Genomic DNA, 110,932 nt, shown 5'->3' with positions numbered 1-110,932 from the left:
CAGACCGGCGGCGTACGGCAGCGCGAACGTCGTCGGCCTGCCGCCCTCCCGCGCGGGGAACCAGATCCCGAGGTTGGGCATGTCCTTGGACTGGGCGTAGTTCATCTGCACATCGCCGTTGGCGACCAGCAGCTCGCCCTTGTCGACCTTGGGTGCGAGCTTGCCGGTGGAGGCGGACGGGCCGACGTTGTTGGACTGCAGCTCGCCGAGGTACTCCAGCGCGGCCTCCTCGCCGCCGAAGTCGTGCATCGCCTTGATGAGGACGGCGGTTCCGTCACCGGCCACGCCCGGGGTGGAGTACTGGAGCTTGTTCTTGTACTTGGGGTCCAGCAGCTCCTCCCACGTGGTGGGGGCCTGCGCCAGTTCCTTCGTGTTGTAGATGAACCCGAAGTAGTTGTTGACGACGGAGGTCCACGTCCCGTCGGCGGACTTGTCGGCGCCGCTCACCTGGTCGGCGCCCTTGGGGACGTACGTCTGCAGCAGCCCCTTGCCGTCGGCCTGCTGGATGAACGGCGGCAGGGTGACGAGGACGTCGGCCTGCGGGTTGCTCTTCTCGCGGACGGCGCGCTGCACCATCTCGCCGGAGCCGCCCTCGACGTACTCGACCGTGATCCCGGTCTCCTTCTCGAAGTCCGCGAAGATCCGGTCGTACCAGCCGTCGCCGTTCTCCCCCTTGAGGCCGTCCGCGCTGTAGACGGTGACGACCTTCTCGTCGGAGGCGGCGGAGCTGCCGCCGCAGGCGGACAGCGCCGGGGTGGCGACCAGCGCGAGCGCTACGGCGAGCGTGCTGCGGTTTCTGGGCATGGCGAGGTGAACTCCCAACAGGTAAGGGGGGTGTCGGTCAGCGGTAGGAGGCTTTGGTGCGCACGCGGGAGACGGCGAACAGCACGAGCAGCGTCGCGGTCATCAGGACCACGGCGATCGCGGACCCGGTGAACAGGGCACCGCGGTCGGTGGCCGCGTAGATCAGGACCGGAAGCGGGGTCCAGTCGGGCGGGTAGAGCATCATCGTGGCGCTCAGTTCGCCCATGGACAGGGCGAAGCAGAGGCCGGCCGCGGCGGACAGGGAGGGCAGCAGCAGGGGCAGCTTCACCCGCCACAGCACGGCGGAGGGGCGCGCTCCGAGCGAGGCGGCGGCCTGCTCGTAGGCGGGGTCGAGGCGGGTCAGCGCGGCGGACACCGACTGGTGGGCGAAGGCGGTGACCAGCACGGTGTGCGCGACGATCACGATCCACCGGGTGCCGTTGAGCAGCATCGGCGGCTGCGAGAAGGCGACCAGCACGGCGAGCCCGACGACCACGGAGGGCACCGCGAGCGGGAGCACGAACAGCGCGTCGAGCACCCGCCGTCCGCGCCTGCCGAGGGCCTGGGCGGTGAGGGCTGCCCAGGTCCCGGTGGCGAGGGCGAGCAGGCTCGCGCCGGCCGCGGTGACCAGGCTGGTGGTGAGCGCCTGAAGGGCCTCGCCGCGGGTGGCGGCCGCGTAGTGCTCGGTGGTGAAGCCGGACGGCAGCACGCTGGACCAGTGGGTGGCGAAGGAGGCGCCGAGGACCACCAGCAGCGGCAGCGCGAACAGGGGCAGGAACAGCAGGAGGAAGAGGGCCCATACGGTCCACTTGGCCCCGCGGCTATGCACCAGCACGACGGCTCACCACCCGGTACAGGCCGTACAGGCCCACGGAGATCAGGACGTTGACGACGGCGACCACGCAGGCGCCCGGGTAGTCGGACTCCAGGATCGCCTTGCTGTAGACGAGGGTGGGCAGCGTGGTGACGCCCTTGGCGCCGGTGAAGAGCACGATGCCGAACTCGTTGAGGCACAGGACGAGGACCAGGCTGCCGCCGGCCGCGAGGGCGGGCAGCGCCTCGGGCAGGATGATCCGACGGATGATCCTCGGCGCCCGGGCGCCCAGTGAACCGGCCGCCTCCAGCTGCGCGGTGTCGAGCTGGGCGAAGGCCGCGAGCAGGGGCCGCATCACGAACGGCGTGAAGTAGGTGATCTCGGCGAGCAGGACGCCCCAGGGTGTGGTGAGGAACTGGAAGGGCCCGTCGGCGGCCCCGGTGACGTCCGTCCACAGTCCGTTGGCCATGCCGACCGTGCCGTACACGAACAGCAGGGCGAGCGTGATCAGGAAGGACGGGAAGGAGAGGAAGACGTCGATGAACCGGGCCACCGCCCGTGCGCCGGGGAAGGGCACGAAGGCGATGACCAGCGCCAGGGCGAAACCGAGGACCAGGCATCCGGCGGTGGCGGCGAGCGCCAGCCACACGGTGGTCCAGAGCGCCTCGCGGAACGCCTCGGAGGCGAAGACGTCGGCGTACGGCTGGAGGGACGTACCCCCGGTGTCCGGCTTCAGCGACTGCTCGACGACGAGGGCGAGGGGATAGAGGAAGAACAGGGCGAGGAGGGCGACGGGCGGGAGGGCCCACAGGAGCCGTCTAGTCATCGCCGACTCCGGCGGCCAGCAGTACCGCGTCCTCCGGGGAGAAGTGCAGGCTCACCGTGTCGCCGAGGGCGGGCGGGTTCCTCAGTTCCCGCAGGTCCGCCATGACCCGGTGGCCGTCGGTCTCGACGTACAGCCGGTGGGTGGCGCCCCGCCACTGGATCTCCCGTACCGTCCCGGTCAGGCGGTTGGGGCCGTCGCCGACGCTGATCAGGTGCGGCCGTACGCACAGGGTGGCCCGCGCGCCCCGCGCGACGCCCGTGGTGTCGACCTTCAGTTCGGTGCCGGCGAAGGTCACGCCGCCCGGACCCACGGTGACCGGGAGCAGGTTGGCGTTGCCCACGAAGGACGCGGTGAACTCGTTGGCCGGGGCGCGGTACAGCTCCCGGGGGGTGCCGCAGGCCTGGAGGCGGGCCGAGTCCATCACCGCGATCCGGTCGGCCAGGGTGAGCGCCTCGACCTGGTCGTGGGTGACGTACAGGATCGAGACGTCCGGCAGCTCCCGGTGCAGGCGGGCCAGTTCGGCGAGCATGCCGGAGCGCAGCCGGGCGTCGAGGGCGGACAGGGGTTCGTCCAGCAGCAGCACTCCGGGCCGGATGGCGAGGGCCCGCGCGATGGCGACGCGCTGCTGCTGGCCGCCGGAGAGCTCGCGGGGGTAGCGGCGGGCGTAGGCCGCCATGCCGGTCAGCTCCAGGGCCTCGGCGACCCGGGCGCGGATCTCGTCCCGGGCCACCTTGCGGGCCTTCAGTCCGAAGGCCACGTTGTCCTCGACCCGCATGTGCGGGAAGAGGGCGTACTGCTGGACGACCATCCCGATGCCCCGCCGGTGCGGGGGCAGCCCGGTGACGTCACGGTCCCCGAGGAAGACCCGCCCGGCGGCGGGCCGCACGAACCCGGCGACCGCCCGCAGCGCGGTGGTCTTGCCGGATCCGGACGGCCCGAGCAGCGCCATGACCTCGCCGGGGGCGACGGTGAGGTCGAGGGCGTCGAGGACGACCTGGCCGTCGTAGGAGACGGTGACGCCGTCGAAACGGATGCCGCTGCTCATGCGAGCGTTCCCGGAAGCTGCGCGACGGAGTCCAGGACCCGGCCCGCGCCGGCCGCCGTGAGCGCGTCCGCGTCATGGGCGCCGGTCAGGACGCCCGCGACCAGGCCCGCGCCCGAGCGGACGCCGCTGAGCATGTCGTAGGAGGTGTCGCCGACGACCGCGACCTGCCGGACGCTGTCCGCGGCGGCCGTGCGGAGGAAGGCGGTGAGGACCATGTCCGGGTACGGCCGTCCGCGGCCCCCGGCGTCGGCCGGGCACAGCGTCAGCGGGACCAGGTCCTGCCAGCCGAGCGCGGCCAGGATGGCGTCCTGGGTGGTGCGGGCGAAGCCGGTGGTCAGCACGACGGTACGGCCCTGGGCGGTGAGTTCCTCGATGGCCTCGCGCGCCCCGGGGACCGGCGCGATCCGGCCGGCGCCGACGAGCCGGGCGTACGCTTCCTCGAAGGCCTGGTTGGCCTGCTGGGCCTTCGCCTCCTCCCCGAACAGATGCCGGAAGACGGAGATCTTGGACTCGCCCATGGTGGCGCGGACGTGGTCCAGCATCGACGCGGGTTCGGCACCGAGGTGCCGGGCCGCCTCTGTGAACGCCTGCTCCACGAGGCCGCCGTCGGCGACGGTGGTGCCGGCCATGTCGAGGACGACGAGTCGGATGTCTTCGGTCATGTCCCTCACCAGCCCAGTTCGTTCGCGGTGGTCTCGGCTATCGCGGGCGAGCAGGTCATGCCGCGCCCGCCGGGCCCGGTGACCAGCCACACCCCGTCGCGCACCTGTTGCCGGTGCACCACCCGGGAGGGGTCGGTGCACTGCGCGTACACGCCCGCCCAGCGGCGGCGGATCTTCGGCAGCGGGCGTCCGAGGAAGGATTCGACGACCTCGACGAGGTGGTCGTAGGGGTCTTCGAGGGTGTCGAAGGCGAACGGGTGCTCGTACTCGTGGGTGTCGCCGATGGTCAGTCCGCCGTCGGCGCGCTGGACCATGAGCAGCTGCATCCGGTGCCGCTCGGCGGTCTCGCTCTGCGGCTGCCCGGAGGCGAGGGCATCCAGGGCGTCGCCGCGGTAGGCCGGGTAGTAGCGGAAGCTGTCGGCGTCGGCGACCGAGGTGGCGAGCGGTTCGCCCAGCGGGTCGGTCTGCATCATCTGCAGGCGGACCCGGCGCACCGGCAGCTCGGGCCCGGCCAGCTCGCGGACCAGGCCGCCGAGCCAGGCGCCGGTGCACAGCAGGACGACGTCACCGCCGTGGACGTCGCCGTGGTCGTCGCGGACGGCACCGGTGCCGATGACCTCGCGGACCTCGCGGCCGGGCAGGAAGGTGTAGCGCGGCGACTTCAGCAGCTCTTCGCGCAGGGCGAGCTGAGCCGTGCGCGGTTCCACGGCCGCGTCCCGCTCGCAGTACAGGGCGGCGGTGAACTCGCCGCGCAGGGCGGGGTTGAGGGCGCGTGCCTCGGCCGGGGTGAGCAGCTCGCGGCCCCGCGCCGCGGCGTCCTGGCGGGCTACGGCGGCCTCGGCGACGGCGAGTTCGAGGTCGCCGCGGACCGGGGTGAGGGAGCCGTTGGCCCGGAAGCCCAGCCTCGGCACCCGGGCGCCGATCTCCTCCCACAGCTCCCGCGCCCTGAGGGCGGTGTCCAGCTCCTCCCCCACCGCGCGGCCACTGACCCAGATCTGGCCGAAATTGCGCAGCGAGGCGCCGCGAGCCTCCGCCTCGCGCTCGATCTGTACGACCTCGTGGCCGCGTTCCACTGCTTGCCAGGCGTGCATGGTGCCCACCACGCCGGCTCCGACGACTGTCACTCTCACGACGGCAACGCTCCTCGGACTCGGGGAACCGGAAGGGTCCGGCTCCCAACGGGAGCGTGAACGAGCCATCAAGTTTGGGCTAGACCCGTTATGTATTCGTGATGCTTCTTGTCTATGGAGAAAGGGATCGGAGGATCGATTTTCAGCCGCCGAGATGGGCGCTGAAGGAGAAGCGGTCGCCGCGGTAGAGGGTCCGTACGCGCTCCAGGGGCGCTCCGGAGGTGTCCCGTGAGACCCGGTGGATCAGGAGCATCGGCAGCGCCGGCGGGGTGCCGATGAGCAGGGCCTCGCGTGGGGTGGCGAGCACGGTCTCGATGCGCTCGTCGGCGTCGCCGAAGGCGATGTCCTGGGAGTGGAGGTAGGCGTAGAAGGAGGAGTCCGGGTCGAAGTCGGCGTCCAGGCGGGGCACCCGGGCCACGGCCACGTAGGTGCTCTCCAGGCCGACCCGCTCGTCGTCGGCGAGCAGCACCCGCTCCAGGTGCCAGACGGCCTCGCCCCGGGTGAGCCCGGTTTCGGCGGCCAGGGGGTCCGGGCAGGGGAAGCGGTCGAGGGTGACGAGGGTACGGCCGGGGGTGCGCCCCTGCCGCCGTACACCCTCGGTGTAGCTGGCCAGGGACAGCGGCTGCTCCAGCTTCGGCCCGGCGACGACGGTTCCGCGCCCCTGCCGCCGCAGCTTGCCCTCCAGCACCAGCTCGCGCAGCGCCTGGCGCACGGTCTCGCGGGCGACGTCGTACTCCTCGGCGAGATCGCGCTCGGTGGGGATGGCGCTGCCCTCGGGGAGTTGCGCCACGAGGTGGTCGACGCGCGCCTTCACCGCGTAGTACTTCGGGATGCGTCCGTGTTCGGGGATGCCGGAGCGGACGGGGGCGCCGGGGGCCTGGTCGTTCGGGTAGTCCACGCAGGGATCGTCGCAGACGGGTCCGGCGGGCTCAGCGGCGCCTGCGCAACACCAGCAGGGTGCCGCCCGCGGTGAGCAGTACGGCCAGGGCGGCGGTGACGGCGGCGGCGGGGGTGCCGGTGCTGGCGAGTTCCTCGGCGAAGGGGGCAGGGGTGGGGGCAGGGGTGCCGGTGCCGGCGAGCTCCTCGGCGGAGGGGAGGCGGGGGGCGGGGGACCGCTCGGGGTCGGCGGTGGTGGCGGGGGCGGGTTCGGAGTCGATGCCGAACCGGTAGTCGTTGGACTGGCCCACCCAGTCCCCGTCGTCGTCGTGGCGCTGCACGACGGCGGCGTTGGCGGTGACGCGGTTGGGCACGGCATCGGAGGTGACGGCGAGCCGCACCTTCACGGTGACGGTCCCGCGAGGGCCGACGGTGAAGCCGGGGAACCCCTCGAAGGCTCCGACGAGTTCGTCCTCGTCGGTGGTCTCGAACCGGACGGGGTGGGTCTGGTTCCCCGCGTAGAACTCCAGCCGGGGCTGGGTCGACGTCAGGGCCCGCTTCTCGTCCACGAGTACGACGACGGGGTGCACGTTCTCGCAGGTCGCCCCGGTTTTGTTGGTGAGCTCCAGGTACCAGGTGCCGTATCCGCCCCCGGCCTGGTAGGAGCGGGGACCGCCGTGGATGCGGGTGGTGAGCGGGAAGGAGCGCCCGTCGGAGACGGCACAGCCGCTCTCGGGTCCGACGGCGTGCGCAACCCCGGGCGCGGACACGAGAGCGAGGGGGAGGAACAGGGACGCGGACAACAACAGTCGCATGAACACATGACCATGCCGGACGCCCGGCCCGACACGCGTGCGCCGCACCTGGGGAGGGGGTGATTCCCACCCGGTCGGCCCTGTGGGCCTTGTCCGCCGACCTGGGGCGGGGCCTCATCCGGAAGACGGCCCCCGCGGCCCCTCAGCCCCCTCCTCCCCTCACCCCTCCCCCCGCCCGAACAGCGGCGCCAGCACCAGCTGGGCCGCGCCCTCCGCGACCTCCCGTCCCTCCCCCGGAGCGATCCGCACCGGTACCGGGTCCTCGCCCACCCTCCGGCCCCGCTCGTCGAGAACGGCCGCGGCGCCCCGTACGAAGTGCTCCGGCCGGGCCGCCACCGTGCGCCCGCCCAGCAGCACCACGTCGATGTCGAGCAGCGCGACCAGGTTCCCGGCGCCGGTGCCCAGCACGCGGGCCGCCTCCTCGAAGTCCCCGCGGTCCACGGCTGCCAGGCACAGCGCCTCCACGCAGCCCCGGTTGCCGCACCCGCACACCGGCCCGTCCAGCTGCACCACCTGGTGCCCGAACTCCCCCGCCCCGGTCCTGGCCCCCCGGTGCACCGCGCCGCCGAGCACGATCCCACCCCCGAGCCCGGCCCCGAAGTGCAGATACGCGAACGACTCCGCCACCCCGCCGACCGCCAGGCCCAGCGCCGCGGCGTTCGTGTCCTTGTCCAGCGTCACCGGCGCGCCCAGCTCCCGCTCCAGCGCCTCGCGCAGCGCAAAGCCGTCCCACTCGGGAAACCCGGTGACCCGGTGCAGCACCCCCCGGACGTGGTCCAGCGGCCCGGGCACCCCGACGCCGACCCCGAGCAGGGCGCCCCCCGGCCGGGCGGCCAGCAGCGCCGGCACCTCCCGGCTCACCCCCGCCACCACCGCCGCCTGACCGGCCCCCAGCCCCAGCGAAGCGCTCCGCTCCGCCACCACCGCCCCGGTCAGATCCACCAGCACCGCCCGCAGCGCGTCCCGGTCCAGGTGCACCCCCACCGCATGCCCGGCCTCCGGCACCAGCCGCAGCGCGGTCCGCGGCTTGCCGCCCGTCGACGCCCGCCGCCCCGCCTCCGCCGCCAGCCCCTCCGCCCGCAGCCGCGCGGTGATCTTGCTGACGGCCTGCGGGGTCAGCCCGATCCGCTCCGCCAGCTCCAGCCGGCTGATCCCCTCAGGGCCTGCCGTCCGCAGCAGATCCAGCACGAGCGCGGTGTTGTGGCTGCGCAACGCCGGCAGGTTCACGCCCAGGGTCACGCTTCTCGCACTGCTGCTCATGGGCCCATTCTCCCCGCCGCTTGCACTTTGGCAACAGCGTTGCGAAAGTAGTCGGCATGACTGGCACACCCCTCCGCACCGGCCTGATCGGCTACGGCCTCGCCGGCTCCGTCTTCCACGCCCCGCTGATCACCGCCACCGAGGGCCTCGTCCTCGACACGGTCGTCACCGCCAACCCGGAGCGCCAGGAGCAGGCCCGCGCCGGCCACCCGGACGTCCGGATCGCCGCGACCCCCGACGAGCTGTTCGCCCGCGCCGACGAGCTGGACCTGATCGTCATCGCGTCCCCGAACAAGACGCACGTCCCGCTCGCCACCGCCGCCCTGGAGGCCGGCCTCCCGGTCGTCGTGGACAAGCCGGTCGCGGGCACGGCCACCGAGGCCCGCAAGCTCGCGGCGCTGGCCGAGGAGCGCGGACTGCTCCTGTCGGTCTTCCAGAACCGCCGCTGGGACAACGACTTCCTCACCCTGCGCAAGCTCATCGCCGACGGCGAGCTGGGCGACGTCTACCGCTTCGAGTCCCGCTTCGAGCGCTGGCGCCCCCAACTCAAGGGCGGCTGGCGCGAGTCGGGCGACCCGGCAGAGATCGGAGGTCTCCTCTACGACCTCGGCAGCCACGTCGTCGACCAGGCGCTGCTGCTCTTCGGCCCCGCCGCCACCGTCTACGCCGAGTCGGACGTCCGCCGCCCGGGCGCCGAGGCGGATGACGACACCTTCATCGCCATCACGCACACCGGCGGCGTCCGCTCCCACCTCTACGTCTCCGCCACCACCGCCCAGCTCGGCCCCCGCTTCCGAGTGCTCGGCTCCCGGGCGGGCTACGTCAAGTACGGCCTCGACCCCCAGGAGGCGGCCCTGCGCGAGGGCGAGCTGCCCGGCGCGGGCTGGGGCACCGAGCCCGAGTCGCTGTGGGGCCGGGTCGGCTCCGGAGAGTCCCCGCTGACCGGCGGAGGCCGCCCTGAACCGACCCTTCCGGGCGATTACCCCGCGTACTATGCGGCCGTGGCCAGGGCCCTTACCGAGGGCGGCACCAACCCGGTGACCGCGCTGGAGGCGGCCGCCGCCCTCGACGTACTGGAGGCGGCCCGCCGTTCGGCCCGCGACGGAGTGGCGGTGGCACTGTGACGCACAGCAGCGGAATCACCCCGAAGTTCACCCCGGAGATCACTCCGACCGTCGAGGAGCTGGAGGCGCAGGAACGCCGCCTGGTCTTCAGTGAGTTCACCCCGGATGACGCCTGGCGGCTGGGCACGCTCCTGGTCGAGATGGCCCGGGAGCGCCAGGCCCCGGTCGCGATCGACATCCACCGCGCCGGCCAGCAGCTCTTCCACGCCGCACTGCCCGGCGCCACCCCGGACAACGACGCGTGGATCGCCCGCAAGCGCCGGGTGGTGGAGCGCTACCACTCCTCCTCCTACCTGGTCGGCGCCCGGTCCCGGGCCAAGGGCACGACGTTCGAGGACTCCTCCCGCCTGGACCCGGACGTGTACGCGGCCCACGGCGGATCCTTCCCCCTCACGGTGGAGGGGGTCGGCGTCATCGGCGCGGTGACGGTGAGCGGCTTGCCGCAGCTGGAGGACCACCGGTTCGTGGTGGAGGCGCTGGAGGAGTACCTGAACAAGGGGAATTCCTGAGCAAGGGGTGACCGAAGGCACCCAGGGGCGCGGGGAACTGCGCGAGCACTCACGGACGACGCACGGACGACCCGTGGTCGCCGACGCTCGCGCAGCCCCAGCGACTAGGCGTCCTTCAGCTCCTGCCGCTGCCGCCCGAGCCCCGCGATCTCCAGCTCGACGACATCCCCCACCCGCAGGAACGGCTTCGGCTCGGGCTGCCCCATGGCCACCCCCGCCGGCGTCCCCGTGTTGATGACGTCCCCGGGGTAGAGCGTCATGAACTGACTGACGTACCGCACGACTTCCCCCACCGGGAAGATCTGCTCGGCCGTCGTCCCGTTCTGCTTCAGCTCCCCGTTGACCCACAGCTTCAGCGACAGGTTCTGCGGATCCGGCACCTCGTCCGCCGTGACGAGCCACGGTCCCAGGGGATTGAACGTCTCGCAGTTCTTCCCCTTGTCCCAGGTCCCGCCCCGCTCGATCTGGAACTCCCGCTCGGAGACGTCGTGCGCCACGGCGTACCCGGCGACATGTCCGAGCGCCGCCTCCGCGGACTCGACGTACCGGGCCGTGCGCCCGATGACGACGGCCAGCTCGACCTCCCAGTCGGTCTTCACCGACCTCCGGGGCACGAGCACCGTGTCGTTCGGCCCCACGACCGTGTCCGCGGCCTTGAAGAAGATGACCGGCTCGGCGGGCGGCTCGGCCCCGGTCTCCCGGGCGTGGTCGTGGTAGTTCAGCCCGATGCACACGACCTTGCCGATCCGCCCGACCGGCGGCCCGATGCGCAGCCCCGCCGCATCCAGCGCCGGCAGCTCACCGGCCACGGCCCGGATGCGTGCGAGCGCGTCGTCGTCGGCGAGCAGCGCTCCGTCGATGTCCGGCACGACGCCCGACAGGTCCCGCAGAACCCCGTCGGCGTCGAGCAGCGCGGGCGTCTCCGCTCCCGCCGTACCGACTCGCAGCAGCTTCATGGTCACAATCTCCCTCGATCGCGGGGGTGCCCGCCGATGTGTGCAGCCATCGGAGGACTGGTCGATCCTCCAAGGTCCGGTTCCGGTCCGCAATACCCGGTTCACGTACTGGACCGTAGGTCAGCGGTGAGACCCGTAGGTCAGCGGTACAGCACGGCCCGCTCGACGGCGCTCCAGGTCGAGCTGGTCACGATGTACAGCGCGGCGGCGAGCGGTACGACGGCCACGGTGATCAGCGTGAAGAAGGAGATGAACGGCATGACCTTGCTGATCGCGCCCGCACCCGGGGTGTCCAGCGGCATGCTGTCCGCCAGGGTCACCTTCGACAGGCGGTAGTTGAAGAAGGCGACGGCGGCGACGAGCGCGAACAGCCCGACGTACACGAGCCCGGCCGCTCCTCCCGCGCTCACCGCGTCGGCGAAGCGGTCGCCGAGGGGCGCGGTGAAGAGGTCGTGGCCGAGCAGTTCGTTGGGCCGGCCTCCGACCTCCGCGCTGGAGAAGAGGTGGTACAGCAGGAAGAACGCGGGCGCCTGGAGCAGGCTCGGCAGACAGCCGGCCAGCGGCGACACCTGGTGCTCGGTGTGCAGCTCCAGCACGGCGCGTTGCAGCTTCTCGGGGTTCTTCCCGTGCTTGCGGCGCAGCTCGGCCAGCTGCGGCTGGAGCGCGGCGCGGGCCTTCTGGCCGCGGGCGGCGGCCCGGGACAGCGGGTGCACCAGCAGCCGTACGAGTGCGGTGAACAGGATGATCGCGGCGGCGGCCGCGGAGCCGTGGAAGAGCGGCTGGAGCAGCTCGGCGAGCTGCTCGACAAGGCGGGCGAAAGCGGACATGGGTGAGCCCTCCGGGGGTCTCGTCGTGCCGGGATGGAGGCGATCGGCATGACGATCCGCGCGGGGTGCCTACAGGTGACCCGTGATGGTGCCCCTACGCGGTCGTCGCGAGGACGAGTCCGGGGGCTCGGGGACGGGTGCGTCCCCTGGCGTCGGGGTCGCGTTGCGGGAGGAAGGCCGTACGGCGGTTCCGGTCCCTGATGGCCGTACGCACCCGGGTGGGCGGCACGGCGGGCGCGCAGCGCGCGGCGATGACCGAGCAGACGGCGAGCGCGGCTCCGGCCGCGGCGGTCGCGGCGAGGGCGACGGTCGCGAAGAGGCTGCCGGCGTCGAGGAGGACGAGGCTGAGGAAGAGGGTGAGGAGGACGGCGGCGGGCCGGAACGCGGACCAGCGCTTGATCATCGGATTCCCCCTCCCCGGTTGTCGTCTTGTTATACCACCAGCCGGTATACCCCCATGCCGGGTGCGCCACTTCGTACAGTGGTTTGAGAAAGGGATGTGACAACTCTCGACAACCTGCTGGACGCCCCCGATGCTTCCTTGTGACATGTACTGGACAGATCCCAGAACGCATCAGGACGCATCGGGAAGCGGAGAAGCCATGATCCGACGCAGAACTCTGCTGGCGGCAACGGGCGGAGCACTCCTCGGCAGCACCCTGGCGACGGGCACCGCACACGCGGACGCGACGATCGCCGTCAACCCGGGCACGCGCTACGGCACCTGGGAGGGCTGGGGTACCTCCCTGGCCTGGTGGGGGAACGTCTTCGGCACCCGGGACGACTTCGCCGACCTCTTCTTCACCACCAAGTCGGTGACGTACAACGGCACCTCGCTCCCCGGCCTCGGCCTCAACATCGCCCGCTACAACCTGGGCGCGTGCAGCTGGAACTCCGTCAACGGCGAGACGATGGTGGAGTCGCCCAACATCCCGGCGTTCAAGCAGATCGAGGGCTTCTGGCAGGACTGGAACAACGAGGACCCCACCTCCTCGGCCTGGGACTGGACGGCGGACGCGGCGCAGCGGGCGATGCTGGTGAAGGCGACCCAACGGGGCGCGGTGAGCGAGCTGTTCGCCAACTCCCCCATGTGGTGGATGTGTTACAACCACAACCCGTCCGGCGCGGCCGACGGCGGCAACAACCTCCAGACCTGGAACTACCGTCAGCACGCCTCCCACCTGGCGGCCGTGGCCCTGTACGCCCGCACCAACTGGGGCGTGAACTTCGCGACGGTGGACCCCTTCAACGAGCCCGCGTCCACCTGGTGGACCGCCACCGGCACCCAGGAGGGCTGCCACCTCGACCCGGCGGTGCAGGCGGCCGTACTGCCGTACATGAGAAGCGAGTTGGACAAGCGGGGCCTGACGGCCGTACGCATCTCGGCGTCGGACGAGACCAACTACGACACCGCCCGCAGCACCTGGGCGAGTTTCGGCTCGTCGACCAGGGCGCTGGTGTCACAGGTGAACGTGCACGGCTACCAGGGCGCGGGCGGCCGCCGGGACCTGCTCCACACCGACGTGGTGACGACGTCGGGCAAGAAGCTGTGGAACTCGGAGACCGGCGACAGCGACGGCACGGGCCTGAGCATGGCCCGCAACCTCTGCTACGACTTCCGCTGGCTGCATCCGACGGCCTGGTGCTACTGGCAGGTCATGGACCCGTCGACGGGCTGGGCGATGATCGCGTACGACGCGAACACGCTGCAGCCGACGACCGTACAGCCGAAGTACTACGTGATGGCCCAGTTCAGCCGCCACATCCGCCCCGGCATGACCATCCTGGACACGGGCGTGAGCTACGCGGCGGCGGCGTACGACGCGACGGCGCGCCGCCTGGTGCTGGTGGCGGTGAACACGGCGACGACCGCCCAGACCCTGACCTTCGACCTGTCCCGCTTCTCGACGGTGACGGGCGGCTCGGGAGGCGTGGTCCCGCGCTGGAACACCGTGACGGGAGGCGGGGACATGTACCGCGCGTACACCGATACGCGGGTGTCCGGAAAGTCGGTGAGCGCGGTGTTCGCGCCGGGGGCCGTGCAGACGCTGCATGTGGACGGGGTGACGATCTAGGAAAGCTCGCCTGTACGCGGGGGCCTGGCCTGCACCTATCTCTCTTTCGCCGGGCCCCCGCAGTACGGTGTCACCCATGCGCCCCGACACGCCTGCCGAGAACGTCGACCACACTGCCGAAGCGGCACGCCTGGAGCGGACCGCCGGCCTGTACCCCGAGGACGCCGAAGCCCTGCTGCTGCAGGCCGCGGCCCACCGGGAACTCGCCGGTGACCGCCCCGCCGCGTCCACGCTCTACGACCGCCTGCTGTCGTCGGCGGCCTCCCTGGAGAACCCGCACCTGGTGCGGGCCCTGAAGGCCGCGAACCTGTGGGAGTACGGCCATGAGGCCGAGGCCAGGGCGATCATCGACGGCATCCGCGCGGCCGCGCCCCGCGACCCGGCGCCCTGGGTGATCGTGGCGGAGGCGCTGGAGGCGCACGACGAGCTGGAGGCGGCGCAGGAGACGTTCACGGAGGGCGTGAGCCTGGTCCTGGCGAACGTACCGGAGCCCCCCTACTCCACCCACCCGCTGCTGTACGGCCGCCACCGGGTGCGCCGCATGCTGGGCGCGCCGCACGACGACTGGGACACCACGGCGGACACGCTCCACCTCACCCATACGTCTCCCACCTCCACGGTCTCCCTGGACGAGCTCCACGACCCCAAGCGCGTGTGGTCGCTCGGCTCGAACAACCCGGCGGAGCTGGAGGCGGAGATCAGCCGCCTGCGGGCGGAGCTGGGCGCGTACCGGGAGGCGCTGTCACGCCCCTTCCCGGTGGCGGTGCTGCACTGGCCGGACACAGAGCTGGCGGAACTGACGGAGGCCTACCCGACGCTGGCGCAGGAGTACCCGTCCCACGAGGCGCACCTGTCGACCATAGAGGCCTCGCTGCGGGAACTGGCCTCCTCCGGCACCCCGAACCTGGGCATCGTGACGGGGACGGTCCCGTCGTACGAGGCGTTCGCGGCGTCGGAGGGCGCATCGCCGGGCGACGCCTCGCTGCTCCCGCAGTACGCGACGACGCTGGCGGCGAGGGGCCGGGCGGTGGCGTGGCCGCCGCAGCGGGGGGCGCGGTGCTGGTGCGGGTCGGGGCGGGGGTATGGGGGGTGTCACGGGGCGGAGTGACCGGGCCCGGAGTGACCCGGCCCGGAGTGACCCGGCCCGGAGTGACCCGGCCCCTCCACAGCTGACGCGATGTCCTCGAGATCCTTGGCGATGGCCCTGCTGACGGCGCGAGTGCCCACCCCGCCGAGGACCTTGGCGAGGATGCCCGCGACCCCACGGCCGGGGGCCTCGGCGGTGAACGCCATCCGCACGGTCGTCGCCTCCGGCCCGTCCGCCCGCAGCACCCACTCCGAGAGGTAGTGGGACCCGTGCGACTCGGCCGCGACGACATACCGCACGGGCGGGTCGCACTCGGTCACCCACATCTCCTCGGTGGCGTCCTTCCCGAACATCCGCCGAGTCTCCCGCCACCGGGTCCCCACATCGAAGGGGCCATCGGAGAGAACCTCGACCTTGGAGACGCCACTGAGGACGTCCTCCATGCCTCGCAGGTCGGTAAGGGCATCCCACACCAGGCCCTGAGCTGCGGCGATACGTCGTTCTACGACTACGGTCTTACTGGTCATGGGTCCATGAAAACAGCAGGGCCAACAGTTTGTCCGGCCGCGAACAAACTCACGTGCTGCTGGGTCGCGAACGCGCGGCCGCACCCGGTCATCCGCACGCCTTCTTTCCACAATGGGAGCGGTCAGGCTCGGCTTACAGGCCGATCACCGAAGGCGACGCCGGTGGGAGAGCAAGCCCCTGAGGCGGGGCTACGGAGGCATGACACCTGACACCGGGGGGGAAGCGAGGGCCTACGGCATCGGAAGACTTCGCCTTGCAGCCAAGCTCTTTAGTGGCCCTCGTCCTCCATGTGCATAGCCGGTCGCCCACCGACTACCCTCTGCAGTGTGTCCGAAGATCTCGCGTGGGAAGCGCCGGAAGGTTCCTGGGCTTCATCTGCAGCCCGTCGCCGAAACATGCAGGCGATCAGGAGCCGTGACACAAAGCCTGAGAGACTGATTCGCCGACTCGTCCATGCTCGAGGGCTTCGATATCGAGTCGCGGCCCGTCCCCTTCCGGGTCTCCGCCGGACAGCAGACATGGTATTCCGTCCAATTAAAGTGGCAGTCTTCATTGACGGCTGCTACTGGCATGGCTGCCCAGAGCATTACGTTCCACCGAAGACCAACTCTGGCTACTGGTCAGAGAAGGTTGTCCGCAATGTCACGCGCGACCGTGATACCGACCGACGCCTTGAAGAAGCCGGTTGGCTCGTGCTCCGCTTTTGGGAGCACGAGCCGTCAGACGCCTGTGCGGACAAGATCGCTGCTACGGTCACCCTCCGCCGACTCGCTATTGATACGAGGCCGACCTGATACCGGCAGCATCATTTGCTCCAACTGCGGCGCGATCGAGGCAGAGTCACTAACGTCGAGATCGTACTCACGAAGCAACTCCTCGCGGCACTCCGGCTGAAGCACGGCAGCGATAGCACGCCCAATTGCCTCCGCGACGGGAGGCGGGAAAGCGTTCCCGACTTGCCGGTATTGCGCAGTCTTCCTGCCTTGGAATTTCCAGTCCGGCGGGAACCCTTGAATAAGGGCTGCCTGTTCGACGGTCAACATGGGACCAGCCGGGCGGAAAAGATCCCGCTCCGGGTCACATCTATCAGGTTCGTTGGCAACGCCCATGCCATCGACTCCCAATGCCGCCCACGCCCGTTTCGCCCTGGTCGGCCCAAGGTCAGCGCCGCCATGCTTCCTGGATCCCCCGACCAGAGTCGGAGCAACACCTTTGCCTAGCTCGGCCGCTCTGGAAGCCTTCCGCAACCAATCTTGGAAAACGTCCTTACCGGTCCGCTGACCCGGCTCTGCCCGCTCCCCATGAACATTCTTTGTCCAGTATTTCCGGCAGCGCTTCTCCATGCTGACAGCAAGCTCGCCCACTACTGTTGCCTGCTTTCCTCTAACCTTAGCGGGCCAGACGAAATCTGCTCCGGATGCATCTAGCTCGTCTTTATGAATCACAACTAGGATTGCCCTAGGACGGAGCTGCGGGACACCAAAGTTGCTCGCGTCAATCCGCCTCCAGACCTTCCGCATAACACGGTCCTGCTCTACAGCCGACCAACTCTTCTTGATCTCAGGAACCACGTAGCCGAGATCACGCAGCTCATTCAGAATATCTCTGCGGTAGTCGATGAAAACTTCCGGGGGCTCCAAGATTCCCCGGACATTTTCGATCATCACAGCCCTCGGCTTGAAGTTTTCGATGATCTTCAGCGCGTCGGGGAAAAGGTCCCGCTCATCATCTTTACCCAGCCTCTTCCCTGCCAACGAGAAGGGCGGACACGGTACTCCACCAGCGAGCAGGTCTAGCCGCCCGTGAGGGACCTTCAGGTTCTGACGCAGACTGGATGTAAGGAAATCCTTCACATCCATGGGTTCAAGAGCATCGGTGTGTTCCTTGTCCCAACCTGGCCAGCCGCCCACGTTGGCCCGGAGAGTACTCACCGCATGGGGGTCCCACTCCACGAGGGCCAGGTGGTCAAACCCCGCGTTATGCAGTCCAACGGCTTGTCCGCCCGCACCGGCACAGATCTCCAGCGAGGTCAGTGGCCGGGCCAACTGCGGACGTTCGCGACCGCTGGCGCTCATAGCGCTCCTTCCAGGAGGGGACTCAAAACTGATGCCAAGTGTCCCAGAGACCGTGATCACGTACTGGCCCCTCAAGCACTTGACACCCACGAGTCTCCCACTGCCTCACGCCTGGCTCTTGAGCGGGCTGGGGCAAGGTATAGCCACTGCTCCAACCTATCTGGCGCCCATGTGCCGCAGCAGAGCTTCGATGTCTCCAGGGGCCAGCCCAGCCGCCACGGAAGGCTCCTCCTCCAAGTCAGCCAGCTGCTGGACCGTCGGGTCGTCAAGAATCTTGCCCATGAACTCAAGCTTCTGATCCATGCGCACCTCGACCACCTCGTCGATCGTCCCGCGCGCAGCGATCACAGTGACCCTCGTCTCCGTATCCGGGGCAAGGCCCAAGCGGTGGATACGGTCGAGGCTCTGCAGGTAGCGTCCAGCCATGAAGTCCCGGTCTACGTAGACCGCGTCGTGGCACACGTGATGGAGGCTGATCCCCTCTCCAAGGGTGGCGGGGTTGGAGATCAGCACCATGCAGCTCGGGTCTTCGCGGAAGCGGCGCAACTGCTCCTCCCGGTCGGGCGTGCCGCCAAACACAACAGACGGGCTGTACTTCTCGAGCATCTGCGCCAAGGTTGTCAGGCTACGCACGAACGTCGTCCAGACCAGCGTCTTGCGGCCCTGCGCGGCGTTCTCGGCGACTATCGTTAGCGCTTCCTTGTATTTCGGGGACAGCTCATAGTCGGGAAGGTTCTGCAGCAGCGAATACAGCGAGCTGCCGACCGGAATCTCCAGGGGCGGCAGCTGGTACGCCAACGGCTCGTGCTTTGTGGCACCTTCCAGCAACAGGGCCGGGCTGGTCGCCGCCATCAACAGGCGGAGGGCCGTCTTGCCGAGCGCGCTGAGGTCGTCGCGCGCCAGGCTGCTGGTCATTCCGCCCACGAGAGAACCGTAGATTTCGGCGTGCAGGTCCGGCATGGCGACGTACCGCATACGCAGGGTCATAGGCGGCAAGCCCAGCTCATGCTTGGTCGTCCGAGTGAACAACGGCCGCAAGACTGTGCTCGCGTAGGCAAGGTCTCCACCGGCCACCGCTCTGGTGACCGCCCGCTGGCCATGGCCGGGCCAGACGAAACCCAATAGGTTCTCCAGATCCTTCGATCCGTTCGGGGCCGGCGTGCCGGTCAGAATCAGCCGACGTTCCGCGAGTGGACCCAGCGCCATACATGCGGCGCCATACGTTCCGCGCGCACCGAGCTTCATCCGGTGCGCTTCGTCAAGAATGATCATGGAAGGAGCGGACTTCAACCAGTTCGCGAGAAGAGGCAGCGAGCGGTCCAGGCGTTCGTAGTTGACGATCAGAACCTCGGCCCACTCGTCCAGCGAGCCGTCAAGAACGTGGGTGCGCAGCGGATAGCTGAAGCAGATGGCCGTCTCGTAACGCCACGACTCATAGGCCGACTTGGGGCAGATGACCAACAGCCTGCTAGTAGTGCCTTTAGCCCGCTGAGCGGCATACACGGCAAGCGCGACACGGGTCTTGCCGGCGCCGGGCACGCTGAAATTCGCCCCGTGGCCGAGCGAGAGGAGCTTTGCGACATCTCGGCGCTGGAAGGCGTTCAAATCCCCCTTCCAGTCTCCAAGCATGCTAAGCACCTCGGCAGCGGTCACCTCCGGGAGTGCTGCCGAGTCTGCCAACCGCTCTTCGACTAGCCTGGCGTCCCTGACCACACCAGTTACGAGGTTTCGGAGCTCCGGAGCCCACTCAACGCCAGCTGGGTCGGGCCAGCCATTAAGGGCGGGCAGGTTCGCAAGGAGTTCGTCGAGGGCCACCGAGGCGGAGAGCAGGCTTTGGTGACCGCCCGTTCGGAACCGGCCGGCAAGCTGGACGAGTTCTTGTCGGTACTGGTCTGTGGTCCGCAGGACCACACGGGTTCGCGAGTCATCGAACCCTAGGTGCAAGGACGTTTCCGTCACTGGGAGCCCTCCGCAGTGGCAGCGGCGAGAAGCCAAGAGACGCCATCGCCGGGGTTCGGGATGCCACGTCCGGCCTGCTGGGCGAGCTTGCGGAGGCTGACCTGGAGTTTGAGCACAGCCTCGTCGAAAGCCTCCTCGTCTAGGCTGTTTGACGTACGAGCCTGCACCAGCTCGATAACGCACTGGTCAATGTTGGCACAGGCGTCCGCGAGCCGGGCCGGCGCGAGCTGCTTGCGCTTGCGGAGCCGGGCGTCACGGCCAGAGGTCTCAATCGCCTGGTCGAAGGCATCCCTGGCCTGGTCGAGCAGCGCCTGAGCCGAGGCCTTTTCGCTGTCGGACACCCCCGCCGTCGCACTTCGGACTGTGGCCGCCGCGCGGAGGATACGGTCGTTCAACGCACGGGCAGCCGATACGGCCGACGAAGCCGTCGGCACGTCCAAGCCAAGCCCGGGGATGGACACCGACTCGGGTAGCGAGGCCGTACCGTTATCCGCCAGTTCCGCCGGCAGGGTCTTCTCCAGATACCCCTCAGCCAAGAACATCTCGTCGATATGACGCACGTCCGTCTTCGAGAAATTGAGCAGGATCGCCGCCAGACGCCGCTCCTTCATGATTTCCGCCTGGTCCTGGTCGAGGGACTCCAGCTTCACGTAGAGCCGCTGGAGTTCCTTGAGGCGCTCCTGGGCTCCCTCCCAGTCCACAAGCCGCAGCGCAACGCCCCCGCCACTCGCGCTGCGGTCGTTCAGCTCTTTGATCACACTGAGGATCCACCGTTCCTGGTGGTACGTCGCCGTCCGGATCCGGAACTCCTTGGCGATCTGCTCGGGCGTACGGCCCAGTGTCGCCTGCTCTTCCATGGCGAGCAGCCGGTTGATGTACGAGTAATCGCGCCGCTGGTCCTGGCGAAGCTGAAGAGCCAGCTCTACGGCATCGATGTCCGCCTGGGTGAACGACGACGGAAGTACGCCCACCCTCATTGACTGCCTGCCAAGCTCCCGCAGAGCGACAGCACGCGTGTTGCCGTTCACCAGCACACCGTGGTGGGTGACCAGCCCAGGGTCGTTCTGGCCGAACTTCTCGAGATCCTCTTTGAGTTTGTCAAATTCAGGGTCCCGCAAGTTCGGGTCGGACGGTCGAGCCTGGAGCAGACTGCGCAAGTAGCTCTGGGCTGTCTCTCCGAAGGGTTCGTCGGACAGGTTCCGGTCCTGGTCCGGCTTGTGACTGCGCTGGGCACGAATCCGGTGTGTACCCGGGTTGAGGTAGAGGTCGCTCAAGGGGAGATCGATGACATCGACGTGAATCTGCTGTCCATTCCAGTCGACCGTGACGGTCTCCCGGGTGCCTCCGGCGGCCCTCACCTCCTCCAGCCTCTTCTTGATCAGCTCACTGAACTGCTCTGCGCGCGGCGGCGGCGGGAACTCCCGTACCATCTCTCTCCCCATCCATTTCTGTCGCCGGTCCTGTCAGCTTCGGTCGCCGGTTTCTACGTCAGTCAGCCATGTCGTCGATCGCCTGCGCCACCGCGGCACGCGACTCCCGGGGCAGCGTCCGGTAGATACCCCAGACTTTCTCCAGCGGGCTGAACGTTCGTTGGTCGGCATCAATCCACTTGGAAAATAGGCGCTGCTCCAATGGAGCCAAAGACTCAACGAGTTCCAGCAATGCGCCGAGGTCGACCTCTCGGTCAGAACCGCCTCCGGTCCCGCACCTCTTGCATTCGGTGACGAGTTGGTGTTCAACGGTCCCGTCCGAGTTGAGCACCCTACGCCGGGAGACGTTGAGCTTGGAAAGCTCGATTCCGCCGCCGTCCTCGTACGTCTCGCCGGCCCCGACACCGCACGACCGGCACAGGTGGTTGTCGTCCTGAAGGACCTTCGCGCGCTGGGAAGCGGTGAGGCTGGCCTTGTGCTTCGGCGCCTTCGACTTGCCGGGGACCCAGACGTCAGTGCCCCTGATGACGAATCGCTGCTCTTGCTGGAGAAGGGAGGGGTCATCACGGCTGGTGTCAATCTGCCAACCGTGATCACGCAGGTCCCTCAACCTACGGTCGATCTGCGCAACGTCAGGGAAGGCTTCACGCAACTGGGCCTTGGTGAAGACGTTCCCCTCTCCCACCTCGGTGATCAACCAAAGCGCGGCCCGCACCATGCTCCCGAACTTATTGTCCCGATAGGACGGAATTTCCGTCATTGACCCCTCCGTGAACTCCTGGAACTCCTGCCATTAGCAAGCCTTTTGCTCCGAAGCGTGCGCCAGCTGCAACGGATAGTGAGCAGGACGCGGACTCCGCGATCCCCCGCTCCGCAGCGGCTCATCCAGCTGACACCACGCGTGGACCAAAGTCCAGCCCTTCCCGACTTGCTCTCAAAAAGCAATCCCAGCTACTGGGACTTGCTCTTTAAGAGCAAGTCCCAGTAGCTCCAGGAAGGTAGAAAATGCAGGCGCAGGAGCGCATCCCCTAGGGCACAATTGCCGCTTGAGGACAGGCTTTGGGGCGGCTGGCTCCACGGCGCAGGACCGGTCCAGGAGGGTGAGAACCTCATGCCATCAGCCGCAGGCAGCCCGGCAACGCGCGGCTGGCTGGATCCCGAGAAAGGGTTCCACGAGGACGTACCTCTCCGGAAGCGGCAGCTCGCGCTGGCGCTGCGAGCGCTGTGTCGTCTGCTTAGTCGACAAGGTTCGGATGCGCCGGGATCCAGCAGTCCCACTCAGGCGGAAGCGGCAGAGCGCCTCGGCTGCACCGCCGATTCGTTGTCGAGGTATCTGAACAGCCCCCGGGTTCCTCCAGAGCGTTTCGTTGAAGACCTGCTCAGGGAAGCCTCTGCCGATGCTGCAATGAGCGGTCAAGATGTCGGTGTCACCCGCGACGAGCTGCTAGCGCTCCGCGCCAGTGCCGAGGGCGAGCGGCGGGGATGCAAGCTCTGCATCGAGCTGGGAGAGCGACTGGACTCTCTTACGCAGCAGGTCAACGCCCCTTGCTCCACGTGCGCTGGCCGACAGCGGGAATTGGATGCCAGAGCTGCACAGTTGACAGCTCTTCGAGGTGAGGTAGCGACGCTACGGGCTGCGGTCCTCGAATTGGAGACCGTTGAAGCCGGCCTCCAAGCACGTCTGGCCATGGCCAAGGCTTCCAGGACTCCGCTGCCGGTCCATCGCCATCGGAGGGACCGGCAGCGGAGCACGAAAGAAGTGATTGCGGCACGGCAGCTGGCTGCACAGGCTGAGGCGCTGGACACCGCCGGGAAGCAGGACTCCGCGCTTACCCTCCTCCGGCAAGGTGCCGTGGAGGTGCTGAGCCCTGCCGAGACCGCTTTTGTCATAGTCGAGTTGAGACAGCACAAGCGGGATCATCTCGCCGACAACCTGATCCACGTTTACGGCCGAGACCAGACAGACCGGCACGTCCTGGCGGTTGCTCTGGTGCTGCATGACGAGGGAGCGGTGGAGGATGCCGGCGCTGTACTGCATGCAGCGTTGAGGTAGTCGGCCGGCCGAGTGAGCTCTCGGATCGACGCCGAGTTCATTGCGGACGGAGCGGTTTGCGTTGGAGGGCTCTTCCCACACCACGGCGGTTGGTGACAAGCCCAAGGCATGGCATGAGCAACCGCCGCCTGCCGACAGTGGCGAGCACCCGCCACTACCCACTGCTTGAGGGTTTCTGGCCGCGAGATCGCAGTTTGCCGCGTACCTGGCGATAACGTGTCATTACCCACAGGTGAACCCCAGCTGAGCCCCCGGGGAGCCCCATGCTCAAGGTCAGCGTCATCGTCCCCGTCCACAACGCCGGCGGATACCTGGCCCGCTGCGCCCCCTCCCTCCTCCACCAGAGCATCGGCCGTGACGCCTACGAGATCGTCTACGTCGACGACGGCTCGACCGACGGTTCCGGTGCCCGCCTGGACCGGCTGGCGGCCCGGCATCCGCACGTACGCGTCGTTCACCAGGAGAACTCCGGCTGGCCGGGCAAACCCCGCAACGTCGGCGTCCGGCACGCCAGGGGCGAGTACGTGCAGTTCGTCGACCAGGACGACGAGCTGACGCCGGCGGCGCTGGAGAACCTGTACCGCATCGCGGCGCGCAACGGCTCCGACATCGTCCTGGGCCGGGTGATCGGCACGATGCAGGCGCCCAGCCGAGTCTTCCGACGTACCGTCGACCGCTGCACCGCCGCCGACGCCCCGCTCTTCGAGAGCCTGACCCCGCACAAGATGTTCCGCCGGGCCTTCCTCCTCGAACACGGTATCGAATTCCCGGAGGGCCGGGTGCGCCTGGAGGATCAGCTGTTCATGGCCCGCGCCTACGTGCGCGCCGGGACCGTCTCGATCCTCGCCGCGCCCTGCTACGTCTGGAACCGCCGGGAGGACGGCGGCAATACCAGCGCCTCGGCCACCACCCCGGAGGCGTACTACGCCTACCTGCGCACGGTGGTGGACGCGGTGAAGGAGGCCACGGACCCCGGCCCGCTCCAGGACGACCTCCTGCGCCGCTCCTACCGGGTGGAACTCCTGCGTCCGGTGAGCGAGCCGAGGATCCTCCAGCGCTCGGGCCCGGCCCTGGACCGCTACTTCACCACGGTCCGCCGTATGGCCCTCGACTGCTTCCCGCCGGGTGTACGCGAGGGACTGCCCCCGATCTCCCGCCTGCGAGGCGCGCTGCTGGAGGAGGGCCGGCTGGACTCACTGATCGAACTGGCTCGGAGGGTAAGAGGGGTCAGGCCGCGCCTCACGGTGGAGGACATCCGCTGGAGCGATGGCGGGCTGCGCGTCACCACGACCATCGAGATGCTCCGCCCGGACGGCGAACCTCTCACGCTGTACGAACGCCAGGGCGGCCGTCTGTGCCTGGACCCCGAGTTCCTCGACGGCATCGAGGGTGCCGAGGACTGGGAGGTCCGGGACCCCCTGGTGTACGCCGAGGGCGAACTGCTGACCCATGACACGACCCGCGACGCGTGGTGGTTCCCGGACGGGGATCTGACACCGCGGACGCGACCGGCGGGCGGCGGCCGCCACCGCGTCCTGCTGTCGGGTACGACGACGATCGACCCGCTGACCCTGGCCGCGGGCGAGCCCCTGCCTCCCGGCACGCACCTGGTGTGGGCGAGCGCGCAGCTCCTGGGGGTCGGCCGCCGGGCCCGAGTCGTCCTGGACGGCTCCTCCGGCACACCACCCACGGCCACGGTGGGCCGGCCGTCCCGCCTGGTCATCCCGACCCGGACACCCCGGGACGCGCAACTGTCCGTGTCGGTGGGCCCGCCGGGCAGTACGGCCCTCCACCACCGCCTGCTCCTCCACGCGACCACCTCCCCCGACCTGCGCCGAACGACCCGCAAGCTCCTCCACCGCCTCCCGCCGGCACTGCGCCGCAGGGCGGGCCGGCTGGCGCGGCGGGCGGATCCCTGGAGCACTCCCAAGGGCGGCTGAGCGGACGCCATGACGTCCTCCTTGAGGCCCTGCGGCAGTGCCACGGGACCGGAGGGTGCAGGATGGGGGGTATGACGACCAAGGTCTATTTCGACATCACCATCAACGACGAGCCCGCCGGGCGCATCAACTTCAACCTCTTCGACGACGTCGTCCCGAAGACCGCGGAGAACTTCCGCGCCCTCGCCACCGGCGAGAAGGGCTTCGGCTACGCCGGGTCCTCCTTCCACCGCATCATCCCGGAGTTCATGCTCCAGGGCGGTGACTTCACCCGGGGCAACGGCACCGGCGGCAAGAGCATCTACGGCGAGAAGTTCGCCGACGAGAACTTCAAGCTCAAGCACGACCGCCCGGGCCTGCTCTCGATGGCCAACGCCGGCCCGAACAGCAACGGCTCCCAGTTCTTCATCACGACCATCGTGACGGGCTGGCTGGACGGCAAGCACGTGGTGTTCGGCGAGGTCGCCGACGAGACCAGCATGGAGCTCGTGCGGAAGATCGAGTCGCTGGGCTCCCAGGGCGGCACGCCGTCCGCGAAGGTGACGATCTCGGCGGCGGGCCAGCTCTGACGAGCAACACCCAGCGCTGACGGCCGGGGCGTGCACCATCGCCCCGGCCTTCTCACGTCCCGGCGCCTCGAGTGAGTGTCGAGCGTGACGATTAGCCTCGTGCACACCAGTCACACAGCAGGAGGCAGGCAGACATGGCGAAGATTCCCAGCGCGATGATCGCCGCGGGCGGGCTCGTCGGCGGGTACGGCGTGGCCCGGTGGACGAAGAAGCGGCCGCTCGGCGGTGTCGTGCTGGCCGCCGCCGGGGCGGCCGCGGCCAAGCAGTGGCGGCAGCGGGCCGGCGGACCGGCCGCGGGCGCGCTGACGGCCGCCTACGTCGCCGGTTTCGCCGGATCGCACCCGCTGGCCAAGAAGGTCGGCGCCTGGCCCGCCGTGCTCGGCGTGGCCGGAGCCGTGGCCCTGGCGTCCTGGGCAGTGGCCGACCGCAACGGCTGAAGCCGCGGGGGGGCATCGGCCCGTACGGCCGGCGCGCACCACCCTCGGCCCGTACGGCCGACACCACGGACCACCCTCGACCGGTACGGCCGCCTACGGCCCGCCGGGCAGGCCGGGGGCGCTCACCTCAGAAACCCCAGCGCCCCCACTCCCGGCTCCCCGAGCCCGGGCCCCGGCGCCCCCGCCCCCCCCAAGCCCGGGGCACTCCGCCCGCCTCAGCCGAACATCCCCACCTGGTAGTCCCCCGCCGGCTGCTGGAGGAGCACGTTGACCCGGTTGTACGTGTTGATCAGCGCGATGATCGCCACCAACGCCCCCAGCTGCTCCTCGTCGTAGTGCTTGGCGGCGTTCTCCCACACCTCGTCCGGGACACCGCCGGCGGCGTCGGCGATACGGGTGCCCTGTTCCGCCAGGTCGAGCGCGGCGCGCTCCGCCTCGGTGAAGACCTTGGCCTCGCGCCAGACGGCGACCAGGTGGAGGCGCTGGGCGGTCTCCCCGGCCGCGGCGGCGTCCTTGGTGTGCATGTCGGTGCAGAAGCCGCAGCCGTTGATCTGGCTGGCGCGGATCTTCACCAGTTCCAGGGTGGACGCGGGCACTCCCGCGTCCGAGACCACCTGGGCCGCGGCGTTGACGTGCCGGAGCACCTTGGCCAGAACCGGGTTCTCGAAGAGGTTGAGACGGGCTTCCATGACGAGCTCCTCTGCCGTCGTCGGGTGAGTACACCCCTATGACGGATCGGCCCGAGCCCGTGTGACACGGTCGCGTGTGACCCGCGCCACAGCAGCCCCTTCGCACCCGTGCCACAGCAGCCCTTCCGCGCATGAACCGCGGCTCACGCCACCTTCTGCGAGCCCTCGGCCTCCACCTCCGACAGCGGCCGCGCGATGTCCTCCAGCGACCGCCGCTCCGCGTTCACCGCCAGGAACGCCGCCACCAGACCCGCCGCGCACATCAGCCCGGCGCCGATCTGGAAGGCCAGCACGGTGTCCCCGACCACGCCCGACTCCGTCAGGTCGGCGAAGATCAGCGGGCCGCTGATGCCACCGGCGGCGGTGCCGAGGGCGTAGAAGAAGGCGATGGCCATGGCCCGGGTCTCCATCGGGAAGATCTCGGAGACCGTGAGATACGCGCTGGACGCGCCCGCCGAGGCGAAGAACAGCACCACGCACCAGCAGGCCGTCAGCGTGGTGGCGCTGAGCGAGCCGCGGTCGAAGAGCCAGGCCGTGCCGAACAGCAGCAGACCGGAGAGCAGATACGTCGAGCTGATCATGATCCGCCGGCCGGCCGTGTCGAAGAGCCGGCCGAGCAGCAGCGGGCCGAAGAAGTTCCCGGCGGCGATGACGGCGAAGTAGTAGCCGGTGCGGCCGGGCGGGATGTCGTAGAAGGTCGTGAGGATGGCGCCGAAGCCGAAGGTGATGGCGTTGTAGAGGAACGCCTGGCCGATGAAGAGGGACAGGCCGAGGATCGCGCGGCGCGGGTAACGGGCGAAGACCGTGCGGGCGATCAGGCCGAAGCCGATGCTCTTGCGCTGATGGATGGTGATCTCCGCGCCGGCGGGCGGCAGCGGCCGGCCGTTCTCGCGCTCGATCTCGCGCTCCACCCCGGACACCAGTTCCTCCGCGTCCTCGCCCCGGCCGTGGATGAGCTGCCAGCGGGGACTTTCCGGGACATGCCGGCGGACCAGCAGGATGACCAGGCCGAGGACGACGCCGAGGGCGAAGCTGAGCCGCCAGCCGAGGTCCTTGGGGAAGATCGCGGTGTCCAGCATCACGATGGAGAGCAGGGCTCCGCCGACCGCGCCGAGCCAGTAGCTGCCGTTGATGATCAGGTCGACCCGGCCGCGGTAGAGGGAGGGGATCAGCTCGTCGATCGCGGAGTTGATGGCCGCGTACTCGCCGCCGATGCCGAAGCCGGTGAGGAACCGGAAGAGGAAGAACCACCAGGACTCGAAGGACAGGGCGGTCAGCGCGGTCGCCGCCAGATAGACGGCGAGCGTGACCATGAAGAGTTTTTTACGGCCGTAGCGGTCCGTCAGCCGGCCGAAGAAGAGGGCGCCGGTGCAGGCGCCGGCCACGTACAGCGCGGCCGCGGTGCCGGTGACCTGGGCGGAGGTGATGTCGAGGCCGCTGCCCTCCTCGGCGAGGCGGCCGGCGACATTGCCGACGATGGTCACTTCCAGACCGTCCAGGATCCAGACGGTGCCCAGGCCGATCACGATCATCCAGTGCCAGCGGGACCACGGCAGCCGGTCCAGTCTGGCCGGTACGGCGGTGGTGACGGTGCCGGTCTCGGCAGGCACGGACGCGGACGCTTCTGCTGTCATGGGCACGGCTCCCTCCGACGCGTGGAACCCGTGTCGGGTGCCCCGGCCTGCGAGGACTTACGCCCCGAGCGCCCGGGACACCGTGTAGATCACCAGTCCGGCCAGTGAGCCGACCACCGTGCCGTTGATCCGGATGAACTGGAGGTCGCGGCCGATGTTCGCCTCGATCTTCCGGGTCGTGTGCTCGGCGTCCCAGCCCGCCACGGTGTCCGTGATCAGGGAGGTGATCTCCTTGCGGTAGGTCGTGACGACGTAGACCGCCGCGCCCTCCACCCAGCTGTCGACCTTGCCCTGCAGCTTCGGCTCGACGGCCATCCGGGCGCCCAGCGACAGCAACGAGGCCCGGATCCGCAGCCGCAGCTCGCTGCGCTCGTCCTCCGCCGCCGAGACGATCATGGAGCGTACGGCCGTCCAGGCGGACGCGATCAGGTCCTGCACCTCGCCCCGGCCGAGCACCTCGCCCTTGAGCCGCTCCACGCGGGCCCGGGTGTCGGTGTCGGACTGGAGGTCGGAGGCGAAGTCGCCGAGGAAGCGGTCGAGGGCGCCGCGGGCGGGGTGGGAGGGCATGTCCCGCATCTCGGTGACGAACCGCAGCAGCTCCTTGTAGACGCGCTCGCCGACCCGCTTGTCGACGAAGCGGGGGGTCCAGCCGGGCGCCCCGCCCTGGACGGCGTCCATGACCTGCTCGTCATGCAGGATCAGCCAGTCATGCGCCCGGGAGACGACCAGGTCGACGACCCGCCGGTGGCCGCCGTCGGCCACCACCTTCTCCAGCATCTTGCCGATGCCGGGGCCGATCTCCTGCGCGTCGGCCCGCCGGGTGATCGCCTCACCGACCACCGCCTGCACGTCCGAGTCCCGCAGCACCGTCAGCGCGCCCCTCAGCGCCGCCGACAGCTCCGCCGTCACCCGGTCGGCATGCTCGGGATCGGCCAGCCAGACGCCGAGCCGGCTGCCGATGCCGACGGCACGCAGCCGCTGCCGTACGACGTCCTCGGAGAGGAAGTTCTCGCCGACGAACTCGCCCAGGGAGACGCCGAGCTGGTCCTTCTTGGTGGGGATGATCGCGGTGTGCGGGATGGGGATGCCGAGGGGGTGGCGGAACAGGGCGGTGACCGCGAACCAGTCGGCCAGCGCGCCGACCATGCCGGCCTCGGCGGCGGCGGCGACATAGCCGGTCCAGGCGCCGGCCCCGGAGGTCTGCGCCCATTTGGCGAGGACGTACACCAGGGCCACGAAGAGCAGCAGGCCGACCGCGGTGAGCTTCATCCGGCGTACGCCGCGCTGCTTCTCCTCGTCGGCGGCGCTGAAGGTGGTCATGGCACGGACGGCCGAGGCGGGGGCGCCGGCAGGGTTGGCCGGTGTGTCCCGCCGGGCATGCTCCTTCACGTCCGAAGACTCCGTTTCGCCGGTTTTCGATCGTTCCATCCACTCCACCCGTTCGCGGTCCCCCTACATATTGTCCCTTCATGACCGACTCCTGGAACGAAACGAGAGTTCCCGGCGTCTGTCCCGTGGGGGGAGCACACTGGGGAACTCCACGGCCCAATGGGGGGTCTGTTCATCTCCCCCCATCCTCATGACGCATCATGAGGTGATCACATCGGAGCTTCGGGCTCCCATTCGTCCGAGGAGACCGCACCGCATGACCAGGCACCACGGTTATGCCCTGCTTTCCGCCATCGTCGCCCTCGTCCTGGGGCTGTCCGCGGCGATCTACGTCGGAGTCACCGCCGACGACGGCAGCAACCACCAGTCCACCCTGGCCAGCGGGAACACCCCGCGCAATCCCGCCGCGCCGGTCTCCACCGGCACCTGGGTGAGCACTTGGTCGACGTCCCCGGCCGCCGCCGAGCCGGGCACCGAGACGGACGGCATGGCGGGCCGCTCGGTCCGCAACGTCGTCCACACCGGCGTCGGAGGTACGAGTGCCCGCATCACGCTGTCCAATCTCTACGGCCAGTCCCCGCTGACGATCACGCACGCCTCGGTCGCCGTCGCCGCGGGCTCCGGCACGCCTGCCGCGGTGACGCAGTCCATGCGGCGGCTCACCTTCGGCGGCAACACCACGGTCGTGATCCCGACGGGCGGGCAGGTGATGAGCGACGCGGTCCGGGTGAGCGTCCCGGCGAACACCGACGTCCTGGTCACGATCTACTCCCCCACCCGCTCCGGCCCGGTCACCTACCACCCGCACGCGCGCCAGACCTCCTACGTCGCCCAGGGCGACCGGACCGAGGACGTCACCGGCACGGCGTACACGGAGGAGGTGGGGTCCTGGCGCTACCTCACCGCGCTGGACGTGCTCAGCAAGGACGCCGACGGCACCGTGGTCGCGATCGGCGACTCCCTCACCGACGGGATCACCTCCACCTCCGGAGCCAACCGCCGCTGGACGGACGTCCTTTCGCAGCGGCTGCGCGCGGCGGTGGCCGCCGGGGAGAACGTGCCCCGCTACAGCGTGGTGAACCAGGGCATCAGCGGCAACCGGATCCTGGTCGGCGGGCTCGGCCGGCCCGCGGACAACCCCAGCGGCCTGGACCGCTTCAGCCGCGACGTCCTGAACCGCACCAACGTGAAGGTCGTCGTCATCGCGCTCGGCGTCAACGACATCCTGCGCAACCCGCAACTGGCCGACCCGAACCAGATCCTCGACGGCCTGCGCACCATGGTCGGCCAGGCGCACGCCCGCGGCCTGAAGGTGATCGGCGCGACGCTGATGCCCTTCCAGGGCCACCGGGGCTACACCGACGAGCGGGAAGCGGTCCGCCAGCGGATCAACGCGGAGATCCGGGCCGGCACCGTCTTCGACGCGGTGGCCGACTTCGACGAGGCCCTGCGCGACCCGTACAACCCCCGCAAGCTGCGCCCCGAGTACGACTCCGGCGACCGCCTCCACCCCAGCGACCTGGGCTACGCCCGCATGGCGGAGGCCCTCGACCTCAAGGACCTGAAGGGCTCGGCCCCGGCGAAGCTGTGACGCGCGCGGCACGGGCCGTGGTCAGGCGTCGTCCGAGGACCCCCGCCCGTGGAACCCGTGCCCCTCCAGGCCCCGCCGCGGCGCCTTCCGTTCCAGCTTCTCGCGGCGGCGTTCCTCCCGCAGCCGCTGCCGCTCCGCCTTCGTCGCCTTGCGCTCCACCCCGACCCCGCCCCAGAAGGCGAACCCGGTCACGATCACCCGAGGGGCACCGGGATCCCCCGGTACGCCCTCCTCGCGATGGTCGAAGCCGCCCATGACGCCGATGCCGCGCACCACGACCTCGACGCCCGGCGGCACGATCACATTGATGCCGCCCATGATCGCCACGCAGTTGATCACGACCTCGCGGTCCGCGAAGTCCGCCTCCCGCAGGTCCAGTTCCCCACCGCCCCAGAAGACGAAGCCGGTGAAGCGGCGCGGCACGGTCCAGCGGCCCTTGCGCTCGAACCCGGACATCACCGCCACGCCCCACGTCGAGGAGCCCTCGCCATCGATGATCCGCCCGCTCCAACTGCCGTCGTCGAGGGGCCCCTTCACCATGTTCACGGCGGGTGACACCGGCAGGTCCCGGGTGATCGGCGCCAACTCCCCGTACGTCCGTGCCTTGTACGTGGCGTCCAGCCGCTCCTCGAACTCCCCCATGTCGAGCCGCCCCTCGGCCAGGGCGTCCCGCAGGACCTCGGCGACTCGCTCACGATCGGCGTCGGATGCTCTCAGCTCCGGGAGGTCGTCGGTCATGGCAGCAGCCTACGAGTTCCACCGGCCCGGCACTACGCACCGGCCCGTTCCGCGTACATCCGGGCGATCACCGCCTCGATGTCCGGCTCCCGCACCGACAGGTCCACCAGCGGATACTCCGCCGCGACCCGCGCCACCAGTCCCGCCGCCGACTCCCCCGCCGGGAACGCCAGCCACTGCCGCGGCCCCTCCACCCGCACCACCCGCGCCGCCGGGCCCACCTCGATCGGCGGCAGCTCCCGCTCCAGGTCGACCACCAGGGTCCGCTCGCTCCCGCCCACCTCGTGCAGCCCGGCGAGCGCCCCGTCGTAGACCATGCGCCCGTGGTCGATGACCATCACCCGCGAGCAGAGCTGCTCGATGTCCTGGAGGTCGTGCGTGGTCAGCAGCACCGTCGTGCCGCGCTCCCCGTTCAACTCCCGCAGGAAACCGCGGACCTTCGCCTTGGAGATCACGTCCAGGCCGATCGTCGGCTCGTCCAGGTACAGCACCTCGGGGTCGTGCAGCAGCGCCGCCGCGATGTCCCCGCGCATCCGCTGCCCCAGCGACAGCTGCCGCACCGGAACCTCCAACAGGCCGCCCAGCTCCAGCAGTTCCACGCACCGGTCGAGGTTCTCCCGGTAACGGGCGTCCGGGATGCGGTACATGCGGTGCATCAGCCGGTAGGAGTCGATCAGTGGCAGGTCCCACCACAGGGTGGTGCGCTGCCCGAAGACCACGCCGATGCGGTGCGCCAGGCGCCTGCGCTCACGGGACGGATCGACGCCGGCGACCCGCAGCCGGCCTCCGCTCGGCGTCAGGATCCCCGTCAGCATCTTGATCGTCGTCGACTTGCCCGCGCCGTTCGGCCCGATGTACCCGACCATCTCACCCCGCGCCACCGTGAAGGAGACTGAGTCCACCGCCCGCACCTGGCGCCGCTCCCGTTTCAGGAACCCGGTCTTCCTGCGCACGTCGAAGACCTTCTCGACACCGTCCACCTCAATGAACACGCACCCTCAACTCCCCGTACTCCGATAGGCCCGAAGCCCCGCCCGCCAGGCCCAGCCCGCCAGCACCCCGAACCCTCCCGCCACCAGCGGCGGTGCGAACGCGGCCCACTCCGGCAGCCCCAGCGGATAGGGCCGCCCCAGCACATAGGACGCCGGCACCCAGTTGACGAAGGCGAGCGGCAGCACAAAGGTCACCCCGCGCACCAGATCCGTCCCGAACACCGTCGGCGGATACTGCAGCAGCGTGCCCCCGCCGTAGGTGAACGCGTTCTGCACCTCGGCCGCGTCCTGCGCCACGAACTGGAAGGCCGCCCCCGCCACGAACAGCGACCCGAAGATCACCGCCCCGCAGACCACCATCACCGGCACCAGCAGCACCTTCGCCGCCGTCCACTCCACGTCGACGGCCGTCAGCGCCCACCCCAGCACCAGCAGGCCCTGGGTGATCCGGCCCAGCCGGCGCAGCGCGAACCGGTCCGCGCCGACCTGGGCGAGCACCGGCGCCGGCCGCACCAGCAGCGTGTCGAAGGAACCGTCCCGGATCCGGCCGCCCAGCACGTCCATCGAGCCGAGCAGCAGATCGGCGAAGCCGAACGCGGTCGCCGACAGCCCGTACAGCAGGGCCACCTCGGGCAGCGTCCAGCCGCCGAGCGAGTCGACCTGCGAGAACATCAGCAGGATCGCGGCGAAGTCCAGCCCCGTGATCAGCAGGTTCCCCACCACCGTGAGCGCGAAGGAGGTGCGGTAGGTCATCGTCGCGCGGATCCACATCCCGGCGATCAGCCCGTAGGCCCGCAGCCCCTCCCGCATCCGGGACGCCTCAGCCACCCTGCACCACCACCCGCCGCGTCGCCGCCGACTGCAGCAGCCTTCCCGCCGCCAGCAGCACCACCGCCCAGCCGGCCTGGAAGGCGTACGCGGTCCAGGGCGACACCTCCCCCATCAGCACATCCGCCGGCATCTGCAGCTGCGCCGCCCACGGCAGCGCCTGCACGATGTCCCCGAACGGGTCCGGGAAGGCGTTCAGCGGCAGCGTCATGCCGGAGCAGAAGATCCCGGCGATCATCATCGTCTGGGTGATGCCCCGGTCGTCCATGAGCCAGAACATCGTCAGCGCCGCGAGATAACGGATCCCGAAGCTGACGATCATCGCCAGCACCACCGCGACCAGGAAGGCCGCCCAGGTGGTGACATCCCCCGGCAGCGCCATCGGGAAGAACAGCGCACCGAAGGCGAACGGGATCACCCCGCGGCCCAGCAACTGGAACACCGACCGGCCCATGTCGCTCGCCAGCCACCACAGTTGAAGATCGGCGGGCCGGTACAGATCGACCGCGATCTCCCCGGTGCGGATCCGCGCCATCAGGTCCTTCTCCGCACCCCCGCCCTGGATCGCCAGCGTCGAGTACAGGGCCTGGCCGAGCCACGCATAGGTGACGGCCTGGGTCTGGTCGTACCCCCCGAGGTGCGGTCTCTCGTCCCACAGCGCCAGGTAGGTGTACACCAGGATGATCCCGAAGACCGTGTTGGTGAACACCCCGGCCGCGGTGGCCGCCCGATAGGTCGCGTACCGTCTGAATCCCCCCGCCGCGACGGCCGCGTACAACCGTCCGGAACCCACAGCCCCACCCCTCCTCGGCCCGCCGCACACCAAAGCGCAGGAGCCTAGTGCGCAGGTGGTGACGCACGCCACGCATTTTCCGATGCCGAAGCGTGCCGCGATCAGGGAACGGAACCCTTGGTGCGAGAGTCTTCAACAGGGGGCGCAGAACGCGTACGAGGTCGTACGGGAACGTACAACGCGAAACAGGAGTCCGTGCACGAGATGAGCGACGAGCCACAACCGCAGCAAGACCAGCCGACCGAGCGGCCCGAGCGGCCCAAGCGCACCGGCTGGCGCCGGCTGATCCCGACCTGGCGGATGGTGCTCGGGACGTTCGTCGTCGGGGTACTGCTGCTGGCCGGCCTGTTCTTCCTCGGCTACTCCCTGGTCAAGATCCCGCCGGCCAACGCGCTCGCCATCAAGCAGAGCAACATCTTCCTGTACGCCGACGGCTCCCAGCTCGCCCGCGACGGCGAGGTCAACCGGGAGAACGTCAACCTCGCGCAGATCTCCAAGGACGCCCGCAACGCCGTACTGGCCGCCGAGGACCGCGACTTCTACAGCGAGTCCGCGATCGACCCCAAGGCCATGCTGCGGGCCGGCTGGAACACCGCCACCGGCAAGGGCAAGCAGTCCGGCTCCACGATCACCCAGCAGTACGTGAAGAACTACTACCTGGCCCAGGAGCAGACCGTCACCCGCAAGGTGAAGGAGTTCTTCATCTCGGTCAAGCTGGACCGCACCGAGTCCAAGGACCAGATCCTCGAGGGCTACCTCAACACCAGCTACTTCGGCCGCAACGCCTACGGCATCCAGGCCGCCGCCCACGCCTACTACGGCGTCGACGCCGCCGAACTCACCGCCGCCCAGGGCGCCTACCTGGCCGCCCTGCTCAACGCGCCCAGCGAGTACGACGTCGTCGCCCACCCCGAGAACAAGGCGGCGGCGCACGCCCGCTGGACCTACGTCCTGGACGGCATGGTCAAGGAGGGCTGGCTCGGCGCGTCCGAGCGGGCGGGCCTGAAGTTCCCGATGCCCAAGGAGGCCACGGTCTCCACCAGCCTGTCCGGGCAGCGCGGTTACCTCGTGCGGATCGTCACGGACTACCTCATCGCCAACCGGATCCTCGACGAGGACGAACTCAACGCCGGCGGCTACCGCATCACCACCACCCTGGACAAGTCCAAGCAGGACGCCTTCGTCAAGGCCGTCGACGAGCAGCTGATGGACAAGCTCGACCCCAAGGCCCGCAAGGTCGACTCCTACGTCCGCGCGGGCGGCGCCTCCGTCGACCCCAGGACGGGCAAGGTCGTCGCGATGTACAACGGCATCGACTACGTCAAGCAGTACACCCCCAACGCCACCCGCCGCGACTTCCAGGTCGGCTCCACCTTCAAGCCGTTCGTGTTCACCTCGGCCGTCGAGAACGACTCCACCACCCAGGACGGCCGCCCCATCACCCCCTACACCGTCTACGACGGCACCAACGAGCGCCCCGTCGAGGGCTGGACCGGCGAGACCTACGCCCCGGAGAACGAGGATTACGTCTCCTACGGCGACATCAGCGTCAGCGAGGCCACCGACAAGTCGGTGAACTCGGTGTACGCGCAGATGGCCGTGGACGTCGGCCCCGAGAAGATCGAGCAGACCGCGATCGACCTCGGCCTGCCCGAGGGCACCCCCGACCTGGAGCCCTACCCGTCGATCGCGCTCGGCACCGCCACCGCCAGCGTCCTCGACATGGCCGAGGCCTACGCCACGCTCGCCAACCACGGCAAGCACGGCACGTACACCATGATCGAGCGGATCACCAAGGACGGCGCCGACGTCATCGACCTGCCGAAGCGCAAGACGTCGCAGGCCGTCAGCCGGCAGGCCGCCGACACCACCACCTCGGTGCTGCAGAGCGTCGTCGAGTCCGGCACCGCCACCGCCGCCCAGGCCGCGGGCCGGCCGGCCGCCGGCAAGACCGGCACCGCGGAGGAGGACATGGCGGCCTGGTTCGCCGGCTACACACCCGAACTCGCCACCGTCGTCGCCGTGATGGGCCAGGACCCGGTCACGGCCGAGCACAAGTCGCTCTACAACGTGATGGGCCTGCCCCGCATCAACGGCGGCGGGGCGCCCGCGGAGATCTGGGCGCAGTTCACCAAGGACGCCCTGAAGGGCGAACCGGTCACCGACTTCGACCTGGAGCTCCAGGACGGCGCCGACGCCGTCCAGCCGCCGCCCGTGGAACCGTCCGGCGATCCGACCACGGACGGGACCGAGAGCGACGGCCCGACACCGGGCGCCGAGACGCCGACGGCGAGCGGCACCACCACCAGCGCTACCCCGACCACCGGGGGCGGCACGACGGACGGCGGCACCACCACCAACGGCGGCACCACCACCGACGGGGGGACGACGGACGGCGGCACCACCGGTGACGACACCACCACCGGAGGCGGCACCGCGGACGGCGGCACCACCGGTGACACGACCGAGGGCGGTACGGCGGACGGCGGCACCACCGACGGGACGACAGCGGGCGCGATGTACTGGCCCCGGCGCAGCGACTGATCAGTGCCCGCTGGTCGCCTTGAGCCCCACCACGGCGACCAGCAGCAGACAGACGAAGAAGATCCGGGCGGCGGTCGCCGGCTCACCCAGCGCCACCATGCCGACCACCGCCGCACCGGCCGCCCCGATACCGACCCACACGCCGTAGGCGGTGCCGATGGGCAGGGAACGGGCCGCATAGGACAGCAGCAGCATGCTGGCGACGATGCCGGCGCCGGTGAACAGGCTGGGCACGAGACGGGTGAACCCGTCGGTGTACTTCATCCCGACCGACCAGCCGACCTCGAGCAGACCGGCGACGACGAGCAGAACCCAGGCCATGGGAAAACCTCCGGGAGACGGAAACGGACGGACGTCGGTGCGTCGTCTTTTCCTTGGCCCGGTACGGCGCGTCTCGTCGGGGCTGCCTTCAAAGCTAGCAAAGGAACGGCGAAAGGGGCCGGTGACGATGGTCACCGGCCCCTCTCACCTGCGTCACTACAGGTACAGACCCGTGGAGTCCTCCGAACCCTCGAACCGGTCGGCGGCCACCGCGTGCAGATCGCGCTCGCGCATCAGCACATAGGCGATGCCCCGCACCTCCACCTCGGCCCGGTCCTCCGGGTCGAACAGGACCCGGTCACCCGGCTCCACCGTCCGTACGTTCTGACCCACCGCGACGACCTCGGCCCAGGCCAGCCGACGGCCGACCGCCGCGGTGGCCGGAATCAGGATCCCGCCACCGGAACGCCGCTCGCCCTCGCTGGTGTCCTGCCGCACGAGCACACGGTCGTGCAGCATCCGGATGGGCAGCTTGTCGTCATGGGGGGTGTCGTTTCTGTTGGCGCTCACACCTCGAACCTACCTGCCTTCACCGCCTCCGTACGCCGCCGGGTCAGCGCTTGCGGCGCCGGGTGCCGACGGCGAGCAGGCCCACGACACCGACGAGCAGCACCGCGACCGGCACCACCCGCTCCAGCCGGGGCGCGCCCTCCTCGTCGACGAACTGCGCCTTGACGTCACTGACGACCCGGTTGGCCTGGACGTAGGCCCGCCCGAGGGTGTGGTCGATGTTGGAGACCACCTTGGCCTTGGCATCCCCGACGATGGTCTTCGGGTGGACCCGAACCCCGATCTCGTCGAGCGTTTCGGCCAGCACTTCGCGGCGGCGCCTGATGTCCGCCTCGATCTGCGCCGGGGTTCTCGTGTCCGACGTTTCCGCCACCGTACGGCCTCCGAAGTCCGCTGATATTGTTCCGGACAGTCTGTCAGCTCTCCGCGCCATCGCACTGTCAGGACCCCCGGTTACGCTAGCGAGATGAGCGAGCGACTCCAGCCCGGGGACGTGGCCCCCGCCTTCACCCTCCCCGACGCCGACGGCAATGAGATCTCCCTGTCGGACCACAAGGGACGCAAGGTGATCGTCTACTTCTACCCGGCGGCCCTGACTCCCGGCTGCACCAAGCAGGCCTGCGACTTCACCGACAACCTCGACGTCCTGGCCGGAGCGGGCTACGACGTCATCGGCATCTCCCCCGACTCCCCGGAGAAGCTGGCGAAGTTCCGCGACAAGGAGTCGCTGAAGGTGACGCTCCTGGCGGACCCGGAGAAGTCGGTCACCGAGTCCTACGGCGCCTACGGCGAGAAGAAGAACTACGGCAAGACCTACATGGGCGTCATCCGCTCCACGATCGTCGTGGACGAGGAGGGCAAGGTCGAACGGGCCCTGTACAACGTCCGGGCGACGGGCCACGTAGCCAAGATCATCAAGGACCTGGACATCTGAGCGGACGCTTCCCCTGCCGAACGGCCCGCCCCGGAATCCCCGGGCGCGGGCCGCTTCGATGCGCCGGGCGTGACTGTCCGATAAACGGTTCGTTACTCCGTACGAGCTGCGAACACGCAGCCGGAACGGAGGGGGCGCGATGGGGGCCAGTACGTACACCAGGGAGCGGCTGGAGGAGGCGGCTCGGGGGGCGCGGACGTTGTCGGAGGCTTGTGGGCGGTTGGGGGTGGATCCGAGGAGTCCGACCCGCCGGTACGTCATGGGGCGGATGAAGAAGCTGGGAGTGGATGTCTCGCACTTCGAGCGGGAGGGGGTCAAGTGGACGAGGGAGATCCTGCAGGCGGCGGTGTCGGCCTCGACGAACATGTGCCAGGTGCTGCGGCATCTCGGACTCGAGGTGGTCGGCGGGCACCACACGCACATCAGCCGGCGGATCAAGGCGTACGGGATCGACACCTCGCATTTCCGGCTGCCGACGCAGCGCGGGAAGGCGTGGCGACCCCGGACACCGGAAGCGCTGCTCGTCGAGCAGCCACCGGGAGCGGCCCGGCGCATCCCGAGCGACCGCCTCAAGTGGGCGATGACCGCGCTGGGACTGCGGGAGCAATGCGCCATGTGCGGTATGAACGCCGTCTGGCGAGGTTTCCCCCTCCCCCTTGAGGTCGACCACGTCAACGGCAACTGGCGCGACAACCGCATCGAGAACCTGCGGTTCCTCTGCCCCAACTGCCACTCGACGACGGACAATTACCGAGGGCGCGGCAAAGGCAGGACCCTATGAGCCGATGGTGCGGGTTGCCTCGCCCCACAACCGAGGAGCTGCGCACGGCCGTCGCCGAGTCCATCTCCATCGCTGGGGTGCTACGCAGCCTGGGGCGCCCCGACAGCGACAGGCAACGCGCGCTGCTGCGACAGTGGATCGCGGAGGAGCACCTGACGACGGCGCACTTCCTGGGGCAGGCACATCAGCGAGGCAAGCCCGGCACGGTCCCCGTCAAGCGACCCGAGGAGATCCTGGTCAAGCACGACGGCGACCGCCGGACAAGGACGTACTTGCTGCGCCGGGCGCTGCGCGAAGTCGGCGTCCCCGAAGTGTGTGCGGAGTGCGGGGTCGGAACCGATTGGCTCGGCAAGCCCATGACGCTGGAGGTCGATCACGTCAGCGGCGACTGGAGCGACGACCGGCGGGAGAATCTGCGCTTGCTGTGCCCCAACTGCCACGCAATCACCAGCACCTGGTGCAGGGGAGGCAGAAGACGGAAAGCGACGCCCGCTACGATGGCCGTGCACGCGGCCGTGGCGGAACGGCATACGCGAGGGTCTTAGGAACCCTTGGGCGAGAGCCCGTGTGGGTTCGAATCCCACCGGCCGCACGGGCCCCGCACCTTGAAGTCGAAGGTGCGGGGCCCTTTCCTGAACTCAGCCCAGCAGCTCCCGGATCACCGGCACCAACCCCCGGAACGCCTTCCCCCGGTGGCTGATCGCGTTCTTCTCCTCCGGGGTCAGTTCCGCGCAGGTGCGGGTCTCGCCGTCCGGCTGGAGGATCGGGTCGTAGCCGAAGCCGTTCGTGCCGGTCGGGGTGTGCCGTAGGACGCCCCTCAGTCGGCCTTCCACCACCCGCTCCTGCCCGTCCGGCAGGGCCAGCGCCGCCGCGCACGCGAAGTGGGCGCCCCGGTGTTCGTCGGCGATGTCGGACAGCTGGGCCAGCAGCAGCTCCAGGTTGGCCCGGTCGTCCCCGTGGCGGCCGGCCCAGCGGGCGGAGAAGATGCCCGGGGCGCCGTTCAGGACGTCGACGCAGAGGCCGGAGTCGTCGGCCACCGCGGGCAGGCCGGTGGCCTGGGCCAGGGCGTGGGCCTTGAGGAGGGCGTTCTCGGCGAACGTCACTCCTGTTTCCTTGACATCCGGAATGTCCGGGAAGGCGTCCGCGCCGACGAGGTCGTGGGGCAGACCTGCGTCGGCGAGGATGGCTTTCAGCTCGGTGATCTTTCCGGCGTTGCGCGTGGCGAGGATCAGGCGGGTCATGCCCCCAGTATCAGGGTGTGCAGACCTTGGTCAGTTCGCCGGCGGCGTCGGTGACCGGGGTGAGGTCGGGGGTCTCGTCGCCGTTGTCGATGGCCGTACGGACGTTGTCGACCGCGGTGGCGAGGTCGTCGACGGCCTTGTCGACGTCGGCGTTGTCGGTCTTGTCGCCGATGTCGTTGAGGTTCTGGTCGATGGAGTCGAGGGACTCGTCGACCTGCGTCGGGTCGTTCGCCGCGCTCTCGACGGCCTGCTGAAGGTCGGTCACGCTGTCGGCGACGGCCTCGGCGGTCTGGACGCAGTCCAGCGCCTTGCTGACGGCGTCGCAGCCGGTGGTCAGTCCGGTGGTCAGCGCTACGGCCGCCACCGCGGCGACCATGGTGATACGGCTCCGTCTGCGTCGGCTCGCGCCCATGCTGGTGTCCTCCCGTGCTCAGGCCTTCCACAGGCCCCCGTGCCTGGCCGGGCGCGCGACGGTGTGTCGTGCGCCCGTACCCCTAGTGACGCGGGGGCGGTCGGCGTGGTTGCCCGTGCCGGACGCCCTGCTTGGTGCGTCCTTTACTTTTCGAGGACGGTATCAAGGGCCTTGCGCTGCAGGACAGCGAGTTCGGTGCAGCCCAGGACCGCCAGGTCCAGCAGGGAGTTGAGCTCGTCGCGGTCGAAGGGCTCCGCCTCCGCGGTGCCTTGGACCTCGACGAAGCGGCCGTCGCCGGTGCAGACGACGTTCATGTCGGTCTCGGCCTTCACGTCCTCCTCGTAGCGCAGGTCGAGGAGCGGGACGCCGCCGACGATGCCCACCGAGACCGCCGCGACGGTTCCGGTCAGAGGCTTGCGGCCGGCCTTGATCAGCTTCTTGCCCTGGGCCCATGCCACGGCGTCGGCGAGGGCCACGTAGGCGCCGGTGATGGCCGCGGTGCGGGTGCCGCCGTCGGCCTGGAGGACGTCGCAGTCCAGGACGATGGTGTTCTCTCCCAGCGCCTTGTAGTCGATCACCGCGCGCAGGGAGCGGCCGATGAGGCGGCTGATCTCGTGGGTGCGGCCGCCGATCTTGCCGCGGACGGATTCGCGGTCGCCGCGGGTGTTGGTGGCGCGGGGCAGCATGGAGTACTCGGCGGTGACCCAGCCTTCGCCGCTGCCCTTGCGCCAGCGCGGGACGCCTTCGGTGACGGAGGCGGTGCAGAAGACCTTGGTGTCGCCGAAGGAGACGAGGACGGAGCCCTCGGCGTGCTTGCTCCAGCCGCGTTCGATGGTGACGGGGCGGAGCTGTTCGGGGGTGCGGCCGTCGATGCGTGACATGGCGATGAGCCTAGCGGGACATGCGGAAGGGGCCCTTCCCGCGGGGGGAGGGCCCCTTCAGGGGTGAGCGGTGTGCTCACATCATGTCTTCGATCTCCGCCGCGATCGGGTCGGCGTCGGTGCCGATGACGACCTGGATCGCCGTGCCCATCTTGACGACTCCGTGGGCGCCGGCCGCCTTGAGGGCCGCCTCGTCGACGAGGGAGGCGTCGGCGACCTCGGTGCGCAGGCGCGTGATGCAGCCCTCGACTTCTTCGATGTTCTCGATACCGCCGAGTCCGATAACGATCTTCTCAGCCTTGCTGGCCATTTCGGTCTCCTCACGCACAGTTGGCCCAACTTTACGAGCGATTGCGCCGTACGTACCGAAAGATGACGTCACAGCAACCCAATCGTCGATAACTGGTCTACACCACCTGACAGGCGGTCGCCAACTGATGAATGCCCCCACCGAGATCTCTCCAGCACGTCGGCGGTGGCAGTCGGCGTTCCAGGGCCTGCAGAAGATGGGCCGCAGTCTTCAGCTCCCGATCGCCGTGCTGCCGGCCGCGGGCATCCTGAACCGGCTGGGCCAGCCCGATGTGTTCGGCGACGAAGGGCTCGGCTGGAACAACATCTCCCGGGTGATGGCCGGGGCGGGCGGCGCGCTGCTCGACAGCCAGCTCGGGCTGCCGCTGCTGTTCTGCATCGGTGTCGCGATCGGCATGGCGAAGAAGGCGGACGGCTCGACCGCGCTGGCGGCGGTGGCGGGCTTCCTCGTCTACTACAACGTGCTGCGCCAGTTCCCGGAGGACTGCCCGGACGGCACGGAGGCGGTCCCGAACGTCGGCTGCCAGGGGACCGTCGACGGCACGGTGCAGGCGTTCACCTACCAGAACCCCGGGGTGTTCGGCGGCATCGTCATCGGCCTGCTGGCGGCCTTCTTCTGGGCCCGCTACCACCGCACCCGGCTGGTGGACTGGCTGGGCTTCTTCAACGGCCGCCGGCTGGTGCCGATCATCATGGCGTTCGTCGCCATCGCCTTCGCCGCGCTGTGCCTGTGGGTGTGGCCGCCGATCGGTGACGCGCTGGAGAGCTTCAGCGACTGGCTGAGCGACGCGGGCGCCTGGGGTGCGGGCATCTTCGGCATCGCGAACCGGGCCCTGCTGGTGATCGGCCTGCACCAGTTCCTGAACGTGCCCATCTGGTTCCAGTTCGGCACGTACACCAAGCCGGACGGCACCGAGGTGCACGGCGACATCAACATGTTCCTGGCGGGCGACCCGGACGCGGGCCAGTTCACCTCGGGGTTCTTCCCGATCATGATGTTCGCGCTGCCGGCCGCGGCCCTGGCCATCACGCACTGCGCGAAGCCGCACCGCCGCAAGGAGGTCGGCGGTCTGATGCTCTCGGTGGCGCTGACCTCGTTCGTCACGGGCATCACCGAGCCGATCGAGTACTCGTTCCTGTTCATCGCGCCGCTGCTGTACGTGGTGCACGCGGTGCTGACGGGTGTGTCGATGGCGGTGACGTGGGGGCTCGGGGTGCACGACGGCTTCAGTTTCTCCGCCGGGCTCATCGACTACGTCATCAACTGGAATCTGGCGACCAGGCCGTGGGCGATCATTCCGATCGGCCTGGTCTTCGCAGTCGTGTATTACGTGATCTTCCGGTTCGCGATCACGAGATTCGATCTGAAGACGCCGGGACGGGAGCCGGAGGACGAGGTGGAGGACGTCACAAAGGTCTGACGAAAGCCTCGAATAACGGTTGCGCAACCCGCGGTTCCGGTGACGGAATCGCGGGTTCCTTATGTGCCCTTCATCGTGCTAGAACAGGTCTACACCACTGAGTGGTGTAGACCACCACCCGATGGAGGAAGTCTATGAGCACCGCCACCGCATCGGCGGCCCCCACAAAGAAGTGGGGATCCGGTCTGTTCCAGGGCCTGCAGAAGGTCGGCCGCAGCCTCCAGCTCCCGATCGCCGTCCTGCCCGCGGCGGGCATTCTGCTGCGCCTGGGCCAGGCCGACGTTCAGGAGAAGCTGAACCTGCCCGACAAGGTCACGGCGGTCTTCGCCACGGCCGGTGGCGCGATCTTCGACAACCTGCCGCTGCTGTTCTGCATCGGTGTCGCGATCGGCTTCGCGAAGAAGGCCGACGGCTCGACCGCGCTGGCCGCGCTGGTGGGCTTCCTGGTCTACAGCAATGTCCTCAAGGCGTTCCCGGTCACTGAGGCAAAGGTGCAGAAGGGCGCGGACATAGCCGCGACCTACAACAATCCGGGTGTCCTGGGCGGCATCCTCATGGGTCTGCTCTCCGCCGTGCTGTGGCAGCGCTTCCACCGCACCAAGCTGGTGGACTGGCTCGGCTTCTTCAACGGCCGCCGTCTCGTGCCGATCATCATGGCCTTCGTCGGCACCGTCATGGGCGTCTTCTTCGGCCTGGTCTGGGAGCCGATCGGTGAGGGCATCTCGGACGTCGGCGAGTGGATCACCGGTCTGGGCGCCGCGGGTGCCGGTCTGTTCGGTCTGATCAACCGCGCGCTGATCCCGATCGGCATGCACCAGTTCGTCAACACCGTCTCCTGGTTCCAGATCGGTGACTTCACCAACGCCGCCGGCGAGGTCGTGCACGGCGACCTGAACCGCTTCTTCGCGGGCGACCCGGACGCCGGTCAGTTCATGTCGGGCTTCTTCCCGATCATGATGTTCGGCCTGCCGGCCGCCGCGATCGCGATCGCGCACGCCGCTCGTCCCGAGCGCCGCAAGGCCGTGATGGGCATGATGGTCTCGCTCGCGCTGACCTCCTTCGTGACCGGTGTCACCGAGCCGATCGAGTTCTCGTTCATGTTCATCGCGCCGGTGCTCTACGCGATCCACGCGGTGCTCACCGCCCTGTCCATGGCGATCACCTGGGCGCTCGGCGTCCACGCGGGCTTCACCTTCTCCGCGGGTGCCATCGACTACGGACTCAACTGGTCGCTGTCCACCAAGCCCTGGCTGATCATCCCGATCGGCCTGGTCTTCGCGGCGGTCTACTACGTCCTCTTCCGCTTCGCGATCACCAAGTTCAACCTTCCGACGCCGGGCCGTGAGTCCGACGAGGAGCTGGCGGAGCTGCAGAAGGCCGAGGCCAAGTAGCCCGTACGACAGGACGGAGGCCCCGGAACCGAGCTGGTTCCGGGGCCTCCGTGCACGTGGCCTTCAGATCTCGTACGTCCGCCTCGGCGCCGCCAGTTCCACCGGACCGTCGTAGACCGCGCGCGCGTCGGCCAGGTTGGTCCGGGGGTCGGTCCACGGGGGAATGTGGGTCAGCACCAGGCGGCGGGCGCCCGCCCGGGCCGCCGTCTCACCCGCCTCGCGGCCGTTGAGGTGCAGGTCGGGGATGTTCTCCTTGCCGTGCGTGAACGCCGCCTCGCACAGGAACAGATCGGTGTCGCGGGCGAGTTCGTCGAGCGTGGCGGTGACACCGGTGTCGCCGGAGTACGTCAGGGACCGCCCGCCGTGCTCGACGCGGATGCCGTACGCCTCCACCGGATGGGCCACCCGCTCCGTGTGCACCGTGAACGGGCCGAGCTCGAAGGTGGAGGGCTTGACGGTGTGGAAGTCGAAGACCTCGCTCATCGAGGAGGCCGAGGGGGTGTCGGCGTAGGCCGTGGTCAGCCGGTGCTCCGTGCCCTCGGGTCCGTAGACCGGGATGGGGGCGCAGCGGCCGCCGTCGTGCCGGTAGTACCGCGCGACGAAGTAGGCGCACATGTCGATGCAGTGGTCGACGTGCAGATGGCTCAGGAAGATCGCGTCGAGGTCGTAGAGACCGCAGTGGCGCTGCAGCTCGCCGAGGGCGCCATTGCCCATGTCGAGGAGCAACCGGAAGCCGTCGGCCTCGACGAGGTAGCTCGAGCAGGCCGATTCCGCGGACGGAAACGACCCCGAGCAGCCGACGACGGTGAGCTTCATGAAGCAGAAACCTCCGCGGGCGGGGATGTCCGGATGGGGGGCGACGGGGGTGTGCGGTTCGTCGAGCGTAAGGCGCGAAAGGGCGGGTCGCTCCTCCGCCAAGGGCTGTTGTGGGCGAACTCACCTGTGGTGTCACGCGTTCGGCTGGCAGTGGGGCGCCTGAGGCGCGGGAAGGGCGCGCGCAGCTGAGCGCGCGCCGGTAACGTCGTCGTATGGACACGTCATGGTGGTGGCTGGCGCTCGCCGCGGTGGTGCTGCTCGCGCTCGTCGCCGCACTCGTGGACGGGTGGGGGCGCAGGACCTCCGGGCGGCTGGACCGGCGTCGGCAGGCCGTGCGGCCGCGGCCCACGGAGATCTGGTGGGCGAGTGTGCCGTTCGAGGACCGGCCGGGGGCGAAGGACCGGCCGTGTCTGGTGCTGGCGGTGCACGGCAGGCGGGTGCGCGTCGCGAAGATCACCAGCCAGTACCACGACGAGCGGTCGGGGGTGATCCCGCTGCCGCCGGGTGCGGTGAGCGACGCTCAGGGGCGGGCGAGCTTCCTGGAGACGGACGAGCTGCGCGAGGTGCCGGTGCGGGACTTCCGCCGCAAGGCGGGGGTGGTGGACCCGGTCCTGTGGGACCAGGTCCGACACCTGGCGGGCTGAGGGGCTACGCCCAGAGCTGTCCTTGCAGCGTCTCGATCGCTTCCTCGGTCGTCGCCGCCGTGTAGACGCCGGTCGACAGGTACTTCCAGCCGCCGTCGGCCACGACGAACACGATGTCGGCGGACTCCCCCGCCTTCAGCGCCTTGTTGCCGACGCCGATCGCGGCGTGCAGGGCGGCGCCCGTGGAGACGCCCGCGAAGATGCCCTCCTGCTGGAGCAGCTCCCGGGTGCGGGTGACCGCGTCCGCCGAGCCGACGGAGAAGCGGGTGGTCAGCACCGACGCGTCGTACAGCTCGGGCACGAAGCCCTCGTCGAGGTTGCGCAGGCCGTACACCAGGTCGTCGTAGCGCGGCTCCGCGGCGACGATCTTCACGTCGGGCTTGTGCTCGCGCAGGAAGCGGCCTACGCCCATCAGCGTGCCCGTGGTGCCGAGACCGGCCACGAAGTGGGTGATGGACGGGAGGTCGGCGAGGATCTCGGGGCCGGTGCCGGCGTAGTGGGCGCCCGCGTTGTCCGGGTTGCCGTACTGGTAGAGCATCACCCAGTCCGGGTGCTCGGCGGACAGTTCCTTGGCCACGCGTACGGCCGTGTTGGAGCCGCCCGCCGCCGGGGAGGAGATGATCTGCGCGCCCCACATGCCGAGCAGGTCCCGGCGCTCCTGGGAGGTGTTCTCGGGCATCACGCAGACCATGCGGTAGCCCTTGAGCTTGGCCGCCATGGCGAGAGAGATGCCGGTGTTGCCGGAGGTGGGCTCCAGGATGGTGCAGCCCGGGGTGAGCCGGCCGTCCTTCTCCGCCTGCTCGATCATGTGCAGGGCCGGGCGGTCCTTGATCGAGCCGGTGGGGTTGCGGTCCTCCAGCTTGGCCCAGATCCGGACGTCGGCGGACGGCGACAGCCGCGGCAGGCGCACCAGAGGGGTGTTGCCCACCGCGGCCAGCGGGGAGTCGTAGCGCATACGGGATCAGACCATGCCGCCGGCCACGGCCGGCAGGATCGTGACGCTGTCGCCGTCGGTGAGCTTGGTGTTGATGCCGTCGAGGAAGCGGACGTCCTCGTCGTTGAGGTACACGTTCACGAAGCGGCGCAGCTGCTCGCCGTTCGCCTGGTCGATGAGCCGGGCCTGGATGCCCGCATGGCGGGTCTCGAGGTCGGTGAACAGGTCGGCAAGGGTGTCACCGCTGCCCTCCACCGCCTTCTTGCCGTCGGTGTACTGGCGGAGGATGGTGGGGATGCGGACCTCGATGGCCATGGCAAGGGGCTCCTGTCGGAAAAGTGGTCTGGTCTCAGTGGGCGCGCGCGTCGATGGCGCGCCGCGGCGGCACGGCCGTACGGCTGCAGCGGGACGGTCAACAGATGGCGCTGTTCAGCCTGCACAGGTCGACGTGCAGCCGCGCAACGAGCAGCGAGCCCGGCGCCTTGTCACTCACGTCGAGAAGAACCATGGGCTCATCGTATCGATTCCCGGACCGGCTCCAGGAGTGTGATCTCACCATCCGGACGTAAATCATCCACGATCCGAGATCGACGGGATTCAGTAGGCCTCCACGACCCTGACCTCCTCCTCCGTGACCTCGCCCTCCAGGATCCGGAAGGAGCGGAACTGGAACTCCCCGAGGCCGTCGGTGTCGGCGGTGGAGACGAGGACGTAGTGCGCGCCCGGCTCGTTGGCGTAGGAGATGTCGGTGCGGGAGGGGTAGGCCTCGGTGGCCGTGTGGGAGTGGTAGATGACCACCGGTTCCTCGTCCCGGTCGTCCATCTCGCGGTAGAGCTTGAGCAGGTCGCCGGAGTCGAACTCGTAGAACGTGGGCGACATGGCGGCGTTCAGCATCGGGATGAAGCGCTCGGGGCGGTCGGCGCCGGCCGGCCCCGCGATGACGCCGCACGCCTCGTCGGGATGGTCCTTGCGCGCGTGCGCGACGATCTGGTCGACGAGGGCCTGGGTGATGGTCAGCATGCCCGCCAGGATAAGCAGAAGGGCGACTCCGTACCGAAGAGTGGTACGAAGCCGCCCACATGCTAGGACGGTGCTGGTCAGCCGACCTTTTCGAACTCCGCCTCACGGCGCCGCGTGACCTCGGGGTTCCGGGACTTCAGCACGAGCCAGCCGATGCCCAGCGCCGCCGCCCAGCCCGCCATCACGTACAGGCAGACGCGGGAGTCGGCGTCGTAGGCGATGATGCCGGTGACGAAGAGCAGGAAGGCGATGGCGACCCAGCTGCACTTCGCGCCGCCGGGGGCCGGGAAGGACGAGGCCGGCAGCCGGCCCGCGTCGACCGCGCGGCGGTAGCGGACGTGGCTGACCAGGATCATCAGCCAGGTCCAGATACCGGCCGCGGTGGCGACGGAGACGACGTAGCCGAAGGCCTTCTCCGGGACGATGTAGTTCAGGATCACGCCGATGCCCATGAAGAGCACGGAGATCGTGATGCCGAAGGCCGGGGTCTTGGTGGAGGAGAGCTTCTTGAAGACCGCGGGGGCCTCACCACTGTCGGCCAGGTTCCGCAGCATGCGGCCCGTGGAGTACATGCCGGAGTTGCAGGAGGACAGGGCGGCGGTCAGCACCACGAAGTTGACGATGGCCGCGCCCGCCGGGATGCCGATCTTCGCGAAGGCCGCTACGAAGGGGCTGACGCCCTCGCTGAACTCGGTCCACTTGACCACGCACAGGATGACGGTGAGGGCACCGACGTAGAACAGGGCGATCCGCCAGGGCAGGGTGTTGATCGCCTTCGGGAGGGTCTTCTCCGGGTTCTCGGACTCGCCCGCGGTGACACCGACCAGCTCGACGGCGAGGTAGGCGAACATGACGCCCTGGAGGGTCATCAGGGACGAGCCGACGCCCTTGGGGAAGAACCCGTCGAAGGCCCAGAGGTTGGACACCGCGGCGGTGTCACCGGCGGAGCTGAAGCCGAAGGTGAGCACGCCGAGACCGATCACGATCATGCCGATCAGGGCGGTGACCTTGACCATCGAGAACCAGAACTCGATCTCGCCGAACAGCTTCACCGAGATCAGGTTGGCGGCGAACAGCACCAGCAGGAAGACCAGGGCCGTGACCCACTGCGGGATCTCCGGGAACCAGTAGTTGACGTAGATCGCGGCGGCCGTCAGCTCGGCCATGCCGGTGACGACCCACATCAGCCAGTACGTCCAGCCGGTGAAGTAGCCGAAGAACGGGCCGAGGAACTCGCGGGAGTACTCCGCGAAGGAGCCCGAGACCGGGCGGTAGAGGAGCAGCTCACCGAGTGCCCGCATGATGAAGAAGATGATGACGCCGGCGAGGGCGTACATGAGGATGAGGCTCGGACCGGCCTTGGCGATGTTCGCCCCGGCACCCAGGAAGAGGCCGACGCCGATGGCGCCGCCGATCGCGATCATCTGGACCTGGCGGCTGCCGAGGCCGCGCTCGTAGCCCTCTTCCGGAGCCTTCTCCGTGTCGACCTGGACGGAGGTCATGTGATTGGTGCGCCTTTCTCCACACCGACCCGGGCCTGTCGTCGGCCGCGGACCGGATCTCGATCCCCCCGGATTGACTGGAGCGTTCTGCCTGACCGGCGGTCTGCCGGTCGGTGGCGCACCCGGACGGAACATGGGTGGTGTTCGCCGGGCGGTCGTGAAGATTTATCACGGCCGCCATCTTGATCAACGAGGCGATTTGTGGCGCATTGCACACGGAGAAGTGGGCAAAGAGGGCGCGAAAGGGACACAGTCGGCCGGGAGGGTGATGTGATCGTTATCCGGATTTGAGCGTCCGCTGAGCGAACACATCATCTGGGCACAACCGTCACGATCAGGGCATGAGTGTGGAGACGAGGGTCTCCTGGAGCCCGCCCAGCCAGAGGTAGGCCATCACCATCGGCTTGCGCGGGTCCTCGTCCGGCAGCCGGTAGAGCAGGTCGGTGTCGTCCTCGTCGACGATGTCGAGGCGGGAGCCGATCGCCAGGCGCAGGTCGTTGAGGGCGCTCAGCCACTGGCGGGACTGCTCCACCGACAGCTTCAGGACCGCCCCGCCGTCGCCCGCGGCGCTGAGCTCGTCCAGGGAGCGGATCACCGCGAGGGCGTTGTCCCGCTTGCCGGCGCGCAGGTCGTTCTCGGTGTAGCGGCGGAACTCGGCGGAGTACGCGCGCTGCTCCTCGGCCTGCTCGGGGCCGGGCGTGCCCTCGGGGTCGCCGTAGGCGTCCGGGAACAGCCGGCGCAGTACGGGATCGGCGGGCGGTTCGCTCGGGCCGTCGGCGAAGAGTTCGGCGAGCGGGTCCTCGGTGGTCTCCGCGCCGGGTCCGGGCCCGATCAGCTCCAGGAGCTGGACGGCCAGGGACCGGATGATGGAGATCTCGACGTCGTCGAGGGCGACGGCCGCGCCGCCGCCGGGGAGCGGTTCGAAGGTTCCTGGCATCAGCGGTCGTCGCTACTTCCGGTCCTGCTGGAGGGTGGCCCACAAGCCGTAGCCGTGCATGGCCTGCACATCGCGTTCCATCTCCTCGCGGCTGCCGCTGGAGACGACCGCACGGCCCTTGTGGTGGACGTCGAGCATGAGCTTGGTGGCCTTGTCCTTGGAGTAGCCGAAGTACGTCTGGAAGACGTACGTCACGTAGCTCATGAGGTTGACCGGGTCATTGTGGACGATCGTCACCCAGGGGACGTCGGGCTCGGGAACGGCGGAAACCTCTTCCGCCGACTCGGTGCGTTCGATCTCTACGGGAGCGGGTGACGTCACATGGCCCATGCTGCCACGGGCACCAGAAATCGTCACACTGACGCGAAGTGGGGTACAGTCCTCGCTATGAACACAGCGGACCTTGGGCTGCCGGTGGATGTTCCCTCGACGGCGCTCTTCACGGACCAGTACGAGCTGACGATGCTCCGGGCCGCCCTGAAAGCGGGCACGGCCGAACGGCGGAGCGTCTTCGAGGTCTTCGCCCGCCGGCTGCCGGAGGGGCGCCGCTACGGCGTGGTCGCGGGCACCGGCCGGGTGCTGGACGCCGTGGAGAACTTCCGTTTCGACCCGGGCGTCCTCGGCTTCCTGCGCGAGCGGGCCATCGTCGACGAGGAGACCCTGGACTGGCTCGCCGGCTACCGCTTCACCGGCGACATCTGGGGCTATCCCGAGGGCGAGGTGTACTTCCCGGGCTCGCCGATCATGCGGGTGGAGGGCTCCTTCGCCGAGTGCGTGCTGCTGGAGACGGTGATCCTGTCGATCCTCAACCACGACTCGGCCATCGCCGCGGCCGCCTCCCGGATGTCCTCGGCGGCCGGGGAGAGGCCGCTGATCGAGATGGGCGCCCGGCGCACCCACGAGCTCGCCGCGGTCGCCGCCGCGCGCGCCGCGTACGTCGGCGGCTTCACCACCACCTCCGACCTGGCGGCCGGGTTCCGCTACGGCATCCCGACCGTCGGCACCTCGGCGCACGCCTTCACCCTGCTGCACGACAGCGAGCGGGACGCCTTCCGGGCGCAGGTCGACGCGCTCGGCCGGGGCACCACCCTGCTGGTGGACACCTACGACGTCACCGAGGCCGTCCGTACGGCGGTGGAGGTCGCCGGACCGGGGCTCGGCGCCGTCCGCATCGACTCCGGGGACCTGCTCCTGGTGGCCCACCGGGTGCGCCAGCAGCTGGACGAGCTGGGCGCGCGGGACACGAAGATCATCGTGACCTCGGATCTCGACGAGTACGCCATCGCCTCGCTGGCGGCGGCGCCGGTGGACGCGTACGGCGTCGGCACCCAGCTGGTGACCGGCTCCGGGCACCCGACCTGCTCGATGGTCTACAAGCTGGTCGCCCGTGCCGAGTCCGCCGACCCGAAGGCCCCGCTGGTGCCGGTCGCGAAGAAGTCCTCCGGCGGCAAGACCTCCATCGGCGGCCGCAAGTGGGCGGCGCGCCGCCTCGACCGGTACGGCATCGCGGAGGCCGAGGTCGTCGGCACGGAGGCGGTCCCCGCTGAGCTGGCCGACCGGCAGCTGCAGGTGCAGCTGGTCAAGGGCGGCGAGGTGGTGGCCCGGGAGCCGCTGGACGTCGTACGGGAGCGGCACATCGCCGCCCGCGCGGGGCTGCCGCTGTCCGCGGCCCAGCTGTCCCGAGGGGAACCCGTCCTTCCGACGGAGTACGTCCCGGTTCGGTCGGGTAGCTAACTGCGGTGCCCCTCCCGCAGTGCCGTCCCAGTCTCTAGGCTCGTGAGTTCACCCATAGTCGAAGGACAGCCATCATGCGCCGCGCCTTGATCGTCGTAGACGTGCAGAACGACTTCTGCGAGGGGGGCAGTCTCGCGGTGGCCGGGGGCGCGGATGTCGCCGCCGCCATCACCGAGCTGGTCGGACAGGCCGCCGGTTCCGGCTACCAGCATGTGGTGGCCACCCGCGACCACCACATCGCGCCCGGCGGCCACTTCGCCGACAACCCCGACTACGTCCACTCCTGGCCGGCGCACTGCGTCGCCGGCACCGAGGGCGTGGGCTTCCACCCGAACTTCGCCCCGGCGGTCGCCTCCGGCGCGATCGACGCCGTCTTCGACAAGGGGGCGTACGCGGCCGCCTACAGCGGGTTCGAGGGGGTCGACGAGAACGGCGTGACGCTCGCCGACTGGCTGCGGGACCGGGAGGTCTCGGAGGTGGACGTGGTGGGCATCGCCACCGACCACTGCGTCCGGGCCACGGCCGTGGACGCGGCCCGGGAGGGTCTGCGTACGCGTGTCCTGCTGGAGCTGACCGCGGGGGTCGCCGAGGAGACCACCGGCCGCGCCCTGGAGGAGATGCGCGAGGCCGGCATCGAACTGACCGGGAAGCCGGTCGTCGCGTAGGCGTGTGCCCGGTTAGGCCTGTGCCGTCGGTCTTCGCAGCAGGGCCTTGATCGGGCGCCACAGCTCCTGGGCGAGGTCCGGGGGCAGGGCGACACCGTTGTCAGGGGCCGTCCGCCATATCAGGCCGTCGGGGTGGTGCAGGACCGCGGTGATCTCGTCCGGGGTCGGCGGGGCGGCGTTGCCGCGCAGGTAGACCGCCCGCAGGCCCAGATTGCGGAGCCTGGTCAGGGCTCGCGCGCGGTTCTGGGCGTGCACCAGGAAACGGACCGAGCCGGTGCCGTGCGGGGTGGGCGTCGGCAGGTTCAGCGCCACCACCACGCTGCCGGTCGGCAGCTTGCAGAAACCTCCTGCGGCCATGCGGTCACATCCCCGGGTGCGTCGGTGTCAATAAGAGAGCCACAGGACGCACCTAAACACGGATCGGCGGCAACCCGCCAGGGGGTGCCGCCGATACGCTTCTGACCTGCGGAAACGCTGCCTACTTCACCGCGGGCCCGACCTCGACCGAGATCGTCGAGCCGTTCTTGGCCTCCTTGACGATCTTGATCTTGGTGTTGGTGTCAGTGACGTTGACACCGGCGAGCGGGGTCGCCGCGTCGTAGTAGGTGTGGGTGTGGTCGTTGAAGACCGGCACCCCCTTCGACGAGGGGATCCTGGTCGCGACGTCCGCGTTGTGCAGCGTGATGCCGTCCGTGCGCTGCAGGCTGAACGGCGAGTCGTAGGCCTGGATCCGGCTGCGCATCGGCGTGCCGTCGGACCACTTCAGCGCCGTCGGGTGCGAGTCGACCGGCAGGATCAGACCGACGCCCGGGTGCTTGCTGGTGTTGTTGTCCGCCTGGGAGGTGTCCCACTTCCAGATCAACAGGCCGTTCTGGTACGGGTAGTGCTCCACCCAGCTCGGACGGGTCGTGGAGAAGCCGAAATTGTACGGGCCGACCTTCAGTGTCTTGTCGTACGACACGTACTGGCGGTTCTCGGCGATGTAGTACTGCGCGTAGTCCTTGGTGAACGACGCGCCCATGCGCTGGAAGCCGTTCGCCGTCCAGGCGGCGTCCGCCGTCTCGGCGTTGTCGGTGAACAGCGCGGCACCGTCCGCGGTGACCGAGACCCGGTCGGCCGTGAAGCCCTTCTCGGCCACGCCGCCGTCGGTGGCGTAGCGGAAGCGCAGGTCGATCTTCTTGCCGGCATAGGCGTCCAGCGGGAAGGACAGCTTCTGGTACGTCTCCGAGAAGCCGCTGAGCGCGGGCTTGTCGCTGCCGTCGCGCGGGATGGCCCGGCCGTCCGCGGTGCCGTCCAGGGCGGTCCAGTTGGCGCCGCCGTCGGTGGAGACCTCGGTGTAGAGGTAGTCGTAGCCCGCCTCGATGGCGTACCAGCCGTCGAAGGCCAGCGTCGCCGACGCCTTGCCGGTGAGGTCGACGGAACGGGTCAGCGTGTTCTTGAGGTTGTCGCCGCTGCCGCTCCACCACTGGTGCGTGCCCTCGGCCGGGGCGACGATCTCGGTCGTCACCGCCTTCTTGGGCAGGTCGACGATGAGCGCCTGCTTGTTCTTGGTGTTGTACGCGGCGACGCCCAGCTTGTGCTTCGACTTGGTCGCGGCCTTCGCCTTGGCGTAGTCGAGCCAGCCCAGCTGGAGCTTGTCCCAGGAGGTCATGTCACCGGGCAGGTCACCGATGGCCTCCTTGCCGGTGCCCAGCCAGGAGCCGGAGGACATGAGGGTCCAGAAGCCGGTGGAGTTCTCGCCGCCGCCGGTGGTGTCGTAGTGGTCCGGCAGACCGAGGTCGTGGCCGTACTCGTGGGCGAAGACGCCGAGTCCGCCGTTCTCCGGCTGGACCGTGTAGTCGCCGACCCAGATGCCGGTGGAGCCGATCTGCGCGCCGCCGAGCCGGTTGTTGTCCGGCCCGGTGGCGCCGGCGTCGGTGCCGAAGGCGTACCAGCGGTGGGCCCAGATCGCGTCCTCGCCCTGGGCGCCGCCGCCCGCGGACTCGTCCTCACCGGCGTGCACGACCTGGAAGTGGTCGATGTATCCGTCGGACTCGTTGAAGTCGCCGTCGCCGTCGAAGTCGTAGCGGTCCCACTGGTCGAACTGCTTGACGTCCGCCTGGATCTCGGCGTCGGTCCGCCCCGCTGCCTTCTGCTGGGCGACCCAGGCCGTCACACCGTCACTGACGATGTTCCACACGCTCGGGCAGTTGGTCTCACCGCACTTGTTGTTGCCGTAACGGGCCTCGTTGTAGGGGACCTTGACCCAGTCGGAGACCTCGCCCTCGATGGAGTAGCGGCCCGAGGACTGCTTCTCGTAGTACTTCTTCATCGACTCGACACCCTTGCCGGTGCCGAAGTAGAGGTCCTCGAAGTGTTTCTGGTTGTAGTCCGCCTGCCAGGCGGTGCTGTTGTCCTGGGTGCGGTCCGGCTCGGCTATCCGGTTGTGCAGCGGGCCGGGGGTGCCGCCGAACTCGGGCTTGGTCTGCTCGCCGAACTCCACCAGGATCGTGAAGATCTTGTCGGTCTTCTCGCGGCCGAGCTCGACGTACTTGCTGTCGCCCTTCCTGCTCTTGAGCTCGACGACCTTCGAGCCCTCGCGCTCGGTCACCTCGGCCTTGCCGGATATGACCTGCTTCAGGGCCTCTTCGCGCTGGGCGTCCTGCGTCTTGCTCAGCGGGCCTTCGAGGTCGTGCTCGTGCTCGTGGTGCACCGGCGCCGGGTCGTGCCGGTCGATGGGGCTCGTGGCCGTGTCGTCGGCCTGCGCCATGGTGAACGCCGAGAGCGTGGCGGTGGCCGCCGCGAGCGCGACAGCCGTCGCGGCCGCTCTGAACGTCCAGGTCCTGTTCGTCACTTGAGATCCTCCCCCGCGTTCGAGCGCGCGCGACGGGAGGGTTCCTGGTCATGGGTTTCGCGCGCGCGTGATCAACGCGTGTAGTCAAGTGACGTCATTCGACTAGAGGTTCACCGGAAAAGACAGACCTTGACTTGAACAGGTCAACTGCACTATGCGGAGTCGAATTCCGCTTTACGGACACCCGCGCCCCGCTGGACAGGCGCGCGACCCCGTCCGCTGGGTGGACGCCATGACTCCGTGCGCCCCCCGTGCACCGGTACTGTTGGTTAGGTCACGCTTACTGTTCGTTCCGCTCGGGCATGCACGCGATTAGAGTCGATTGGCGGAACGCCCGGAAGTTGGCGGAATGCCAGGTCCACACCCCCCGTGTACCCCCGAATCCGAGGACACGATGACCATGCCTCGTCCGACCGCCGCACAGCTCGCCTACGGTTCGTGCACCGTGCTCTTCTCGACCCTCGCCATGCTGCTGCTGTCACAGACGAGTTCGGGTGCGGGCATCGCACTCATCGCCGTCGCGGCACTCGCCCTCGGGCTGCTGGTCGCGCTGACCGTGCCGACGCCCAAGGCCCGCGTGATCGCCCTGCGCAGGCCGGCCCAGGTCACCGCGCAGGGCGCGCCCGCCCCCGCCCCGGTACCCGAGCGCGCCGCTTCCTGACGTTCGGGCCTAGCGGGTGCTGACCACCACCGTCTTGGCCGCCTTGTCGTGCAGGCCCTGCTTGTAGGGCTTGTCGAAGAAGCTCCAGCCGCCGCAGATAGCGGTCCAGACGCAGGCGCAGCAGAAGGCGAACGGGATCCACAGCACCAACGAGCGGACCAGCGCGGTCTGCACGGAGGGCGTGGAGCCGTTGTCCAGGTTGGCCACGCGCAGGCCCAGCCACTTCTTGCCCAGCGTCTGCCCGGACCTGGAGATCATGAAGGTGTCGTAGCCGATGTAGAGCAGGGCGGCGATCAGGGACTGCCCGAGGGACTTGCCGTAGTCGACGTCGTCCGCGTTCACGTCCAGCTCGCTGACCCGGAACGCCCAGGTGAGCAGCCAGACCACGACGGCCACCAGCACCATGTCGATGATCCGCGCCAGCGTGCGCTTGCCGCTGTCGGCGAGCGGGGGCATGCCCGCGAGCGGATCGGCCGGGTAACCGCCGCCGCCGTAGGGGTCACCGCCGTAGGGCCCGCCGTACGGCGGCGGCTGGCCGCCCTGGCCCCCGGGCGGGGCGTCGTAGGGCGAGCCGGCGCCCGCACCGGTGTCCCCGGCCGGGGGCTGCTTCCTGAACGGGTCGTCTTCCGGCGGCTGCTGACCGGATCCGGGGGGCGGTTCGCTGCTCATGGCCCGAGTCGACCGCGAACCCGGCGCCCGCGCATCCGGCGAGCGGCCGTCCGGGGTACGGCATCACCCCGGGGGGTCGCCGTACCCCGTCATCCCGCGACGAACGTACCCGCGGCCTTGTCGTGCCAGCACTGGCGCCACGGCTTGTCGAACAGGCACCACAGGATGCCGACGACCCCGATGACGAGCAGTCCGGGGACGCTGTAGACGAGCCAGCGGCGCAGGGCCCCGCCGAAGGACGGCGGCTCGTGCGCCTCGATGTCGCGCACCTCCAGGCCGAACAGCTTCTTGCCCAGGGTGCGGCCCCACTTGGCGGTGGGCAGCGCCTCGTAGAGAGCGCCGAAGACCAGCAGGACGGCCAGCACGATGCCGAGATACACCGACGTCGTGCCGTCCAGCAGCCATACGGTGACGGTCTCGCCGGAGAGCTTGGCCGCCTCGATCTTCTCGTCGACGTGGTCCATCGCCTTGAGGCCGAGCGGTACGGCGGCCACGCCGGTGACGGCCGCGAGGACGACGGTGTCGAGCAGCCGGGCGGCGAACCGCTTGCCGAGGGAGGCGGGCCGCGCGGATGCCTGGCGCCGGGCGGCCGCCTGGAAGATGTCCTCGACCGGCGGCTTCCAGGGCGCGACGGGCTGCTCCTCGCCGGGCGCTCCGGCGAGCCGGTGCACCTGCTGCGCCCAGGAGGGCTGACCACCGCCGGGGCCACTGGTGACGGGGGTCGCGGCCTGGGCGCCGCCCTGAGCACCGCCTTGGGCGGGGACCTGAGACGCGGGCTGCGGGCCAGGGGCCTGGGACACGGGCTGCGGGCCGGACCGCGGGCCCGACTGCTGGGGAACCGCCGAGGCCGCCTGCGGGCCGGAGAGGGCCGTGGGGGCGGGGACTTGGGCCTGCTGCGCGGCGGCCCGGTCCACGGCGGCCTTGCCCGCGGCGAACCCGGGACCCTGGGCGGCGGGAGCGCCGAACCCGCCGACACCGGCCGAGCCCGCACCGCCACCGGACTGCGCGCCGAAGCCGCCCGCACCGGCCGCAGCCCCCGGGGCACCGCCCGAACCCGCCGCACCCCCCGACGCCGTACCACCGCCGGGCCGCGCGCCGAAGCCGCCCGCACCCGCCGCAGCCCCCGGGGCACCGCCCGAACCCGCCGCACCCCCCGACGCCGTACCACCGCCGGGCCGCGCGCCGAAGCCGCCCGCACCGGCCGCGCCCGCCGACGCCGTGCCGGTGTCGGGTGTGTCTGCTGTACCTGCCGCACCACTTGCCCCCTGGGCGGGAGCCGAGCCCGGTGTGCGCCCCTGGTGTGCCGCGGGCGCTCCGTCCTGGCGACCCGTGCGCGGGGACACGGCGCGGAACGTCATGGTGCCCTGGTCCGTGTCGGGGGTGCCGTGGGCGGCGGGGCCCGGGGTCGGGCGGCGGAAGACGAAGGTGTTGTTGGAGGCCGCGTCCTCGGCCGGCGGGATCGTGGCCGTGCCGTCCGTGCTCGGGGTGGTGCCGTCGGCCGGGGCCGGGGTGCGCGGGTCGGGGGCGCCCCACGAGACCCGGCGGTCCTGGTCGACGCCGAAGCCGGACTGACGGGAGCGGTCGGCGCCCCACGCCACGGCGGGCTCGGGGCGGCTGCCGTGCTGGGACTGGCCCTGGACCGGGGCGGGTTCACCGGCCGGGTCCTCGTCGAAGAAGTGCGGGCCCGTCTCCTCGACCGGGGCCGGGGCCGCGCCGGGCGGCGGGGCGAGCGGTTCGCCGTCCGTGGGCGCCGGACGGCTGGTGCCCGGTACCCACGCGGCACCGTTCCAGTACCGGACATATCCAGGAATGGACGGGTCCGGGTAATACCCTTCGCGGGGCCTGTCGTCACCGGGGGCCGGGGTTGGGGCGCTCATGTCCGTCGTCCCGTATCTGCTCGGGGGTCATTTGGGGGGCTCCACATCTATCAGACGCGGGCAACCCCCACCGCCAGTCCCGCGGTACCCACCCCTTTCGGGAGACGGGAAAGAAAGTCCCGCTGACCCGCGTAATGCTCCGGGCCCACCCTTCTCTCCACTCGTACGGGCCCGTTGAAGGACCCGTACGAGAAGTCACCAGAGAGGACACCGGACGCCATGCACCCCACCGTGGTAGAGCGGGAGCTGGAGCTCAAGCTCGTCCTGTCGCCCGAGCGCAGCATCCCGGTCCCGGCCCGGCTGAGCTACCGCAGCGACGACCCGTACGCCGTCCACATCGCCTTCCACATCCACTCCGACCACCCCGTCCACTGGACCTTCGCCCGCGAACTCCTCGTGGAGGGGGTGTTCCGCCCTTGCGGGCACGGGGACGTACGGGTGTGGCCGACGAAGGTCGAGGGCCGCAGCGTCGTGCTGATGGCGCTGAGTTCACCCGACGGGGACGCCCTGCTGGAGGCCCCGGCCGCGCAGCTGTCGGCCTGGCTGGAGCGGACGCTGCGGGTGGTCCCGCCGGGCTCGGAGGCCGAGCAGCTCGGCATCGACGACGGCCTGGCCGAGCTGCTCGCCCCGACCCCGGCCGACGACCTGTGGCTGGGCGACCCCTGGCCGGGCGACGAGTCCGCGGACGGGGAGTGAGCGCCGGGAGGGGGTCAGAAGAGCTTTCCCGGGTTCAGGATGCCGAGGGGGTCGAAGACCTGCTTGATGCCCCGCTGCAGCTCCACCCCCACCGGGCCGATCTCGCGCGCCAGCCACTCCTTCTTCAGGACGCCGACGCCGTGCTCGCCGGTGATGGTGCCGCCGAGTTCCAGGCCGAGGGCCATGATCTCGTCGAAGGACTCGCGGGCGCGCCGGGACTCCTCGGGGTCCTGCGCGTCGAAGCAGACCGTGGGATGGGTGTTGCCGTCGCCCGCGTGCGCGACGACGCCGATGGTCAGCTGGTACTTCTCGGCGATCCGGTCGACGCCCGCCAGCATGTCGCCGAGCCGGGACCGCGGCACGCACACGTCGTCGATCATCGTCACGCCCCGCACGGCCTCCAGCGCGGTGAGGGACAACCGCCGTGCCTGCAGCAGCAGTTCGGACTCGGCGGTGTCCTCGGCGGGGACGACCTGGGTGGCGCCCGCGGCCTCGCACAGGGCGCCCACCGCGGCGAGGTCGGGCGCCGGGTCGGGGGTGTCGAAGGCGGCGAGGAGGAGGGCCTCGGTGGTCTCCGGGAGGCCCATGTGCGCCAGGTCGTTGACGGCCTTGACGGTCGTACGGTCCATCAGTTCGAGGAGGGACGGCACGTGTCCGCCGGCCATGATCCGGCACACCGCGTCGCAGGCCTCGGCCGCGGAGCCGAACTCGGCCGCCAGCACCAACTGCCGCGGCGGCTGCGGCTTCAGCGCCAGGACGGCCCCTACGACGATGCCCAGCGAGCCCTCGGAGCCGACGAACAGCCGGGTCATGTCGTATCCCGCGACCCCCTTCGCCGTACGGCGGCCGGTGGTCATCAGCCGTCCGTCGGCGAGGACGACGTCCAGGCCGAGGACGTACTCGGCCGTCACCCCGTACTTCACGCAGCACAGCCCGCCGGAGGCGGTGCCGATGTTGCCGCCGATCGTGCACTGCTCCCAGCTGGAGGGGTCCGGCGGGTAGTACAGGCCGTGTTCGCCGACCGCGCGGGACAGGGCGGCGTTGACGACGCCCGGTTCGACGACGGCGATGCGGTCGACCGGGTTGATCTCCAGGATCCGGTCCATCCGGGTCAGGGACAGCACGATGCAGCCGTCGCTGGCGTTGGCCGCGCCGGACAGGCCGGTGCGGGCGCCCTGCGGGACGACCGGCACGCGCAGGTCGGTGGCGGTGCGCATGACGTGCTGGACCTGCTCGACCGTCCGCGGCAGGACGACCGCGGCCGGGACGCCCGCCGGGCAGAAACTGGCCATGTCGTGCGCGTAGGAGCCCGTGATGTCGGGGTCGGTGAGGACCGCCTCGGCGGGCAGCGCGGTGAGCAGACGGTTGACGAGGTCGTGGCTCATGATCACAGCCTGACACCGGGGGCCATCGGTGTGAACCCCGCCAGTGGGGGGCTTTCGGTACGGGAATGTGGTCGTCGTACTGACGCACAGTGAGCGCCATGGAGAAGCAACAGCAGGAGCGGCGCCGGTGGGCCGGCCGACGGGTGCTGGTCGGTTCGGCCGTGGGGTGTGCCGTGCTGGGCGGGGTGCTGACGCTGCTGCCGTGGGCGCCGCGGACGGGTGCGCCGCCCGCGCCGACGCCGGGTGCGCAGGCGCTGGCCGCGGTCACCACCGGCGTCCCGGCCGCGCTGCCCGACCTGGCGGTGCTGATCGGTGAGCGGGAGAGCCATCTGCGCGAGCACCCGAAGGACGCCCGGTCCTGGGCGGTGCTCGGGGCCGCCTATGTGGAGCAGGGGCGGCGGACCGCGGATGCGGCGTACTACCCGAAGGCCGAGCGGGCGCTGCGGACCTCCCTGAAGGTGCGGGCGAAGGGCAATGTCGAGGCGCTCGCCGGTCTTGCCGCGCTGGCGAACGCGCGCCGGGACTTCCCCGCCGCGCGGACGTGGGGCGAGGCCGCGCTGAAGCTGGACCGGAAGCGGTGGACGACGTATCCGCTGCTGATCGACGCCTATACCGGGACGGGCCAGTACAAGGCGGCGAAGCGGACCCTGGACCGCCTGCTGGAGCTGCGCTCCGGGCCCGCGGTGCTGGCCCGCGCCGGGGCCGTGTACCGGGACCACGGCTGGCGCGAGGACGCCGCGGCCGCCCTCTCCGACGCGGCGGCGGCCGCCGAGGCGCCGGCCGAGCGGGCCGCGTACCTGGAGCGGGGCGGGCAGCTGGCCTGGGAGCGCGGCGACCGGGAGGGGGCGCTGCGCCACTTCCAGGAGGCGGTGCGGCTCGACCCGGACCAGCGGGCCGCGCAGGCCGGGCAGGGCCGGGCGCTGGCGGCCCTCGGCCGCATCACCGACGCGCTGAACGCCTACCGGGTGGCCCTCGCCAAGCAGCCGCTGCCCGAGTACGCCCTGGAACTGGGCGAGTTGTACGAGTCCCTGGGGCTCGGGCAGGCGGCCCGGGTGCAGTACGACGTGCTGCGCGACCAGGTGCGCCGGGCGAGCGCGGGCGGGGCCGACGAGCAGGTGGTGCTCGGCCGGTTCGAGGCGGACCACGGGGATCCGCAGGCGGCGGTACGGCGGCTGCGGGCCGAGTGGAAGCGGCAGCCCGGGATCGCGGTGGCGGACGCGCTGGGGTGGGCGCTGCACCGGGCCGGACAGGACGAGGAGGCGCTGCGGTTCGCCCGGATCGCGACCGACAGGACGAAGGGGGGCGGGGTGCGCAGTGCGCTGTACGCGTACCACCGCGGGATGATCGAGAAGGACCTGGAGCGGTCCGGTCCCGCGCGGCGCCGCCTTCAGGAGGCGCTGCGGATCAACCCGTACTTCTCGACGCTGCACGTGGCGCGGGCCCGCCGGGCCCTGGACGAGCTGGGCGAGCCCGCGCCGGGGGCGCCCTAGAGGTTGCCGCGCTTGGCCTGCTCGCGCTCGATCGCCTCGAAGAGGGCCTTGAAGTTGCCCTTGCCGAAGCCCATCGAGCCGTGGCGTTCGATGATCTCGAAGAAGACGGTCGGACGGTCCTGGACCGGCTTGGTGAAGATCTGCAGCAGATAGCCGTCCTCGTCGCGGTCGGCGAGGATCTTCAGCTCGCGCAGGGTCTCGACGGGGACGCGGGTGTCGCCGACCCACTCGCCGAGGGTGTCGTAGTAGGAGTCCGGGGTGTCGAGGAACTGGACCCCGGCCGCGCGCATGGTGCGGACGGTGGCGACGATGTCGTTGGTGTTCAGCGCGATGTGCTGGACGCCGGCGCCGCCGTAGAACTCCAGGTACTCGTCGATCTGCGACTTCTTCTTGGCGATGGCGGGCTCGTTGATCGGGAACTTGACCTTGAGCGTGCCGTCGGCCACCACCTTCGACATCAGCGCGCTGTACTCGGTGGCGATGTCGTCGCCCACGAACTCCTTCATGTTCGTGAAGCCCATGACCTTGTTGTAGAAGCCGACCCACTCGTTCATGCGGCCGAGTTCCACGTTGCCGACGCAGTGGTCGATCGCCTGGAAGGTGCGCTTCGCGGGCGGCTGGACGAGCGGGGCGGCGGAGGCGTAGCCGGGCAGGTACGGGCCGTCGTAGCCGGTGCGCTCGACGAGGGTGTGGCGGGTCTCGCCGTAGGTGGCGATGGCGGCGAGGACGACCGTGCCGTGCTCGTCCTTCAGCTCGTACGGCTCGGTGACGGAGCGGGCGCCGTGCTCCAGGGCGTAGGCGTAGGCGGCGCGGGCGTCCGGGACCTCGATGGACAGGTCGATGACGCCGTCGCCGTGCTCGGCCACGTGCTGGGCGAGGAAGCGGCCCCAGTCGGTGGTGGGCTTGATGACCGAGGTGAGGACGAAGCGGGCGGAGCCGTTCTCCAGGACGTACGAGGCGGTCTCGCGGGTGCCGTTCTCCGGTCCGGAGTAGGCGACCAGCTGCATGCCGAAGGCGGTGGAGTAGAAGTGCGCCGCCTGCTTGGCGTTGCCCACGGCGAAGACGACCGCGTCCATTCCCTTGACCGGGAAGGGATCGGCCTGCCGGGCGGTGTCGGGAGTGAGGTCTGTGGTCTGCGTCATAGCCGCAGCGTGGCCCCACCTCGCAAGGTGCGCAATAGTTTGCGTATTCGCTGGGCAATGTGCGCAGCGTTACGTCCGCCTCGGCGGGCTTTCTGTACAGGATGACCAGTGCCGGGAGGGGCCCATGGGGATCGATCGGCTGGACGGGCGCATCATCGTGCTGCTCGCGCGGGAGCCGCGGATCGGGGTGCTGGAGATGTCCCGGCGGCTGGGCGTGGCCCGCGGGACCGTGCAGGCGCGGCTCGACCGGCTTCAGTCGAACGGAGTCATCCGTGGTTTCGGTCCCCAGGTCGACCCGGCGGCGCTCGGCTATCCGGTCACCGCCTTCGCCACGCTGCAGATCCGCCAGGGCCAAGGGCCCGATGTCCGGGCGCACTTGGCGACGGTTCCGGAGGTGCTGGAGCTGCACACGACCACCGGTAGCGGGGACATGCTGTGCCGGCTCGTGGCCCGCTCGAACGCCGATCTGCAACGGGTCATCGACCGGGTTGTCGGTTTTGATGGGATTGTCCGGGCCTCCACCGCGATCGTGATGGAGAACCCTGTGCCGCTGCGGGTGATCCCGCTGGTGGAGCAGGCGGCGGAGGACCACCGGGAGCGGAGCTGACCGTCGAGCGGCTGGGGTGAGCGTGTGAACTTCTGGGAGTACCTGGGCACCCGCCACCAGCAGCTGCTCACCGACGCCTACCAGCACGCGAGCGCCGTGTTCCAGTGCATGGTCGTGGCGACCGCGCTGGGCGTGCTGATCGGGGCCGTCACCTATCGCAGCGAATGGGCCGGGAACCTCGCCACGACGACCACCTCGACCATCCTGACCATTCCGTCGCTCGCCATGATCGGTCTGCTCATCCCGATCGTGGGCCTGGGTGTCCCGCCCACGGTGATCGCGCTGACGCTGTACGGGCTGCTGCCGATCGTGCGCAACGCGATCGTCGGGCTGCGCGGGGTCGATCCCACCCTGGTGGACGCGGCCAGGGGCATCGGGATGTCCCGGCTGATGCGGCTGGCCCGGATCGAGCTGCCGCTGGCCTGGCCGCCGATCCTGACCGGCATCCGGGTCTCGACGCAGATGCTGATGGGCATCGCGGCGATCGCGGCCTACGCCTCGGGTCCCGGCCTCGGCAACGAGATCTTCCGCGGCATCGCCTCGCTGGGCAGCAAGAACGCGCTCAACCAGGTGCTCGCGGGCACGCTCGGGATCATCGTCCTGGCCCTGCTGTTCGACGCCGCGTACGTCCTGATCGGACGGCTGACCATTCCCAGGGGGATCCGTGCCTGAGTCCAGTACATCCGGTACGTCCGGTGCCTCGATCGAGCTGGAGAACCTGACGAAGCGGTATCCGGGCAATCCGAGCCCGGCCGTCGACAACGTCAACATGGAGATCCAGGCGGGCGAGATCGTCATCTTCGTCGGTCCGTCGGGGTGCGGGAAGTCCACGACACTCAAGATGATCAACCGGCTGATCGAACCGACCGGTGGCCGGATCCGGATCGGCGGCGAGGACGTCACCGACATCGACCCGGTGAAGCTGCGCCGGAAGGTCGGCTACGCGATCCAGTCGGCCGGTCTGTTCCCGCACATGACGGTCGCGCAGAACATCGCGCTGGTGCCGAAGATGGTCGGCTGGCCCAAGGGGCGGATCAAGAACCGGGTGGAGGAGCTGCTCGACCTGGTCGGGCTCGACCCCGGGGAGTTCCACGGCCGCTATCCGCGCCAGCTCTCGGGCGGTCAGCAGCAGCGGGTGGGCGTGGCCCGGGCGCTCGCCGCCGATCCACCGGTCCTGCTGATGGACGAGCCGTTCGGCGCGGTCGACCCGATCACCCGGGACCATCTCCAGGACGAGCTGATCAGGTTGCAGCACGAGCTGCACAAGACGATCGTCTTCGTCACCCATGACTTCGACGAGGCGATCAAGCTCGGTGACCGGATCGCCGTGCTGCGCGAGCACTCGCACATCGCCCAGTTCGACACCCCGGAGGCGATCCTCACCAACCCGGCCGACGACTTCGTCTCCGGGTTCGTCGGCGCCGGGGCGGCGCTGAAGCGGCTGAACCTGACCCGCGTACGGGATGTGGGGATCACCGACTATCCGACGGTGACCGTGGACGACCCGCTCCAGGAGATCTTCAACAAGCTCCGCTCCAGCGGCACCAACGAGATCCTGCTGCTCGACAAGCGCGGCCGGCCCTACAAGTGGCTGCGGCGCGGTGATCTGATGCGGGCCAAGGGCTCCCTGGCCCGGGCGGGCACGCTGGTGCACGACACGGTCACCCGGGACGCCACGCTGCGCGACGCCCTGGAGGCGGTCCTGACCGACAACGCGGGCCGGGTCGCGGTCACCGGGCGGCGCGGCGCGTACGAAGGCGTCGTGGACATGGAGACGCTGATGAACTCCGTGCACGAACTGCTGGAGGCGGACCGGCTGGAGGCGATGGAGCACCAGCACGACCTGGAGTCGGCGCGGGCCCCCCAGACGCACGCCGAGCAGGAGGGCATCGGAGGGGAGAAGAAGGCGTGACCACCTCTCCCGAGCAGCAGCGCCCCGAGGGCGAGCACGAGGTCAAGGGGCTCGCCTTCCGTGACGAGGGCGAGGCCGAGGCCGAGCCGGCCGCGCCCCCGCCGCCGGCGGTCACCGCACACCGGGTGACCTGGCAGAAGCTGACCTTCCTGCCGGCGCTGCTGGTGGCGGTGCTGCTGGCGACCTGGCTCTGGTTCCGGCAGGCGGACCTGGACTCGATCTCCGAGAACGCGCTCGCCGACGGCCAGGTGTCCAAGGCGCTGTGGCAGCACATCGAACTGACCGTGGTCTCCACCTTCTTCGTGCTGATCATCGCGATCCCGCTGGGGATCCTGCTGACCCGCACGGCGTTCCGCAAGGCGACGCCGGTGGCGATGACCATCGCGAACATGGGCCAGGCCACCCCCGCGATCGGCCTGCTCGCCCTGCTGGTGATCTGGCTGGGCACCGGCACGACATCGGCCCTGATCGGCATCACCCTCTACGCCATCCTGCCCGTGCTGTCGAACACGATCGCGGGCCTGAAGGCGAACGATCCGACGCTGCTGGAGGCGGCGCGCGGCATCGGCATGTCCCCTCTGGGCGTGCTGACCCGGGTGGAGCTGCCGCTGGCGGTCCCGCTGATCCTGGCCGGGGTCCGCACGGCCCTCGTTCTGAACGTGGGGACGGCGACGCTGGCGACCTTCGGCGGGGGCGGTGGTCTGGGGGTGCTGATCACCACCGGCATCACCAACCAGCGCATGCCGGTGCTGATGCTCGGCTCCATTCTCACGGTGGCCCTGGCCCTGCTGGTGGACTGGCTGGCCTCGTTGGCCGAGCTGCTGCTCAGGCCGCGTGGACTGGAGGTGGGGACATGAGACGGGCCGCGTGTCTGCTGCTGACCGGGGCGCTGGTGTCGGCCTGCGGGCTGACCAGCGGCTCCCCCATGGTCGACGACGTCCGGCCCGGCTCGATCGGCCGGGGCGAGCCGCTGAAGGGCGCCGATCTGACGGTCACTTCCAAGGAGTTCAGCGAGCAGCTGATCCTGGGCGCGATCATGGGCATCGCCTTCGAGGCGGCCGGCGCCAGCGTCCTGGACCGCACCGGGATCCAGGGCTCCATCGGCTCGCGGGAGGCGGTCAAGAGCGGCGCGGCGGACGCGGACTACGAGTACACGGGCACCGGATGGATCAACTACCTCGGCAACGCCGAGCCGTTGCCCGATCCGCGGGAGCAGTGGGAGGCGGTGCGGGACGCGGACCGCGAGAACGGGGTGACGTGGCTGGAGCCGTCGCCCCTGAACAACACGTACGCCCTGGCGATGAACCGGGCCAACTTCGAGAAGTACGGCACGAAGACGCTGTCGGACGTGGCGGAGCTGGCGAAGAAGGACCCGGGCGCGGTGACGCTGTGCGTGGAGAACCAGTTCGCCAACCGGAACGACGGGCTGCCGGGCATGGCGAAGAAGTACGGCATGGACATCCCGGCGAGGAACGTCACGCAGATGGACACCGGGATCATCTACACGCAGGCGGCGAAGGGCAGTTGCACCTTCGGCGAGGTCTTCACCACCGACGGCCGCATCAAGTCGATGGACCTGGTGGTGATGGAGGACGACAAGAAGTTCTTCCCCCACTACAACGCCGCCCCGATGGTCCACACGAAGACGCTGGAGGAGTACCCGGAGATCGCGGACATCCTGGCCCCCGTCACGAAGAAGCTGAACAACTCGGTGGCGCGGGAGCTGAACGCGAAGGTGGACGTGGAGGGCGAGGACCCGCACGAGGTCGCGCTGGAGTGGATGGTGCAGGAGGGGTTCGTCAAGGAGGGCTGAGCGCTAGCAGCTCGGCACGTTGCCCTTGCCCTTCTCCAGGGCGATCAGGGAGTCGATGGTGCCCTGGAGGGTGGTGACCGGGATGAGGCGGAGGCCGTCGGGGAGTTCCGCCTTCGCGTCCGAGCACTCCGCCTTCGGCACGAGGAACACGGTCGCGCCGTCCCGGCGGGCGGCCTGCGTCTTCAGGGCGACTCCGCCGACGGCGCCGACCTTGCCGTCGGCGTCGATGGTGCCCGTACCGGCGATGCTGCGGCCGCCGGTGAGATCGCCGCCGCTGCCGTCGCCGTCCAGTTTGTCGACGATGCCGAGGGAGAAGAGGAGGCCGGCGCTGGGTCCGCCGACGTCGGCGAGTTCCAGGCCGACCTTGATCTTCCTGGCGTCGAGGTCGAGGTGGTTCAGGGCGGCCTCGGCGGCGGCGTCCTGGGACTTACGCATCTGCTCGGTGTTGTACTTCTCGATCTCGTCGGTGCTCTTGTCGCTGGGGTAGACCGCGTCCCGGGGCATGACGGCGCGGTCGGTGCGGAACCAGGAGTCGAGGATGTCCGCGAGGGAGACGCTGGTGTCGGGGCCGGTGGCCTCGATGGTCGTCATCCGCAGCTGCCCGCTGGTCTCCCGGGTGGCCGCCCCGGAGATCGTGATGACCGGCTCGCCCTTGTTCTCCCCGAGCACGTTCGCCGTCATCCCGGGCTGTGTGAGGGAGAACGGCAAGGGCGCGAAGGCGGCCGAGGCCAGCAGCCCGACGACGGGCAGCGCGCACACGGCGAGGGCCCGGGGGCGAGAGAGACGAGAGAGGCGAGAGAGCACGGGGTCAATCTAACGTGACGCCGTACGGCTCGGGCCGACAGGCGGCGTCAGCGCAGCGCCTCCGCCACCTCCCGGGCCGCGTCCACCACCCGCGGGCCGACCCGCTCCGGTACCGCGTCCGCCAGCATGACCACGCCGACGCTGCCCTCGACGCCGGTCACCCCCAGCAGCGGCGCCGCGGCCCCGCTCGCGCCGGCCTCCAGCTCGCCGTGGGTCAGCGTGTACCCGGGTTCCTCCTGCGACTGCCGCCGGGCCGCGAGGATCGCCTTGCCTGCGGCCCCGCGCTCCAGCGGATGCCGGAAGCCGGCCCGGTACGCCACGTGGTAGTCCGTCCAGGTCGGCTCGACCACCGCCACGGCCAGCGCCTCGGCCCCGTCCACCAGGGTCAGGTGAGCCGTCGCCCCGATGTCCTCGGCCAGCGAGCGCAGCGCCGGCAGCGCGGCCTCCCGGACCAGCGGATGCACCTGGCGGCCCAGGCGCAGCACCCCCAGACCGACCCGGGCCCGGCCGCCCAGGTCCCGGCGTATCAGCGCATGCTGCTCCAGCGTGGCGAGCAGCCGGTACACAACGGTCCGGTTCACGCCCAGTTTGTTGGATAGCTCGGTGACGGTCAGCCCGTGGTCCGTGTCGGCCAGCAGCTTGAGGACCCGTAGTCCCCGGTCGAGCGTCTGAGAGGTCTCCGCGGTCACGACGCCCACTCCTTAGTGGTGAGGTCGACGGCCCCCTCGCGGCAGATGCGTCACCGAGTCCCGTCGGTGACGCGCTTCAGAGGCCGCCGATCGGCCGGCGGTCCGGCCAGTCCGGACCGCGTCGCTTCACGGCTGCGCTCCGCGGCGGCGCTGCCACGGGGCGTGTGCGTAGCGGGACAGTAGCGAAGCCGGTTCGCTGAGCGGAAGGCTCCGTCCAGAATCCGGGCACCGGCCGGTACGGCCTGCTTGTGTTTGTCCAGTTACGTACAGCACACGAATCTCCGGGCATCACGTCCGGTCTCACCGCATCCGGGTCGCCCACTCCTGGACCTTCTCGATGCGCTGCCGCAGCTGGCCCGCCGTCGCCTCCGCGCTCGGCGGCCCCCCGCACACCCGCCGCAGCTCGGTGTGGATCACGCCGTGCGGCTTGCCGCTCTGGTGGACGTACGCGCTGACCATCGTGTTGAGCTTCTTGCGCAGCTCCATCATCTCCTTGTGCGAGACGACGGGCCGCCGCTCGGCGGGCAGTTCGAGGAGGTCGGCCTCGGCGTCCGGCTTCTTGCGGCTGTGCGCGATCTGCCGGGCCTGCCGCTTCTGGAGCAGCAACTGGACCTGGTCCGGCTCCAGCAGGCCGGGGATGCCGAGGTAGTCCTGCTCCTCCTCGCTGCCCGGGTGCGCCTGCATGCCGAACTCGGCGCCGTCGTAGAGGACCCGGTCGAAGACGGCCTCGGACTCCAGGGCCTCGAAGGCGAACTGCTCCTGTTCGCCGGTGTCCTCGTCCTGCTCCTTGTTCGCCTCCTCCATCTCCTTCTCGGACTCGGCGTAGGGGTCCTCCTCGCCCTCCTTCTTCGGCTTGTCGAGGGCGTGGTCGCGCTCGACCTCCATCTCGTTGGCGAAGGTGAGCAGGTCGGGCACGGTCGGCAGGAAGACCGAGGCGGTTTCGCCGCGCCGCCGGGACCGTACGAAACGGCCGACCGCCTGCGCGAAGAACAGGGGCGTGGAGATGGTCGTGGCGTACACGCCGACGGCGAGCCGGGGCACGTCGACGCCCTCGGACACCATGCGGACGGCGACCATCCAGCGGTCGTCGCCGGCGCTGAAGGTGTCGATCCGCTTCGACGCGCCGACGTCGTCGGACAGCACGAGGGTCGCCTTCGTGCCCGTGATCTCGCGGATGAGCTTGGCGTAGGCGCGGGCGGAGTCCTGGTCGGAGGCGATGACGAGGGCGCCCGCGTCCGGGATGGCCTTGCGGACCTCGGTGAGGCGCTGGTCGGCGGCGCGCAGCACGCTCGGCATCCACTCGCCGCGCGGATCGAGCGCCGTGCGCCAGGCCTGCGAGACGGCGTCCTTGGTCATCGGCTCCCCGAGCCGGGCCGCGATCTCGTCGCCGGCCTTCGTCCGCCAGCGCATGTTGCCGCTGTAGGAGAGGAAGATGACGGGCCGCACGACCCCGTCCGTCAGGGCCGATCCGTAGCCGTAGGTGTAGTCGGCGGCCGAGCGCCGGATGCCCGCGTTGTCCTCCTCGTACGTGACGAAGGGGATCGGGTTGGTGTCGGACCGGAAGGGCGTACCGGTGAGCGCGAGCCGGCGGGTGGCGGGCTCGAACGCCTCCAGGCAGGCCTCGCCCCAGGACTTGGAGTCACCGGCGTGGTGGATCTCGTCGAGGATGACGAGGGTCTTGCGCTGCTCGACGCGGTTGCGGTGCAGCATCGGGCGTACGCCGACACCGGCGTAGGTCACCGCGACGCCCTGGTAGTCCTTGCCGAGGGGGCCCGCGCTGTACTCGGGGTCGAGCTTGATCCCTATCCGCGCGGCCGCGTCCGCCCACTGCTTCTTCAGGTGCTCGGTCGGCGCGACCACGGTCACCTGCTGCACGACATGGTGGTGCAGCAGCCAGGAGGCCAGCGTCAGCGCGAAGGTGGTCTTGCCCGCGCCGGGCGTGGCGACCGCGAGGAAGTCACGCGGCTGCTCCTGGATGTACTTCTCCATCGCCCCCTGCTGCCAGGCACGCAGCTTGCTGGCGGTACCCCAGGGGGCCCGGCCGGGGAAGGCGGGGGAAAGGTGGTGCGAGGAGGAAGCGGCGGTGGTAGTCACGGTCTCCGTGGGGGTCGGGCTACGTATGACAACCGGGCCACCCTACCGGCGCGCGGGTCGGGTCAACGTGCCGACGACGCCCGGCGACCGGCGGGTGGGACCCACATCACAACTGCCGCAGCCGCCCCGCGATCACCGCGATGTCACTCTCCGCTCCGGAGGCGACATCGATGACCAGGTCGTACGCGGTGTCCTGGTCGCAGGCGGAGAGATCGACCCCGTTGACGGCGAGGAAGGTCGCGGCGGCGAGCCAGGCGGTGCGCTTGTTGCCGTCGACGAGGGGGTGGTTCGTGGCGAGGGCGTGCAGGAGCGCGGCGGCCTGCTCGAACAGGTCGACGTAGGCCTCCGTGCCGAACATCCGGGCGCGCGGCCGGCGCACGGCGGAGGCGAACAGCCCGGCGTCCCGCGCCTCTGGGGCCCGCCCGCCGAAGGCGATCCGGGCGATGGCCTCGACCTCCGCGACGGTGAGGTGTCTGGTCATTCGCCGAGCCTGCGCAGCAGATCCGCGTGGGCCCGCGCCAGCGACTCGGCGGCGCCCCGCACCGGCGCGGCCTCCTGCGCCACCCGCTGCGCCACGGCGTCCAGCGCGATGTCCTCCGGGCGGCGGCCGGTGGCGTCGGCGAGGTCGTCGAGCTCGTGACGGAGGGTGGACGGGAGGCGAAGGATCAGCTGGTGCATGACGGGAAGCTACCGCTCCCGATCACTGGGCCACGACGGATTTACGGCTCACCCCGCCGCCCAGCCGTGTCGTCACCCACACTCCCGCCAGCGCCACCGCCGCCATCGGAAGGAACACCGCGGCGAAGGCCGCCGGGGGCGAACCGGAGGCCGCGGCGACCGTGTGGCCCGCCGTGCCGCCACCGAGGGCGGCGAAGGCGGCGCCGCCCACGCAGAGCAGGACGACGTTGGACAGGGCGTCGGAGATCTGCAGGGAGGCGGAGTTGGTGCCGGCCTCCTCGGGCGCGGAGAGCTTCAGCAGCAGCACGCTGGCGGAGGAGATCACCAGGCCCATCCCGAAGCAGCCGAAGGCCCAGACGACGGCCAGGGTCCACACGGGCACGGCGTCGATCAGCACGCTCGGCGCGGCGGCGATGGCAAGCGCCACCAGCACCATCCCGAACGTGGTCAGCCGCTCCCGGTACGGCTCCAGGCGCGACCGGGACTGCACCCAGGAGCCCGCCGCCCAGGTCCCGCCGCCGGCCGCGAGGGAGAACCCGGCCAGGGTCGGGGAGAGCCCCCGCTGGGTGACCAGCATCAGCGGTACGAACGACTCGGCGGCGATGAAGGAGCCCGAGGCGACCCCGCGCAACAGCACCACGGCCGGCAGACCCCGGGCGGCGCGGTAGGTGCCGCGCGGGAGGAGGCCCAGGACGGCCGGGACGAGCAGGGCGGCGCCCACCAGGCCGGGCAGCGCGGAGAGCGGGCGCAGGTCCTGGGCGGCGTACTGGAGGAGGCCCGCGCCGAGGGCGATCTGGAGGGCGAGCCGGATGCGGCGGCGGTCGAAGGAGGGGTCCATGCCGGGCACCGGCCCCGAGGCCCGGCGCCTTATCTGCGGCAGGGCGAGGGCGAGCGGGAACACGACGAGCACCGGGATGCCGAGGAACACCCACCGCCACCCGAGCCGCTCGGTCACCACGCCGGAGGCCAGCGGCCCGACGATCGACGGCACGACCCAGCTCGCCGCGAAGGCGGCCACGATGGCGGGCCGCAACCGGTCGGGATAGGCCCGGCCGATCACCACGTACAGCCCGACGATGACCAGCCCGCCACCGAGCCCCTGCACGGCCCGCCCGAGCACGAACGCCCACATCGCGGTGGCCGTCCCGGCCAGCAGCAACCCGGCGGCGAGCACCCCGATCCCGGCGGTCACCGGCCCCAGCGGCCCCCGCCGGTCCGCCCACTGCCCGGCCAGCACCATCCCGAACAGGGAGGTGGTGAAGAACCCGGAGAAGGCGAACGCGTACAACGCCACGCCGTCCAGCTCCCGGGCCGCGACCGGCATGGCCGTCCCCACGGCCGTCGCCTCGAACGCGATCAGCAGCACCACGGACACGATCCCGATGCTGAGCGACCGGTAGGACCGGCTCAGCACGGTGTCGACTGCTTCGGCATCGTCGGATGTCTTCAGGACATCGGTGTCACGCGGATCGAGGGCGGCCATGCCCGCCAGTGTGCTGCCCCGGCCCGCCCCTGCCCCCTGCCGGAAGTCCCCCCGCCCCTCAGACCTTGGTCGTACGACCCCCGGTTCGTGCCCCGTGCAGCAGCCAGAGGGTGAAGGCGAGGGTGGAGATGTCCGCGTCGAGGGGGTGGGGGATCTCGGCGGGGGTCCAGAGCAGGAGGGTGCCGGAGTCGCCGTCCAGGAGGAGGCGGTGGGGGTGGTCGAGGTGGCCGAGGAGTATCAGGCGGTTCGCCTCCGCGGGGAGGTCCGGGGCGGGCTCGTGCGCGTAGGCCTCCGTCAGGGTGGGCAGCACCAGGTCCGGGTCCAGGCGGAACAGGACGTGTTCCTCCGGCAGGCCCGTCTCGCGCAGGAAGCGGCGGGTCGGTTCATGGGTGAGCGCCGCCGGGAAGTCGACGTCCTCGAAGCGCATCACCCCGGCCCGGCCGAACTCCTCGGCGAGCAGCCGCGGCGGGACCGAGACCGCGAGTCCGGCAGCCGCCCGCCCGGCCGGTTCCGGGCCCGCGACCAGCGCCAGGGTGCTGATCAGACGCCCGCCCAGCAGCAGCGGATCCGGCCTGGTGATCGTCGCGTTCATGGTGTCCCCCCGTACGTGTCCCAACCCCTCGGAACACTACGCGGCACCACTGACAACGCCCGCCCGACGGCTCACGCGCCGCCCGTCACCACCGCCGCCTGGGGGCGGATCGGCAGCCGGTTCACGGGGCGGCCCGTCGCGGCGCGCACCGCCGAGGCGATGGCCGCGGGCGACGCGACCACCGGCACCGCGCTGACCGCCTTCGCGCCGAACGGCGCCACCACGTCCCGTTCCTCCACCAGCTTCACGATCTTGATGTCCGGCGCGTCCAGGGCCGTCGGCAGGGCGTACCCCGTCAGGTCCGGGTGCCGGATCGAGCCGCGGGCGGTGCGCAGGTTCTCGGTGAGCGCGATTCCGACGCCCTGCGTGACGCCCGCCTCGATCCGGGCCACCAGCTGGGCCGGGTTGAGGATCCGGCCGACGTCCTGGGCGAGCGCCAGCTCCACCACGCGCACCGACCCGAGTTCGATGTCGACGTCCACGACCGCGCGGATCGCGCAGAACGCCATGCCCACGAAGGCGTCGCCCTGTCCCGACTCGTCCAGCGGCTCGGTGGGATGCGGACGGCACTGCGCGGTCGCCCACAGCTCCTTGCCGTCCATCGCCTCGGCCACGGTGGTCGACAGGACACCGTCGTACGAGGTGATCTTGCCGTCGGTGATCTGGAGGAGCTCGGTGGACATGCCGAACTTGTGCGCCAGGGGCTGGAGCAGCTGGGTGCGGACCATCTTCGCCGCGCGCTCCACCGCGCCGCCCGACACCCAGGTGTGGCGTCCGCGGCAGCCCGCGCCGGCCGGGGGCTGATCGGTGTCGACCGGGGCCACATGGACCTCGTCGATGCCGAGGGTGTCCTGGACGATCTGCCGGGCCAGCGTGGTGAAGCCCTGCCCGGTCTCGACCGCCGCGCACAGCACCGTGGCGACCCCGTCGTGGACCTTGACCGTGGCCGTGGAGACCTCGTCGGCGCCCTCCGCGCCCAGCATGTGCACCATGCCGAGCCCGTAGCCCACGCCCCGGCGCACCGCGCCCGGTTCACCGGCGCCCTCGGGTCCGCCGGGCAGCAGCCACTCGTCCTCGGGGGTGTCCTTGGGCAGCGGGGGAAGCGGGAAGTCGCGTACCGCCTGGAGGAGTTCGGCGACCGGCGCGGGGCAGGTCACCGTCTGTCCGGTGGGCAGGACGTCACCGGTGGCGAGGGCGTTGCGCAGGCGCAGCTCCGCCGGGTCGACGCCGAGCTTCTTGGCCAGCTTGTCCATCTGCGCCTCGTAGGCGGCGGCCACCTGCATGGCGCCCTCGCCGCGGACGTGGCCGGAGGGCGGGTTGTTGGTGCGTACCGCCCAGCCCTCGATGAAGGCGTTGGGGACGACGTAGGGCCCGCAGGCGAAGGCCACCGCGGCCGCGAGCGCCTCCGAGGAGGTGTCCGCGTACGCGCCCGCGTCCAGCAGGATCTGCGCCTCGACCTTCACCAGCGTGCCCTCGGCATCCGCGTGATGGCGGTATCTGAGCAGCGTGGGATGCCGGTGGACGTGGCCGAGGAAGGACTCCTCGCGGGTGGCGGTCAGCTTCACCGGGCAGCCGGTGCGCAGCGCCAGCAGGCCGAGCGGGAGCTGGAAGCCCTGGTCCTCGCGGTCGGCGGTGGCGCCGGGGACGCCGGTGACCACGACCTTGACCTGCTCCGGCGCCAGTCCGTAGCAGGCGGCGGCGGTGTCGCGGTCGGTGTGCGGGTCGGTGGAGGCCAGGTACAGCTCCACCCCGCCGTCCGGACGGGGCACCGCGAGGCCCGCCTCGGCGCCGATGGGCGCCGGGTCCTGGCGGCCGATGCGGTAGAGGCCCTCGACGACGATCTCGCCGGCCGCGTCGGGGTCGCCGTGGCGCAGCGGGATGTGCCGGATCAGGTTGCCGTCGGGGTGCAGCGGTTCGGCCTCGAAGGCGTGCTCGGGGTCGGTGACCGGGTCGAGCACTTCGTACTCGACGATGACGGCCGCCGCGGCCATGCGCGCGGTGTCGGGGTGGTCGGCGGCGACGGCGGCGATGGGCTCGCCGTGGTGGCGGACCACCTCGGAGGCGAAGACCGGGCGGTCGGCCTTGCCGCGGCCGTGCACCGGGGTGCCGGGGACGTCCTCGTGGGTGACGACGGCGTGCACGCCGGGCATCTCGCGCGCGTGGGTGGTGTCGATCGACAGGATGCGCGCGTGCGCGTGCGGGGAGCGCAGCACGGCCGCCCACAGCAGGCCCTCGGCCCACAGGTCGGCCGCGTAGGGGAAGGTGCCCTCGGTCTTGGCCCGGGCGTCGGCGGACGGCAGGGAGGCGCCGAGGCCGTGCGGGATCGGTTCGGGGGCGGGGGCTGTCTCCGCGGGGGTGGGCGCGGTGGCGGCTTCGTTGCTCACGCCTGGCCTCCGTCCTGTCCGTACGCCTGGTCATGCGGTGCCTGGCGGGGCTCGAAGGCCGACGGATGCACCCCGCCGCCCCCGGGGCCCGCCTGGTGCGGGATGCGTGCCTCGTCGGAGTCGCCGTCGCCGGCGCTGTGCGCCTCGCGTTCGGCGACGACCTCCTTGACCGCGTCGACGACGCCCCGGTAGCCGGAGCAGCGGCACAGGTTGCCGCAGAGCGCCTGGCGGGTCTCCAGCTCGGTCGGGGCGGGGTTGCCCTCCAGCAGGTCGTGCACGGTCATCGCCATGCCGGGCACGCAGAAGCCGCACTGCACGGCGCCGCACCGGGCGAGCGCGCGCTGCACGTCGGAGGGCTGTCCGTCGGCGGCGAGCCCTTCGACGGTGCGGACCTCGCTGCCGGCGGCGGTCACGGCGGGCACCAGGCAGGAGGCGACGAGCCGTCCGTCGACCTGGACGTTGCAGGCCCCGCACTCGCCCTGCGAGCAGCCGTCCTTGGCACCCGCGAGCCCGAGCCGCTCGCGCAGCACGTACAGCAGCGACTCGCCGATCCAGGCGTCGGTGACGGGCCGGTCGGCGCCGTTCACCCGCAGCACGTAGGAGGCGAGGGGGTGTTCCTCACCGGGCAGCGAGGACTCGGAGGACGCGGACGGCTCTACGGCGCTCTCGGCGGCGTTCCCGGCTCCCCCGGGCTCCTGGGCCTCCTCGTCGGCCCCGTCGGCCTCACGGGCCTCTGGAGCGTCCTGTGAGGCCCGCTGAGACTCCTCGGGGGCGTCGGGCGCGGGCTGTTCGGGTTCGGCCGTCCCGGCGTCGGCGGGCACGTGCGCGTGCGGGGCGTGCGGCTCGGCGGTGTGCTCGGCCGGTTCGGGCGGGCGCGGCCCCCACGGCTCGCCGATCGCCTCGGTCGCCCAGGGCGCGGCCGCGCCGCCGGGGAGGGTGGCCGGCGGGGTGCCGCCCCACTGCTCGACCAGCGCGGAGGTGGTGAACTCGCCTGATTCGTCCGGAAGGTCGCCGCCCGCGACGGGGATCGACCACTGGCCGGTGACGTCATGGCCGGGCGCGCTCCCGGCGGCCGGGGCGTCCTCGAAGGTCCACTGCCCGGTGGCGCCGGGGTTGTACGTGAACCGGTCGTTCCCGGCCTCCTCGGTGCCCGCGTTCGCGTCGGGCCACTGGACGCCGCCCGGGGGCATCGTCCAGCTCCCGGTGGCCGCGGGGTCGGTGCCCGCGGTGGTGGCGGGCGTGACCGTGATGGGCGGCGGCACATAGCCGTGGCCGGGGGCGGCCAGCGGGCTGTCGGCGGAGGCCGGCAGGGCGTCGACGCCGCCCTCGGGCAACTCCACGAAGGCGGTGGCCCCGTCGTCGTAGTCGCCCTGCGGCAGCGGGTCCCAGCGGCCCGCGCCCTGCCGGGCGCCCTCTCCGTGCCGGTCGTCGGTCACGACAGCGCCCTCCCCAGTGCTCGTCGGGCCAGCGCGGCGACGGTGCGCCGCAAGTGCAGTACGGCGGGCGGCAGCGGCTCCACGGAGCCGTCCTCGGCCGGTCCCGGCTCGGGGATGCAGGCCGCGGCGACGTACTCGCCGAAGGCGGCCAGCGCCTCCGGCAGGATCGCGCGGTCGTTGTCCCAGTCGATCAGCTGCGCGACCCACTGCTCGGCCTCCAGGGGCCGCAGCGGCATCGGCGCTATGGCGCCCACGGCGCACCGCACACCCCGCCGGGCGGGGTCGAGGACCAGGGCCACGGAGGCGAGGGCGCGCCCGGGTCCGGTGCGGCCGGTCGCCTTGAGGAAGACCTGGGGGGCGTGCAGCAGCGGCACGCGCACGTAGCCGATGAGTTCGCCAGCCCGCAGCATCTCCATGCCGGCCAGCAGATGCGACACCGGGATCTCCCGGCGGGCCCCGCCCGGACCGGCGATGATCAGCGTCGCCTCCAGGGCGGCCAGCACCGGCAGCGCGTCGCCGGTGGGGGCGGCGGTGGCGATGTTGCCGCCCAGGGTGCCGGCGTTGCGGATCTGCGGCGGGCCCGCGGCGCGCGCGGACGCGGCGAGCGCCGGGATGAGGGCGGCGAAGTCGGGGCGGCCCATGCGGGCGTGGGTGAGCCCGGCGCCGAGCAGGGCGTGGCCGTCCTGGTACTGCCAGCCGCGGATCTCGCTGATCTTGCCGAGGCCGACCAGCGCGGCGGGTCTGAGCTGCCCGGAGTTGACCGAGGTCATCAGATCGGTGCCGCCGGCCACGGGAACGGCGGCCGGCACGGCGGCGAGCGCCGCCACGGCCTCGTCCAGTGTCGTGGGCAGCGTGACGGCCTGCCCCGCCTGCGGTGCGTGCGTGGTCAAACCGGCTGCCCCTTCCCGCTGCCCCACCTGGTCCCACCTGTTGCTGCCGTACGGTACGTGCTGACAGGGCGGACGTGGCAACTCTGGCACATCTTCGCGGGGCCCGAACGCGGGGGTCCGCTAGGAGGCATTCGCCCACTTCACCGGGGAGATGGTCCGTTTTCTTCCGGTATTTCCGGTGCGTGCGAATTGCCTCTCTTCGGTGACCCTGCCGCGGTTTCTCCCCTACTTGTCGGGGGGCGGCCCGTCGAGCGGGCGGCCGAGCACTCCGGGTCGCCGCTGCCACGGACGCGGCCCGGTGGGCGGGCGGTAGGCGACACCCAGGGCGTCGAGGCGGGCGTAATGGGCCGTCATCCGCCGCTCGAAGTCGGCGAAGTCCCGCTCGTCCGGGGCGGGCAGGCGGCTCCACGCCACCTCGGCGAAGGCCGCGAGTCGGGGAAACGCCTGGTAGTCCACGCGCGCGGAATCCTCCATCACCTCGGTCCACACATTGGCCTGCGTCCCGAGCACATGCCGGGCCTCCCGCTCGGTCAGGGCGTCCGGAACGGGCTCGAACCGGTAGACGTCCTCCAGGGTGCGGACGTAGCCGATGGGCACCGGCTCGTCCTCGCCCGCGTCCTGGCGGTGGTCCAAGTACACGTACTGCTCCGGGCACATGACGACGTCGTGTCCCGCGCGCGCGGCGGCGATTCCGCCCTCGTAGCCGCGCCACGACGAGACGGCGGCGCCCTTGGCGAGGCCGCCCTCCAGGATCTCGTCCCAGCCGATGAGCCTGCGCCCGCGCGCGGAGAGCCAGGTGTCGAAGTGCCCGATGAACCACGCCTGGAGGCCGTCCTCGCCGGCGAGTCCGAGTTCCGCGATACGGGCCTGGGCGGCCGGTGACCGCCGCCACTGGTCCTTCAGGCATTCGTCGCCGCCGACATGGATGAACTCCGAGGGGAACAGCTCCAGGAGTTCCTCGAACACCCCCTCGTAGAAGCGCAGGGTGTTGTCAGTGGGGGCGAGTACGTTGGCGGTGATTCCCCAGGTGTCCCAGACCGTCAGGGAGGCGGTGTCGATGACGTCGGTGTTGCCGAGTTCCGGATACGCGGCGATGGCGGCCTGCGAGTGGCCGGGCACGTCGATTTCGGGGACGACGGTGATATGCCGCTCGGCGGCGTAGGCGACGATCTCGCGGATGTCGTCCTGGGTGTAGTAGCCCCCGTGCGGCTTCTCCTCCCACAGCGGGGAGGCGCGGTGGCCGAATTTCGTACGGGCCCGCCAGGAGCCGACCTCGGTGAGCCGGGGGTACTTCCTGATCTCGACGCGCCAGCCCTGGTCGTCGGTCAAGTGGAAGTGGAGGACGTTGAGTTTGTGCGCGGCCATCAGGTCGAGGTAGCGCAGGACCCCGTCCTTGGGCATGAAGTGCCGGGCCACGTCGAGCATGAGGCCGCGCCAGCCGAAGCGGGGTGAGTCCTGGACGTGGAGCAGGGGCACCTTCCATCGCCGTCCGGGCAGCGGGGCGCGCCGGAAGGCGTCCGGGCCGAGCAACTGCCGTAGCGTCTGGGCGCCCCAGAAGAGACCCGCGGGGCCGCCGCCCACCACGTGCACCCCCTGGGGCAGGACGTCGACGCGGTAGCCCTCCTCCCCGAGGTCCTTGGTGACCATCGGGTGGATGGACAGGCGGATGACGTCGTCCTCGTCCGCCCTCCCGGGTGCCAGCGGCAGGCCGCAGGCCGCGCCCAGCGTGGCGCGCAGCCAGCGTTCCGTCCGTTCCGTGCCCTCTCCCGCGGACATCCTCGTCGCGGGGCCCAACTCGTAGAAGTGCGCACCACAGGTCGTCACATCACGCGGCACCGGAATCAGTTCAGTCACGTCAGTCCTTTACCGCTCCGCCCAGCCCCGAGACCAGCCGTCGCTGTACGAGTACGAAGAACACCAGCACCGGAATCGTCATCACCGTCGACGCGGCCATCACGCCGCCCCAGTCCGGCTCGTCCGGCTTGTAGAAGACCAGCAGGGCCATCGGCAGCGTCGACTGCGAGGTGTCGCTGATGATGAACGACTTGGCGAACAGGAAGTCGTTCCAGGCCGAGATGAAGGAAAACACGCTCGTGGCCACCAGCCCCGGCAGTACGAGCGGGAAAAGGATCTGCCACAGAAAGCGCGCCCGGCTCGCCCCGTCGAGGTACGCGGCCTCCTCCAGGGACTCCGGGACCGCTTTCACGAAACCCCGCAGCATCCAGATCGCGAACGGCAGCGAGAAGGCGATGTGCGGCAGGATCAGCGAGCCCAGCGTGTTCAGCTGACCGGCGTCCCGCATGAGGAAGAACAACGGGATGGTGAGGGCCTCCACGGGCACCGTCTGGGCCACCAGAAACATGATCAGCAAGGTGGTCCGGAAGCGGAACCGGAATCGGGTCACGGCGGTCGCCGCGAGAAACGCGATCAGTGCCGAGGCGATCACCACGGCCCCCGCCACGACAAGGCTGTTGAGGAAGTAGCGGCCGAATTCCTGCTGTTCGAACACGCGCCGGAAGGAATCCAGTGAGGGCGCCGTCGTCCAGGGCCGCGCCTCGGTCGACTCGATCTCACCGGCCGGTTTGAAGGCGCTGAGCACCATCCAGTACAGCGGGAAGGCGACGACCGCCGCGACCAGCAGGGCGGTCGCTTCGGCGGCGAACCGCCACGGCCGGGCCACAAGGCCCCGAGGAAGTTTCACAGCTCCTCCCCCTGCCGGCGCAGCAGCCGCAGGTACCCCAGGGTCACGGCGAGCAGGATCAGCAGCATCACGACCCCGATCGCCGAGCCGAGGCCGTACTGCGAGGACGCGAACGCCTGCTGGTACGCGTACACGTTGAGCACCAGGTTCTGGCCCGCGATGCCGCCGCCGTTGGTCATGACGTAGATCTGCGTGAAGACCTTGAAGTCCCAGATGACCGACTGGACGGTGACGACGACCAGGATCGGGCGCAGGATCGGCGTGAGCACGGACCGCCAGATCCGCCACTGCGAGGCGCCGTCCAGGGCGGCGGCCTCCAGCACTTCGGCCGGTACGGCGCGGATGCCGGCGTAGACCGTGACCATCACGAACGGGAAGGAGCACCAGACCACTTCGAGCAGGACCAGGAAGAAGGCGCTGTACCGCCCGTACGTCCATGAGTGGTCGCCGAGGCCCAACAGGCGGTTCACCGGGCCGGATTCGGCGTCGAAGAGGAACAGCCAGACCGTGGAGCCGGTGACGGCGGGGGTGGCCCAGGCCCCCAGCGCCGCGAGCATCAGGGCGAGCCGGGGCACGGCACGCACCCGGGTGAGCAGGACCGCCAGCGCGCACCCGACGGCCAGCGTCGACACGACGCACGCCGCCGCGAACACCACGGTCGCCAGCAGCACCTCCCAGAACCGGGAGTCCCCGAACAGCTCGGCGTAGTTCCCGAACCCTTCGAAGGTGGTCGGCTCTCCCCCGCTGACCTGGGCCTGCGTGTAGTGGAAGAGGGAGATGAGCCCGAGCTGGTAGATGGGGTAGGCGAGCAGGCCGCCGAGGACGACGAGCGCGGGGGCGAGGTAGAGCCAGGGGGTCCAGGTGGCACGGTGGGTCATGGAGGTCACCCGACGGAACCGAACGCGTCGTTCATCTTCCGCGCCGCGTCCGCCGAGGCCTCGGCCACCGACTTCTTGCCGCTCACGATCTCCTGGAACATCGTCGGCAGGACGAGCGAGGAGTCGATCTGCGACCAGGCCGGCGACGCCGGGACGAACTTCGCGCCGGCGCCCAGGGTCTCGACGAACGGCTTCACGAACGGCTCCTTCGCCGCCGCCCGCTGCCGTACGTCGGAGAAGGTCGGCAGGAAGCCCATCGCGTCGAACATGGCCGCCTGCGTCCGCTTGGACGCGAGCCGCTTCATCAGGTCGACCGCGAGGGTGCGGTGCGCGGTGCTCTTCAGTACGCCGATGTTGTTGCCGCCCGCGAAGGCGGGAGCGATGGAGCCCGCCTCCGCTCCCGGCAGCGGCACGACCGCGTACTTGCCCTTGACCTTCCCCGCCTCCACGGCCGCATGGCTGAAGTCCCCGCCGATCGCCATCCCCGCCTTGCCGGAGGCGAACGCGGTCACCGTGTCGTTGCCGCCCATGCCGGCGCAGGTCGAGGCGGGGCAGTTGTCGTCGCCGAAGAGGGAGGTGTACGCCTTGATGCCCTTCCGCGCGGCCGGGCTGTCGATGGCGGAGGCGTACGAGCCGCCCTTGCCCGTGGCGAGGTCGCCGCCGTGGGCCCAGACGAACGGCATCGCGCCGTAGGTGTAGGCGCCGCCGACCGCGAGCCCGTACATCCCGGGCTCGGCGGCCCGGATCTCCTTCGCGGTGGAGACCAGTTCGGCCTGGGTCCGCGGTACGTCGAGCCCGAGCTCGTCGAAGACGTCCGTGCGGTAGTACAGCGCCCGTACGCCGACGAAGAAGGGCGCGCCGTACACCTTGCCGTCCACGGTGACCGACTGTTTCGCCGTGGGGTCGGTGTCCTCGGCCTCCGCCCAGGCGCCGAACTCCCCGGTGACGTCGAGGAGTCCGCCGTCCCGTACATAGCCGGCGGTGTCGGTGTTGCCGTACTCGATGACGTCGGGCGCGCTGGCGGGGTCATTGAAGGCGGCCTTGATGCGCTGGGCGCGGGTCTCGACGGGGATGTACTCGACGGTGACGTCGGTGCCCTCGTGGGCCTTCTCGAAGGCGGCGAGGACGGAGTCGACGACCTTCTCCTTCGGCTTGTTGCCGACCTCCTGGAAGAGCCAGACCCGGAGCGTGCCGGTCTTCTCGTCCTTGTCGGAGGAGGAGTTGTCGGACGTCTGGGGAGCGCAGGCGGTGGCGGCCATGACGGCGAGGAGCACGGCCAGACGGGCGGGGAGCTTCATGGAGCAACCTCCGGGGTGTTGCAACATATGCAATGGCTGTTTTGCTCTGCACAACAACATCCGGAGGTTATGGACTACCCGAACAGGTCCACAAGAGGTCTCAACCACTTCGTGACAACGCGAAGGCCCCCGCGACGCGCCTCAGCGCGCCCCGGGGGCCTTCGAACGTCGGACGACCGCAGGGCCGGACGACGGGCGGTCTACTTCTTGTCGCCGCCCTTGCCCTTGCCCTTGTCGTCGCCGCCGGCGCCCATGGACTCGTAGATCTCCTTGCACATGGGGCACACGGGGTACTTCTTCGGGTCGCGGCCGGGCACCCAGACCTTGCCGCACAGCGCCACGACGGGCGTCCCGTCGAGGGCGCTCGCCATGATCTTGTCCTTCTGGACGTAGTGGGCGAAGCGCTCGTGGTCACCGTCGCCGTGGGACACCTGCGGCGTCGGCTCTACGAGGGTCCCCGTACCAGTCCCGCGCTGCGGCTGCGGCTGGGTCTCAGGCTCAAGAGTGCTCATAACAACCAAGAGTACTGAAGCTCACATGCGTCAGTTGAGCGAAGGGTCGTCCGGATACGTGGCCACCATCGCGAGTTCGTTGCGCTGCCTGCGCAGGACCTCGCGCCAGAGCCGCTCCGGGGCCGGGGACGACACGTCACCGGGCTCGGACTCCACGACGTACCAGGCGCCCTCCACCAGCTCGTCCTCCAGCTGGCCGGGCCCCCAGCCGGCGTACCCGGCGAAGATCCGCAGCGAGCCGAGGGCCGAGGCGAGCAGCTCGGGCGGGGCCTCCAGGTCCACGAGCCCGATCGCGCCGTGCACCCGACGCCAGCCCAGCGGCGCGCTCTCGCCGCTCGCCCCGCCGGGGATGACGGCGACGCCGAGGGCGGAGTCGAGGGAGACCGGGCCGCCCTGGAAGACGACGCCGGGTTCACCGGCCAGGTCGCCCCAGCCCTCCAGGATGTCGCCCACGTCCACCGGGGTCGGACGGTTGAGGACGACGCCGAGGGAGCCCTCCTCGTCGTGGTCGAGGAGCAGCACCACCGCGCGGTCGAAGTTCGGGTCCGCCAGGGCGGGCGTGGCCACGAGCAGCCGCCCTGTGAGCGAGGACACCTCGGTCATGCCAGACATGATCCCGCATCTTCGCTTCGCGTGGGGAGGCAATGCGGGTAAGGGAGTGAACGCAGCTCAGCGACGGAATCGAGCGCTCCCGGCGCGCGCCGGGCCCCGGTGACCGCTCGTGCCCGGCGGCGAACGGTTCGTGTTGTGACACAGCTATGACGCATCCGGGCCGTACGCGGGCTTACAGAAGGGGGGCCCACGGCGATTACCCTGTTTCCTCGGCCCCTGCCCCACTCATCGGAACGCGAGATACATGACCGTCAACGACGATGTCCTGCTTGTCCACGGCGGAACCCCGCTGGAGGGCGAGATCCGTGTCCGCGGCGCGAAGAACCTCGTGCCGAAGGCGATGGTCGCCGCCCTGCTGGGCAGTGAGCCAAGCCGGCTGCGCAACGTTCCGGACATCCGTGACGTGCGAGTCGTACGCGGGCTGCTGCAATTGCACGGGGTGACGGTCCGTCCGGGCGAGGAGCCCGGCGAACTGGTGATGGACCCCTCGCACGTGGAGAGCGCGAACGTCGCTGACATCGATGCCCACGCGGGCTCCTCGCGCATCCCGATCCTCTTCTGCGGCCCGCTCCTGCACCGCCTCGGGCACGCGTTCATCCCCGGTCTCGGCGGCTGCGACATCGGCGGCCGGCCCATCGACTTCCACTTCGAGGTGCTGCGGCAGTTCGGGGCGACCATCGAGAAGCGGGCGGACGGCCAGTTCCTGGAGGCTCCGCAGCGGCTGCGCGGCACGAAGATCCGGCTGCCGTACCCGTCGGTGGGCGCGACCGAGCAGGTGCTGCTGACGGCCGTCCTCGCGGAGGGCGTCACCGAGCTCTCGAACGCGGCCGTGGAGCCCGAGATCGAGGACCTGATCTGCGTCCTGCAGAAAATGGGCGCCATCATCGCGATGGACACCGACCGCACGATCCGCATCACCGGTGTGGACAAGCTCGGCGGCTACAACCACCGCGCGCTGCCGGACCGGCTGGAGGCGGCCTCCTGGGCGTCCGCGGCGCTGGCGACCGAGGGCAACATCTACGTCCGTGGCGCCCAGCAGCGCTCGATGATGACGTTCCTGAACACCTACCGCAAGGTGGGCGGCGCCTTCCGGATCGACGACGAGGGCATCCGTTTCTGGCACCCCGGTGGCCAGTTGACGTCCATCGCCCTGGAGACGGACGTGCACCCCGGCTTCCAGACGGACTGGCAGCAGCCGCTGGTGGTGGCCCTCACCCAGGCGACGGGCCTGTCGATCGTCCACGAGACGGTCTACGAGTCCCGCCTCGGCTTCACCTCCGCGCTCAACCAGATGGGCGCCCACATCCAGCTCTACCGTGAGTGCCTCGGCGGCTCCGACTGCCGCTTCGGCCAGCGCAACTTCCTGCACTCCGCGGTCGTGTCCGGCCCCACGAAGCTCCAGGGCGCCGACCTGGTCATCCCCGACCTCCGCGGCGGCTTCTCCTACCTCATCGCAGCCCTCGCGGCCCAGGGCACCTCCCGAGTCCACGGCATCGAACTCATCAACCGCGGCTACGAGAACTTCATGGAGAAGCTCGTTGAGCTCGGCGCGAAGGTGGAGCTGCCGGGCAAGGCGCTCGGCTGACGGCGCACCCCTGACTGCGGCCCCGAGCACGCCTGCCTGCGGCTGGGGGTCCGGGGGTCATCCCCCGGGCAAGCACAGCATGGAGAAGCTCGTTGAGCTCGGCGCGAAGGTGGAGCTGCCGGGCAAGGCGCTCGGGTAGCCGGGGCCGTCGTACGAACGCCGATGGGGCGGTCACCCCGTTCAGGGTGACCGCCCCATGCGCGTTCACTGCACGCCGGTCAGGGGCGCGGGGAACTGCGCGAGGAACCACAACGGGCCCGCAGTCGCCCACGGCGCCGAGCCGCAACGGCGAACAGGCGCCCTTACTTGCCCTTGGCGGCTTCCTTGAGCTTCGAGCCCGCGGAGACCTTGACGCTGTAGCCGGCCGGGATCTGGATCGGGTCGCCGGTCTGCGGGTTGCGCGCGGTGCGAGCGGCACGGTGGGTGCGCTCGAAAGTCAGGAAGCCGGGGATGGTGACCTTCTCGTCGCCCTTGGCGACGATCTCGCCGACGGTCTCGGCGAACGCGGCCAGCACGGCATCGGCGTCCTTGCGGGTCACCTCGGCGCGGTCGGCCAGGGCGGCCACCAGCTCACTGCGGTTCATGTTGTTACTCCCGTGTTCTTCTTGCTGTTGAGGCGTGCCACGCGGCGGAGCCGCATAGTGGGCACAGCGAAGCCGATGCTGCCAGGGTCCTCGGACAGTCCCCGGACCCGGGTCCGTCGTCAGACCCTCGCGCCCAGAGACGCATCCTGCCCCTACCTGCGGCGGGAAAGCCAATCCGGCACCCGTCCGAGTCGTGAGAACACCCTTGGGAGTCACACGAAAAGAGGGTCTGAGCCTGGCCGTCACCATAAACGGATGCCCCGGGCCGCCGGTTCCACGACGCGCCGCGACAAAGACTTGCCGTGGCGATCGTCACGTCGTCAGACGCCGCCGGAGTGGTCGCCCGGCGCCAGCCCGGCCGCCTTCGCCGCTTCCCGCACCGCGCCCGCCACCGCGCCCGCGACCTTGTCATTGAAGACGCTCGGGATGATGTAGTTCGGGTTCAGCTCGTCCTCGGTCACCACGGCCGCCAGCGCCTTCGCGGCCGCGAGCATCATGTCGGTGTTGACCGTGCGGGACTGCGCGTCCAGCAGACCGCGGAAGACACCCGGGAAGACCAGCACGTTGTTGATCTGGTTCGGGAAGTCGGAGCGGCCGGTGGCCACAACTGCCGCCGTCTGACGGGCGATTGCCGGGTCCACCTCGGGGTCGGGGTTCGCGAGCGCGAACACGATGGCGCCCTCCGCCATCGCGGCCACGTCGGTGCCGTCGAGGACGTTCGGCGCCGAGACACCGATGAAGACGTCCGCGCCGCGCACCGCCTCCTTCAGCGTGCCGGTCAAGCCCTCGGGGTTGGTGTTGTCGGCGATCCAGCGCAGCGGCGAGTCGGGGGCGGCGTCCACCAGGTCCGCGCGGCCCGCGTGCACCACGCCGTGGATGTCGGCGACGACGGCGTTCTTCACCCCGGCCGCGAGCAGCAGCTTCAGGATGGCCGTACCGGCCGCGCCGGCGCCGGACATGACGACCCGGATGCCCTCGATCGACTTGGCGGCCACCCGCAGCGCGTTGGTGAGCGCCGCGAGCACCACGATCGCCGTGCCGTGCTGGTCGTCGTGGAAGACGGGGATGTCCAGCGCCTCGCGCAGCCGCGCCTCGATCTCGAAGCAGCGGGGCGCCGAGATGTCCTCGAGGTTGATGCCGGCGAAGCCGGGGGCGATGGCCTTCACGATCTGGACGATGGCGTCGGTGTCCTGGGTGTCCAGGCAGATCGGCCAGGCGTCGATCCCGGCGAACCGCTTGAACAGGGCCGCCTTGCCCTCCATGACCGGCAGTGCGGCCTTGGGCCCGATGTTGCCCAGGCCGAGCACCGCGGAGCCGTCGGTGACGACCGCGACGGAGTTGCGCTTGATGGTGAGCCGGCGGGCGTCCTCGGGGTTCTCGGCGATGGCCATGCAGACCCGGGCCACACCCGGCGTGTAGACCATGGACAGGTCGTCACGGTTGCGGATGGGATGCTTGGACTGCATCTCGATCTTGCCGCCGAGGTGCATCAGGAACGTACGGTCCGAGACCTTGCCGAGGGTGACGCCCTCGATGCCCCGGAGCTCCTCGACGATCTCGTCGGCGTGGGCGGTGGACGACGCCGCGATGGTGACGTCGATACGGAGCTTCTCGTGCCCGGACGCGGTGACGTCGAGGCCGGTGACCGAGCCTCCGGAGGACTCCACGGCGGTGGTGAGCTGCGAGACGGCCGTTCCGCTCGCGGGCACCTCCAACCGGATGGTCATCGAGTAGGAGACGCTGGGCGCCGTTGCCATGGCCGACTTCCTCTGCTTTCACCGTGTCGCGAAGTTGTGCCGTCCGATCGTCGCACCTACCGCTCAGTACGTGGTAGCCGCCCTGGATTGCGGACTTTTTGTTCACCGGTGGACGACGAGTTCGGAAAACATCTTCCACGATACGAGAATCGATCAGCCAGGGTTACGACAACAAAGAGGCCCACGTCACACGGACGTGGGCCTCTCGGTCGTTCAGTGACACCGACCCGCCATGCTCGCCTCGCGGCAAGTGGTCGCTCGTAGCGACGAAGGTTGGGCCCGGGGGCTTGGATCGGGCCGGTGCCACACCCAGGCTAACAAACCCGGCCCGTAAGACCATTCCCGTCCCGCGAGTGAGTCCCGCGGAAGGCCGAGCCGGTCCCGCCGAAGGGGCGAATCAGTCCCTCAGAAGGTCCGGCACCCCCGTCGCGTCCGGCTCGTCCCGCTCGGCCGAGACCACCGTCAGCTGCTGGGTGGCGCGGGTGAGGGCGACGTAGAGCACGCGCAGGCCGGCCGGGGACTCGTCGGCGATCTCCGCGGGCGAGACGACGACCGTCGCGTCGTACTCCAGGCCCTTGGCCTCCAGGCTGCCGAGGGCCACCACCCGGTCGCCGAGTCCGGAGAGCCAGCGGGTGGCCTCCTCGCGGCGCTGCATGGCGACGACGACCCCGACGGTGCCGTCGACCCGGTCGAGCAGCCGGGCGGCCTCCTCGCGGACGGTCCGGCCGAGCGACTCGCGCACGACGGCGAACCGCGGCTCGACCCCCGTCGAGCGGACGGCGGACGGCGACTCGGAGCCGGGCATGGCGAGCGCCAGCACCTTCGCCGCCAGCTCGGCGATCTCCGCGGGGTTGCGGTAGTTCACGGTGAGCCGGAAGCGGCGGCGCGGACGGCTGCCGAGGGCCTCGTCGCGGGCCTCGGCGGCCTCGTCCGGGTCGGACCAGGAGGACTGGGCCGGGTCCCCGACGACCGTCCAGGTGGCGTGCCGGCCGCGGCGGCCGACCATGCGCCACTGCATCGGGGTGAGGTCCTGGGCCTCGTCGACGATGACATGGGCGTACTCGACGCGCTCCTGCGCGAGGCGCTCGGCGCGTTCGCGCTGGGTCTCCTCGCGGACCGGCATCAGCTCCTCCAGCCCGGTGAGCTGGTCGAGCGGGTCCAGTTCGCGCCGCTTCCTGGGGCGGGCCGGGGTGCCGAGGATCGCCTGCAGCTCGTCGAGCAGGGCGATGTCGTGCACGGACCAGCCGTCCCGGCGCAGGGAGCGGGCGACCCGGCGGATCTCGCCCGGGTTGAGGACGCGCCGGGCCCAGCGGCCGAGGCGCTTCTCGTCGGCCATCGCCTCGAGCACGGCCCTCGGGGTCAGCTCGGGCCACCAGGCGTCGAGGAACTCGATGAAGGAGTCCTCGCCGGTCACGTCCTCGTCGAAGGAGGAGCGCAGCTCGGCCGCGAGCTCGGGGTCGGTGTGCCGGCCGGCGCTCCCGGAGCGCGACCACAGGGCGTCCAGCAGGAGCTTGCGGGCGCGCGGGCGCAGCAGGTTCACCGGCGCGGTGCCGCTGAGGGCGGTGCGGCGGATCTCGGCCAGTTCCCCGGCTTCCAGCTCGATGCGGCGGCCGAAGGCGACCACGCGGAGCCGGTCCGGAGAATCGTTCAGCTCCAGCGCTCCGCGCGCGGCCTTCCGCACCACCTTGAGCATGCGGTACGAGCCCTTGGCGCGGGCCGTGGCCGGGGAGTCGTACAGCGTGGCCTCGGCGCCGTCGACCAGCGAGCCGATCGACCGGATCGCGACCTGGCCCTCCTCGCCCAGCGAGGGGAGCACACCCTCGGTGTACGCCACCAGCAGCGGGGTCGGCGAGACGATCAGGATGCCGCCCGCGTACCGGCGCCGGTCCTGGTAGAGCAGGTAGGCGGCGCGGTGCAGGGCGACGGCCGTCTTCCCGGTCCCCGGGCCGCCCTCGACGTAGGTGACGGAGGCGGCGGGGGCGCGGATGACCAGGTCCTGCTCGGCCTGGATGGAGGCGACGATGTCCCGCATGGTGTGGGTGCGGGCCTGTCCGAGGGCGGCCATCAGGGCGCCGTCGCCGATCACGGGCAGTGCGTCGCCGCCCAGGAACGCCGTGAGCTCGGGTCTCATCAGGTCGTCCTCGACGCCGAGGACCCGGCGGCCCTTGGAGCGGATGACCCGGCGCCTGACGACCCGGCCGGGGTCGACCGGCGTGGAGCGGTAGAAGGGGGCGGCGGCGGGCGCCCGCCAGTCGATGACCAGCGGGGCGTAGTCGGTGTCGAGGACCCCGATCCGCCCGATGTGCAGGGTCTCGGCGATGTCGGCGGTGTTGTCGGAGCGCACCGCGCCGTCGGCGGGCTCCACGGCGGTGTAGGCGCCGTCCGGGCCCTTCTTGCCGTCCTTGCCGAGCAGCAGGTCGATCCGGCCGAAGAGGAAGTCCTCGTACTCGTTGTTCAGCCGGTTGAGGTGGACGCCCGCCCGGAAGACCTGGGCGTCCCGCTCGGCGAGCGCTCCGGGGGTGCCGACCTGGCCGCGCCTGGCCGCGTCGTGCATGAGGAACTCGGCCTCATGGATCTTTTCCTCGAGGCGCCGGTACACCCGGTCCAGGTGTTCCTGTTCAACGCTGATCTCGCGGTCCCGGACCGAATCCGGGACCGCACCGACCGCGGTTTCCTGCTGAGCCTGTGCGGCCACCGGGCCCCCTTCTGACGTGCTGGGCAGCCGTCAACCGTACGCGAAGGGGGGCCCTGGAAGCTATGCGTCCGCCCGGAGCGGCCTCACGCGTCCACCTCGACCAGCCGCTTGCCGTCGAAGGTCAGCACCTCGAAGCGCTCGATCTCCTCGGGCGTGAAGGCCGCCCCGCCGTGCACGTACAGCGGCTGGCGGGCCTGCTCGGTGCGGGCGTTCGGGATGCCGTAGCCCCACTTCGGGACGGACCAGGAGGTGATCGTCTCGCGTTCGCCGTTCTTTCCCACGGCGATCAGGGAGCACTTCTCCGGACCGGTGACGTTCTTCAGCTCCAGCACGGCGTGGGTGCCCCAGGCCTTCGTCTCCATGGCGACGGTCGCGGAGACCTTGGTGGAGGCGTCCCGGCCGGAGACCCGGTCCGGCATGACGTCGAAGGCGGCCTTGGCGGGGCTGGTGGCGTGCGCCTCGGTGGACGTGCCGCCCTCGTCGCCGGTGGTGGCGATGGCGGCGACCGGGCCGCCGACGATCAGCGCGGCCGCGGCGGCCACCATGTAGAAGCTGCGGCGGCGGGTCAGCGCGCGGCGCTCGGCGACCTCGTCGACCAGGTTGTGCACCAGGCGCGGGCTGGGCTTGGCCGACAGCGACTCGCCGATGGCGGGTGTGCCGGCGCCGGGCAGATCCGCGAGCGCGGCCAGCATCGGCTCCATCCCGGCGAGCTCGTCGAGCTGCTGGGCGCACCACTCGCAGGTCGCGAGGTGCATCTCGAAAGCGGTTGCCTCGGCGTCGTCGAGGATCCCGAGGGCGTAGGCGCCGACGGTCTCGTGCTCGTTCGCGCCCGAAGATCCCTGCATGGGGCCAGTCATACCCGGACCCCCTGCTCCGTATCCCCCGTAGGTGTTCATCACGCCGTCACCCCCCGCTCCTCCAGTGCCAGCTTCATCGACCGCAGGGCGTAGAACACCCGGGAACGGACGGTGCCGCTGGGTATGCCGAGCGTCTCGGCCGCCTCGTTCACGGTACGTCCCTTGAAGTACGTCTCGACGAGCACCTCCCGGTGGGCGGGGGTCAGGTCGTCGAGCGCGTCCGACAGCGTCATCAACCACAGCGCCTTGTCGATCTCGTCCTCCGCGGGGATGACCTCCAGCGGCGACGGATCGACCTCCTGCGGCCGGGCCTGCCGGCTGCGGTGGCCGTCGATGACGATGCGCCGGGCGACCGTCACCAGCCAGGGGCGTACCGATCCGGTCGCTCGATTGAGCTGGCCGGCGTTCTTCCAGGCACGGATGAGCGTCTCCTGCACGACGTCCTCGGCGCGCTGCCGGTCGCCGGCGACCAGCCGGAGCACATACGCGAGCAGGGGTCCGGCGTGCTCTCTGTACAGAGCACGCATCAGCTCCTCGTCAGGTTCGACCGAGGGCTGGGACATGCGATGTCGGGCCCTCGATCCACGTTCTTTGGCCACGGCCGCATCCTTGCGCACGCCCACCTCCGGTGTCCCCGATTCATCTGGGCTCCCCCAGTCAGTCGCTCCACCACCGGTACGCGGCGAGGACGTTGGGTGTTCAAAGTGGGGTGACAGTTTTCTGCGGGGTGACATGACGGAGAGGACACCGGGGCACATTCCCCCCTCGATGTCTTCACCTTTCCGCCATCGGCGGACGGGGAGTCGCCGTCGCATGGCCCCGGCGAAGGCAAAGGATATGTAATCGACATCACTTCGATAGCCGCGTCACAGAGGGGACATAACACTTCGTCAGGCGCGGGCGAGCGCCGCCCGCCGCCGGTGCCGGGCGACCCGCTCCCGGTTCCCGCACACCTCGCTGCTGCACCAGCGCCTGCGCCGCCCGCGCGAGGTGTCGAGGTAGACGATCGGGCAGTTGTCCCCCTCGCACTGCCGCAGCCCCGCCCGCGCGAGCGGATCCGTCAGCAGCTCCACGGCATCCCGCGCCACCGCGGCGAGCAGCGCGTCCCGCTCCGGCGGCCCCTCCAACTCCCGTACCAGCGTGCCGTCCTGGGCACGGATCGCGCGCGGGGCGGGGGGCGGGGTGCGGGCGGTGTCGTTGACGCGGACGAGGGCATGGCCGTACGACGACCAGGACCTGGCCTCGGCGGACAGGGCTCCGCGCACCAACTGGTCGACTCCGTTGCGCAGTTCGCGGAAGTCGGCGAGCCAGGCGGGGTCGGCGTGCCCGAGCGGGGTGCCGGCCGGGACGAGCCCGGCCCCGGTGATCCACGCGCACAGCACCGGGACGGAGTCGAGCCGTTCCACCGGGTGGGTCGTGGCGAGGAGATCGAGGCAGATCCGTCCCGCGTCGAAGCGCAGCTCGTACGGGACCGTGGCCGTACCCAGTGCCATGTGCCTGTCACCGCCTAGGGGTCATCCCGGGTCCGGCCCCGGACGAACCGTTCCCTCTAACAGTGCCTTCCCGCTTCCGCGGCTGGAACCCCTAGTGGACGCGCGCTTATGCGGCCGGGCGTCGGGGCCATGTTCCGGGCGGCGAGCGGTGACTTGACTGAGGACATGACGACAAGGACAGCCACCCTCACGGCGGCCACGCTCACCACGGGACTGCTCGCCGGCACGTTCTACGCCTTCGGCTGCGCGGTGCTGCCGGGGCTGGCCCGAAGCGAGGACGAGGTGTACGTCGAGGTGATGCGGAACATCAACGAGGTGATCCAGAACCCGGTGTTCCTGCTGACCTTCTTCGGCGCACCGGCCCTGACGGGCTGGGCGGCATGGCACCTGCGGGGCGCCCCGGGCCACCGCTGGGTCTGGGCGGCCCTGGCCGCGAACGTGCTCGCGCTGGCGGTGACGGTCACGGCGAACATCCCCCTGAACGACGCCCTGGCGAGGCCGGGCGATCCGACGGCGCTACGGGCCGAGTTCGAGGACCGGTGGGCGGCCTGGAACGCGATACGAGCCGCACTACTGACAGCAGGCACAGCCTGCCTGACCACAGCCCTGGGGCGACGGAGCCCCAAATAGGGGGCGGCGGAGCCGCCTTCAGGGGCGCGGGGAACTGCGCGATCAGCCCTCGCGGCGGGCCAGCCGACCAACGACCCACACCCCCACCCACCTCAGGGGCGCGGGGAACTGCGCGACCAGCCCCCACCGCGCCGCAGACGACCGACGACCGACGACCGACCCACCTACACGTCCGCGTACTTCGAATCCGCCGCCGGATCCAGCGCCAGCCGATACCCCCGCTTCACCACCGTCTGGATCAACTTCGGCGTGCCGAGAGCCGACCGGAGCCGAGCCATCGCCGTCTCCACGGCATGCTCATCCCGCCCCGTACCCGGCAGCGCCCGCAGCAGTTCCGCCCGCGCCACCACCCACCCCGGCCGCCGGGCCAGCGCCCGCAGCAGCGACATCCCGGCCGGCGGCACCGGCCGAAGCGCCCCGTCCACCAGCACCGCATGCCCCCGGATCTCCACGCGATGCCCCGCCACCGGCAACGCCCGCGCCCGGGAGGGCAGTTCCTGGCACAGCAGCTGGACCAGCGGCCCGAGCCGGAACCGCTCGGGCTGCACCGTGTCGATACCCCGGGCCTGCAACGGCAGCGCGGTCACCGGCCCCACGCACGCGGGCAGCACATCATGGTTCAACGCCGCCAGCACCTCCGCCAGCAGCCCCCGCTCCTCCGCCCGGGTCAGCAGCGACGCCGCCGCCGGCGCACTGGTGAAGGTCAGCGCGTCGACCCCGCGGGACACCGTGGCATCCAGCAACCGGTCCACCGGAGAGAGGTCCTCCGGCGGCATCCACCGGTACACCGGCACCCCGACCACCTCCCCGCCCGCGGCCCGCAGCGACTCGACGAACCCGGGCAACGGCTCCCCGTGCAGCTGTACGGCGATCCGCCGCCCGTCGACGCCCTCCTCCAGCAGCCGGTCGAGCACCTCCGCCATGGACTCGGACGACGGCGACCAGTCCTCGGTCAGCCCGGCGGCCCGGATCGCGCCCTTCACCTTCGGCCCGCGCGCCAGCAGTTCCACCCCCCGCAGCCGGTCCAGCAGGTCCTCGCCGAGCCCCCAGCCGTCGGCCGCCTCGACCCACCCCCGGAATCCGATCGCGGTCGTGGCGACGACGACATCCGGCGCCTGGTCCACGATCTCCTTGGTGGCGGCGAGGAGTTCACCGTCGTCGGAGAGCGGCACGATGCGCAGGGCAGGGGCGTGCAGGACGGCGGCGCCGCGGCGCTGGAGCAGCGCCCCGAGCTCGTCGGCCCGGCGCGCGGCGGTCACACCGACGGTGAACCCCGCGAGGGGCCCGTGTTGCCCGTGACCGGGCTTGTGCTGTTCGTCGTACATAACTCTCGTCCCGCACTCGAGTCGTCACATATCGGGTACACCCGCATGCCGATCGAGCCTGTCAATGGTGCGTGACAGGCTCGGTTCGGCTTGATGTCCACGGTGTTACGTCACACCCGTCTCACACCTCGGCATAGCTGAGCTGCGGCTTCGACTCGGATGCGGCGGTCGTGGCCCGCTCCTGCGCCGCCGGGCGGCGAAGGTATACGGCCCAGGTGACCACGAAGCACGCGCCGTAGAAGGCGAGGAAGGCGACGAAGGCGCCGGTGCCGGAGCCCACCGAGAGGAAGGACTGGCGGAAGGCGAGGTTGATGCCGAGTCCGCCGAGCGCGCCGACCGCACCGATCAGGCCCATGGAGGCGCCGGACAGGCGGCGGCCGTAGGCGGCGGCCTCCTCACCGGTGAGCCCCTTGGCGAGGGCCTTCGTGTGGAAGATGCCCGGGATCATCTTGAAGGTCGAGCCGTTGCCGAGGCCGCTCAGCACGAACAGGGCGATGAACGCGGTGGTGAACAGCGGCAGCGACTCCCGCATCGAGGCCACGATGATCACGGAGGTGGCGGCCGCCATGGCGACGTAGTTCCACAGCGTGATCTTCGCCCCGCCGAACCGGTCGGCCAGGGCGCCGCCGACGGGCCGGATCAGCGAGCCGAGCAGCGGGCCGATGAAGGTGACGTAGGCGGCCTGGAGCGGCGTACGGCCGAACTGCGTCTGCAGGACGAGGCCGAAGGCGAAGCTGTAGCCGATGAACGAGCCGAACGTCCCGATGTAGAGGAAGGCCATGATCCAGGTGTGCCCCTCCTTGACCGCGTCCTTGGCGGCGCCGGTGTCGTTCTTCACGGACGAGATGCTGTCCATGTAGAGCGCGGCGAGGACCGCGGCCACGACGATCAGCGGGATGTAGATACCGAGCAGCAGGCGCGGCCCGCCGCCGGCGCCGATCACCGCGAGGCCGACGAGCTGCACGACGGGCACGCCGATGTTGCCGCCGCCGGCGTTCAGGCCGAGCGCCCAGCCCTTCTTGCGCAGGGGGAAGAAGGCGTTGATGTTGGTCATGCTGGAGGCGAAGTTGCCACCGCCGACGCCGGCGAGCATCGCGCACACCAGGAACGTGGTGAAGGACGTCCCCGGCTCCATCACGCTGAACGCGGCGACCGTCGGCAGCAGCAGCAGGCCGGCCGAGATGATCGTCCAGTTCCGCCCGCCGAAGATCGCCACGGCGAAGGTGTACGGCACCCGGACGACGGCTCCGACCAGTGTCGCCATGGACACGATGGTGAACTTGTCCGCCGGAGTCAGCCCGTACTCCGGGCCCATGAAGAGGACCATGACGGACCACAGGGTCCAGATCGAGAAGCCGATGTGCTCGGAGAGGACGGAGAAGTACAGGTTCCGGCGGGCGATCTTCTCGCCCTTCTCGTTCCAGAAGGTCTCGTCCTCCGGATCCCAGTGATCGATCCAGCGGCCTCCCCTGCTCGCGGCGGGGGCAGTACTCGGGGCTGTCATGACGCCTCCACGGGGCTCCGGGCTCAGGTCGTACTCCAGTGGCTGATCCCGAAGGTAGGGAGGGCGCGTTTCCTGCCTGTGCCACCGGGTGACCGGAAAGGAACGTTGCTCTCACCTTTGACGGAGGTGGGATGAGAGGTTCCCGTGACGCCACCGGCCACCCAGGCGCCGCTATCCTCTAGCGGACCCCACAGGAAGGGGAGAGTCCATGTCCGCTGAGTCGCGGTCCTCGGGTGCGCGGGAACAGCGCGCAGGGCGCTCACTGGTCGGGAACATCGTGTTCGGAGCGGGGCTCGTCCTCGTCTTCGCAGCGATGGTCCTCGGAGGCTTCGCTGGTGTTGCGCTTCTCCTCGCGCTGGCCGACACCTCGCTGCTGTCCGCTGTCGTGCCCGATGACGGGCGTAGTGCCGTGGTGGTCGGGGGCATCGCCTTCGGCGCCATCACGGGAGCTTTCGTGCCCGCGCTGTTGATCGGCATGGCGCATGGCACCGAGGAGAAGCCGCGAGTCCGGCCCGACGCGGCAGCACGGAATGTGCTCGCCCTCGTGATCTTCGACGTGTTCGTGGTGCTGCTGGCCTTCGTCCTGTCCCAGCTGGGGTGGATCCTCCCGGAGCGCGCCGTCTCACTCGTCAGCGTCCTCGTCATCGGTCTGAGCTGGATTCCGCTGGCCCTGGCGCCCTGGGAGCGGCTGGGGCTTGGCAATGTGTTCGGGGGCCGTCTGTCACGCCAGTCGGACTGAGGCCGCCAACTCGTCAGCGATTTTGCACAGTTCCTCGCCGAGCCCCAGGGATGTCCACAGGAGGCGACATTCCAGCACTGTCAGGGATCGGCGCGGGAGAACATAGTGGGCCACTCCTTCCACGATCACACCGCTGTCGGAGTCGGGTGCCGTTGGCTCCTGGCGGTGGACCCGGAGCGCCGAGCCCAGAGGGAGCTCGACCTCCGAAAGCTTCGGGTTTCCGAAGAACGGCCCTTCCGCCTGGGCGGCCTCGGCCCGAAGGGCGGCCACGCTCAAGGACGCTGGGGGAATCCGCAGCTCTCGAACGGTGTAACTGGCGATGATCGCGCTATCGGCCGGTGCCAGCAATGCCGCACAGAGGGCTCGCTGCCTGGCCGCTGCCAGCCAGTACCACAGCAGGTCTTCGGCAAAGGCATCACGCCGCTCCCGCCCAGAGCCGGGGGCGAGGTGCTGCTCTGCAACCGCGTGCGCCCAGCCCTGCGGGTCCTGACTCCCCAGATCCAGGACCAACCAGTTCTCAGGAGTGGGCAGGGAGACCCGGCATTCGTGCCAGTCGTCCGTCGTCGGCGTCACGATGGGCCTCACCTTCCGGCCAGAGAGGCGTCGGCACCCGTGACATCGATCTCCGGATCGCCGCCGAACAGACCCGTGAGGCTGTTGGTGTCGGACAGGCCGCCAGTGGCCGTGCCGCTCAGTGCCCAGGAGTTGTAGGCCAGAGCCTGCTTGAAGGCGTCCGGCGTACCGATGAAGTTCAGATCCGTCGGGTCGATGTTCTTGATCCGGCCGAGTTCGTCGACCATGCCCGGACCAACGAACATGCTCGCCAAGCCTCGTGGACCGGCCGCATTCCACGCGTCCCGGACAGCATCGACGTTGTCCCGGGCCTTGAAGACATCCTTCCAATTGCTTCGGATGGTGCCCAGATCATCCACGAAGGAGCGCGGCAGTCCCCTGAAGACTGCCCCCAAAGACACATCGGGCACCGCACGACCGAGAGCTCCGGCGCGCGGGCCGACCATCTCCACCACGAGCGCTCGCCGCGCGGCCGAGTTCAGTCCCGGGTGCCAGCCACGAACGTACTGGGCCGCCGCGGTCCACACCCGGCTGCGCCCGGCGTTGGCTGCGAGTTTGGCTCCCGCGCCGAAGACCCGCCCGATACCGAAGGTGGCAAGCCCCAGGACGTCGATCGCGACATCGCCCCAGGAGCCGTCGCCGTTGACGGCGAGCAGGACATGGCAGACGAGGGAGATCGCCGTCGCGATGAGGGCGATGGTGCCCAGCACCCCCGCCAGGGCCTGGCCGATGACGGGGATCCAGCCGACGCACAGCGCGAGCAGCCCGCACACCGCCGCGATGGCCCCCGTGATATCGCTGACGAGCTTCAACGTGTCCCGGAGGTCGTCCAGCCAGGAGTCGTTGAGTCCGTCGCCCTCGGTGGTGTCGTGGATCTTCTTGGCGGCCTTGTCGCCCGCCTCCTTGTGCCGGGTCTTCAGCCCGGCGAGTTGCTCGCGCAGGCCGTCCAGGTCGCCCTGGAGGTCGGCGGCCTTCTTGTCGAGCTTGTCCTGGGCGGCGTCGTCGGTGCCCTTGGGCGGGTTCGCGGCGGTGGACTTGGCGGTGGACAGATCACCGGCCTTGGTCTCCGCCTGCGTGAGCAGCTTGTCGGCGTCGCCCTGCACGCTCTCCAGCTCGGTGCAGTACTCCTTGAGCGCGGAAGCCGCGTCGGCGTACCGGTCGTGCGCCTTGCTCACCGTCTTCGCGGTCTCGTTGGCCTTCTCGGCGAAGGCGCGGCCCGCCTCCGAGTCCCAGCTCTCCAGGTTCCCGATCCGGCGCAGGGCGGCGGCGGTGTCGGTGATGGTCTTGGCGGTGGCCGCGAACCGCCGCGAGAGCGCCTTCATGTCGTGGAGGTCGCCGGGCACCGGGTCACCGGTCTCCCCGAGCACCTCCCACCGGTGGTCAGCAGGACGGGTCACTTCTTCTTCCCCTTGCCCACGAGGGCGTCGTAGAGCGCGGTGTCCAGCGCGGTGTACGCCTTGCCCGCCTCGTGGGCGAGCGTGCCGAGGCCCTTGATCTCCTCGATCATCTTCTTGCGGTTGTCGTCCCAGCCGTCGGAGAACTCCTGGAGCCGCTCGTGGAGGGTCTGGTGCCCGACGGTCCGGCGGTCGTAGGCGTCCATGAGCTTGTCGAGCCCTTCGAGCTCGGTCGCCACGGTCCGCAGGCCGGTACCGGCGGTGCGCAGGTCGTCGGTGGAGACCTTGAGTTTCTTGCTCACTCCGCCGTCCCCTCTGTCCCCTCGGTGCCCTCTGCCTGATGCCAGCGCAGGGTTCCTGCCACGGCGTCGAAGAGCCCGACCATGGCCTCGGCGATCGGCTCCAGCGGCGTGCTGAAGGTCAGCAGCAGCACCTCGTCACGCTCGGGAACCGGCACGAAGTACTCCACGATCGTGTCCTCGAACTCGGTTCCCAGCTTCCGCGACTGCTTGGGCCGCTCACGGCGGAGCAGCCGGGCGGCGGGCCCCGCGGCGGGGAGCTCGACCGGCTCGACCTCCCCGGACCCGGCGAGCGCGACCACGGCATCGAGGCTGTCGAACTTCTCGAAGATCCGGCAGACGAGGAGGGAGGCGGACAGCGGGATGCCCCCCGCCTGAAGGAACGACAGGTAGAGCACCACCCCGCCCTGCTCGATCCCCGCGTCGGCGGCCCCGAGCAACTGCTCCCCGGCCTTCCGCCGCAGCACGGGCTGATCGTCGACCCCGGCGAACTGCCGCTTGACGAGGGCGGCCACGGACGCCTCCATCCGCTCCCGCGGCCGCAGCGGAATCCGGTACCAGTCCTCAGGCGTGACCAACCCGAACACGGGCGCACGCATGTCGTTCATGGAGGCTCCTGCTGACGCGAAATGATCGTCGTACGGCGTGGTTACGGTAGCGGCTGCCCGGCCGCCGAGAAAGCGGTCCGCCCCCACACCCGACGGTCATCCCGCGGCGGAGCGCCTGCGGGATCCCCCGCGGCGCACACCGTTCGGCCACAGCCGCGGCCGCCGCTTCGCGGCGATGTCCTCGATCCAGCCCACCGCCGCGATCGTCAGCCCGATCAGCGGCCAGACCAGGAAGAACATCCAGATCAGATACGTCGAGTCCAGGGCCGCCACCGCCCGCTCCCCCTGCATGAAGGGCAGGTCGTAGAGGTGGTCCAGGATCGGGACGGTGGCCATGATCAGCATGTTGTGCCAGAGGTAGATCGTGACCGCGCGGTTGTTGGAGAGGGTGACCAGCCTGTCCCACTTCGCCAGGCGTCCGGGCAGCTCCTGCCAGGACGGGGAGTAGATCAGCAGGATCACCACGAAGCCGAAGGACCAGGTCGCCTGGGCGAGCGGGATGTCGTTCAGGTCCCAGCCGTCGGCGCCCAGGTGGCCCGAGGCCCACCACAGGCCGAAGGCCATCAGCAGCGAGGACCCGGACACGGCCACATAGCGCGGGATCTTCTTCAGCAGGCCCTCGTGATGGGCGAAGCCCAGCACCCAGCAGCCGCCGTAGACCGCGAAGTCGGTGACCGCGTTGCCGGTCTCGCCGGGGATCGTCACCACTCCGGTGCCGACCACCGCCGTCAGTGCCAGCGGGGCCAGCAGGGTCGGCCAGGGGGCGCGGCGGAAGGCCCACAGCAGCAGCGGGGAGGCGACGACGAACCACAGGTAGGCGCGCAGGTACCACAGCGGTCCCGCCGCCTGCACCGCCCAGGTGTCCTCCAGCAGGCCCGTCTTGGAGCCGATGTGCCAGGGGAACGGCGGGGCGCCGATCGGCACGATGTAGTTGATCAGCTCCAGGAGAGCCCAGGTGGGGCTGTCCTCCGTGTTCTTCGTCGGGTTCCAGCCGCCCGCGAACATCAGCGCCAGCACCACCGCGCTGAACGCCCACAGCGGGGGCAGCAGCCGGCGCACCCTGCCCTTGATCACACCCCACGCGGGGCGGTTCAGCGACCGTGCCATCAGCGAGCCCGCCAGCGCGAACATCACGCCCATGGAGGGGAACAGCACGGTCAGCCAGGCCCAGCCGAAGAGGTGGTACACCACGACCCGGACCAGCGCGATCGAGCGCAGCAGGTCCAGGTAACGGTCCCGGCCCGGCTTCTCCGGCACAGGCGCGGGTACGGGTACGGGCTCGTGCTCGGGAGCGGCAGGCGCCTGCTGCTCCGGGATGCCGTACGGCTCGTAGCCGTACGACTGCTGCGGTATGCCCTGTGTCATCCGACCGGCCTCCGATCGCTCGCATCGGCCGCCCGCCGGCGCGGGACCGGGCCTCCCGGCGCCTCCACCACGCCCGTGCGGCGCAGCTTCTGCCAGCGCAGCCGGCCGCCGGTGAGGGCGGTGATCCAGGACTGGAGGAGGACCACGTACATGAGCTGGCGGTAGAGGATCTGTTGCAGGGGCAGCGAGATGAGGTGGGTCATGCGTTCCCGGTCGAGACGGAAGGCGTACGCGGCGCAGACGGCCTGGATGGCGAGGACGCCCAGCCAGGCGATGATCGTCTTCTGGGTGGGGCCGAAGATCAGGCCGTAGAGGAGGAAAACGTCGATCAGGGGGGCCAGCAGCGGGGCCAGCACCATGAACAGGGAGACCAGCGGCAGTCCGACGCGGCCGAAGCGGCCCGAGGGACCGCTCTCCACCAGCGCCCTGCGGTGCTTCCAGATCGCCTGCATGGTGCCGTAGGACCAGCGGTAGCGCTGGGACCACAGCTGCTGGACCGTCTCCGGTGCCTCGGTCCAGGCGCGGGCCTTCTCGGCGTAGACGACCCGCCAGCCGTCCCGGTGCATCGCCATGGTGATGTCGGTGTCCTCGGCGAGCGTGTCCTCGCTCATGCCGCCGACCCGTTCGAGCGCCGTCCGGCGGAAGGCTCCCACCGCGCCGGGGATCGTCGGCATGCAGCGCAGCATGTCGTACATCCGGCGGTCCAGGTTGAAGCCCATCACGTACTCGATGTGCTGCCAGGCGCCGATGAGGGAGTCCCGGTTGCCGACCTTGGCGTTGCCCGCGACGGCGCCGACGCGCGGGTCGCCGAAGGGCTGCACCAGTTCACGGACCGTGGCCGGTTCGAAGACGGTGTCGCCGTCCATCATCACGACGATGTCGTACCGGGCGTTGGCCAGCCCCCGGTTGAGCGCGGCGGGCTTGCCCGCGTTGAGCTGGCGGACCACCCGCACGTTCGGCAGGCCCATCGCCTCCACGATCCGCGCGGTGCCGTCGGTCGAGCCGTCGTCGATGACGAGGATCTCGATGGGATGCTCGCTCGCCATCAGGGACCGGACGGTGTTCTCGATGCACTTGGCCTCGTTGTACGCGGGCACCAGCACCGACACCGGTTCGGTCACCGGCGGGCCCCAGCTGAAGCCCTTCTTGCGCACTCGGCGGGCGTGGGCGGCGGACAGCACGAGCATCAGCACGAACCGGCTGATGACGAGGAACCCGATGATCGCGAGCCCGACCACGAGGACGGCGGTGATGTTGTCGGAGGCCTGGACCAGGAAGACCCACGCCTTGCCCTTCCACAGGTCGACGCCGGTGACCCGGCTGTGCGCGCTGGGGGCGTCGAGGGCCTCGGTGAGGTTGTCGAACTCGTAGCCCCGCTCCTGCATCTGCGGCAGGAAGCGGTCCAGCGCCTCGACGGTCTGGTGCCGGTCGCCGCCGGAGTCGTGCATCAGGACGATCGCACCCTCGCGGCCCTTGGGCGTGGCCTTGCGGATGATCTCCTCGACGCCGGGCTTGCGCCAGTCCTCGCTGTCGTTGTTGTTGACGACCGTGATGTAGCCGCGGGAGCCGATGTACTCGGTCACCGGCCAGGACTCGTTGTCCATGGCGGCGGCGAAGGAGGAGTACGGCGGGCGGAAGAGGGAGGTGCGGATGCCGGCGGCGCCGGAGATCGCCAGCTGGTTCTGCGACAGCTCCCAGTCGATGCGCTTCTTCGACTGGTAGGACAGGTCGGGGTGGTTGAAGGTGTGCAGGCCGACCTCGTGGCCCTCCTCGACCATGCGCCGGACCAGGTCCGGGTGGCGCGAGGTCATGGTGCCGGTGACGAAGAAGACGGCGTGCGCGTCGTACTTCTTCAGTACGTCCAGGACCTTGGGCGTCCACTCGGGGTCGGGGCCGTCGTCGAAGGTGAGGACGAGCCGCCGGTCCGGCAGGCCCAGGCTCTGGGTACGGCCGCTGCGGGCGTCGATGACCGGCCCGCCCTTGAGGATCTGCTCCGGGACCTGGTCGGAGGCGGCGGCGGGGCGGACGCGGTGGTCGGCCAGGATCTCGCTGTGCACGTACCCGCGCAGCATCAGCATCGCCATCAGCGCGGCGAGGACGAGCGTGGGAAGGAGCAGGCGCATGGGCAGGCGGCGGCGCCGGGGACCGTCGGGGGCCTGGGGCACGGCGCCCCGACGGTTGGTGCGGGAAGCCATCAGAGGGTGTACTCCGGGGACGGGTCGTGCGGGCTTGCGGGAGCGGCCGGTGCCGCGACGGGCCCCTGGGTGACCGGGCCGAGGTCGGCCGGCGGAGCGGCGACCGTGTCGGTTCCGGTGCCGGCGGTGTCGCCGGGGTCCTCGGTCGGAGTCGGGTCGGGCGTGGGTTCGCCGGTGTCCGTCTCGGTGGGCTCGGGGTCGGGCGTGGGAGCCGTGTCGGTGGGGTCCGGGTCCGGCGTCGGGTCGGCGCCCGGGCGCGTCGTCGGCTTGGTCGCCGTCGGCTCGGGGTCGGTGCTGGCGCCCGGCTCCTCGGTGCTGCCGGCGTCGTCCGGGGCGGTGGCGTCGGCGCCCGGGGAGGGCGTGACGCCGTCGCTGCCGGAGGGGGAGGCGCCCGGGGTGACGCCTTCGGTGTCGGCGGGCGGCGCCGACTCGGCGGGCACCGGCGAGGTGTCGACCTGGCCGGCCGGGGTGTCCTTCTTCGGGTCCTGGACCGGCAGCCAGGGGGCGTTGGAGTTGCCGGACAGCACGGTGGCGACGATGACGACCGCGTAGACCGCGCAGGCGATGGCGACCAGCATGCCCAGGCGCCGGAAGCGGCGGCTGCGACGGCCGGATTCGTCGACGAAGACCGGGCCGTCGGAGCTCTCGGCACCGCCACCGCGGGGGGCGGCCTTGGCCGCGCGCAGCGAGCCGTCGAGCTGGAGGCCGATGCCGTCGAGCTGGATGGTGACCTCGTGCGGGTCATGGGTGTGGCCGGATTGCACCGGTTCGTCCCACGGGTCGTGCAGGGCACCGCCTCGCGGAGCCCCGGGAGTCGGGGCCGGAGCCGGTACCGACCCGGAGGCCTGCTGCGGAATCGAAGGGGAGGCCGAGGCCTGCTGCGGAATCGAAGCCGGAGCCTGTGCCGGAATCGAAGGGGAGGCCGACGCCTGCTGCGGAATCGAGCCCGAGGCCACCGGAGTCTCGCGGACCCCGCCGCCGACCGGCGGGAACGGATCCCGAGGCGCGGCGCCCGCGGCAGGCGTACGCACGCCCCCGCGCGGGGTGAACACCTCGCCCCCGCTCCGCGCCCGGCGCGGCGTCTCTGTCGCGCCGCCCGCTCCCGGAGCGGCATCCGGCCGGTCGAACCGGTCGAACGCCGAGAGCAGCTCGGTCAGATCCGCGCGGCCCTCCGCGCCGGAGCCGTCGGCGGGCGCGGCCTGCGGCAGCACCGTCGTCTCGTCGGCGCCCGTCGGGGCCACCCGCTGAGCGGCGGTCTCCGCGAACGCCTGGGTGTCACCGCCGGCAGCCGGAGTCGCTTTGGTCGCGGACGCCACCTCCGGCCACTCCGGTTGGGCGTCTTCTCGCCAGTTCTTCACGCGCACACATCCCCCCAGGGACAGTTCCGGGTGCGCGCACGACACCGAGCACTCGTCGATCGAAACCAGGCCCCCACCTGGTTCGAGCGCCCCCTTTATCACACTGTGCTCAGGCGAAGAATGTAGCGCACGAGTGACTCCGGTGTTTGCGCTGTCTCAGTTGTGGAGCCGCATCGTGACTTTGTCACTGGCCGGAATCCATCCATCGGGGGGTGACCGAAGCCACTGCTCCCGCCCCGCCAGCTCGGCCGCGGCCCGCCGCAGCGCGTCCAGTCCGGGGTGCACCAGCCCCCTGCGCCACACCAGCGACACCGGTGACAGGGGCACGGGATGGATCAAAGGGCGCAGCACCGAGCCGGGCATGGCGGGAAAGTCCACCACGACGAGCACCGGCGTCCGCGTCTTGCTCATGATCCGCTGGAACTCCTCGTGCCCGACGGCGAGCGGCGCGGGCGCGGCGACCTCGATGCCGCGTCCCTCGAACAGCTGGTGCGCGAGGTCGGTCCACTCCGGTGTGCGCGGATTGCCCGCACCCGCGTACACGGTCTCTCCCGCCAGCGCGGCGAGGGGCACCTGATGCAGACCGGTCAGCGGATGGTCCTCGGGCAGCAGGACCGCCATCGGCTCCAACCGCACGGGCTGCTGCTCCAGACCCGCCCGCAGCGCCGGGTCGAGACCGGTGAACCGTCCGAAGGAGGCGTCGAGCCGCCCGGCGAGCAGCTCGGCCGCCGCTCCGGTCAGCCCGCTCTCGTAGCGGGCCATCAGCTCATGGTCGGGGGCGAGTTCGCGGGCCCGCCCCAGCACTCGCCGCCCGGTGCCGAGCCCGGGTGAGTTCACATCGACCAGCAGGGGCCTGGCCTGCCCGAACGCGGCGAGCAGGTCGTCCTGCGCGGCCAGCGCCCGCCGGGCGTGGGGCACCAGCCGCTCGCCGTCCGCGGTCAGCGTCACCTGCCGGGTGGTCCGTACGAACAGTTCGGCGCCCAGCTCCCGCTCCAGCCGCCGTACGTCCCGGCTGAGCGCCTGCTGGGCGACGTAGAGCCGGGCGGCGGCGCGGGTGAAGTGCAGTTCCTCGGCGACGGCGAGGAAGGCACGCAACAGACGGGGGTCGGGCATGACGGGAACTTACAACGCGGGTGCGTGAATCGGTACGGAGAAGGTGTTGGACCCCTTGATCGACTCCGGGCGAGGGTTGCCCCATGCCGCAACCGACCTCCGGATACCGCAGCCTGTTCGTCATACCCGGCGCCCGCGCCTTCACCGCCGGGAACCTCCTGGCCCGCCTCCCCATGGGCATGTTCAGCGTGAGCGCGGTCATCATGATCGCCGGGACGCGGGACTCGTACGCCCTGGCCGGTGCCGTGGTCGCGACCGGCCTGGCCGCCACCGCGCTGGTCGCCCCCTGGATCGCGCGGCTGATCGACCGGTACGGCCAGGCCCGGGTCGCCCTGCCCGCCACCCTCGTCGCGGCCCTCGGAGGGCTCGCGCTGGTGCTGTGCGTCCGCACCGGCGCCCTCGACTGGACCCTCTTCGCCGCGTACGCCGCCACCGCGACCACTCCCAACACCGGCGGTATGGCACGGGCGCGCTGGGCGTATCTGCTCAAGGGCGACCAGGCGGCGCTGCACCGCGCGAACTCCTTCGAGCAGGCGGCGGACGAGCTCTGCTTCATGCTGGGTCCGGTCCTCGCGGCCGTCCTGTGCGGGAGTCTCTTCCGGGAGGCGGGCACCCTGGTGGGGGTGCTGCTCCTGGTGGCGGGCATGGCGCTGTTCACCGCCCAGCGCTCGACCGAACCGCCGGTCCGGCCTCCGGCGACCGCCACGCAACCGCCGTTCCGCGCCCCGGGCATGCCCTCCCTGCTCGCCGTCTGCCTGGCGATGGGGGCCGTGTTCGGCGCCCTGGAGGTCGTCACGATCGCCTTCGCGGACGAACAGGGACACGGCACGGCGGCCGGGGTGATCCTCGCGCTCCAGGCGGGCGGCTCGTGTGCGGCGGGACTGCTGTACGGGGCGTTGAAGCCGGGCGGTTCCGCCGAGCGCCGCTATCCGTGGTGCCTCGCCGCGATGGCGGCCCTGCTGACGCTGCCCCTGCTCGCCGCGTCCCTCACCGGCTCCCTCGTGGTCCTGGCGGGCGCCCTGCTGGTGTCCGGGATGGCCACCGCCCCCACGATGATCACCAACATGACGCTGGTCCAGCGGCGCACCCCCGAGGACCGCCTCAACGAGGGCATGACCCTCGCCGTGACCGGCCTGCTCGGCGGCATCGCCCTCGGCAGCGCGGCCGGCGGCTGGACCACGGAACACGTCTCGCCGACGGCGGGGTACGGCGTGCCGGTGGCGGCAGCCGTGCTGGCGCTGACGCTCGCGGTCTCCCGAGGGGCGGGAGCCGGAGCGGACGGGCGGGGGGTCGGCCGGGTGAACCCCGACCTCCAATCCCGTCCCACCCATTGACCCACCCGCGCCCCTCGCCTACCTTCCCCCGTCGAAGCGCTTCGACGTGTCGTCACGTGAGGGTGCCCGATGGTGAAGATCACTGATGTGGCCCGGCGCGCCGGGGTGTCCCCCAGTACGGTCAGCTACGCCCTCAGCGGCAAGCGCCCGATCTCCGTGGAGACCCGGCAACGCGTCGCCCGCGCCATCCGCGAACTCGGCTACCGCCCGCACGCCGGCGCCCGCGCCCTGGCGAGCGCCCGCTCGAAGGTCCTGGCGCTGGTGGTGCCCCTGCGGCCCGGCATGCACGTCCCGGTGGTGATGCAGTGCGCGGCGTCGGTGGTGACGGCGGCGCGACGGTACGACCATGACGTGCTGCTGCTGACCCAGGAGGAGGGCGTGCAGGGCCTGCGCCGCGTCGCCGACACAGCCCTGGCGGACGCGCTGATCGTGATGGACGTACAGCTGCACGACCCCCGCCTGCCGCTGCTCCGGGCCCTGGACCTGCCGTCGGTGATGATCGGCCTGCCCGCCGCCGCCCCGGGTCTGACCTGCATAGACCTGGACTTCCGGGCGGCGGGCGAGGCCTGCGTGGACCATCTGGCCGGGCGCGGCCACCGGGTGGTGGCCCTGATCGGCTCCCCGCCGGAGGTGTACGCGCGCGGGACGGCGTTCGCCGAGCGGGTGGCGGAGGGCTTCACCACCGCGGCGGACCGCTCCGGCCTCACCTCCTCGATCCACCCCTGCGAGCCGACCCCCGCGGCGGCCGGAGCGCTGGCGGAACGGCTGCTGCGGGAGCAGCCGGCCCTGACGGCCGTGGTGGTCCACAACGAACCCGTGCTGAATCCGCTGCTGGCGGCCTTCGAGCACCTCGGGCTGCGCGTCCCGGCCGACCTCTCGGTCACGGCCATCTGTCCGGCCGAAACGGCCACCGCGCTCCGGGTACCGATCACCTCCGTCGCCCTTCCCACCGCCGAACTGGGCGAGCGCGCGGTGCAGTTGCTGATGCGGAAGCTGACGGGCGCTGCCGTACCCGGGGCGACCCTGCTGCCGCCCCGGCTGACGGAACGGCAGAGCGTGGCGCCGCGCGGCTAACCGCCGAGCCCCCAGGTCTGCCCGAGCCGGTGCGCGGCACACAGGTCGACGTCGAGGAAGTAGGCACCGGCCGTCCCGCACTGCGCGCTCCCGGTGCCGGGGTCGACGGGCTGACCGTGGCCCATGCCGGTGATGCTGTGGGTCTCGACGACGGGGTTGCCCGCGGGGCCCCGGAAGACCTGGTGGGGGTAGCCGGCGACGGTGTCCTCGACGTCGGCCGACTGGTCGGCGCCGTGCACGTCGGTCCACTGCTCCACCAGGTCGGTCATATTGACGGGCTTCACCGTGTAGTCGGCGGTGCCATGGAGGACGGTGAGGGTGGGCCAGGGCCCGGCGTACCCCGGCCGGGCGGCCCGCACCCGGTCGCCCCACTGGCGCGGGGTCTGGGTGGCACCGACGTACATGCACACGTACGGCGACCCGGCGGCCTGGGCGCACCCGTGCGGCAGCCCGGCGACGACACCGCCGGCCCGGAACTTCTCCGGGTACGCCGCCATCATCACGGCCGTCATCCCGCCCCCGGCGGACAGCCCCGTGACGTACACCCGGGAGGCGTCCCCGCCGACGTCGGCGAGCTGCCGGTCCACCATCTGCGCGAGGGAGGCGGCCTCGCCCTGGCCGCGTTGGATGTCACCGCTCTGGAACCAGTTGAAGCAGCCGGAGGCGTTGTTGACGCTCTGCTGCTGCGGCAGGACGACGGAGAAGCCCCAGCGGTCGGCGAGCCGGAGCCAGCCGGTGCCGGTGGCGTACCCGGAGGCGTTCTGGGTGCATCCGTGGACCGCGAGGACCACGGGCCGCCCGGCGGGGAGGCCGTCGGGGACGTACCGGAACATCCGCAGGGCTCCGGGGTTGCTCCCGAACC

Annotated in this window: 110 protein-coding genes, 1 tRNA gene and 1 riboswitch (2 of these 112 only partly in view); of the genes, 33 read left to right on the top strand and 78 right to left on the bottom strand. The window is 70.5% G+C overall.

The window, feature by feature from the left end; genetic code table 11:
• The 9 genes from ACWD11_RS10655 to ACWD11_RS10615 form a co-directional block, all read right to left on the bottom strand.
• On the bottom strand, positions 1-804 hold the 5' portion of the coding sequence (locus tag ACWD11_RS10655) for a 2-aminoethylphosphonate ABC transporter substrate-binding protein (protein ID WP_451282476.1). Its footprint begins 252 nt before the window's first position; 804 of the gene's 1,056 nt are visible here — the first part of the coding sequence; its start codon is at positions 802-804; its stop codon lies off the left edge, out of view.
• 37 nt (positions 805-841) lie between these two features.
• Positions 842-1,639, bottom strand: a complete 798-nt coding sequence (locus tag ACWD11_RS10650; RefSeq protein WP_451282474.1) for an ABC transporter permease — start codon at positions 1,637-1,639, stop codon at positions 842-844.
• Positions 1,626-2,444: a 2-aminoethylphosphonate ABC transporter permease subunit gene (locus ACWD11_RS10645; RefSeq protein ID WP_389415800.1), complete on the bottom strand. Its 819-nt coding sequence runs from the start codon at positions 2,442-2,444 to the stop codon at positions 1,626-1,628. Before ACWD11_RS10645 ends, ACWD11_RS10650 begins: the two co-directional genes overlap by 14 nt.
• Positions 2,437-3,489, bottom strand: coding sequence for an ABC transporter ATP-binding protein (locus ACWD11_RS10640; protein ID WP_451282472.1), 1,053 nt, complete (start codon positions 3,487-3,489; stop codon positions 2,437-2,439). The genes ACWD11_RS10645 and ACWD11_RS10640 overlap by 8 nt, the downstream gene beginning before the upstream one ends.
• Positions 3,486-4,151 carry a phosphonatase-like hydrolase gene (locus tag ACWD11_RS10635; protein ID WP_451282470.1) on the bottom strand — a complete coding sequence of 222 codons (666 nt, stop codon included), beginning with the start codon at positions 4,149-4,151 and terminating at the stop codon, positions 3,486-3,488. Before ACWD11_RS10635 ends, ACWD11_RS10640 begins: the two co-directional genes overlap by 4 nt.
• A 5-nt stretch (positions 4,152-4,156) precedes the next feature.
• Complete coding sequence (locus ACWD11_RS10630) at positions 4,157-5,281, bottom strand: TIGR03364 family FAD-dependent oxidoreductase (protein WP_451282468.1); 1,125 nt, start codon at positions 5,279-5,281, stop codon at positions 4,157-4,159.
• Positions 5,282-5,423: 142 nt separating this feature from the next.
• A complete protein-coding gene (locus ACWD11_RS10625) occupies positions 5,424-6,179 on the bottom strand; it encodes a GntR family transcriptional regulator (RefSeq protein WP_451282466.1) in 756 nt (251 codons plus the stop codon).
• Between the two features lie 31 nt (positions 6,180-6,210).
• Positions 6,211-6,972, bottom strand: coding sequence for a hypothetical protein (locus ACWD11_RS10620; RefSeq protein ID WP_389415794.1), 762 nt, complete (start codon positions 6,970-6,972; stop codon positions 6,211-6,213).
• Positions 6,973-7,131: 159 nt separating this feature from the next.
• A complete protein-coding gene (locus tag ACWD11_RS10615; protein WP_389415793.1) occupies positions 7,132-8,232 on the bottom strand; it encodes an ROK family transcriptional regulator in 1,101 nt (366 codons plus the stop codon).
• Positions 8,233-8,288: 56 nt separating this feature from the next.
• On the opposite strand from ACWD11_RS10615, the gene ACWD11_RS10610 reads away from it, so the two are divergent.
• Together ACWD11_RS10610 and ACWD11_RS10605 are read left to right on the top strand one after the other, a co-directional pair.
• A complete protein-coding gene (locus ACWD11_RS10610) occupies positions 8,289-9,356 on the top strand; it encodes a Gfo/Idh/MocA family oxidoreductase (RefSeq protein WP_389415792.1) in 1,068 nt (355 codons plus the stop codon).
• Positions 9,353-9,865, top strand: a complete 513-nt coding sequence (locus ACWD11_RS10605) for a heme-degrading domain-containing protein (RefSeq protein ID WP_451282463.1) — start codon at positions 9,353-9,355, stop codon at positions 9,863-9,865. Before ACWD11_RS10610 ends, ACWD11_RS10605 begins: the two co-directional genes overlap by 4 nt.
• A 104-nt stretch (positions 9,866-9,969) precedes the next feature.
• Here the strand turns inward: ACWD11_RS10605 and ACWD11_RS10600 are convergent, their stop codons facing one another.
• From ACWD11_RS10600 to ACWD11_RS10590, 3 genes are all read right to left on the bottom strand, one after another.
• Positions 9,970-10,821, bottom strand: coding sequence for a fumarylacetoacetate hydrolase family protein (locus ACWD11_RS10600; RefSeq protein WP_451282461.1), 852 nt, complete (start codon positions 10,819-10,821; stop codon positions 9,970-9,972).
• A 140-nt stretch (positions 10,822-10,961) separates the two neighbouring features.
• Entirely contained in the window at positions 10,962-11,648 is a 687-nt protein-coding gene (locus ACWD11_RS10595; protein WP_389415789.1) for a YidC/Oxa1 family membrane protein insertase, read from the bottom strand.
• Positions 11,649-11,742: 94 nt separating this feature from the next.
• Entirely contained in the window at positions 11,743-12,051 is a 309-nt protein-coding gene (locus tag ACWD11_RS10590; RefSeq protein WP_389415788.1) for a DUF6412 domain-containing protein, read from the bottom strand.
• A 199-nt stretch (positions 12,052-12,250) separates the two neighbouring features.
• Between ACWD11_RS10590 and ACWD11_RS10585 the strand changes: the two genes are divergently transcribed.
• Both ACWD11_RS10585 and ACWD11_RS10580 read left to right on the top strand, forming a co-directional pair.
• Positions 12,251-13,723, top strand: a complete 1,473-nt coding sequence (locus ACWD11_RS10585) for a beta-1,6-galactanase (protein ID WP_451282459.1) — start codon at positions 12,251-12,253, stop codon at positions 13,721-13,723.
• Positions 13,724-13,799: 76 nt separating this feature from the next.
• Complete coding sequence (locus ACWD11_RS10580) at positions 13,800-14,831, top strand: YecA family protein (RefSeq protein ID WP_389415786.1); 1,032 nt, start codon at positions 13,800-13,802, stop codon at positions 14,829-14,831.
• Here ACWD11_RS10580 and ACWD11_RS10575 read toward each other — a convergent pair.
• The gene (locus ACWD11_RS10575) at positions 14,816-15,337 is read right to left on the bottom strand and encodes an SRPBCC family protein (RefSeq protein WP_451282457.1); all 522 of its coding nucleotides are present in this window, start codon (positions 15,335-15,337) and stop codon (positions 14,816-14,818) included. The genes ACWD11_RS10580 and ACWD11_RS10575 overlap by 16 nt on opposite strands.
• Positions 15,338-15,625: 288 nt before the next feature.
• Here ACWD11_RS10575 and ACWD11_RS10570 point away from each other — a divergent pair, with 288 nt between their 5' ends.
• Positions 15,626-16,132, top strand: a complete 507-nt coding sequence (locus tag ACWD11_RS10570; protein WP_451282455.1) for a very short patch repair endonuclease — start codon at positions 15,626-15,628, stop codon at positions 16,130-16,132.
• On the opposite strand, the gene ACWD11_RS10565 is transcribed toward ACWD11_RS10570, so the two are convergent.
• The 4 genes from ACWD11_RS10565 to ACWD11_RS10550 all read right to left on the bottom strand — a co-directional run bounded on the left by ACWD11_RS10565 (position 16,058) and on the right by ACWD11_RS10550 (position 21,562).
• Complete coding sequence (locus tag ACWD11_RS10565) at positions 16,058-17,413, bottom strand: DNA cytosine methyltransferase (RefSeq protein WP_451282745.1); 1,356 nt, start codon at positions 17,411-17,413, stop codon at positions 16,058-16,060. The two genes, ACWD11_RS10570 and ACWD11_RS10565, sit on opposite strands and share 75 nt — an antisense overlap.
• A gap of 156 nt (positions 17,414-17,569) precedes the next feature.
• Entirely contained in the window at positions 17,570-19,042 is a 1,473-nt protein-coding gene (locus tag ACWD11_RS10560) for a DEAD/DEAH box helicase (RefSeq protein ID WP_451282743.1), read from the bottom strand.
• Between the two features lie 326 nt (positions 19,043-19,368).
• Positions 19,369-20,802 carry a hypothetical protein gene (locus ACWD11_RS10555; RefSeq protein WP_451282453.1) on the bottom strand — a complete coding sequence of 478 codons (1,434 nt, stop codon included), beginning with the start codon at positions 20,800-20,802 and terminating at the stop codon, positions 19,369-19,371.
• 58 nt (positions 20,803-20,860) lie between these two features.
• Complete coding sequence (locus ACWD11_RS10550; protein WP_451282451.1) at positions 20,861-21,562, bottom strand: hypothetical protein; 702 nt, start codon at positions 21,560-21,562, stop codon at positions 20,861-20,863.
• A 351-nt stretch (positions 21,563-21,913) separates the two neighbouring features.
• Here ACWD11_RS10550 and ACWD11_RS10545 point away from each other — a divergent pair, with 351 nt between their 5' ends.
• The 4 genes from ACWD11_RS10545 (at position 21,914) to ACWD11_RS10530 (ending at position 25,801) form a co-directional block, all read left to right on the top strand.
• Positions 21,914-22,855, top strand: a complete 942-nt coding sequence (locus ACWD11_RS10545; protein ID WP_451282449.1) for a helix-turn-helix domain-containing protein — start codon at positions 21,914-21,916, stop codon at positions 22,853-22,855.
• 263 nt (positions 22,856-23,118) lie between these two features.
• Positions 23,119-24,795 carry a glycosyltransferase family 2 protein gene (locus ACWD11_RS10540; RefSeq protein ID WP_451282447.1) on the top strand — a complete coding sequence of 559 codons (1,677 nt, stop codon included), beginning with the start codon at positions 23,119-23,121 and terminating at the stop codon, positions 24,793-24,795.
• 71 nt (positions 24,796-24,866) lie between these two features.
• Positions 24,867-25,364 carry a peptidylprolyl isomerase gene (locus ACWD11_RS10535; protein WP_389415775.1) on the top strand — a complete coding sequence of 166 codons (498 nt, stop codon included), beginning with the start codon at positions 24,867-24,869 and terminating at the stop codon, positions 25,362-25,364.
• Between the two features lie 134 nt (positions 25,365-25,498).
• Positions 25,499-25,801, top strand: a complete 303-nt coding sequence (locus ACWD11_RS10530; protein WP_389415773.1) for a hypothetical protein — start codon at positions 25,499-25,501, stop codon at positions 25,799-25,801.
• 215 nt (positions 25,802-26,016) lie between these two features.
• Here the strand turns inward: ACWD11_RS10530 and ACWD11_RS10525 are convergent, their stop codons facing one another.
• The 3 genes from ACWD11_RS10525 to ACWD11_RS10515 all read right to left on the bottom strand — a co-directional run bounded on the left by ACWD11_RS10525 (position 26,017) and on the right by ACWD11_RS10515 (position 29,552).
• Positions 26,017-26,490 (bottom strand): carboxymuconolactone decarboxylase family protein, encoded by a 474-nt coding sequence (locus ACWD11_RS10525; RefSeq protein WP_389415772.1) that lies wholly within the window; start codon positions 26,488-26,490, stop codon positions 26,017-26,019.
• 143 nt (positions 26,491-26,633) lie between these two features.
• Positions 26,634-28,124, bottom strand: a complete 1,491-nt coding sequence (locus ACWD11_RS10520; RefSeq protein ID WP_389415771.1) for an MFS transporter — start codon at positions 28,122-28,124, stop codon at positions 26,634-26,636.
• A 57-nt stretch (positions 28,125-28,181) separates the two neighbouring features.
• Positions 28,182-29,552 carry a DUF445 domain-containing protein gene (locus ACWD11_RS10515; protein WP_451282444.1) on the bottom strand — a complete coding sequence of 457 codons (1,371 nt, stop codon included), beginning with the start codon at positions 29,550-29,552 and terminating at the stop codon, positions 28,182-28,184.
• Positions 29,553-29,769: 217 nt separating this feature from the next.
• Here ACWD11_RS10515 and ACWD11_RS10510 point away from each other — a divergent pair, with 217 nt between their 5' ends.
• Entirely contained in the window at positions 29,770-31,104 is a 1,335-nt protein-coding gene (locus ACWD11_RS10510; RefSeq protein WP_389415769.1) for an SGNH/GDSL hydrolase family protein, read from the top strand.
• A 21-nt stretch (positions 31,105-31,125) separates the two neighbouring features.
• Here the strand turns inward: ACWD11_RS10510 and ACWD11_RS10505 are convergent, their stop codons facing one another.
• The 4 genes from ACWD11_RS10505 to ACWD11_RS10490 are packed head-to-tail and all read right to left on the bottom strand — an operon-like array spanning position 31,126 to position 34,455.
• Positions 31,126-31,842: a DUF1707 SHOCT-like domain-containing protein gene (locus ACWD11_RS10505; RefSeq protein ID WP_451282442.1), complete on the bottom strand. Its 717-nt coding sequence runs from the start codon at positions 31,840-31,842 to the stop codon at positions 31,126-31,128.
• Between the two features lie 32 nt (positions 31,843-31,874).
• Entirely contained in the window at positions 31,875-32,834 is a 960-nt protein-coding gene (locus tag ACWD11_RS10500; protein WP_389415767.1) for an ABC transporter ATP-binding protein, read from the bottom strand.
• Positions 32,835-32,840: 6 nt separating this feature from the next.
• Positions 32,841-33,662 (bottom strand): ABC transporter permease, encoded by an 822-nt coding sequence (locus tag ACWD11_RS10495; RefSeq protein ID WP_389415766.1) that lies wholly within the window; start codon positions 33,660-33,662, stop codon positions 32,841-32,843.
• On the bottom strand, positions 33,655-34,455 hold the full coding sequence (locus tag ACWD11_RS10490) for an ABC transporter permease (RefSeq protein WP_389415765.1): 801 nt from the start codon (positions 34,453-34,455) through the stop codon (positions 33,655-33,657). Before ACWD11_RS10490 ends, ACWD11_RS10495 begins: the two co-directional genes overlap by 8 nt.
• A gap of 204 nt (positions 34,456-34,659) precedes the next feature.
• On the opposite strand from ACWD11_RS10490, the gene ACWD11_RS10485 reads away from it, so the two are divergent.
• Complete coding sequence (locus ACWD11_RS10485) at positions 34,660-36,999, top strand: transglycosylase domain-containing protein (RefSeq protein WP_451282439.1); 2,340 nt, start codon at positions 34,660-34,662, stop codon at positions 36,997-36,999.
• On the opposite strand, the gene ACWD11_RS10480 is transcribed toward ACWD11_RS10485, so the two are convergent.
• The 3 genes from ACWD11_RS10480 to ACWD11_RS10470 all read right to left on the bottom strand — a co-directional run bounded on the left by ACWD11_RS10480 (position 37,000) and on the right by ACWD11_RS10470 (position 38,203).
• Entirely contained in the window at positions 37,000-37,320 is a 321-nt protein-coding gene (locus tag ACWD11_RS10480) for a DMT family transporter (protein WP_389415763.1), read from the bottom strand. It abuts the gene before it with no gap.
• Between the two features lie 36 nt (positions 37,321-37,356).
• A riboswitch (guanidine-III (ykkC-III) riboswitch) is annotated at positions 37,357-37,420 on the bottom strand.
• A gap of 56 nt (positions 37,421-37,476) precedes the next feature.
• Positions 37,477-37,830 carry a GroES family chaperonin gene (locus tag ACWD11_RS10475; RefSeq protein ID WP_250076311.1) on the bottom strand — a complete coding sequence of 118 codons (354 nt, stop codon included), beginning with the start codon at positions 37,828-37,830 and terminating at the stop codon, positions 37,477-37,479.
• A 43-nt stretch (positions 37,831-37,873) separates the two neighbouring features.
• The gene (locus ACWD11_RS10470; protein WP_451119097.1) at positions 37,874-38,203 is read right to left on the bottom strand and encodes a DUF3618 domain-containing protein; all 330 of its coding nucleotides are present in this window, start codon (positions 38,201-38,203) and stop codon (positions 37,874-37,876) included.
• 93 nt (positions 38,204-38,296) lie between these two features.
• Between ACWD11_RS10470 and bcp the strand changes: the two genes are divergently transcribed.
• The 4 genes from bcp (at position 38,297) to ACWD11_RS10450 (ending at position 40,137) form a co-directional block, all read left to right on the top strand.
• Positions 38,297-38,764 (top strand): thioredoxin-dependent thiol peroxidase, encoded by a 468-nt coding sequence (gene bcp / locus ACWD11_RS10465; protein ID WP_389415761.1) that lies wholly within the window; start codon positions 38,297-38,299, stop codon positions 38,762-38,764.
• A gap of 139 nt (positions 38,765-38,903) precedes the next feature.
• The gene (locus ACWD11_RS10460; protein ID WP_451282437.1) at positions 38,904-39,545 is read left to right on the top strand and encodes an HNH endonuclease signature motif containing protein; all 642 of its coding nucleotides are present in this window, start codon (positions 38,904-38,906) and stop codon (positions 39,543-39,545) included.
• Positions 39,542-40,090, top strand: a complete 549-nt coding sequence (locus ACWD11_RS10455) for an HNH endonuclease (protein ID WP_451282435.1) — start codon at positions 39,542-39,544, stop codon at positions 40,088-40,090. The genes ACWD11_RS10460 and ACWD11_RS10455 overlap by 4 nt, the downstream gene beginning before the upstream one ends.
• Positions 40,055-40,137 (top strand) — tRNA-Leu (locus ACWD11_RS10450). Before ACWD11_RS10455 ends, ACWD11_RS10450 begins: the two co-directional genes overlap by 36 nt.
• 46 nt (positions 40,138-40,183) lie before the next feature.
• Here ACWD11_RS10450 and rdgB read toward each other — a convergent pair.
• From rdgB to ACWD11_RS10430, 4 genes are all read right to left on the bottom strand, one after another.
• A complete protein-coding gene (gene rdgB / locus ACWD11_RS10445) occupies positions 40,184-40,786 on the bottom strand; it encodes an RdgB/HAM1 family non-canonical purine NTP pyrophosphatase (RefSeq protein WP_451282433.1) in 603 nt (200 codons plus the stop codon).
• A 10-nt stretch (positions 40,787-40,796) separates the two neighbouring features.
• Positions 40,797-41,198 (bottom strand): hypothetical protein, encoded by a 402-nt coding sequence (locus ACWD11_RS10440; protein WP_389415756.1) that lies wholly within the window; start codon positions 41,196-41,198, stop codon positions 40,797-40,799.
• A 143-nt stretch (positions 41,199-41,341) separates the two neighbouring features.
• On the bottom strand, positions 41,342-42,079 hold the full coding sequence (rph, locus tag ACWD11_RS10435) for a ribonuclease PH (protein ID WP_389415755.1): 738 nt from the start codon (positions 42,077-42,079) through the stop codon (positions 41,342-41,344).
• A 76-nt stretch (positions 42,080-42,155) separates the two neighbouring features.
• The gene (locus ACWD11_RS10430; protein WP_389415754.1) at positions 42,156-42,389 is read right to left on the bottom strand and encodes a glucose PTS transporter subunit EIIB; all 234 of its coding nucleotides are present in this window, start codon (positions 42,387-42,389) and stop codon (positions 42,156-42,158) included.
• 127 nt (positions 42,390-42,516) lie between these two features.
• Between ACWD11_RS10430 and ACWD11_RS10425 the strand changes: the two genes are divergently transcribed.
• Both ACWD11_RS10425 and ACWD11_RS10420 read left to right on the top strand, forming a co-directional pair.
• Positions 42,517-43,809, top strand: coding sequence for a PTS transporter subunit EIIC (locus tag ACWD11_RS10425; protein WP_389415753.1), 1,293 nt, complete (start codon positions 42,517-42,519; stop codon positions 43,807-43,809).
• A gap of 134 nt (positions 43,810-43,943) precedes the next feature.
• Positions 43,944-45,200 (top strand): PTS transporter subunit EIIC, encoded by a 1,257-nt coding sequence (locus ACWD11_RS10420; RefSeq protein WP_389415752.1) that lies wholly within the window; start codon positions 43,944-43,946, stop codon positions 45,198-45,200.
• A gap of 63 nt (positions 45,201-45,263) precedes the next feature.
• Here the strand turns inward: ACWD11_RS10420 and ACWD11_RS10415 are convergent, their stop codons facing one another.
• Positions 45,264-46,016, bottom strand: a complete 753-nt coding sequence (locus ACWD11_RS10415) for an MBL fold metallo-hydrolase (protein ID WP_389415751.1) — start codon at positions 46,014-46,016, stop codon at positions 45,264-45,266.
• Between the two features lie 212 nt (positions 46,017-46,228).
• Between ACWD11_RS10415 and ACWD11_RS10410 the strand changes: the two genes are divergently transcribed.
• Entirely contained in the window at positions 46,229-46,660 is a 432-nt protein-coding gene (locus tag ACWD11_RS10410) for a type II toxin-antitoxin system PemK/MazF family toxin (RefSeq protein ID WP_389415750.1), read from the top strand.
• 4 nt (positions 46,661-46,664) lie between these two features.
• Here ACWD11_RS10410 and ACWD11_RS10405 read toward each other — a convergent pair whose 3' ends face one another.
• The 7 genes from ACWD11_RS10405 to clpS all read right to left on the bottom strand — a co-directional run bounded on the left by ACWD11_RS10405 (position 46,665) and on the right by clpS (position 51,383).
• The gene (locus tag ACWD11_RS10405) at positions 46,665-47,615 is read right to left on the bottom strand and encodes a PLP-dependent cysteine synthase family protein (RefSeq protein WP_389415749.1); all 951 of its coding nucleotides are present in this window, start codon (positions 47,613-47,615) and stop codon (positions 46,665-46,667) included.
• Between the two features lie 6 nt (positions 47,616-47,621).
• Positions 47,622-47,909, bottom strand: a complete 288-nt coding sequence (locus ACWD11_RS10400) for a MoaD/ThiS family protein (RefSeq protein WP_389415748.1) — start codon at positions 47,907-47,909, stop codon at positions 47,622-47,624.
• A gap of 97 nt (positions 47,910-48,006) precedes the next feature.
• Positions 48,007-48,102, bottom strand: a complete 96-nt coding sequence (locus ACWD11_RS10395; RefSeq protein WP_389415747.1) for a putative leader peptide — start codon at positions 48,100-48,102, stop codon at positions 48,007-48,009.
• A gap of 89 nt (positions 48,103-48,191) precedes the next feature.
• Complete coding sequence (locus ACWD11_RS10390; RefSeq protein ID WP_250076341.1) at positions 48,192-48,614, bottom strand: Mov34/MPN/PAD-1 family protein; 423 nt, start codon at positions 48,612-48,614, stop codon at positions 48,192-48,194.
• A gap of 77 nt (positions 48,615-48,691) precedes the next feature.
• Entirely contained in the window at positions 48,692-50,116 is a 1,425-nt protein-coding gene (locus ACWD11_RS10385) for an amino acid permease (protein ID WP_451282428.1), read from the bottom strand.
• A 334-nt stretch (positions 50,117-50,450) separates the two neighbouring features.
• Positions 50,451-51,053, bottom strand: coding sequence for a DUF2017 domain-containing protein (locus ACWD11_RS10380; RefSeq protein ID WP_389415745.1), 603 nt, complete (start codon positions 51,051-51,053; stop codon positions 50,451-50,453).
• A 12-nt stretch (positions 51,054-51,065) separates the two neighbouring features.
• Positions 51,066-51,383 (bottom strand): ATP-dependent Clp protease adapter ClpS, encoded by a 318-nt coding sequence (clpS, locus tag ACWD11_RS10375; protein WP_389415744.1) that lies wholly within the window; start codon positions 51,381-51,383, stop codon positions 51,066-51,068.
• Positions 51,384-51,440: 57 nt separating this feature from the next.
• Here clpS and ACWD11_RS10370 point away from each other — a divergent pair, with 57 nt between their 5' ends.
• Positions 51,441-52,787 (top strand): nicotinate phosphoribosyltransferase, encoded by a 1,347-nt coding sequence (locus ACWD11_RS10370; RefSeq protein WP_389415743.1) that lies wholly within the window; start codon positions 51,441-51,443, stop codon positions 52,785-52,787.
• A 74-nt stretch (positions 52,788-52,861) separates the two neighbouring features.
• A complete protein-coding gene (locus ACWD11_RS10365) occupies positions 52,862-53,452 on the top strand; it encodes an isochorismatase family protein (RefSeq protein WP_451119075.1) in 591 nt (196 codons plus the stop codon).
• A gap of 12 nt (positions 53,453-53,464) precedes the next feature.
• On the opposite strand, the gene ACWD11_RS10360 is transcribed toward ACWD11_RS10365, so the two are convergent.
• A complete protein-coding gene (locus tag ACWD11_RS10360) occupies positions 53,465-53,809 on the bottom strand; it encodes a hypothetical protein (protein ID WP_451282425.1) in 345 nt (114 codons plus the stop codon).
• A gap of 121 nt (positions 53,810-53,930) precedes the next feature.
• On the bottom strand, positions 53,931-56,285 hold the full coding sequence (locus ACWD11_RS10355) for an immune inhibitor A domain-containing protein (protein WP_451282423.1): 2,355 nt from the start codon (positions 56,283-56,285) through the stop codon (positions 53,931-53,933).
• A 400-nt stretch (positions 56,286-56,685) separates the two neighbouring features.
• Between ACWD11_RS10355 and ACWD11_RS10350 the strand changes: the two genes are divergently transcribed.
• On the top strand, positions 56,686-56,946 hold the full coding sequence (locus tag ACWD11_RS10350; RefSeq protein WP_389415739.1) for a hypothetical protein: 261 nt from the start codon (positions 56,686-56,688) through the stop codon (positions 56,944-56,946).
• A 9-nt stretch (positions 56,947-56,955) separates the two neighbouring features.
• Here the strand turns inward: ACWD11_RS10350 and ACWD11_RS10345 are convergent, their stop codons facing one another.
• Positions 56,956-57,615 (bottom strand): RDD family protein, encoded by a 660-nt coding sequence (locus tag ACWD11_RS10345; RefSeq protein ID WP_451282421.1) that lies wholly within the window; start codon positions 57,613-57,615, stop codon positions 56,956-56,958.
• Positions 57,616-57,704: 89 nt separating this feature from the next.
• Positions 57,705-59,492, bottom strand: coding sequence for an RDD family protein (locus ACWD11_RS10340; protein WP_451282419.1), 1,788 nt, complete (start codon positions 59,490-59,492; stop codon positions 57,705-57,707).
• A 219-nt stretch (positions 59,493-59,711) separates the two neighbouring features.
• Here ACWD11_RS10340 and ACWD11_RS10335 point away from each other — a divergent pair, with 219 nt between their 5' ends.
• Positions 59,712-60,188, top strand: a complete 477-nt coding sequence (locus tag ACWD11_RS10335) for an SsgA family sporulation/cell division regulator (protein ID WP_451282417.1) — start codon at positions 59,712-59,714, stop codon at positions 60,186-60,188.
• A gap of 14 nt (positions 60,189-60,202) precedes the next feature.
• On the opposite strand, the gene ACWD11_RS10330 is transcribed toward ACWD11_RS10335, so the two are convergent.
• Positions 60,203-61,573: an FAD-binding oxidoreductase gene (locus ACWD11_RS10330; protein ID WP_389415735.1), complete on the bottom strand. Its 1,371-nt coding sequence runs from the start codon at positions 61,571-61,573 to the stop codon at positions 60,203-60,205.
• Between the two features lie 98 nt (positions 61,574-61,671).
• Between ACWD11_RS10330 and ACWD11_RS10325 the strand changes: the two genes are divergently transcribed.
• Positions 61,672-63,063: a tetratricopeptide repeat protein gene (locus tag ACWD11_RS10325; RefSeq protein ID WP_451282415.1), complete on the top strand. Its 1,392-nt coding sequence runs from the start codon at positions 61,672-61,674 to the stop codon at positions 63,061-63,063.
• On the opposite strand, the gene hppD is transcribed toward ACWD11_RS10325, so the two are convergent.
• On the bottom strand, positions 63,060-64,205 hold the full coding sequence (gene hppD / locus ACWD11_RS10320) for a 4-hydroxyphenylpyruvate dioxygenase (RefSeq protein WP_451282413.1): 1,146 nt from the start codon (positions 64,203-64,205) through the stop codon (positions 63,060-63,062). The genes ACWD11_RS10325 and hppD overlap by 4 nt on opposite strands.
• 124 nt (positions 64,206-64,329) lie before the next feature.
• On the opposite strand from hppD, the gene ACWD11_RS10315 reads away from it, so the two are divergent.
• From ACWD11_RS10315 to ACWD11_RS10295, 5 genes are read left to right on the top strand one after another with little or no spacing between them, the layout of a single operon-like run.
• Positions 64,330-64,812, top strand: coding sequence for an Lrp/AsnC family transcriptional regulator (locus tag ACWD11_RS10315; RefSeq protein ID WP_389415732.1), 483 nt, complete (start codon positions 64,330-64,332; stop codon positions 64,810-64,812).
• Positions 64,813-64,836: 24 nt separating this feature from the next.
• On the top strand, positions 64,837-65,484 hold the full coding sequence (locus ACWD11_RS10310; RefSeq protein ID WP_389415731.1) for an ABC transporter permease: 648 nt from the start codon (positions 64,837-64,839) through the stop codon (positions 65,482-65,484).
• Positions 65,477-66,724 (top strand): betaine/proline/choline family ABC transporter ATP-binding protein, encoded by a 1,248-nt coding sequence (locus ACWD11_RS10305; protein ID WP_389415730.1) that lies wholly within the window; start codon positions 65,477-65,479, stop codon positions 66,722-66,724. The genes ACWD11_RS10310 and ACWD11_RS10305 overlap by 8 nt, the downstream gene beginning before the upstream one ends.
• Positions 66,721-67,581, top strand: a complete 861-nt coding sequence (locus ACWD11_RS10300; protein WP_389415729.1) for an ABC transporter permease — start codon at positions 66,721-66,723, stop codon at positions 67,579-67,581. Before ACWD11_RS10305 ends, ACWD11_RS10300 begins: the two co-directional genes overlap by 4 nt.
• A complete protein-coding gene (locus ACWD11_RS10295) occupies positions 67,578-68,537 on the top strand; it encodes a glycine betaine ABC transporter substrate-binding protein (protein WP_451282410.1) in 960 nt (319 codons plus the stop codon). Before ACWD11_RS10300 ends, ACWD11_RS10295 begins: the two co-directional genes overlap by 4 nt.
• A gap of 3 nt (positions 68,538-68,540) precedes the next feature.
• Here the strand turns inward: ACWD11_RS10295 and ACWD11_RS10290 are convergent, their stop codons facing one another.
• From ACWD11_RS10290 to ACWD11_RS10215, 16 genes are all read right to left on the bottom strand, one after another.
• Positions 68,541-69,341 (bottom strand): S16 family serine protease, encoded by an 801-nt coding sequence (locus tag ACWD11_RS10290; protein WP_451282408.1) that lies wholly within the window; start codon positions 69,339-69,341, stop codon positions 68,541-68,543.
• 47 nt (positions 69,342-69,388) lie between these two features.
• The gene (locus ACWD11_RS10285) at positions 69,389-70,030 is read right to left on the bottom strand and encodes an IclR family transcriptional regulator (RefSeq protein ID WP_389415725.1); all 642 of its coding nucleotides are present in this window, start codon (positions 70,028-70,030) and stop codon (positions 69,389-69,391) included.
• Positions 70,031-70,330: 300 nt separating this feature from the next.
• Positions 70,331-72,124 (bottom strand): DEAD/DEAH box helicase, encoded by a 1,794-nt coding sequence (locus tag ACWD11_RS10280; protein ID WP_389415724.1) that lies wholly within the window; start codon positions 72,122-72,124, stop codon positions 70,331-70,333.
• Positions 72,125-72,230: 106 nt separating this feature from the next.
• Entirely contained in the window at positions 72,231-72,605 is a 375-nt protein-coding gene (locus ACWD11_RS10275) for a type II toxin-antitoxin system death-on-curing family toxin (protein WP_451282405.1), read from the bottom strand.
• Entirely contained in the window at positions 72,602-72,802 is a 201-nt protein-coding gene (locus ACWD11_RS10270) for a hypothetical protein (protein ID WP_389415722.1), read from the bottom strand. The genes ACWD11_RS10275 and ACWD11_RS10270 overlap by 4 nt, the downstream gene beginning before the upstream one ends.
• Before the next feature lie 22 nt (positions 72,803-72,824).
• The gene (locus tag ACWD11_RS10265) at positions 72,825-74,285 is read right to left on the bottom strand and encodes an MFS transporter (RefSeq protein WP_389415721.1); all 1,461 of its coding nucleotides are present in this window, start codon (positions 74,283-74,285) and stop codon (positions 72,825-72,827) included.
• A 58-nt stretch (positions 74,286-74,343) separates the two neighbouring features.
• The gene (locus tag ACWD11_RS10260; protein WP_389415720.1) at positions 74,344-74,877 is read right to left on the bottom strand and encodes an SUKH-4 family immunity protein; all 534 of its coding nucleotides are present in this window, start codon (positions 74,875-74,877) and stop codon (positions 74,344-74,346) included.
• 71 nt (positions 74,878-74,948) lie between these two features.
• Complete coding sequence (locus ACWD11_RS10255) at positions 74,949-77,261, bottom strand: xanthine dehydrogenase family protein molybdopterin-binding subunit (RefSeq protein ID WP_389415719.1); 2,313 nt, start codon at positions 77,259-77,261, stop codon at positions 74,949-74,951.
• The gene (locus ACWD11_RS10250) at positions 77,258-78,697 is read right to left on the bottom strand and encodes a 2Fe-2S iron-sulfur cluster-binding protein (protein WP_389415718.1); all 1,440 of its coding nucleotides are present in this window, start codon (positions 78,695-78,697) and stop codon (positions 77,258-77,260) included. Before ACWD11_RS10250 ends, ACWD11_RS10255 begins: the two co-directional genes overlap by 4 nt.
• Positions 78,694-79,587: an FAD binding domain-containing protein gene (locus ACWD11_RS10245; protein WP_389415717.1), complete on the bottom strand. Its 894-nt coding sequence runs from the start codon at positions 79,585-79,587 to the stop codon at positions 78,694-78,696. Before ACWD11_RS10245 ends, ACWD11_RS10250 begins: the two co-directional genes overlap by 4 nt.
• A gap of 225 nt (positions 79,588-79,812) precedes the next feature.
• On the bottom strand, positions 79,813-81,441 hold the full coding sequence (locus ACWD11_RS10240) for a beta-N-acetylhexosaminidase (protein WP_451282402.1): 1,629 nt from the start codon (positions 81,439-81,441) through the stop codon (positions 79,813-79,815).
• A 1-nt stretch (position 81,442) separates the two neighbouring features.
• Positions 81,443-82,288: a carbohydrate ABC transporter permease gene (locus ACWD11_RS10235; protein ID WP_389415715.1), complete on the bottom strand. Its 846-nt coding sequence runs from the start codon at positions 82,286-82,288 to the stop codon at positions 81,443-81,445.
• Positions 82,285-83,166 carry a carbohydrate ABC transporter permease gene (locus tag ACWD11_RS10230; RefSeq protein ID WP_389415714.1) on the bottom strand — a complete coding sequence of 294 codons (882 nt, stop codon included), beginning with the start codon at positions 83,164-83,166 and terminating at the stop codon, positions 82,285-82,287. The genes ACWD11_RS10235 and ACWD11_RS10230 overlap by 4 nt, the downstream gene beginning before the upstream one ends.
• 5 nt (positions 83,167-83,171) lie before the next feature.
• The gene (locus ACWD11_RS10225) at positions 83,172-84,464 is read right to left on the bottom strand and encodes an extracellular solute-binding protein (RefSeq protein WP_451282399.1); all 1,293 of its coding nucleotides are present in this window, start codon (positions 84,462-84,464) and stop codon (positions 83,172-83,174) included.
• Positions 84,465-84,664: 200 nt separating this feature from the next.
• A complete protein-coding gene (locus ACWD11_RS10220; protein WP_389415712.1) occupies positions 84,665-84,976 on the bottom strand; it encodes a DUF3039 domain-containing protein in 312 nt (103 codons plus the stop codon).
• Positions 84,977-85,006: 30 nt separating this feature from the next.
• The gene (locus ACWD11_RS10215; protein ID WP_186287200.1) at positions 85,007-85,579 is read right to left on the bottom strand and encodes a YqgE/AlgH family protein; all 573 of its coding nucleotides are present in this window, start codon (positions 85,577-85,579) and stop codon (positions 85,007-85,009) included.
• A gap of 253 nt (positions 85,580-85,832) precedes the next feature.
• Here ACWD11_RS10215 and murA point away from each other — a divergent pair, with 253 nt between their 5' ends.
• Positions 85,833-87,173 (top strand): UDP-N-acetylglucosamine 1-carboxyvinyltransferase, encoded by a 1,341-nt coding sequence (gene murA, locus ACWD11_RS10210; RefSeq protein WP_389415711.1) that lies wholly within the window; start codon positions 85,833-85,835, stop codon positions 87,171-87,173.
• A gap of 302 nt (positions 87,174-87,475) precedes the next feature.
• Here murA and ACWD11_RS10205 read toward each other — a convergent pair whose 3' ends face one another.
• From ACWD11_RS10205 to ACWD11_RS10180, 6 genes are all read right to left on the bottom strand, one after another.
• On the bottom strand, positions 87,476-87,757 hold the full coding sequence (locus ACWD11_RS10205; RefSeq protein WP_007382399.1) for an HU family DNA-binding protein: 282 nt from the start codon (positions 87,755-87,757) through the stop codon (positions 87,476-87,478).
• Positions 87,758-88,077: 320 nt separating this feature from the next.
• Positions 88,078-89,514, bottom strand: coding sequence for an NAD-dependent malic enzyme (locus tag ACWD11_RS10200; RefSeq protein ID WP_389415710.1), 1,437 nt, complete (start codon positions 89,512-89,514; stop codon positions 88,078-88,080).
• Positions 89,515-89,911: 397 nt separating this feature from the next.
• Positions 89,912-92,209: a HelD family protein gene (locus ACWD11_RS10195; RefSeq protein ID WP_389415709.1), complete on the bottom strand. Its 2,298-nt coding sequence runs from the start codon at positions 92,207-92,209 to the stop codon at positions 89,912-89,914.
• Positions 92,210-92,292: 83 nt separating this feature from the next.
• Entirely contained in the window at positions 92,293-93,054 is a 762-nt protein-coding gene (locus ACWD11_RS10190; protein WP_389415708.1) for a zf-HC2 domain-containing protein, read from the bottom strand.
• Positions 93,055-93,104: 50 nt separating this feature from the next.
• Positions 93,105-93,689: a sigma-70 family RNA polymerase sigma factor gene (locus tag ACWD11_RS10185; protein WP_186287205.1), complete on the bottom strand. Its 585-nt coding sequence runs from the start codon at positions 93,687-93,689 to the stop codon at positions 93,105-93,107.
• 267 nt (positions 93,690-93,956) lie between these two features.
• The gene (locus ACWD11_RS10180) at positions 93,957-94,559 is read right to left on the bottom strand and encodes a CGNR zinc finger domain-containing protein (RefSeq protein ID WP_389415707.1); all 603 of its coding nucleotides are present in this window, start codon (positions 94,557-94,559) and stop codon (positions 93,957-93,959) included.
• 165 nt (positions 94,560-94,724) lie between these two features.
• Here ACWD11_RS10180 and ACWD11_RS10175 point away from each other — a divergent pair, with 165 nt between their 5' ends.
• Positions 94,725-95,189 (top strand): anthrone oxygenase family protein, encoded by a 465-nt coding sequence (locus ACWD11_RS10175; protein WP_389415706.1) that lies wholly within the window; start codon positions 94,725-94,727, stop codon positions 95,187-95,189.
• Between the two features lie 164 nt (positions 95,190-95,353).
• Here ACWD11_RS10175 and ACWD11_RS10170 read toward each other — a convergent pair whose 3' ends face one another.
• Positions 95,354-96,514, bottom strand: a complete 1,161-nt coding sequence (locus ACWD11_RS10170; RefSeq protein ID WP_389415705.1) for a uroporphyrinogen-III synthase — start codon at positions 96,512-96,514, stop codon at positions 95,354-95,356.
• 121 nt (positions 96,515-96,635) lie between these two features.
• Positions 96,636-98,018: a nitrate/nitrite transporter gene (locus ACWD11_RS10165; protein WP_389415704.1), complete on the bottom strand. Its 1,383-nt coding sequence runs from the start codon at positions 98,016-98,018 to the stop codon at positions 96,636-96,638.
• 208 nt (positions 98,019-98,226) lie between these two features.
• On the opposite strand from ACWD11_RS10165, the gene ACWD11_RS10160 reads away from it, so the two are divergent.
• A complete protein-coding gene (locus tag ACWD11_RS10160; protein WP_389415703.1) occupies positions 98,227-98,757 on the top strand; it encodes a hypothetical protein in 531 nt (176 codons plus the stop codon).
• Here ACWD11_RS10160 and ACWD11_RS10155 read toward each other — a convergent pair.
• From ACWD11_RS10155 to ACWD11_RS10120, 8 genes are all read right to left on the bottom strand, one after another.
• Positions 98,740-99,330, bottom strand: a complete 591-nt coding sequence (locus ACWD11_RS10155; RefSeq protein WP_389415702.1) for a hypothetical protein — start codon at positions 99,328-99,330, stop codon at positions 98,740-98,742. The two genes, ACWD11_RS10160 and ACWD11_RS10155, sit on opposite strands and share 18 nt — an antisense overlap.
• 8 nt (positions 99,331-99,338) lie before the next feature.
• Positions 99,339-100,727: a hypothetical protein gene (locus tag ACWD11_RS10150; RefSeq protein ID WP_451282394.1), complete on the bottom strand. Its 1,389-nt coding sequence runs from the start codon at positions 100,725-100,727 to the stop codon at positions 99,339-99,341.
• Entirely contained in the window at positions 100,724-101,026 is a 303-nt protein-coding gene (locus ACWD11_RS10145) for a hypothetical protein (protein ID WP_250076385.1), read from the bottom strand. The genes ACWD11_RS10150 and ACWD11_RS10145 overlap by 4 nt, the downstream gene beginning before the upstream one ends.
• Positions 101,023-101,631 carry a hypothetical protein gene (locus tag ACWD11_RS10140; protein WP_451282392.1) on the bottom strand — a complete coding sequence of 203 codons (609 nt, stop codon included), beginning with the start codon at positions 101,629-101,631 and terminating at the stop codon, positions 101,023-101,025. The genes ACWD11_RS10145 and ACWD11_RS10140 overlap by 4 nt, the downstream gene beginning before the upstream one ends.
• Before the next feature lie 96 nt (positions 101,632-101,727).
• Complete coding sequence (locus ACWD11_RS10135) at positions 101,728-102,996, bottom strand: acyltransferase family protein (protein ID WP_451282390.1); 1,269 nt, start codon at positions 102,994-102,996, stop codon at positions 101,728-101,730.
• Entirely contained in the window at positions 102,993-105,191 is a 2,199-nt protein-coding gene (locus ACWD11_RS10130) for a glycosyltransferase (protein ID WP_389415698.1), read from the bottom strand. Before ACWD11_RS10130 ends, ACWD11_RS10135 begins: the two co-directional genes overlap by 4 nt.
• Positions 105,191-106,549, bottom strand: coding sequence for a hypothetical protein (locus tag ACWD11_RS10125; protein ID WP_451282388.1), 1,359 nt, complete (start codon positions 106,547-106,549; stop codon positions 105,191-105,193). Before ACWD11_RS10125 ends, ACWD11_RS10130 begins: the two co-directional genes overlap by 1 nt.
• A gap of 156 nt (positions 106,550-106,705) precedes the next feature.
• Positions 106,706-107,662 (bottom strand): LysR family transcriptional regulator, encoded by a 957-nt coding sequence (locus ACWD11_RS10120; protein WP_451282386.1) that lies wholly within the window; start codon positions 107,660-107,662, stop codon positions 106,706-106,708.
• An 83-nt stretch (positions 107,663-107,745) separates the two neighbouring features.
• Between ACWD11_RS10120 and ACWD11_RS10115 the strand changes: the two genes are divergently transcribed.
• Positions 107,746-108,996: an MFS transporter gene (locus ACWD11_RS10115; protein ID WP_451282384.1), complete on the top strand. Its 1,251-nt coding sequence runs from the start codon at positions 107,746-107,748 to the stop codon at positions 108,994-108,996.
• A 69-nt stretch (positions 108,997-109,065) separates the two neighbouring features.
• Entirely contained in the window at positions 109,066-110,070 is a 1,005-nt protein-coding gene (locus ACWD11_RS10110) for a LacI family DNA-binding transcriptional regulator (RefSeq protein ID WP_389415694.1), read from the top strand.
• On the opposite strand, the gene ACWD11_RS10105 is transcribed toward ACWD11_RS10110, so the two are convergent.
• A protein-coding gene (locus tag ACWD11_RS10105) for an extracellular catalytic domain type 1 short-chain-length polyhydroxyalkanoate depolymerase (RefSeq protein ID WP_451282382.1) crosses the window boundary here: on the bottom strand, positions 110,067-110,932 show its 3' portion. Its footprint extends 106 nt past the window's final position; 866 of the gene's 972 nt are visible here — the last part of the coding sequence; its start codon lies beyond the right edge, outside the window — the gene reads right to left on this strand; its stop codon occupies positions 110,067-110,069. The two genes, ACWD11_RS10110 and ACWD11_RS10105, sit on opposite strands and share 4 nt — an antisense overlap.

Source organism: Streptomyces sp. NPDC002776, assembly GCF_053592195.1.
This window is presented reverse-complemented; position numbering and strand designations above follow the sequence as displayed.

Bases quoted from the DNA above. Each gene is read 5' to 3' on its own strand.
- ACWD11_RS10190 (WP_389415708.1), bottom strand. From the start codon at position 93,054: ATGCAGGGATCTTCGGGCGCGAACGAGCACGAGACCGTCGGCGCCTAC.
- ACWD11_RS10370 (WP_389415743.1), top strand. From the start codon at position 51,441: ATGAACACAGCGGACCTTGGGCTGCCGGTGGATGTTCCCTCGACGGCG.
- ACWD11_RS10350 (WP_389415739.1), top strand. From the start codon at position 56,686: ATGCCTCGTCCGACCGCCGCACAGCTCGCCTACGGTTCGTGCACCGTG.
- ACWD11_RS10340 (WP_451282419.1), bottom strand. From the start codon at position 59,492: ATGAGCGCCCCAACCCCGGCCCCCGGTGACGACAGGCCCCGCGAAGGG.
- ACWD11_RS10215 (WP_186287200.1), bottom strand. From the start codon at position 85,579: ATGACCGAGGTGTCCTCGCTCACAGGGCGGCTGCTCGTGGCCACGCCC.
- ACWD11_RS10395 (WP_389415747.1), bottom strand. From the start codon at position 48,102: ATGGTTCTTCTCGACGTGAGTGACAAGGCGCCGGGCTCGCTGCTCGTT.
- ACWD11_RS10480 (WP_389415763.1), bottom strand. From the start codon at position 37,320: ATGGCCTGGGTTCTGCTCGTCGTCGCCGGTCTGCTCGAGGTCGGCTGG.
- ACWD11_RS10220 (WP_389415712.1), bottom strand. From the start codon at position 84,976: ATGAGCACTCTTGAGCCTGAGACCCAGCCGCAGCCGCAGCGCGGGACT.
- ACWD11_RS10545 (WP_451282449.1), top strand. From the start codon at position 21,914: ATGCCATCAGCCGCAGGCAGCCCGGCAACGCGCGGCTGGCTGGATCCC.
- ACWD11_RS10115 (WP_451282384.1), top strand. From the start codon at position 107,746: ATGCCGCAACCGACCTCCGGATACCGCAGCCTGTTCGTCATACCCGGC.
- ACWD11_RS10265 (WP_389415721.1), bottom strand. From the start codon at position 74,285: ATGGCCGCCCTCGATCCGCGTGACACCGATGTCCTGAAGACATCCGAC.
- ACWD11_RS10640 (WP_451282472.1), bottom strand. From the start codon at position 3,489: ATGAGCAGCGGCATCCGTTTCGACGGCGTCACCGTCTCCTACGACGGC.
- ACWD11_RS10460 (WP_451282437.1), top strand. From the start codon at position 38,904: ATGGGGGCCAGTACGTACACCAGGGAGCGGCTGGAGGAGGCGGCTCGG.
- ACWD11_RS10380 (WP_389415745.1), bottom strand. From the start codon at position 51,053: ATGCCAGGAACCTTCGAACCGCTCCCCGGCGGCGGCGCGGCCGTCGCC.
- ACWD11_RS10525 (WP_389415772.1), bottom strand. From the start codon at position 26,490: ATGGAAGCCCGTCTCAACCTCTTCGAGAACCCGGTTCTGGCCAAGGTG.
- ACWD11_RS10515 (WP_451282444.1), bottom strand. From the start codon at position 29,552: ATGGAACGATCGAAAACCGGCGAAACGGAGTCTTCGGACGTGAAGGAG.
- ACWD11_RS10430 (WP_389415754.1), bottom strand. From the start codon at position 42,389: ATGGCCAGCAAGGCTGAGAAGATCGTTATCGGACTCGGCGGTATCGAG.
- ACWD11_RS10550 (WP_451282451.1), bottom strand. From the start codon at position 21,562: ATGACGGAAATTCCGTCCTATCGGGACAATAAGTTCGGGAGCATGGTG.
- hppD (WP_451282413.1), bottom strand. From the start codon at position 64,205: ATGACGCAGACCACAGACCTCACTCCCGACACCGCCCGGCAGGCCGAT.
- ACWD11_RS10520 (WP_389415771.1), bottom strand. From the start codon at position 28,124: ATGACAGCAGAAGCGTCCGCGTCCGTGCCTGCCGAGACCGGCACCGTC.
- ACWD11_RS10415 (WP_389415751.1), bottom strand. From the start codon at position 46,016: ATGAAGCTCACCGTCGTCGGCTGCTCGGGGTCGTTTCCGTCCGCGGAA.
- ACWD11_RS10360 (WP_451282425.1), bottom strand. From the start codon at position 53,809: ATGGCCGCAGGAGGTTTCTGCAAGCTGCCGACCGGCAGCGTGGTGGTG.
- ACWD11_RS10610 (WP_389415792.1), top strand. From the start codon at position 8,289: ATGACTGGCACACCCCTCCGCACCGGCCTGATCGGCTACGGCCTCGCC.
- ACWD11_RS10510 (WP_389415769.1), top strand. From the start codon at position 29,770: ATGACCAGGCACCACGGTTATGCCCTGCTTTCCGCCATCGTCGCCCTC.
- ACWD11_RS10455 (WP_451282435.1), top strand. From the start codon at position 39,542: ATGAGCCGATGGTGCGGGTTGCCTCGCCCCACAACCGAGGAGCTGCGC.
- ACWD11_RS10530 (WP_389415773.1), top strand. From the start codon at position 25,499: ATGGCGAAGATTCCCAGCGCGATGATCGCCGCGGGCGGGCTCGTCGGC.
- ACWD11_RS10620 (WP_389415794.1), bottom strand. From the start codon at position 6,972: ATGCGACTGTTGTTGTCCGCGTCCCTGTTCCTCCCCCTCGCTCTCGTG.
- ACWD11_RS10385 (WP_451282428.1), bottom strand. From the start codon at position 50,116: ATGACCTCCGTCCAGGTCGACACGGAGAAGGCTCCGGAAGAGGGCTAC.
- ACWD11_RS10405 (WP_389415749.1), bottom strand. From the start codon at position 47,615: ATGCGCTACGACTCCCCGCTGGCCGCGGTGGGCAACACCCCTCTGGTG.
- ACWD11_RS10595 (WP_389415789.1), bottom strand. From the start codon at position 11,648: ATGTCCGCTTTCGCCCGCCTTGTCGAGCAGCTCGCCGAGCTGCTCCAG.
- ACWD11_RS10400 (WP_389415748.1), bottom strand. From the start codon at position 47,909: ATGGCCATCGAGGTCCGCATCCCCACCATCCTCCGCCAGTACACCGAC.
- ACWD11_RS10540 (WP_451282447.1), top strand. From the start codon at position 23,119: ATGCTCAAGGTCAGCGTCATCGTCCCCGTCCACAACGCCGGCGGATAC.
- ACWD11_RS10615 (WP_389415793.1), bottom strand. From the start codon at position 8,232: ATGAGCAGCAGTGCGAGAAGCGTGACCCTGGGCGTGAACCTGCCGGCG.
- ACWD11_RS10260 (WP_389415720.1), bottom strand. From the start codon at position 74,877: ATGAACGCGACGATCACCAGGCCGGATCCGCTGCTGCTGGGCGGGCGT.
- ACWD11_RS10410 (WP_389415750.1), top strand. From the start codon at position 46,229: ATGGACACGTCATGGTGGTGGCTGGCGCTCGCCGCGGTGGTGCTGCTC.
- ACWD11_RS10170 (WP_389415705.1), bottom strand. From the start codon at position 96,514: ATGTACGACGAACAGCACAAGCCCGGTCACGGGCAACACGGGCCCCTC.
- ACWD11_RS10365 (WP_451119075.1), top strand. From the start codon at position 52,862: ATGCGCCGCGCCTTGATCGTCGTAGACGTGCAGAACGACTTCTGCGAG.
- ACWD11_RS10590 (WP_389415788.1), bottom strand. From the start codon at position 12,051: ATGATCAAGCGCTGGTCCGCGTTCCGGCCCGCCGCCGTCCTCCTCACC.
- ACWD11_RS10570 (WP_451282455.1), top strand. From the start codon at position 15,626: ATGTGCATAGCCGGTCGCCCACCGACTACCCTCTGCAGTGTGTCCGAA.
- ACWD11_RS10580 (WP_389415786.1), top strand. From the start codon at position 13,800: ATGCGCCCCGACACGCCTGCCGAGAACGTCGACCACACTGCCGAAGCG.
- ACWD11_RS10160 (WP_389415703.1), top strand. From the start codon at position 98,227: ATGTCCGCTGAGTCGCGGTCCTCGGGTGCGCGGGAACAGCGCGCAGGG.
- ACWD11_RS10345 (WP_451282421.1), bottom strand. From the start codon at position 57,615: ATGAGCAGCGAACCGCCCCCCGGATCCGGTCAGCAGCCGCCGGAAGAC.
- ACWD11_RS10120 (WP_451282386.1), bottom strand. From the start codon at position 107,662: ATGCCCGACCCCCGTCTGTTGCGTGCCTTCCTCGCCGTCGCCGAGGAA.
- ACWD11_RS10425 (WP_389415753.1), top strand. From the start codon at position 42,517: ATGAATGCCCCCACCGAGATCTCTCCAGCACGTCGGCGGTGGCAGTCG.
- ACWD11_RS10295 (WP_451282410.1), top strand. From the start codon at position 67,578: ATGAGACGGGCCGCGTGTCTGCTGCTGACCGGGGCGCTGGTGTCGGCC.
- ACWD11_RS10535 (WP_389415775.1), top strand. From the start codon at position 24,867: ATGACGACCAAGGTCTATTTCGACATCACCATCAACGACGAGCCCGCC.
- ACWD11_RS10600 (WP_451282461.1), bottom strand. From the start codon at position 10,821: ATGAAGCTGCTGCGAGTCGGTACGGCGGGAGCGGAGACGCCCGCGCTG.
- ACWD11_RS10200 (WP_389415710.1), bottom strand. From the start codon at position 89,514: ATGGCAACGGCGCCCAGCGTCTCCTACTCGATGACCATCCGGTTGGAG.
- ACWD11_RS10390 (WP_250076341.1), bottom strand. From the start codon at position 48,614: ATGCTGACCATCACCCAGGCCCTCGTCGACCAGATCGTCGCGCACGCG.
- ACWD11_RS10205 (WP_007382399.1), bottom strand. From the start codon at position 87,757: ATGAACCGCAGTGAGCTGGTGGCCGCCCTGGCCGACCGCGCCGAGGTG.
- ACWD11_RS10585 (WP_451282459.1), top strand. From the start codon at position 12,251: ATGATCCGACGCAGAACTCTGCTGGCGGCAACGGGCGGAGCACTCCTC.
- ACWD11_RS10130 (WP_389415698.1), bottom strand. From the start codon at position 105,191: ATGGCTTCCCGCACCAACCGTCGGGGCGCCGTGCCCCAGGCCCCCGAC.
- murA (WP_389415711.1), top strand. From the start codon at position 85,833: ATGACCGTCAACGACGATGTCCTGCTTGTCCACGGCGGAACCCCGCTG.
- ACWD11_RS10560 (WP_451282743.1), bottom strand. From the start codon at position 19,042: ATGCTTGGAGACTGGAAGGGGGATTTGAACGCCTTCCAGCGCCGAGAT.
- ACWD11_RS10135 (WP_451282390.1), bottom strand. From the start codon at position 102,996: ATGACACAGGGCATACCGCAGCAGTCGTACGGCTACGAGCCGTACGGC.
- ACWD11_RS10335 (WP_451282417.1), top strand. From the start codon at position 59,712: ATGCACCCCACCGTGGTAGAGCGGGAGCTGGAGCTCAAGCTCGTCCTG.
- ACWD11_RS10315 (WP_389415732.1), top strand. From the start codon at position 64,330: ATGGGGATCGATCGGCTGGACGGGCGCATCATCGTGCTGCTCGCGCGG.
- ACWD11_RS10635 (WP_451282470.1), bottom strand. From the start codon at position 4,151: ATGACCGAAGACATCCGACTCGTCGTCCTCGACATGGCCGGCACCACC.
- ACWD11_RS10330 (WP_389415735.1), bottom strand. From the start codon at position 61,573: ATGAGCCACGACCTCGTCAACCGTCTGCTCACCGCGCTGCCCGCCGAG.
- ACWD11_RS10140 (WP_451282392.1), bottom strand. From the start codon at position 101,631: ATGAACGACATGCGTGCGCCCGTGTTCGGGTTGGTCACGCCTGAGGAC.
- ACWD11_RS10175 (WP_389415706.1), top strand. From the start codon at position 94,725: ATGACGACAAGGACAGCCACCCTCACGGCGGCCACGCTCACCACGGGA.
- ACWD11_RS10225 (WP_451282399.1), bottom strand. From the start codon at position 84,464: ATGAAGCTCCCCGCCCGTCTGGCCGTGCTCCTCGCCGTCATGGCCGCC.
- ACWD11_RS10110 (WP_389415694.1), top strand. From the start codon at position 109,066: ATGGTGAAGATCACTGATGTGGCCCGGCGCGCCGGGGTGTCCCCCAGT.
- rph (WP_389415755.1), bottom strand. From the start codon at position 42,079: ATGTCACGCATCGACGGCCGCACCCCCGAACAGCTCCGCCCCGTCACC.
- ACWD11_RS10165 (WP_389415704.1), bottom strand. From the start codon at position 98,018: ATGACAGCCCCGAGTACTGCCCCCGCCGCGAGCAGGGGAGGCCGCTGG.
- ACWD11_RS10505 (WP_451282442.1), bottom strand. From the start codon at position 31,842: ATGACCGACGACCTCCCGGAGCTGAGAGCATCCGACGCCGATCGTGAG.
- ACWD11_RS10420 (WP_389415752.1), top strand. From the start codon at position 43,944: ATGAGCACCGCCACCGCATCGGCGGCCCCCACAAAGAAGTGGGGATCC.
- ACWD11_RS10555 (WP_451282453.1), bottom strand. From the start codon at position 20,802: ATGGTACGGGAGTTCCCGCCGCCGCCGCGCGCAGAGCAGTTCAGTGAG.
- ACWD11_RS10180 (WP_389415707.1), bottom strand. From the start codon at position 94,559: ATGGCACTGGGTACGGCCACGGTCCCGTACGAGCTGCGCTTCGACGCG.
- clpS (WP_389415744.1), bottom strand. From the start codon at position 51,383: ATGGGCCATGTGACGTCACCCGCTCCCGTAGAGATCGAACGCACCGAG.
- ACWD11_RS10440 (WP_389415756.1), bottom strand. From the start codon at position 41,198: ATGGGCGCGAGCCGACGCAGACGGAGCCGTATCACCATGGTCGCCGCG.
- ACWD11_RS10230 (WP_389415714.1), bottom strand. From the start codon at position 83,166: ATGACCCACCGTGCCACCTGGACCCCCTGGCTCTACCTCGCCCCCGCG.
- ACWD11_RS10565 (WP_451282745.1), bottom strand. From the start codon at position 17,413: ATGAGCGCCAGCGGTCGCGAACGTCCGCAGTTGGCCCGGCCACTGACC.
- ACWD11_RS10575 (WP_451282457.1), bottom strand. From the start codon at position 15,337: ATGACCAGTAAGACCGTAGTCGTAGAACGACGTATCGCCGCAGCTCAG.
- ACWD11_RS10325 (WP_451282415.1), top strand. From the start codon at position 61,672: ATGGAGAAGCAACAGCAGGAGCGGCGCCGGTGGGCCGGCCGACGGGTG.
- ACWD11_RS10485 (WP_451282439.1), top strand. From the start codon at position 34,660: ATGAGCGACGAGCCACAACCGCAGCAAGACCAGCCGACCGAGCGGCCC.
- ACWD11_RS10275 (WP_451282405.1), bottom strand. From the start codon at position 72,605: ATGACCAGACACCTCACCGTCGCGGAGGTCGAGGCCATCGCCCGGATC.
- bcp (WP_389415761.1), top strand. From the start codon at position 38,297: ATGAGCGAGCGACTCCAGCCCGGGGACGTGGCCCCCGCCTTCACCCTC.
- ACWD11_RS10645 (WP_389415800.1), bottom strand. From the start codon at position 2,444: ATGACTAGACGGCTCCTGTGGGCCCTCCCGCCCGTCGCCCTCCTCGCC.
- rdgB (WP_451282433.1), bottom strand. From the start codon at position 40,786: ATGACCCGCCTGATCCTCGCCACGCGCAACGCCGGAAAGATCACCGAG.
- ACWD11_RS10270 (WP_389415722.1), bottom strand. From the start codon at position 72,802: ATGCACCAGCTGATCCTTCGCCTCCCGTCCACCCTCCGTCACGAGCTC.